This window comes from Lutispora sp. QWL-02, from assembly GCF_058315355.1.
This window is the reverse complement of sequence record NZ_CM177762.1, coordinates 4,324,911-4,440,253: the sequence shown is the minus strand read 5'-3', so window position 1 is coordinate 4,440,253 and position 115,343 is coordinate 4,324,911. Positions and strand designations below refer to the sequence as shown.

At 39.5% G+C, this 115,343-nt stretch carries 80 protein-coding genes, 1 pseudogene and 1 other annotated feature (2 of these 82 cut by a window edge); of the genes and pseudogenes, 67 read left to right on the top strand and 14 right to left on the bottom strand.

Going from position 1 to position 115,343, the window contains the following annotated elements; genetic code table 11:
* Positions 1-578: the 5' portion of a hypothetical protein gene (locus AC4HCY_RS20840; protein ID WP_491095080.1), read on the bottom strand. Its footprint begins 496 nt before the window's first position; the window shows 578 of its 1,074 coding nt (coding positions 1-578); its start codon is at positions 576-578; its stop codon lies beyond the left edge, outside the window.
* A 328-nt stretch (positions 579-906) separates the two neighbouring features.
* Positions 907-2,511: a SulP family inorganic anion transporter gene (locus AC4HCY_RS20835; protein WP_491095079.1), complete on the bottom strand. Its 1,605-nt coding sequence runs from the start codon at positions 2,509-2,511 to the stop codon at positions 907-909.
* Between the two features lie 247 nt (positions 2,512-2,758).
* Between AC4HCY_RS20835 and AC4HCY_RS20830 the strand changes: the two genes are divergently transcribed.
* From AC4HCY_RS20830 to AC4HCY_RS20780, 11 genes are all read left to right on the top strand, one after another.
* Entirely contained in the window at positions 2,759-4,294 is a 1,536-nt protein-coding gene (locus AC4HCY_RS20830) for an IS1182 family transposase (RefSeq protein ID WP_491096071.1), read from the top strand.
* A 202-nt stretch (positions 4,295-4,496) separates the two neighbouring features.
* Positions 4,497-5,684, top strand: coding sequence for a CaiB/BaiF CoA transferase family protein (locus AC4HCY_RS20825; protein WP_323433665.1), 1,188 nt, complete (start codon positions 4,497-4,499; stop codon positions 5,682-5,684).
* Positions 5,685-5,888: 204 nt separating this feature from the next.
* A complete protein-coding gene (mce, locus tag AC4HCY_RS20820; RefSeq protein WP_323433666.1) occupies positions 5,889-6,290 on the top strand; it encodes a methylmalonyl-CoA epimerase in 402 nt (133 codons plus the stop codon).
* A gap of 251 nt (positions 6,291-6,541) precedes the next feature.
* The gene (gene fdrA / locus AC4HCY_RS20815; RefSeq protein ID WP_323433667.1) at positions 6,542-8,095 is read left to right on the top strand and encodes an acyl-CoA synthetase FdrA; all 1,554 of its coding nucleotides are present in this window, start codon (positions 6,542-6,544) and stop codon (positions 8,093-8,095) included.
* 13 nt (positions 8,096-8,108) lie between these two features.
* Positions 8,109-8,282 carry a fdrA domain protein gene (locus AC4HCY_RS20810; RefSeq protein ID WP_323433668.1) on the top strand — a complete coding sequence of 58 codons (174 nt, stop codon included), beginning with the start codon at positions 8,109-8,111 and terminating at the stop codon, positions 8,280-8,282.
* A 41-nt stretch (positions 8,283-8,323) separates the two neighbouring features.
* Positions 8,324-9,568, top strand: coding sequence for a YlbE family protein (locus AC4HCY_RS20805; RefSeq protein ID WP_323433669.1), 1,245 nt, complete (start codon positions 8,324-8,326; stop codon positions 9,566-9,568).
* 152 nt (positions 9,569-9,720) lie between these two features.
* Positions 9,721-10,509 (top strand): cyclase family protein, encoded by a 789-nt coding sequence (locus tag AC4HCY_RS20800; protein WP_323433670.1) that lies wholly within the window; start codon positions 9,721-9,723, stop codon positions 10,507-10,509.
* A gap of 94 nt (positions 10,510-10,603) precedes the next feature.
* Positions 10,604-11,491: a carbon-nitrogen hydrolase family protein gene (locus tag AC4HCY_RS20795; protein WP_323433671.1), complete on the top strand. Its 888-nt coding sequence runs from the start codon at positions 10,604-10,606 to the stop codon at positions 11,489-11,491.
* A 23-nt stretch (positions 11,492-11,514) separates the two neighbouring features.
* Positions 11,515-12,921, top strand: coding sequence for a uracil-xanthine permease family protein (locus AC4HCY_RS20790; RefSeq protein ID WP_491095078.1), 1,407 nt, complete (start codon positions 11,515-11,517; stop codon positions 12,919-12,921).
* A gap of 90 nt (positions 12,922-13,011) precedes the next feature.
* Complete coding sequence (locus AC4HCY_RS20785) at positions 13,012-13,782, top strand: 4Fe-4S dicluster domain-containing protein (RefSeq protein ID WP_491095077.1); 771 nt, start codon at positions 13,012-13,014, stop codon at positions 13,780-13,782.
* Between the two features lie 48 nt (positions 13,783-13,830).
* Positions 13,831-15,417 (top strand): PucR family transcriptional regulator, encoded by a 1,587-nt coding sequence (locus AC4HCY_RS20780; protein WP_323433674.1) that lies wholly within the window; start codon positions 13,831-13,833, stop codon positions 15,415-15,417.
* An 81-nt stretch (positions 15,418-15,498) separates the two neighbouring features.
* On the opposite strand, the gene AC4HCY_RS20775 is transcribed toward AC4HCY_RS20780, so the two are convergent.
* A complete protein-coding gene (locus tag AC4HCY_RS20775; protein ID WP_323433675.1) occupies positions 15,499-15,936 on the bottom strand; it encodes a DUF2680 domain-containing protein in 438 nt (145 codons plus the stop codon).
* Between the two features lie 254 nt (positions 15,937-16,190).
* On the opposite strand from AC4HCY_RS20775, the gene AC4HCY_RS20770 reads away from it, so the two are divergent.
* From AC4HCY_RS20770 to AC4HCY_RS20750, 5 genes are all read left to right on the top strand, one after another.
* Positions 16,191-16,886 (top strand): response regulator transcription factor, encoded by a 696-nt coding sequence (locus AC4HCY_RS20770; RefSeq protein ID WP_323433676.1) that lies wholly within the window; start codon positions 16,191-16,193, stop codon positions 16,884-16,886.
* Complete coding sequence (locus AC4HCY_RS20765; RefSeq protein WP_491095076.1) at positions 16,876-18,309, top strand: sensor histidine kinase; 1,434 nt, start codon at positions 16,876-16,878, stop codon at positions 18,307-18,309. Before AC4HCY_RS20770 ends, AC4HCY_RS20765 begins: the two co-directional genes overlap by 11 nt.
* A gap of 32 nt (positions 18,310-18,341) precedes the next feature.
* Entirely contained in the window at positions 18,342-20,012 is a 1,671-nt protein-coding gene (locus tag AC4HCY_RS20760; protein ID WP_323433678.1) for a sensor histidine kinase, read from the top strand.
* A 2-nt stretch (positions 20,013-20,014) separates the two neighbouring features.
* On the top strand, positions 20,015-20,755 hold the full coding sequence (locus AC4HCY_RS20755) for a LytR/AlgR family response regulator transcription factor (RefSeq protein ID WP_491095075.1): 741 nt from the start codon (positions 20,015-20,017) through the stop codon (positions 20,753-20,755).
* A 128-nt stretch (positions 20,756-20,883) separates the two neighbouring features.
* Positions 20,884-22,305: a carbon starvation CstA family protein gene (locus AC4HCY_RS20750; protein WP_491095074.1), complete on the top strand. Its 1,422-nt coding sequence runs from the start codon at positions 20,884-20,886 to the stop codon at positions 22,303-22,305.
* 174 nt (positions 22,306-22,479) lie between these two features.
* Here the strand turns inward: AC4HCY_RS20750 and AC4HCY_RS20745 are convergent, their stop codons facing one another.
* The 6 genes from AC4HCY_RS20745 to AC4HCY_RS20720 all read right to left on the bottom strand — a co-directional run bounded on the left by AC4HCY_RS20745 (position 22,480) and on the right by AC4HCY_RS20720 (position 30,594).
* Positions 22,480-24,021 (bottom strand): sodium-dependent transporter, encoded by a 1,542-nt coding sequence (locus AC4HCY_RS20745; RefSeq protein WP_491095073.1) that lies wholly within the window; start codon positions 24,019-24,021, stop codon positions 22,480-22,482.
* 43 nt (positions 24,022-24,064) lie between these two features.
* Positions 24,065-24,283: a binding site (T-box leader), on the bottom strand.
* Positions 24,284-24,334: 51 nt separating this feature from the next.
* A complete protein-coding gene (locus tag AC4HCY_RS20740) occupies positions 24,335-25,540 on the bottom strand; it encodes a PKD domain-containing protein (RefSeq protein ID WP_491095072.1) in 1,206 nt (401 codons plus the stop codon).
* A gap of 438 nt (positions 25,541-25,978) precedes the next feature.
* Complete coding sequence (locus AC4HCY_RS20735) at positions 25,979-27,490, bottom strand: AMP-binding protein (protein WP_491095071.1); 1,512 nt, start codon at positions 27,488-27,490, stop codon at positions 25,979-25,981.
* Between the two features lie 6 nt (positions 27,491-27,496).
* A complete protein-coding gene (locus AC4HCY_RS20730; RefSeq protein WP_323434024.1) occupies positions 27,497-27,739 on the bottom strand; it encodes an acyl carrier protein in 243 nt (80 codons plus the stop codon).
* A 517-nt stretch (positions 27,740-28,256) separates the two neighbouring features.
* The gene (locus tag AC4HCY_RS20725) at positions 28,257-29,519 is read right to left on the bottom strand and encodes an MBOAT family O-acyltransferase (protein WP_323434023.1); all 1,263 of its coding nucleotides are present in this window, start codon (positions 29,517-29,519) and stop codon (positions 28,257-28,259) included.
* A gap of 16 nt (positions 29,520-29,535) precedes the next feature.
* On the bottom strand, positions 29,536-30,594 hold the full coding sequence (locus AC4HCY_RS20720) for an SGNH/GDSL hydrolase family protein (RefSeq protein ID WP_491095070.1): 1,059 nt from the start codon (positions 30,592-30,594) through the stop codon (positions 29,536-29,538).
* A 512-nt stretch (positions 30,595-31,106) separates the two neighbouring features.
* Between AC4HCY_RS20720 and AC4HCY_RS20715 the strand changes: the two genes are divergently transcribed.
* From AC4HCY_RS20715 to AC4HCY_RS20495, 45 genes are all read left to right on the top strand, one after another.
* The gene (locus AC4HCY_RS20715; RefSeq protein WP_491095069.1) at positions 31,107-37,361 is read left to right on the top strand and encodes an IPT/TIG domain-containing protein; all 6,255 of its coding nucleotides are present in this window, start codon (positions 31,107-31,109) and stop codon (positions 37,359-37,361) included.
* A 45-nt stretch (positions 37,362-37,406) separates the two neighbouring features.
* Positions 37,407-37,487, top strand: a complete 81-nt coding sequence (locus AC4HCY_RS20710; protein WP_491096163.1) for a hypothetical protein — start codon at positions 37,407-37,409, stop codon at positions 37,485-37,487.
* Between the two features lie 69 nt (positions 37,488-37,556).
* Positions 37,557-40,535: an S-layer homology domain-containing protein gene (locus AC4HCY_RS20705; RefSeq protein WP_491095068.1), complete on the top strand. Its 2,979-nt coding sequence runs from the start codon at positions 37,557-37,559 to the stop codon at positions 40,533-40,535.
* A gap of 219 nt (positions 40,536-40,754) precedes the next feature.
* Positions 40,755-42,209, top strand: a complete 1,455-nt coding sequence (locus tag AC4HCY_RS20700) for an S-layer homology domain-containing protein (RefSeq protein WP_323434019.1) — start codon at positions 40,755-40,757, stop codon at positions 42,207-42,209.
* An 85-nt stretch (positions 42,210-42,294) separates the two neighbouring features.
* Complete coding sequence (locus AC4HCY_RS20695; protein ID WP_323434018.1) at positions 42,295-42,609, top strand: AbrB/MazE/SpoVT family DNA-binding domain-containing protein; 315 nt, start codon at positions 42,295-42,297, stop codon at positions 42,607-42,609.
* A 149-nt stretch (positions 42,610-42,758) separates the two neighbouring features.
* Positions 42,759-44,156 (top strand): S41 family peptidase, encoded by a 1,398-nt coding sequence (locus tag AC4HCY_RS20690; RefSeq protein WP_491095067.1) that lies wholly within the window; start codon positions 42,759-42,761, stop codon positions 44,154-44,156.
* A 115-nt stretch (positions 44,157-44,271) separates the two neighbouring features.
* Complete coding sequence (locus AC4HCY_RS20685) at positions 44,272-44,637, top strand: four helix bundle protein (RefSeq protein WP_491095066.1); 366 nt, start codon at positions 44,272-44,274, stop codon at positions 44,635-44,637.
* A 97-nt stretch (positions 44,638-44,734) separates the two neighbouring features.
* The gene (gene pyrG / locus AC4HCY_RS20680) at positions 44,735-46,342 is read left to right on the top strand and encodes a CTP synthase (RefSeq protein WP_491095065.1); all 1,608 of its coding nucleotides are present in this window, start codon (positions 44,735-44,737) and stop codon (positions 46,340-46,342) included.
* 104 nt (positions 46,343-46,446) lie between these two features.
* Positions 46,447-46,749 carry a nucleotidyltransferase domain-containing protein gene (locus AC4HCY_RS20675; protein ID WP_323434014.1) on the top strand — a complete coding sequence of 101 codons (303 nt, stop codon included), beginning with the start codon at positions 46,447-46,449 and terminating at the stop codon, positions 46,747-46,749.
* The gene (locus tag AC4HCY_RS20670; protein WP_323434013.1) at positions 46,742-47,137 is read left to right on the top strand and encodes a nucleotidyltransferase substrate binding protein; all 396 of its coding nucleotides are present in this window, start codon (positions 46,742-46,744) and stop codon (positions 47,135-47,137) included. Before AC4HCY_RS20675 ends, AC4HCY_RS20670 begins: the two co-directional genes overlap by 8 nt.
* 18 nt (positions 47,138-47,155) lie before the next feature.
* A complete protein-coding gene (locus tag AC4HCY_RS20665; RefSeq protein WP_491095064.1) occupies positions 47,156-47,734 on the top strand; it encodes a Uma2 family endonuclease in 579 nt (192 codons plus the stop codon).
* A gap of 57 nt (positions 47,735-47,791) precedes the next feature.
* Positions 47,792-48,019 (top strand): type II toxin-antitoxin system HicB family antitoxin, encoded by a 228-nt coding sequence (locus AC4HCY_RS20660; protein ID WP_491095063.1) that lies wholly within the window; start codon positions 47,792-47,794, stop codon positions 48,017-48,019.
* A gap of 46 nt (positions 48,020-48,065) precedes the next feature.
* Positions 48,066-48,326 (top strand): type II toxin-antitoxin system RelE family toxin, encoded by a 261-nt coding sequence (locus tag AC4HCY_RS20655; protein WP_442916765.1) that lies wholly within the window; start codon positions 48,066-48,068, stop codon positions 48,324-48,326.
* Between the two features lie 12 nt (positions 48,327-48,338).
* On the top strand, positions 48,339-48,551 hold the full coding sequence (locus tag AC4HCY_RS20650; protein ID WP_491095062.1) for a hypothetical protein: 213 nt from the start codon (positions 48,339-48,341) through the stop codon (positions 48,549-48,551).
* 168 nt (positions 48,552-48,719) lie between these two features.
* Positions 48,720-49,103, top strand: coding sequence for a four helix bundle protein (locus tag AC4HCY_RS20645; protein ID WP_491095061.1), 384 nt, complete (start codon positions 48,720-48,722; stop codon positions 49,101-49,103).
* Between the two features lie 352 nt (positions 49,104-49,455).
* Complete coding sequence (locus tag AC4HCY_RS20640) at positions 49,456-53,139, top strand: Ig-like domain-containing domain (protein WP_491095060.1); 3,684 nt, start codon at positions 49,456-49,458, stop codon at positions 53,137-53,139.
* Positions 53,140-53,299: 160 nt separating this feature from the next.
* Positions 53,300-53,614 carry an IS66 family insertion sequence element accessory protein TnpA gene (gene tnpA / locus AC4HCY_RS20635; RefSeq protein WP_323432962.1) on the top strand — a complete coding sequence of 105 codons (315 nt, stop codon included), beginning with the start codon at positions 53,300-53,302 and terminating at the stop codon, positions 53,612-53,614.
* Positions 53,611-53,919 (top strand): IS66 family insertion sequence element accessory protein TnpB, encoded by a 309-nt coding sequence (tnpB, locus tag AC4HCY_RS20630; protein WP_491095059.1) that lies wholly within the window; start codon positions 53,611-53,613, stop codon positions 53,917-53,919. Before tnpA ends, tnpB begins: the two co-directional genes overlap by 4 nt.
* Positions 53,802-54,377, top strand: coding sequence for an IS3 family transposase (locus AC4HCY_RS20625; RefSeq protein ID WP_491096162.1), 576 nt, complete (start codon positions 53,802-53,804; stop codon positions 54,375-54,377). The genes tnpB and AC4HCY_RS20625 overlap by 118 nt, the downstream gene beginning before the upstream one ends.
* Positions 54,378-54,714: 337 nt before the next feature.
* Positions 54,715-55,581: an IS66 family transposase gene (tnpC, locus tag AC4HCY_RS20620; protein ID WP_491095058.1), complete on the top strand. Its 867-nt coding sequence runs from the start codon at positions 54,715-54,717 to the stop codon at positions 55,579-55,581.
* Between the two features lie 150 nt (positions 55,582-55,731).
* Positions 55,732-58,191: an O-antigen ligase family protein gene (locus AC4HCY_RS20615; protein WP_491095057.1), complete on the top strand. Its 2,460-nt coding sequence runs from the start codon at positions 55,732-55,734 to the stop codon at positions 58,189-58,191.
* A gap of 98 nt (positions 58,192-58,289) precedes the next feature.
* Positions 58,290-60,152 (top strand): polysaccharide biosynthesis protein, encoded by a 1,863-nt coding sequence (locus tag AC4HCY_RS20610; protein WP_255226667.1) that lies wholly within the window; start codon positions 58,290-58,292, stop codon positions 60,150-60,152.
* 94 nt (positions 60,153-60,246) lie between these two features.
* Entirely contained in the window at positions 60,247-60,753 is a 507-nt protein-coding gene (locus tag AC4HCY_RS20605; RefSeq protein ID WP_255226668.1) for a winged helix-turn-helix transcriptional regulator, read from the top strand.
* Positions 60,754-60,864: 111 nt separating this feature from the next.
* The gene (locus AC4HCY_RS20600) at positions 60,865-61,881 is read left to right on the top strand and encodes a DegT/DnrJ/EryC1/StrS family aminotransferase (protein ID WP_491095056.1); all 1,017 of its coding nucleotides are present in this window, start codon (positions 60,865-60,867) and stop codon (positions 61,879-61,881) included.
* 27 nt (positions 61,882-61,908) lie between these two features.
* Positions 61,909-63,225 (top strand): nucleotide sugar dehydrogenase, encoded by a 1,317-nt coding sequence (locus AC4HCY_RS20595; protein WP_491095055.1) that lies wholly within the window; start codon positions 61,909-61,911, stop codon positions 63,223-63,225.
* A 10-nt stretch (positions 63,226-63,235) separates the two neighbouring features.
* On the top strand, positions 63,236-64,330 hold the full coding sequence (locus AC4HCY_RS20590) for a Gfo/Idh/MocA family protein (RefSeq protein ID WP_491095054.1): 1,095 nt from the start codon (positions 63,236-63,238) through the stop codon (positions 64,328-64,330).
* 15 nt (positions 64,331-64,345) lie between these two features.
* Positions 64,346-65,086, top strand: a complete 741-nt coding sequence (locus AC4HCY_RS20585; protein ID WP_491095053.1) for an acyltransferase — start codon at positions 64,346-64,348, stop codon at positions 65,084-65,086.
* 18 nt (positions 65,087-65,104) lie between these two features.
* Entirely contained in the window at positions 65,105-66,190 is a 1,086-nt protein-coding gene (gene wecB, locus AC4HCY_RS20580; RefSeq protein WP_255226672.1) for a non-hydrolyzing UDP-N-acetylglucosamine 2-epimerase, read from the top strand.
* Between the two features lie 26 nt (positions 66,191-66,216).
* The gene (locus AC4HCY_RS20575) at positions 66,217-67,005 is read left to right on the top strand and encodes an ABC transporter permease (RefSeq protein ID WP_255226673.1); all 789 of its coding nucleotides are present in this window, start codon (positions 66,217-66,219) and stop codon (positions 67,003-67,005) included.
* A complete protein-coding gene (locus AC4HCY_RS20570) occupies positions 66,998-68,857 on the top strand; it encodes an ABC transporter ATP-binding protein (RefSeq protein WP_255226674.1) in 1,860 nt (619 codons plus the stop codon). Before AC4HCY_RS20575 ends, AC4HCY_RS20570 begins: the two co-directional genes overlap by 8 nt.
* Positions 68,847-71,078, top strand: a complete 2,232-nt coding sequence (locus tag AC4HCY_RS20565) for a methyltransferase domain-containing protein (RefSeq protein WP_255226675.1) — start codon at positions 68,847-68,849, stop codon at positions 71,076-71,078. Before AC4HCY_RS20570 ends, AC4HCY_RS20565 begins: the two co-directional genes overlap by 11 nt.
* Positions 71,075-72,535, top strand: coding sequence for a glycosyltransferase family 4 protein (locus AC4HCY_RS20560; protein ID WP_255226676.1), 1,461 nt, complete (start codon positions 71,075-71,077; stop codon positions 72,533-72,535). The genes AC4HCY_RS20565 and AC4HCY_RS20560 overlap by 4 nt, the downstream gene beginning before the upstream one ends.
* Before the next feature lie 32 nt (positions 72,536-72,567).
* Positions 72,568-75,843, top strand: coding sequence for a D-glucuronyl C5-epimerase family protein (locus AC4HCY_RS20555; RefSeq protein ID WP_255226677.1), 3,276 nt, complete (start codon positions 72,568-72,570; stop codon positions 75,841-75,843).
* A 29-nt stretch (positions 75,844-75,872) separates the two neighbouring features.
* The gene (locus AC4HCY_RS20550) at positions 75,873-79,031 is read left to right on the top strand and encodes a D-glucuronyl C5-epimerase family protein (RefSeq protein ID WP_255226678.1); all 3,159 of its coding nucleotides are present in this window, start codon (positions 75,873-75,875) and stop codon (positions 79,029-79,031) included.
* A gap of 57 nt (positions 79,032-79,088) precedes the next feature.
* A complete protein-coding gene (gene asnB, locus AC4HCY_RS20545; RefSeq protein WP_255226679.1) occupies positions 79,089-80,969 on the top strand; it encodes an asparagine synthase (glutamine-hydrolyzing) in 1,881 nt (626 codons plus the stop codon).
* Between the two features lie 13 nt (positions 80,970-80,982).
* Positions 80,983-82,197: a glycosyltransferase gene (locus AC4HCY_RS20540; protein WP_491095052.1), complete on the top strand. Its 1,215-nt coding sequence runs from the start codon at positions 80,983-80,985 to the stop codon at positions 82,195-82,197.
* An 18-nt stretch (positions 82,198-82,215) separates the two neighbouring features.
* Positions 82,216-84,066, top strand: a complete 1,851-nt coding sequence (gene asnB / locus AC4HCY_RS20535; protein WP_255226681.1) for an asparagine synthase (glutamine-hydrolyzing) — start codon at positions 82,216-82,218, stop codon at positions 84,064-84,066.
* Positions 84,044-85,264: a glycosyltransferase family 4 protein gene (locus tag AC4HCY_RS20530; RefSeq protein WP_491095051.1), complete on the top strand. Its 1,221-nt coding sequence runs from the start codon at positions 84,044-84,046 to the stop codon at positions 85,262-85,264. The genes asnB (AC4HCY_RS20535) and AC4HCY_RS20530 overlap by 23 nt, the downstream gene beginning before the upstream one ends.
* 27 nt (positions 85,265-85,291) lie before the next feature.
* Complete coding sequence (locus AC4HCY_RS20525; protein WP_255226683.1) at positions 85,292-85,912, top strand: sugar transferase; 621 nt, start codon at positions 85,292-85,294, stop codon at positions 85,910-85,912.
* Positions 85,912-86,565 carry an acetyltransferase gene (locus tag AC4HCY_RS20520; protein WP_255226684.1) on the top strand — a complete coding sequence of 218 codons (654 nt, stop codon included), beginning with the start codon at positions 85,912-85,914 and terminating at the stop codon, positions 86,563-86,565. The genes AC4HCY_RS20525 and AC4HCY_RS20520 overlap by 1 nt, the downstream gene beginning before the upstream one ends.
* The gene (locus tag AC4HCY_RS20515) at positions 86,565-87,692 is read left to right on the top strand and encodes a DegT/DnrJ/EryC1/StrS family aminotransferase (protein ID WP_255226685.1); all 1,128 of its coding nucleotides are present in this window, start codon (positions 86,565-86,567) and stop codon (positions 87,690-87,692) included. The genes AC4HCY_RS20520 and AC4HCY_RS20515 overlap by 1 nt, the downstream gene beginning before the upstream one ends.
* 191 nt (positions 87,693-87,883) lie before the next feature.
* A complete protein-coding gene (locus AC4HCY_RS20510) occupies positions 87,884-91,657 on the top strand; it encodes a S8 family serine peptidase (RefSeq protein WP_491095050.1) in 3,774 nt (1,257 codons plus the stop codon).
* A 154-nt stretch (positions 91,658-91,811) separates the two neighbouring features.
* Positions 91,812-99,434 carry an S-layer homology domain-containing protein gene (locus AC4HCY_RS20505; RefSeq protein WP_491095049.1) on the top strand — a complete coding sequence of 2,541 codons (7,623 nt, stop codon included), beginning with the start codon at positions 91,812-91,814 and terminating at the stop codon, positions 99,432-99,434.
* A gap of 221 nt (positions 99,435-99,655) precedes the next feature.
* Positions 99,656-100,648 carry a protease complex subunit PrcB family protein gene (locus AC4HCY_RS20500; RefSeq protein ID WP_491095048.1) on the top strand — a complete coding sequence of 331 codons (993 nt, stop codon included), beginning with the start codon at positions 99,656-99,658 and terminating at the stop codon, positions 100,646-100,648.
* A 46-nt stretch (positions 100,649-100,694) separates the two neighbouring features.
* On the top strand, positions 100,695-105,278 hold the full coding sequence (locus AC4HCY_RS20495) for a S8 family serine peptidase (protein ID WP_491095047.1): 4,584 nt from the start codon (positions 100,695-100,697) through the stop codon (positions 105,276-105,278).
* Positions 105,279-105,820: 542 nt separating this feature from the next.
* On the opposite strand, the gene AC4HCY_RS20490 is transcribed toward AC4HCY_RS20495, so the two are convergent.
* The 3 genes from AC4HCY_RS20490 to AC4HCY_RS20480 all read right to left on the bottom strand — a co-directional run bounded on the left by AC4HCY_RS20490 (position 105,821) and on the right by AC4HCY_RS20480 (position 107,631).
* Positions 105,821-106,246: a hypothetical protein gene (locus AC4HCY_RS20490; RefSeq protein ID WP_491095046.1), complete on the bottom strand. Its 426-nt coding sequence runs from the start codon at positions 106,244-106,246 to the stop codon at positions 105,821-105,823.
* 36 nt (positions 106,247-106,282) lie between these two features.
* Complete coding sequence (locus tag AC4HCY_RS20485) at positions 106,283-106,528, bottom strand: hypothetical protein (RefSeq protein WP_491095045.1); 246 nt, start codon at positions 106,526-106,528, stop codon at positions 106,283-106,285.
* Between the two features lie 125 nt (positions 106,529-106,653).
* Positions 106,654-107,631, bottom strand: a complete 978-nt coding sequence (locus AC4HCY_RS20480) for an Rpn family recombination-promoting nuclease/putative transposase (protein ID WP_491095044.1) — start codon at positions 107,629-107,631, stop codon at positions 106,654-106,656.
* 198 nt (positions 107,632-107,829) lie between these two features.
* Between AC4HCY_RS20480 and AC4HCY_RS20475 the strand changes: the two are divergent.
* Positions 107,830-108,620, top strand: a pseudogene (locus tag AC4HCY_RS20475) (IS982 family transposase).
* 148 nt (positions 108,621-108,768) lie between these two features.
* Positions 108,769-109,524, top strand: coding sequence for an ATP-binding protein (locus AC4HCY_RS20470; protein ID WP_491095043.1), 756 nt, complete (start codon positions 108,769-108,771; stop codon positions 109,522-109,524).
* Here the strand turns inward: AC4HCY_RS20470 and AC4HCY_RS20465 are convergent.
* The gene (locus tag AC4HCY_RS20465) at positions 109,492-109,797 is read right to left on the bottom strand and encodes a hypothetical protein (RefSeq protein WP_491095042.1); all 306 of its coding nucleotides are present in this window, start codon (positions 109,795-109,797) and stop codon (positions 109,492-109,494) included. The genes AC4HCY_RS20470 and AC4HCY_RS20465 overlap by 33 nt on opposite strands.
* A gap of 188 nt (positions 109,798-109,985) precedes the next feature.
* Between AC4HCY_RS20465 and AC4HCY_RS20460 the strand changes: the two genes are divergently transcribed.
* The 3 genes from AC4HCY_RS20460 (at position 109,986) to AC4HCY_RS20450 (ending at position 113,137) form a co-directional block, all read left to right on the top strand.
* A complete protein-coding gene (locus tag AC4HCY_RS20460; RefSeq protein ID WP_491095041.1) occupies positions 109,986-111,884 on the top strand; it encodes a hypothetical protein in 1,899 nt (632 codons plus the stop codon).
* Between the two features lie 71 nt (positions 111,885-111,955).
* The gene (locus AC4HCY_RS20455; protein WP_323430245.1) at positions 111,956-112,327 is read left to right on the top strand and encodes a hypothetical protein; all 372 of its coding nucleotides are present in this window, start codon (positions 111,956-111,958) and stop codon (positions 112,325-112,327) included.
* Between the two features lie 252 nt (positions 112,328-112,579).
* On the top strand, positions 112,580-113,137 hold the full coding sequence (locus AC4HCY_RS20450; protein ID WP_491095040.1) for a VanZ family protein: 558 nt from the start codon (positions 112,580-112,582) through the stop codon (positions 113,135-113,137).
* A gap of 220 nt (positions 113,138-113,357) precedes the next feature.
* Here the strand turns inward: AC4HCY_RS20450 and AC4HCY_RS20445 are convergent, their stop codons facing one another.
* On the bottom strand, positions 113,358-114,491 hold the full coding sequence (locus AC4HCY_RS20445) for a PucR family transcriptional regulator (protein WP_491095039.1): 1,134 nt from the start codon (positions 114,489-114,491) through the stop codon (positions 113,358-113,360).
* Between the two features lie 340 nt (positions 114,492-114,831).
* On the opposite strand from AC4HCY_RS20445, the gene AC4HCY_RS20440 reads away from it, so the two are divergent.
* Positions 114,832-115,343 carry the beginning of a nitrilase-related carbon-nitrogen hydrolase gene (locus tag AC4HCY_RS20440; RefSeq protein ID WP_491095038.1) on the top strand. Its footprint extends 1,192 nt past the window's final position, so 512 of the gene's 1,704 nt are visible here — the first part of the coding sequence; the start codon lies at positions 114,832-114,834; the stop codon falls past the right edge of the window.

Sequence of the window (115,343 nt, the reverse complement as noted above, 5' to 3'; positions counted from 1 at the left end):
ATCTTTACTTCGTCATTGTCTGCCGATTTATCAAATTGGGCTGCTTCATCATATAGAACCTTTAACTCTTTGCTATTCAGAACCACTTTCAATGAATCCTTTATTATGTCAATGCTGCCCAGGTCTATTGTTTTTGAGTCTCTTACGGTATATATGGTTTCGTCCTCTACTCCTATTTCTGTTTTCGAGGCAGTGGAGGTTTTGGGGCTGTAGTACAAATCTGTATTGGTGTCCGTGATCATCTCGCGGGGATATATAACTGCCATATTCATATACCCCTGGTGCTGGTCGCCTATATCTGCAAAATTCAACTCAGTTGCTTTTTGACCGGATGCCTTGAATTGTACAGTTACCCCCTTGTAAGCTGCTACTGAGAGAGAAGAAGGAGCACTATTCAGCAAAATTTTGGTGCTTGAGTCTATGGAATAGGTAAAGATTTTGCCATCTGCGGCGATGGTTATGGAATTACCGGAGAAGTCCTTGACAACCCCTTCAGCGGGCCCCGCTGCGGCGGCTACGGGAATCATGGTGCATAATACTAAAGCCGCAATGATAAGGAATGATAATGTTTTTTTCAATTGCTTTACCCCCTTAAAATTATTTTCCAGCAGTATGATAATTTATCCAATGGGAAAATTATGTTTAGTAATATAATTATTGTTTTATGTAAATGAAATGTCATTAATATGGAATACCGAAATTTTGCTGTTTTACTATAAAATCTGTTAATAATTGCTTTTCTTGACAGCATACTTTTCCAATGCTAACATGAAATCACAAATAAGACGTGAGGTTATGAACATGAACATATCTTGATATATGAAATATACCAAGATATTTAAGAAGGCTTATAAAAAGCATTTAAAAAAATGAGCTATCGGGAAGTCCCGATAGCTCATCATATATCTAAGACGCCATTTCTGCTGCCTTGGCAAGGCTTTCGCAGATCCCTTCATTTCCGAGCTTGTCGATAAACTTTGCCTTCTCCAATACGGAGTATGGCTGAGCCTGCAGATCGGAAATTATCAGGCGGATATCATGCTTTTTGCAGTTCAGATATAGGCTCATCAAAGCCCTGTAGCCTGATACATCCATGGCAGGAACATGGCTCATGTTGAGGATAAGGGTTTTGCAGGGCCTTCTGGATTCATCGATTACTTCCATAAATTTATCGACTGCACCGAAAAAGAAAGGACCTGTCATCTCATATACTAAAACATCATCAGACAACTGGTGTACATCTCCATCTATACTGTCTACTTTAGTCGTATCGGCCATCCTCTTCATGAAAAGCAGGCTTGCTATGAACATGCCTATTTCAATGGCAATTACCAGGTCCAATACTACAGTCAGTATGAAGGTGACCAAAAGCACAAATGCATCACTTTTGGGCGCTTCCCTTATCATATCTCTGAAAGCCCGCCATTCGCTCATATTGTACGCCACCACCATCAAAATCGCCGACAGGCTGCACAGCGGTATAAGCTTTGCAAGGGGCATAAATAAGAGCATGATCAAAAGAAGGACAAGGCTATGGACTATGCCTGCAACAGGCGTGCGGCCGCCGTTTTTGATATTGGCGGCGGTGCGGGCTATGGCTCCCGTAGCAGGTATGCCGCCGAAGACTCCGGAGGCAATATTGGCGATGCCCTGTGCGATAAGCTCGGTGTTGGATCTGTGCTTGCCTCCTATCATCCCATCGGCTACCACTGCCGACAGCAAGGACTCTATGCCTCCCAGAAGGGCTATGGTTACGGCAGGCTGTATCAGCATCTTTACAGTAGAAAGATTTATGTTCGGGAGTGAAGGCATAGGCAAGGATGAAGACAGCTCTCCATACTTGCTGCCTATAGTCTCTACATCGAGCTTTAAGAAATACGCCGCTGCCGTAGCCACAATCAAAGCAATAAGAGAGCCGGGAATTTTCTTATTGAGTTTAGGCCATAGAGCAATTATTAGGATGCATATTATTCCCAGGATCAAGCTGTTCAAATTTGCCGAGCCGACATTTTTGAAATAGAATATCCATTTATCTATAAACTCTGCAGGCAGGTTTTCTGCAGATATTCCTAAAAAATCTTTTATCTGAGCGGTAAAAATCACTAAAGCTATTCCGCCGGTGAATCCCGTCGTAATAGGATAAGGTATGAATCTGATCAAATTTCCCAGCTGAAGCACGCCCATCAATATGAGCAGTATGCCCGCCATGATGGTGGAAATTATAAGGCCGTCCATACCGTATTTCGTGACTATCCCATATACGATTATCATGAAGGCGCCTGTAGGTCCCCCGATCTGAACCCTGCTTCCTCCCAAAAATGAAATCAGGAAGCCGGCGATTATGGCTGTATAGAGACCTCTTTCAGGAGAAACGCCGGAAGCTATGGCCAGCGCTATAGAAAGAGGGAGCGCGATTATAGCTACGATTATGCCGGCTGTTAAGTCTTTGATGAACTGATCTGTATTGTAGCTTTTGATCATTGTAAAGAATTTTGGTCTGAAAACCTGCATTAATGATGACTCCTTTCGATTTACATATATGTAATATATACTATATTTTTTTAATAGTTCCACAAATATTTTAGCATATGTTCATGCCTCATACAATGATGAGCCATCAGAGACGGTTCGAAACCACTGAAAAACGTTAAATAAAAATTGTAAGATATTCAATAATATTCTACAAGAATCAACATAAAACCCCCTCTGTATGATATAATGAATGTGAAGCAAACATTACAAACAAGGGGGTTTTATGATGCTTAAGAACAAGCCTAAGCAATTAAGTTTATATTCAATATTATACAATAGAATTCCTAAAAATCATATATTAAAATTAATAAATGATGCTGTGGATTTTGGTTTTATTAATAAACTACTAGAAAAGTCTTACTGCAAGTATTATGGAAGACCAGCTAAAGAACCCGAACTTATGACTAGGCTTTTAGTACTTCAGTATTTATATAATTTATCAGATGAACGGGTGATTGAAGAAGCCTCTTTGAATCTTGCATATATGTGGTTTCTTGGAATTAATCCTGAAGAAGAACTTCCTCATCCAAGTCTTTTAGCTAAATTTAGAACCATAAGACTTAAGGAAACTACCTTGGATGATATTATTCAAGAAGTAGTCAGGCAATGTATAGAAAAAGGCATCATTAAAGGAAGCAGTATCAGTATTGATGCAACACATACAGAGGCTAACACTGTAAAAAAGGTTCCTGAGAGAATCATGAAACATCTTGCTAAGAAAATATTTAAAAACATGGGAGAAGAAATTGGGACAGTACCAGATCAAATAGATACAAACATACCTAATTACAAGGAAATAGAAGATCATAATATAGCAAAGCAAACTATGAAGAACTATCTGGAAAAAACTATTGAAAATGTAGAATCAAGCGTTGATTTAACTGTTGCCCCTAAAACAGTAGAAATTATTGAGGAAGCTAAACAAATACTGAATTCTCCCAAATTCATAGAACAAAAGGGTATCAGATCATTAGTTGATAAAGATGCCAGAGTAGGGTGCAAATCTAAAACAGATAGCTTCTTCGGGTATAAAGTTGAATTTGCAATGATACCTGAAGAGAGAATAATAACGGCGGTAAATGTACAAGATGGGGCTTATGTAGATGGAACAGACTTCAAAGAGTTATATGAAAAAACAAAAAACTGTGGAGTTGAAATAAAGGAGGCATATGGGGACAAGGCATATTTTAGGAAGCCCATATTGGACTTTTTAAAAGAAGAAAAAGTAAAAGCATATATTCCGGTAAGCGAATCGGTATATAAACTAGACGATAGTAAATTTAGTTACAACAAGGATTCAGACCAATGGACATGTGAAATGGGCAATTGTACTGCCAATAAGAAAAAGAGCAAGAAAAAGGATAGAGAAAGTTACTACTATTACTTTAAAAAAGAGGATTGTAAAAACTGTCCTAAAAGGGAGGAATGTTTATACAAAGGTAAAGTAAGAAAAATACTTGAGATTACAGTAAATACAACAGCATTTTATGAATACAGCAAATTTACAAAGTTAGAAGGCTTTCTAGAAAAGTATAAAATGCGAGCAAGTCATGAATGGAAAAACGGAGAAATGAAAAGGTTCCATGGTATGGACCGTGCGAGAGGGTACGGTCTTAGAAGCATGGGAACCCAAGCAAAGCTAACGGCGCTGGTAGTAAATTTAAAGAGGATAGCAAGCATACTATCCTCTCGTTCTACTTGTTTTATTGCTATAATTGAAGAATTATGGTTACTTCCTAAAAAAGTTCAAATTGCTGGTTAAAACCTATCTAAAAACATTAATTTTTCAGTGGTTTCAGACGGTTCTGCGTGGCTCATTTTCATTCCAATTTTTCTTCTGTTATTAAACAGTAACTAATAAGGTGTATAATATTTGGATATCGTTATAAAGGTTTCAAAGCGGCTCCCAAAGAAATATTAAAACCATAACGTTTATCGCATGAGGATATTTTGGAGGGATAATTTTGAATCAAGCATTAGAGGGCATCAAGGTCCTGGATCTGACAAGAGTGCTTTCAGGACCCTATGCTACGATGATAATGGCCGATATGGGAGCCGATGTGATAAAGCTGGAGCAGCCTGTTACAGGAGACGACTCCAGGCAGTTCGGACCCTATGTGGAAGGCGAAAGCGCCTATTTCATGAGTCTTAACAGAAATAAGAGAAGCATGACCTTGAATTTGAAAAAGCCTGAAGCCAAGGAGCTTTTTCTTGAAATGATCAAAAACGTGGATGTAGTGGCAGAGAACTTCAGACCGGGCACCATGGAAAAGCTGGGCTTGGGCTATGACGTATTGAAAGAGGTCAATCCTAAAATAATATATGCTGCCTGCTCGGGCTTTGGACACAGCGGCCCCTACAGCAAAAGAGCAGCTTACGACGCAGTGGTTCAGGCCATGGGAGGAATAATGAGCATAACCGGTCAAAAGGACGGACAGCCGACCAGAGTGGGAACCTCCATGGGAGATATTGTAGCAGGGCTATTTACTGCCATCGGAATATTGGCGGCGCTGAACTACAGGGAAAAGACCGGCATAGGTCAAAAGGTTGATGTAGCCATGCTTGACTGCCAGGTGGCCATCCTTGAGAATGCAATATCGAGATATGTGGTCACAGGCAAGGTTCCAAAGCCGGAAGGCAACAGGCATCCGTCTATAGTGCCCTTTGAGCCCTTTGATACCAAGGATGGGCAGATCATGGTGGCGGCAGGAAATGATGTACTGTGGGAAAAATTCTGCAATGCCATAGATGCAAAGGAACTTCTTGAAATCGATGAATATAAGACCAATCCTTCGAGAAATGATCATTATACAGAGCTTAGGCCCCTTATTGCAGCGAAGATGCTGAACAAAACCGTGAAGGAATGGCAGGATATATTGGATGAAGCAGGCGTTCCCAACGGTCCGATAAATACTGTAGACAAGGTGCTGGAAGACCCTCAGGTCCTCGCCAGAAACATGATAGTGGAGGTAGAGCACAAGGTGGCCGGTCCTCTGAAAATCCCGGGAGTGCCAATCAAGATGAGTGAAACCCAGGGGGAAATAAAAAAAGCGGCCCCCGTATTGGGAGAAGACACTGCTCAGCTGCTTTCGGAGCTTCTCGGAATAAGCAGGGATGAATTTGAAGCATTAAAAGAAAAAGGAATATTCTAAAGCAGAGTAAAGCTAATTCCGCTCTGAGGGTCTGTCAATTTTGCCGTTGAATACCTCCTAAGGTGACCCTCAGGGCTTTTTTATATACAGGCATCACCATCAAACCCTTTATACTGAAATAGCAATGAAGTCCCGTTCAATGGATAGCCTATCCAATAAGAATATGGTATAATAATATACTACATGGATAGAGGGGGTTGCGGGATGATTATAGGTCTAGATCATATTGGAATAGCCTTGGATAATATCGAGGAGTTGGGAAGCTTTTTAGAGAATGTGCTGGGCATTCCCCTGACGGGAATAGAAAAAGTGCCCGAAAGAAAGCTCAAAGTAGCCTTTTATCCCATAGGTGAGACAGATCTGGAGCTCTTGGAAGAGACAGGTGAAGGCAGCACTATAGCCTATTTCCTTAAAAGCAGGGGAAACGGCTTGCAGCATCTGGCTTTTCAAGTGGATGACATCGATAAGGCAGTCGAATACATGAAGAGCAAAGGAATAGAGTTTATCGAGGATAAACCGAAAAAAGGCGCCAGGTCCAGGAGGATAATTTTTATGAAGCCTGAATGTACCGGCAATATCCTCATGGAACTCTCCCAATGTGAATAGCAGCCCATAACAAAGAATAAAATTTGGACGGAATATAAAAAAAGAACTGAAACTGCATGGAGCAGCCTCAGTTCTTTTTTTATATCAAATTCGCTTCTATAAAACCATAACAACAATAGGTCCAAATGTTCATAATGACATACCAAAGGGAAAATCCCATGAAAATTGAATTCTTTTATTCAGAACATCAGTTAAGAGATTAACAACAAGCTTTGATGATTCGTTTGACATATAACTAAGGAGGTAAATCGATGTTAATTAAAACTGTAATCAGACATGGCGAGTACTATGATTCAGTTAAGCTTATGATCGCGACCAAGCAGCTTTCGGAATTTGAAGGCGTGACGGAAGCAGCGATTCTGATGGGCTCCGACCTTAACAAAGAAGTTCTCAAAAGAACAGGCCTTTTGACACCGGAATCAGAAGCTGCGGTTCCCGAAGATCTGGTCATAGCCATCAGCGCTGAGACACAAGAAGCCATAGAAAAAGCATTGGCTGAAGTAGACGGATTGCTTAATCAGCATGGCGGCGGAGACGATGGTGAGGAATACAAGCCCAAATCCTTTGATTCTGCGCTGAAGGCCGTTCCCGGCCTGAATTTCTGCATAATATCCGTTCCCGGAAAATATGCCAGGAGAGAAGCGATGAAAGCCCTTCAAAATGATATGCACGTTCTTCTCTTCAGCGACAACGTGACCAAGGAAGAAGAGCTTGAGCTCAAAACCTATGCCAGAGACAACGGGCTGCTCCTCATGGGGCCCGACTGCGGTACGGCGATGATCAACAATGTTCCCCTGGGCTTTGCCAACAAGGTAAGGAAGGGCAGCATAGGAATGGTTGGAGCTGCAGGTACAGGTATGCAGGAAGTTATGGTATTGATTCACAAATTAGGAGGAGGCATATCCCAGGCCATCGGTACCGGAGGAAGGGATTTGTCCTTGGAAATCGGGGGCATAACAATGCTCCAGGGAATCGAAGCTCTAAACAATGATCCTGAGACCAAAGTGATAGTAGTCATATCCAAACCGCCGGCAGAAGAAATATCCGATAAGATGCTGGCTTATATAAAAGAAAATGTTGAGAAGCCTGTTGTGATCAACTTCATAGGCGGAGACAAGAGCAAGGTGGAAGCAATAGGCAAAGCGGCGGCTTCTACATTGGAGGAAGCGGCTGCAAAAGCTGTTAAGCTTGCCGAAGTCTCCTGCTGCTCAAAATACAGCATGGAAAATAATGATGAACTGGAAGCTATAGCAAAAGAGCAAGCCAAGCTGCTAAAGCCGGGACAAAAATATCTGAGAGGCCTATACAGCGGCGGTACGCTATGCTACGAAAGCATGCTGGTTCTCAGAGACTATGTAGGAGATGTATACTCCAATACGCCGCTGAACAAGAAGATGAAGCTCGCAGATGCCAATATAATGCAGGAAAACTGCTGTGTAGACTACGGCGATGACCAGTTCACAGTAGGAAGAGCCCATCCGATGATTGATACTACACTCAGAGAAGAAGAATTCATGAATGAAGTGGAAAAAGAGGATGTAGCGGTAATACTTCTTGATATAGTCATAGGCTATGGCACCCATGCTGACCCGGCCGGAGTTTTTGCAAAGAGGATCAAACAAGCTAAGGAAAAGATGGAGAAAAAGGGTATGCACATTCCTATCATTTGCTATATTTGCGGTACCGAAGAAGATCCTCAGAACTGGGCCCTGCAGAAAGCTAAGCTTGAGGATGCGGGAGCCATCGTGGTCAGCAGCAATGCCAAGGCATCGAAATTGGCCGGCATGATCATGAAGGCACTATAGGGGAGGTTAAAAGATGAAAAGAGTTAATGATATATTCGGCAAGGAGCTTAAGGTTCTGAACATCGGCTTGGAACAGTTCTGTGAAGACCTGAAGGATCAAAATGTAACAGCCGTGCAAATGGACTGGAGACCACCGGCAGGCGGAGACAGCGAAGCTGCAGATCTATTGGCTGCATTACTTGGTTAATAACCGTGTTTCACGGTTAAATTATAGGAGGGATTATTCAAATGGATAGAAAACTAGCTAACGAAGAAGCGTTAAAGCGCTTGCAAGACTCAGAAGTCTATTTAGTTGGAGCGGGGAAAGCAATTGACGTAGTTCCCGGCATGAAAAAGAATCTTATATTGCACGCAGGACCGCCAATAACTTGGGACAGAATGTGCGGACCAATGCAAGGGGCAGTTATAGGTGCCTTAATATATGAAGGAATGGCTGCAGACGAAGCTTCTGCAAGAAAGCTTGCAGCAAGCGGAGAAATCGAATTCGAGCCTAACCACCACCACAATGCAGTTTGCCCTATGGCAGGCGTTATGTCGGCATCCATGCCTGTATTCATAATGGAAAACAAAAAATACGGCAATTTCGCATATACCAACATGAACGAAGGCTTAGGAAAATGCTTGAGATTCGGTGCTTTCTCCGAATCAGTTGTTGAAAGATTGCACTGGATGGAAGACAATATGTACCCAATAATAAAGGAAGCTGTCGAATTATCCGGTGGTATCGACTGGAAAGCGTTGGTCATCCAAGCTCTTCAAATGGGTGACGATTGCCATAACAGAAACAGAGCAGCTACAGCAATGTTTGCAAAGATGATAGGTCAATACCTCAGCAAAGTAAGCGTAAGCAAGGAAGAAATATCAAAGGTATTTGAATTCATCAACGGCAACGAGCACTTCACCATCAATATAACCATGGCAATGTGCAAGGCCATCACCGATGCGGCGCACAACATCGAAGGCAGCACCATCGTTACGGCAATGTGCAGAAACGGCGTAGACTTCGGCATCAGGATAAGCGGACTTGGCGATGAATGGTTCACAGCACCTGCCAATACTCCAAAAGGATTGTTCTTCCCAGGCTTTACACAAGACGATGCCAACCCGGATATCGGCGACAGCACAATAACGGAGACCACTGGCATAGGCGGATTTGCAATGGCCGGAGCTCCTGCCATAGTTGCCTTCGTAGGCGGCACATACAAGGATGCTGTTAAGTTTACACAAGAAATGTACGAGATCACAGGAGCGGAAAACAAAAACTTCAAGATTCCCACACTTGACTTCAGAGGGACTCCTACAGGCATAGACATGGTAAAGGTGCTTGAAACAGGCCTTGTACCAAGAATAAACACAGGCATGGCCCACAAGGATCCCGGAGTGGGGCAGGTTGGCGCAGGCTTGGTAACAGCTCCTATGGATTGCTTCAAGAAAGCCGCAAGATTCATGGTAGAAAAGGGATTAAACAAATAGCAACAGTTAACTAATATCAGATATTGCTAACACATATTAACAAAAACTGCACTAACTATTTGTGAAGCACACACAAAGGTAAATATCTGAAAAAATTGAAATTTATAATTGTCAAAAATAATACAAAAATAATTAAATTGGAGGTTTATATAATGAAACTTTATGATTTATCACAACCTTTAAACGCTGACGTTCAGTTCTGGCCCTATTATCCCCCATTTGAAGCAAAATACTTCAAAAGAAAACCGGAGCACGGAGTTAATGCTCAGTATATCTCCACATCAAACCACATTGGAACTCACCTGGATGCACAAAGACATTTTATCACTGACGGTATGACAATAGACCAGATTCCTTTGGAATGGTTATATGGACCCGGCGTTATCGTTGACCTGAGAGACGAAATGTTTGACCTTGCAGCATACACTCCGGAAATGATCGAAAAAAGAGTAGAAGTAAGAGAAGGGGATATCCTTGTTCTTCACACAGGCTGGTACAAATATGCCACATTCGGATCCGAGCCCGACGAAGAAAGATACATCCATCTTCATCCCGGCGCACACCCGGACATGGTAGACTGGCTGATAAAGAAGAAAATAAAACTCTGGTGCGTAGACGCTGTTTCCACTGACCACCCGATGAACCTTCCCATAGGCAGATTCTTAGGAAAAGGCACATTCGGACAGTGCGACAGAGTAAGAGCATTGGCAGAAAAGAATCTTGGCGGAAAAGAAGTTGTAGACAAATTATTCCCGGAACAAGACTATCAGCTGACTCACAATGCATTGTTCAAAAACGACTGCATACATGCTGAGAACCTCGGCGGACAAATCGGAGCTCCTGAGCTTCAGAACAAGAGACTCACATTGGGATGCTTCCCATGGAACTTCAAAGGCGGCGAAGCTGCATTCTGCAGAATGGTTGCTTTCTTAGAAGATTAATACTGACTGACTATCTGGAAATATTACTAAGAGACAGGCTCCTTTTTCACAATGAAGAAGGAGCTTGCCATAAAATAATACTCGGGGTGAAGAAATGAAAGAAACAATTATCGCAGGTGTTCAGATAGCCATTGAACCCAATAATGTAAAAAAGAATATCAAAAAAGCAGTAGAGTGGCTCAACAGAGCAGCAGAAGAATACAATCCGGACCTTATAGTCTTTCCGGAAACTGTTACTACAGGGTTTGAAACAGGGCTCTCAAGGGAAGGCTTGTGGGATCTGGTGGACACCATCCCCGCAATAAGCGAGGAAGTCAGCAAAGCTGCACAAAAAAATAAAGTCCACGTGGTATTCCCAAGCTACACCAGAGGAGAAAAAAGGGGAGATGTTTACAACTCCAGCATACTCATAGGCTCCAACGGTGATGTGGTAGGAGTATACAACAAAACTCATATCTATTACGCTGAGAGAGAATGGGCATTGCCGGGCAATACGGCAGATGTTTATGAACTGCCATTTGCAAAGATCGGAATGATAATATGTTTTGACGGAGACTATCCGGAATTAAGCCGCATATTGGCAATGAAAGGCGCAGAAATAATAGTCAGACCTTCAGCATTGGTAAGAAGCTTCGAAATCTGGAAGCTGACAAATCACGCAAGAGCTTATGATAACCATGTATATCTGGCAGGTATAAACCTAACGGGAATGGATGCATGCGGCAACTGCAACTTTGGAAACAGTATGATAGTAAGCCCTATCGCTGAGCAGCTTGCATTAGCAACAGCAGGAGAAACAATAATCACAGCAAAGCTTGATCCTGATCCGCTGAAATATATCAGCTATGGAGTAAGAAACCCTATGATATTCAATCACTTAGAGGACAGAAACGTCAAAGTATATGAAGGAATTTTAGAAGAAGCCAAGAGTCAGTTCCCTATAAGCGGAAGGGATATATGGGAAAAAGGAAGAAAAAAATAGAATAAATAAATGGAGGTAAATTCATGTCAAACGCAGAGCTCAATAAAAATGCTGTTCTAGACCCCCAGGAACAACCGGTTTGGGAAGAGAATCCAAGAATCGTAAAGCCCATTTTAGGCATAGATGATAAGCCAAACACATGGTGGGAAAGCCTTCTATACGGATGGCAGCATACATTGGTAGACATTTCACCTTTCGTATTGCCCTTATTAGTTGCGACTGCAGCAGGCTTAGGACCGGACGAAGGAGCCGTATGGGTAAGCCGCGGACTCTTTGGCATGGGCCTGGCAACACTTTTACAAACCACATTCGGCAACAAGCTTCCAATAATACAAGGACCATCCGCAACGGTTACAGGAGCTCTTACTTCAGTTGTAGCACTATATGGCATGCCTGCCATGTGGGGTGCAATATTGGTAGGCGGTCTGATTGAAATGCTCCTCGGTGCAACAAGGGTACTGGGTGTATTAAGAAAAATGTTCCCCGTTGTTGTATCCGGAGTAGTTGTTATGAGCATAGGTTACTCACTGGGCAGAACAGCTGTCGGCTGGATGATCGGCGATGGCTCAGCATCCAACTTCATACTGGCGGCGGCTACAATATTATTGATATTTATACTTCAATTTACGACTAAGAATATTGCAAACGGTATCATATCCAGAGGCTCCATATTTTTCTCAATCTGGATTGTCGGATTAGGCCTGGCCGGAGTCATGGGCAAGGTTGACTGGGCATTAGTTGCCTCCAAGCCCTGGTTTGCATTCCCGGGATTCTTCCCCTATGGCGGCCCCGGCTTTGGCTGGAAATTCGTAGGCGGAGCAATCATCGGCGTTTTCGTAGGATATCTGGGATCGATAGTTGAATCTATAGGAGACTATGCTGCAACCTGTGCGGTAAGCGGTGAAACATATAGAGTAAAACACATGAACAAAGGCATAATGGCTGAAGGATTAGGCTGCATAATCGCCAGCATTTTCGGCGGCATACCTGTATCAAGCTATACACAAAATATAGGAATAATATCTACAACTAAAATCGCATCAAGGTATGTTGTCAAAGTTTCAGCCTGCATATTGCTTCTATACGGATTAAGCCCGAAATTCGGTGCATTATTGGTTGCTATACCAAGATCCATTATCGGCGCCGTATTCGTAATAGTATGCGGTTCTATAGTGACCTCAGGTATTCAGCTTGTAAGCTCTGCTAAACCGACAACAGCCAACTCCTTCTTGGTCGGCACTACAATGCTCTTTGCAGTGGGCATACCGGTTTATGCAACATACGGCATAAGCCAATGGACAAAGGCACAAACTCCTTTGATACAGCTTTTCTTGACAAACACAGTTGTTATCGCTGTTTTAGTGGGTATAGTGCTCCACCTCCTTTTAAACGTAGCATTCAAAGGCGAACAGGAAGAAATAGAAGAATAATATTCGTAAAGCATATGATGAAGATAGAGGGAAGGAATGGTGCATTTCTTTCCTCTATTGTTATTAGATGCATACAAAAGGGGGATTTATATGGCTGGTATAGATAGAAGAATAGAAAATAGAAGGATGATAGAAGAATATTTAAAATCTTTGGGAGCGGATATGGCAGGCTTTGCTTCTGCCCAAAGCTATAACCATATTTTTAGCATAACTGAGGGCAGCGAGCACCCCGATTACTATATAAAGGGTGCAAAGACTCTTATAGTAATAGGGGTGAAGATAGCGGACAGCATAATGGATAATTTAACAGGAACTAAAGATCCCCATTCACATAATCTGAAAAATTATTTGCTGCACTATGCATACGATAAGCTTGATGAAATAGCCGCCTCTGCAAGCAAATATATAGAAGGATCAGGCTATGATGCGTATCCCATACAAGCCAGGAGCGAAATAAGGGAAAACGGCTATCTGTGGAGCTACTTCTCCCATAAGAAGGCGGCTATAGCCGCAGGTCTTGGGCATGCAGGCAAGAGCTCCATCATAATCACAAAAAAATTCGGTACCCGGGTAAGATTGACCACTATCATAACAGATATGGATATGGAAGCTGATGAGTCTGCGGATAAGACGCCGGGAAAGGTCTGCGGGAACTGCAGGATATGCATTGATGCATGCCCGGTAAATGCTCTGGAATTTGATGAAGCCGGCAAAAAAACCTTAATAGATCCGGTAAAATGTCAGACATATATGGATTATTGCCAATGCGCGCTATGCCAAGGAATCTGTCCCATAGGCAGGAAGATCGCCCAAAAACGCCGAAATTTGTTGATTAATAGGGGAGAATGCTTTAAAATATAATTACAAGTCTATTTGTGAACTTGTAACAAAGCGAGCGAGGTGATAAATATGTACGGAATCAGTCTGAGGGAGATATTGGAGAGCGAGGAACTGAAGGGTGTAAAAGTCGTGGCAGGCTCGAAAGGACTGGACAGAACCGTTGTCAATGTAAACATCATGGAAGTGCCGGATATCGAGAAGTGGGTCAAGGCCGGAGAATTGCTTTTGACCACCGGTTATGCCATAAAAGATGATAAGGATGCATTGGAGAGATTGATACCTCTTTTAAACTCAAAAGGGCTTGCAGGCCTGGGTATAAAGCCGAAAAGATATTTGACGGGATATACCGACGAAATGATACGTATAGCCGAGTCCCTTGATTTTCCCATAATAGAGTTTCCTCAGCATATGTCTTATTCTGATTTGATTCAACCCATATTGGGTTACATCACTAATCGCCAGGCGGAGGTCTTAAGGAAAATAGAGTATGCCAACACCCGGCTAATGGACATCATGGTGAATTATAATGATCTAAATAAAGTAGTTCATACGGTAGAAGAGTTGATAGGAAATCCTGTGGAAATAGATGACGCAGACAATAATCCATTAGCCACCAGCGTAACAAATGAAAAAAAAGAAAAGATAAACGAGGCAAAGAAGAACGGTGAGGATATAATCCCAATCAAGCTTCCCATAATAGCTTTGAACAACACCTTAGGATATCTGAAATGCTATGAGTTCAACGGCCGGATATCCAAAAACGATATGCTCACCCTGGAAAGAGCAACGGTCATCATAGCATTGGAATTTTTGAACCAGGAAAAAATCAAAGGGATCGCAAGACATTACAAGGATCAATTCCTGATAGAGCTCACAAGCGGCAGCATAACGGATGTTAAGCAGATAATTCAAAGAGCCCGGCAGCTCAACTGGGATTTGGAGCAGGAATACGCAATCCTGATCCTGGACTGCAATATGAATTCCTATGAAGTATCCGGAATAAATAACTACCAGGAATTCCTAAATAAAATGTATGATATCGCTTCATCTGCCATTGAGGCTTTTGAGAAGAAGCCCATAATGGGTATAGCCGGAGCAAACATACTGATGCTTTTGCCCGTTAAGAAGCTGTGCATGTTCTATGCCAAGGAATCAGGGGAAGCGCTGATAAAATTCGGAAATTACCTTTCCAAGGAATACACAAATCTCAAGATAGACACTCTTGTAAACATAGGAATAGGCAGGTCCTATGACAATCCTGCAGAATTGTATAAGAGCTTTAACGAAGCGAAGAAGGCATTGAAAATCAGCAAGGCCATGTACAGCAAGAAAAATGTAATGTACTATGAAGATCTGGGCATATTTCAGCTTTTCCAGGAGCTGAACAGCGACGGGATGAGCTTCGTGGACAATATCATATCTCCTATTGCAGAATATGATGAGAGAAAAGACAGCAGGCTCATGGAAACTCTGGAAGAATACTTTAAATCCAACGGGAATATGAAGCAGGTGGCTCAGAAAATGTATATACATTATAATACGGCGATTTACCGCATGGAGCAGATACAAAAGCTGCTGAAGGTAGACCTGAGCAATCCTGACGAAAAGCTGAACGTGGAAATAGCCCTAAAACTGAAACATTATCTCGACCTTTAATAATAATGAGCCATCGGAAGGGTTACCGATGGCTCAAATGCTTTTTTGTTCCGTGATGTCCTAATATCCCTGTAATTGATTCTATCTTACCTGGCAAAATGCGTTGCCCATACCTCTTCTGCCGCCATTCATCCTGCCGAAGCCTGCGCCCATCCTAAGGCCTGCCCTTGCTGAGCCTGTGCCATCACATAGGGCTTGGTTCTGTTCCAATGCAGCAATTATCTTGTCGGCTTCTTCCTGTGTCATTGTTCCGGCTGCCACTCTCTCAGCCAAAATGGCTTTCTTGGCCTCAAGAATCTTATCTTTGAACTCTTCCAGTTTTCCGGCTTCATCAGCTATTGCACCATAGGTTTTGTTTGTTTCTCTTCTTTCAGCTATTACGCTTTCGACAGTTTTGCCTGTCAAGCCTGCCACTACATCAGCAGGAGAACCATATGCTGCTGCAAAAGCAGTTACAGAAGTTGCAGCAAGTGTAAGCACCATTGTTCCGATAACAGCTAATTTTTTTAGTTTTGTCATTTTAAAGGACCTCCTTATGAATTTTCTCAGCAGTTTGTTTGCTGCTATGGGTTTATAATAAACTTGAAATATGGCAAAACTATGTCTTTGATTCATCGATTTTGTGATAATTATTTTATCCAATGCCACAATTTCGCCACAACATTTTTTTATAATAAAGAAAGTGATTGAAGCATGAAAGTTTTTTTGTTTCTCAATATGTTATAATCAGAATATTGAATATTGGTTAAGTATTAAAATTTTGAGGTGATTCTATGTCCACCATTTTAATTGCTGATGACAATAAGCAAATTACTTCAATTTTAGAGGAATATGCAAAAAAAGAAGGTTATATGCCTAAGGTTGCCTTGGATGGACTTGAAGCAATAGAGCTTTTTAGAAAGCTTCAGCCCGATATTGTACTGCTGGATGTGATGATGCCCAAAATGGATGGCTTTGAGGTATGCCGAGAAATCCGCAAAACTTCCAATGTCCCCATAATCATGATCACTGCAAGAGGCGAAGATTTTGAAAAAATAATGGGGCTGGACATAGGTGCCGACGATTACATTGTTAAGCCCTTTTCGCCAGGTGAAGTCATGGCCAGAGTAAGGGCGATTTTGCGAAGGATTGGACGAGACGGAGATCAGAAGCAGCAGTTTTTTTCATTTGATAATTTAACGATCAATATGGATGATTATGTAGTAACCATTGATGATGAAAACATATCACTGACTAAAAAGGAAATTGAACTTTTGTGGACTCTTGCCACCAATAAAAACAAGGTATTCTCCCGTGAGAATCTTTTAAACAGCCTTTGGGGATATGATTATTTCGGTGACAGCCGGACTGTCGATTCACATATTAAGCGGCTTCGAGCCAAGCTGGATGAATTTGAACATGAAAAATGGCAGATCAAAACCATTTGGGGTGTGGGTTACAAATTTGAGGGGGATATGGATGAAAAATAAAATAGCTTTTAAGCTCACAATGTATTTTTCTGCCGCGCTGCTCCTTTTTTCTATTATCATCGGTAGTGTTTTCATGGCCCTTTTCAGAAATCATACTATAGAGCTTCACAAAATAGATTTGGAAAAGCGTGGAACCGCCATAGCCGGCACTCTTTCTGAATTTATGAGCGGTGCGTCTTTGGGCCAAGGGATGATGGGCAGGCAGGGCGGCTATGGCGGGTATCTTCGCTATCTGGATGACATTGCCATGACGGATGTATGGATAGTGGATGAAAATCTTAACCTGGCTATGACAGGGCATATGTCAAGCCGCCAGTATAACTATTCAGACCTGCCCCAGGACGCTGAAAGCGTTGTAAAAGAAGTCTTTCAAGGCAAAACAACCTATAGCAAAGGCTTTAGCGGCATGCTGAATGCACCTGCTTTGACTTTGGGCACACCCATTATGTCCGGAGACAAGGTGGTGGGCGCACTGCTGCTCCATTCTCCCGTTGAGGGAATGGATGAGGCTGTATCCCAAGGCTTCCGCATCCTTGCAGTCAGTATGGCGGCAGCCCTTGTGCTGGCCGTCCTCCTGTCTGCCGTGCTTGCCTTTTCCTTCACCAAGCCGCTGAAAAAGATGAAGAACACCGCCATGCAGCTCGCCGCCGGGGATTATACAGCAAAAACCGGAGTGCAGCAAAATGACGAAATAGGAGATCTTGCCGATACAATAGATGTACTAAGCCGGCGGCTGGATGAGGCGAGCCACGAAAGCGAAAAGCTGCTGAAGCTTCGCCGTGATTTTATAGCCAATATATCCCATGAACTGCGAACACCGGTGACCGTGATTCGTGGCTCGCTTGAGGCTCTTAGCGATGAGGTCGTAACGGAGCCGGAGCAGGTTGCAAGCTATCACCGGCAAATGCTCAATGAAAGCATATTTCTGGAAAGGCTGGTCAACGACCTGTTGGATCTATCCCGCTTGCAAAATGCGGATTTTAGGATAGAGATGCAGGAACTGAATCTCTGTGATGTGCTCAATGATGCAGTGCGAAGCGCAAAGCATATGGCAAAGCCGAAGGAAGTTGAAATTAAGCTGGAGCAGGATACACAGATGTGTGTGGTCACCGGAGACTATGGCCGTTTGCGCCAGATGCTGCTGATCATCATTGACAACGCTGTAAAATTCTCTCCGCAAAAGGGCCTTGTTGCAATATCTTTGAAAGGCAATGAAATTATTATTGGCGATAGGGGCATGGGCATTCCTGCTGAAGATTTGCCTTATATATTCGACCGGTTCTATAAAGTAAAGTCTTTGGAGAATAAAAATGGCACAGGCTTGGGCCTAGCCATTGCGAAGCAGATTGCCGAAAGGCATGATATAAGCCTTTCGGTGAGCAGCAAGCTGAAGGAAGGAACGGAGTTCCGATTTGTATTTTAGAGCCATCCCCGGTGGCTCATAGGAGGTAGAGCATGGAGATACTAAAAATAGCCTTGAATCTGGTAAACAGCCTTTCTTTAATGTTTGTCATAGCTTTCTTGCTGACTAAGACCAAGGCTTTTAAAAATATGTTTTTTTCCGACAGCAACCCCATCAGGCATAAAATATTTCTTGCAATGATATTTGGCACATTCGGCATATTCGGAACCTACAACGGCTTTCCGGTAGACGGCGCCATTGCCAACTCAAGGGCTATAGCGGTGATCGTAGCCGGGCTCCTCGGCGGCCCCATTGCGGGTATAGGGGCAGGGCTTATTGCCGGCATCCATCGATGGGCCATTGACATCGGAGGCTTCACAGCCTTTGCCTGTGCCGTATCCACCCTTGTGGAAGGCTTGATGGGAAGCATAGGCTACAAATATTCGAAGAAATTCAAGCATAAATGGCTCCTGGGCTTTATCATAACGGTGATTGCAGAGATCATGCAGATGGCCATAATACTGGCTATAGCCAGGCCCTATCCGGCTGCAGCGACTTTGGTGAACAAGATTGCAATCCCTATGACCATAATAAATTCCATAGGAGTGGCCCTTTTCATAATCATGCTGGAAAGCATCTATAGAGAGCAGCAAAGAGAAGCCGCCATCCAGTCCGAGCTGGCGCTGAAAATTGCAGATCAAACCCTGCCCATATTGAGAAACGGGATCAACAGGGAGACTGCACTGGCGGCCTGCAACATAATATATGATGCGGCAAAGGTGGATGCGGTAGCCATAACCCGGGGAATGGAGATATTGGCCCATGTGGGCGCAGGCTCTGACCACCACCTGCCCGGAGAAAATATCAAAACCTACGCAACAAAGGTAGCTCTGGAAAAAGGAGAGCCTGTCATCGCAACAAAAAGCGGTATGATCGACTGCTCCAATGAAAACTGTATGCTTAAATCTGCGGCAATCGCTCCTCTGATAAAAAAGGACAAGGTCATCGGGGTATTAAAAATATATAAAACTAAGGAGAATGCGATAACCAAGGTGGATGCCCAGCTGGCAGAGGGCCTGGCAAAGCTCTTCTCCACGCAGATAGAGCTGGCGGAGATCGATTATAATGCTAAGCTGCTGTCAAAGGCTGAGCTGAAGGCATTGCAGGCCCAGATCAACCCTCATTTTCTCTTTAATGCTTTGAACACCATAGCCTCCGTATGCAGGATAGACCCGGAGACCTCCAGGAAGCTGCTGATCAATCTGGGCAATTTTTTCAGGGAAGGCTTTAAGGAAAGCAGTGATATTGTGGACATAACAAATGAAATAAATCATGTGGAGGCCTATCTGGAGATTGAAAAAGCCAGATTCGGCGACAAGCTGAAGGTCGAGTATGACATTCACTGCGATAACTTCCAGCTGCCCCACCTGACGCTTCAGCCATTGGTAGAAAATGCAGTTAAGCATGGTATATACCCGAAGAGAGAGGGAGGCACCATAAAGATACAAACCCTTGAAGCAGCTGACTCATATAGCATTCAAATAGAAGACGACGGTGTGGGATTCGATTATCCCGCAAACAATCCTAAGGGAGACGGAATAGGCATCAAAAACGTGGACAAAAGGCTTAGATCCATATATGGCGATGATTTTGGACTGCGCATTGACAGCAGAAGAAATATAGGCACCAAAATCTCCATCGATATACCCAAAAGGAGTGCATAGCTTTGCAAATAAACACTATCGTTATTGATGATGAATATCCATCCAGAGAAGAATTAAAATTTCTCATATCAAAGATGCCCTTTATAAAAATAGTAGGGGAAGCAAACAGCGGCCTTGATGGTCTGGAGCTGGTAAAGAAGCTCAGGCCGGATTTGGTGCTTACGGATATACGGATGCCTGATATCACCGGCATACAATTGATAAATGAAATAAACAACCTGGGGATCAAATGCAAGGTTATTTTTACTACAGCCTATGATCAATATGCCATCAAAGCCTTTGAAGTAAACGCTGTCGATTATATACTCAAGCCCTATGACGAGGAGCGGGTTGCAAAAGCTGTTATAAGGATAAAAAACATCCTTGAGAACAAGAGCAGTGAAGCCGCCAACAACCCGGGCAATATAGTTTCTTTAAATAAGCTTCCTTTATGGAAAGGCGATAAATTGATACTGGTTGATATAGACAGCATTATCTATGCCTATACAGAAGGAAGGGATATATTTATCAAGGCTGACAAAGAAACATATTTGTCAAGCCACTCATTGCATGAATTGGAGGAAAAGTTGAAGGGAAAGGGCTTTTTCAGAACCCATCGCAGCTATCTGGTGAACATGAATAAAATAAATGAGATTTCGCCCTGGTTTAATGGAGCCTATGCTGCCAAAATCGGAGAAGCCAATGACGAAATAATCATCAGCAAAAAACAGGTAAAGAAATTTAAGGAAATCCTTGGCATATAGCAGAGAAATTTTCAACATCAAAAACAGGCCGTTCAGACCTGTTTTTTGTTCTTTCATACATCCTTTTAACGTTTTATTGGTTAAATGCTCCATAATTAATTCAAAGAAAAACAAAAGGAGGTTTAAAAATGGCAACTTTTTTAGGCGCAATTATTATTCTGATCCTTGGTTACATTATTTATGGAGTCTTTGTGGAGAAGGTCTTCAAGGTTGATGAGAACAGGCCTACACCTGCTGTTTCCATGGCTGACGGCGTTGACTACGTACCCATGGGATGGAAAAAGATGTTCCTCATCCAGTTCTTAAACATTGCCGGTCTGGGCCCCATATTTGGAGCTATATCCGGTGCGCTTTGGGGACCGGCTGCATTTTTATGGATAGTATTCGGAACCATATTTGCCGGTGCAGTCCATGACTTTTTCTCCGGTATGCTGTCCATCAGACACGATGGGGCTTCAGTATCCGAGATAGTAGGCATTTACCTAGGGCCTGCAGCAAAGCAGATAATGAGAGTATTCTCCGTAATCCTATTGATACTTGTCGGTACGGTATTCATGACAGGCCCGGCAAAGCTGCTGGCAAGCCTTACTCCCGAAAACTTAAATACTAACTTTTGGCTCGTTATCATAATCATCTATTACTTCATGGCTACTCTTCTTCCTATAGACAAGCTTATAGGAAAGATATACCCGCTTTTCGGAGCCGTCCTCCTCATAATGGCTGTGGGAATAGGCGGCGGTCTCGTTGTCGGAGGATATGACATTCCTAACCTCACTCTCACAAATCTTCATCCGAAATCTTTGGCAATATGGCCTACATTATTTATCACCATAGCCTGCGGCGCAATAAGCGGCTTCCATGCAACCCAGTCTCCTATGATGGCCAGGTGCATGACCAATGAAAAATATGGCCGTCCGGTATTTTACGGCGCCATGGTGGCTGAAGGCATAATAGCCCTTATCTGGGCAGCGGCAGCCATGACCTTCTACGGCAGCACCCAGGGCCTTGCAAATGCATTGGCAAACGGTGCCCAAGGTGCGGTGGTTCATACCATATCCAAAACTCTTATGGGACCTGTCGGAGGCATACTGGCCGTTCTAGGCGTTATCGTATGCCCTGTGACCTCAGGAGATACTGCCTTTAGAAGTGCAAGATTGACAATAGCCGACGTATTCAAAATAAATCAGGGTCCGCTGAAGCAGAGATTATACCTCAGCATACCTGTAATAGGTATCGGTGTGGCTCTTTCTCAGATAAACTTTGATATAATCTGGAGGTACTTTGCCTGGTCCAATCAAACCCTTGCGATGATAATGCTTTGGGCCTCCGCAGTATATCTGGTGAAAACCGGCAAAAACCACTGGATTTGCACAGTGCCTGCCACCTTTATGACGGCAGTTACTATAACATATATATTCCAAGCTAAAGAAGGGCTGGGCCTCCCCACAACCATATCCTATCCCATAGGATTGATGGCTGCAGCAGGTGCCCTGGCATGGTTCCTCTTTTCAGCATCAAAAGTCCACAGCAATAAAGAATTAAAGGCATAACAAAATTATCCTTAAATACTGCACAAAAAGAACCGTCCCCGGTGTTCCGGGGACGGTTCTCCCATCTTTTCTTAATATTTTTTAGGCTTCATTACCAACGAAATAAGATATCCAAAACCTATGAGATAACCGCCGCAGGTTATGACCATCATGATGATTGAACTGGTAGACATATTATTTCGCCTCCTTTGCAGCGTTTGTATTCTTCAATACAACCACCTCATCTTCATCTTCATCAAGCTGAGTGATGTCTATGCCTTTTCCAATCTTTCTGCAGAAATAATTGTTGGTGAGGATGCCGAACAGGATCAGCAAACCGAATTGTACTATGATAGTACCTGCATTAAAGGTTTCGAAAGGATTCATCCAATTATCCGGATAACCCACTATGCCCTGCCAAATCCACCAGCCGAACAAGGCTGCAAATATTGCCGGAAAAGCATATATACAAACATTCCACCATTTTCCTATCTTGAAATCCGCCCAAGGAGTATTTATAACATTCTGCCTTGCCTGCTCTACACCGTATTTCATCAAGGCAAAGGAAACGAACAGGCCGGATACCAATAAGCCAACTCCCCATACCCAGTCCTGGTTATCCAGGAAATTAACATTTAGTGCGGAAGGCAAACCAAATACGAATCCTATTATAGAAACGATTATGGTAGCTTTATGTCTGGGTACGCCGGTGTCCATTATATTTCTCACAACAACCTCGATCATAGGGATTAAAGAGGTCAGGGCAGCCACTGCCATTGAGAAGAAGAACAAGGTTCCTATGATGTAGCCGCCGGGCATGCTGCCGAACAGCTGGGCCAGATATATGAAGGTCAGGCCCGTATTGCCGGAGGTCAAAGCCTGAGTAGTATACTCCATGCTTGGGGACAATGCAAATATAGCGGGAAGAACTACCATGCCGGCCAATAAGGCGCCCACATTGTCGCTGATTCCCATTGTGAAGCAGTTGCCGGGCACATCCTCCTTTTTCTTGGTATAGGTAGACAATGTGATTATGAAGCCCCAGCCGGCGCCAGTAGACCAGGCTACCTGAGTAAAGGCTTCCAGCCAGATCTTAGGATTTTTCAACATTTCGAATTTGGGGTTGAACAGGTATTCAAGACCCATATAAGCACCGGGCAGCGTTACCGCTCTGACCATAGCAACTGCAAGCAGCAGGAATAGGATCGGTATCATGACCTTTGAGAATTTCTCGATACCGTTTTGAACGCCTCTGTAGATAATATATCCGGCTATAGCCATGCAGATGAAATGGAATATTGCCACTTCACCGCCGGAAGCTGTAAAACTGTTCCATATGGCCGATGTCTGCTCTGTGGTGAGACCTGCTTTAAAAGTGCCTTTCGCAGCCAAAGTGAAGTATTTGAGACACCAGCCCATGACTACCGAATAATAGGACATTAGTAATAAACATACCATTGCGATCCAGGTGCCCATCCAGGCATATTTTTTGCCCATGAAATCCCTAAAGGCACCTATGGTTCCCAGCCCGGTCTTGCGTCCCATAGTCATTTCGCCCATGTGAAGAGGTATCGCCCATACAAATAATGCAACAGTCCATGCTATGATGAAGGGGCCGCCGCCGTTATTTGCTGCTACGCGAGGGAATCTCCAGATATTCCCCGTTCCTATGGCCATACCGATTGTGGCGGCTATAAAGCCTACCCTGGATGCCCAAGTTTCTCTTTTTTCACTCATAATAAAACCTCCTCCGTATAAAAATAAAAAACCTTCATCCCAGACAAGGGACGAAGGAAATTCGCGGTACCACCCAAGTTGAATAGATATGCAATACATATCCATCCCTCTTAATGCCTATAACGCAGGCAATGCGGACAAACTTTTCATTTGCAGCTCGGAGGATGGGTTCAAAGGAAATAATCTTAGAAGGCTTTTCAGCCAGTGGGCCTTCTTCTCTTTCAGCGTCTTTCCTTTTACTAGTTCTCGTCATAGCTTTAAATATTTATGATAGATTATACATTACAAAGCATAAGTTGTCAAATCGTTTTTATTATTTCATATCCTCGGAATTGTCGGAAGTACCGGGACTGTCCTGGGGCAGCTCGGGCTTCTCCAGCACCTTAAGCTTATAATTGCAGGGCTGGCTGCCGGCACCTCTGGTGTCCTGTACTACTAAGGAAACGCTATAATCCCCGGGTTCAGCGAAGATATAATTAAGGGACTCTCCATCGGAATTGAGCACTACGGTGCCGTCCCTCTCCACAGTCCAGAGCCTTGATTTGATAGCATCGACCGGGTCCGGATCAGAAGATTCATCTATAAAGGTCACCTCATCCCCTGCATAAATTTTATTTATGCTTATAGAGAATTCCGCGATAGGAGCGTTATTCTTTTTATCTGCAGCATGGGGATTTTCTCTCCCTGATCCTATTGCAGGAATAGCCTTTTTTATCAGGAAAAAGCCTCCTCCCAGCAAAGCTGCAATCAATACAAGGGATGCGATCAATCTGGGCCAATATATGACGTATCTTTTTTGAGCCTTTTTTATCTTGCTTCTTATCTGATCATCCAATGAAGCACTCCCTATAAAGGTCGTATAAAGCAAGGTTTTCTTAAAGTCGTCATAAATCTTGGCCGCTGACTCATAAGAACCCTCCAAAGCTTTGGATACAATGGGCGATATAGCCGGAGGCAGCGCATCTCTGTCCCTGATGATATCGCCGTCGGGGCTGTTGGCAAAAATACAGCATATAATATGTCCAAGCCTCTTTATAACCGAGCTTAAATCTATATCAAGCTTGCTCTTGTCAAAGCAGAAGAGATTATTAAAGCTTAAATACTTTCTGTTTATGACGGATAAATTATTTAAGTCGGAAAGAATATATTGAATCAAAGGATTGAACTTTTCTATCTCCATAAATTTTTTCAATAACTCTTCAGTGAGAAGCATCTTGTCCGCCAAGGTGATGCTGTGCTTGGAGAGGTGCTCCTCCAGGGATATTCCGGCAACCATGGGGAATAAGACATAGAACTTTTCATCTATCTCAAAAGAATCCAGCAGGCTTTTGGGCGCACTGCCGCCGGATAAAAAGCTGCTCTTGACTATATTTTTGATATCCTCATCGGAAAATTCGCCAAGGATGAATTTCTCTTCACTATCACCGGAGGTAATGCTGCATATGTAAATCGATTGTAGCTCATCTGAATATAGAGTATCTATTACTTCATATTTGCTTTTTATGATCTTTTGCTCCAACTTATTCACCTCCAAACTATATTATTCTACATGAAGCAAAATTTTCCTCCACAATACTCCATAATTTGCATAAAAAAAAGGCACCCTTTTGGGGTGCAATACTGAGTGGGGTTAACGATTGTGTCTCTAACAATGTGAGACTTTCAGGGGTTAAATACAATTTTATTATATTATATATAGCATTAATATGCAATAGACATTATAAGAAAATATAGAAATGATGTAGATTTAGCTTATATTATTTGACAATAATCAAATATCATACTTATAAAACCACTGAATTTTGTGAAATGAGCATATTGAAACATAATAAATCAAAATTTGCGGCATACGCATATATATGAAAAATAATGAATGAAAATGCATTTAAGGTTCCCGTCCCCCCGTCCCTAGAGGAATCCCCTAAAATCCTGAGTTCTGAGCCCTGAGTTCTGAATCCTAATACAGCAGCCGTCTTATAATCTTTCCGCTTTCCGTCTTGGGCAGCGCATCTATAAATTCTACAGCCTGAGGTGATGCAAAGGGTGAAACTCTGTTTCGCACCAGAGCCCGGTACTCCATCTGGAGCTGAGGCGTCGGCTCACAATTTTCCTTCAAAACCACGAATGCTTTTACCGCTTGGCCCATCAGCTTATCGGGGATGCCTATTACGGCAGCCTCTGCCACAGTAGGATGAGTCATCAATATGCTTTCGACTTCGAAGGGAGTCACCAGATGCCCTGCTGTGTTTATTACATCATCCTCCCGGCTCATATAGTAGAAATAACCCTCATCATCTCTATAAGCCAGGTCTCCGGTGATATACCAGCCGTTTTTAAATTTGCTCAAATACTTTTCCCTGTTCCCCCAATAATCCAAGAACATTGAAGGCCAGGAAGGCATTAATGCCAAATGCCCCTTCCCTCCGGGAGGCAAAGGATTGAAGCTGTCATCAAGTATCTCCGCCTTTATATCCACCAGCACCTTGCCCATAGAATCATCGCCTTTTCTCGGGAAACTGCCGTCATAGCCGATGATTATGCAACCTGTTTCCGTCTGAAACCATTGATTATGTACGGTCAAGCCCAGGTTTTCCTCAGACCAGCGCCTTACCTCAGGATTTAAGGCCTCACCGGCGCTGAATATCTTCTTCAAGCTTTCGAGCTTGAATGCCTTTGCCTTGGTCGGGTCCTCCCGCATAAGCATTCTCAGCAAAGTGGGAGCCGTGTACCAGATCTCTATATCATATTTGTCCAAAAGCCCCAACACTTGATTTACCCTGTAGCCGGGCTCAGACACCAGGATATCTGCACCTGTGCTGAGAGGGCCCAATATGCCGTAAGAGGTGCCGGTGACCCAGGCCGGATCAGCAGTAAACCAGCATTTGAGACCGGGGCGCAAGCCTACGATATCCTTTGAAGTTTGCCAATGGCTGACTATGGCGCCGTGGCGGTGGACCGCTCCCTTGGGCTTTCCTGTGGTGCCCGATGTATAATGAATTATCGCATAATCCTCATGGGAAACCGGTGCAGCTTGAAAATTCGGCTCCATGGCAGCAAGCCTGCTCCTGAACCCGCCTTCTCTGTCTACCAGGATGTGAGGCAAATCTCCAAGATTCTCTGCCAATCTGGACTCAGCTGCTATCAGCGAACCCTGGCAATCATCGAATCTTTCCTTTACGGCATCGGGGCCGAAGGAAGGAAAGAGGGGGCAGTAGATTGCTCCAAGCTTAAAAATGCCCAAAATAAAAAAGTAGGTTTCAGGGGAGCGCTCCAGATATATAAAAACCCTGTCACCCTTTTTTACGCCGAGGGAAAGCAGCAGATTGGCCGCTTTATTTGACATGACATCAAGCTCCCTGTAGCTCCAGCTTTCCTCTCTGCCTTGCCGGTCCGCATACAACAGAGCCCTTTTATCCATATTTTCTACGTTTTTATCAAATATAAAATCTGAAATATTGATAAAAATCACTCCTTGCTACTCGTTGGCCTTCTCTTCCAGCAAAGCAACGATTTTATCTATTGTATCAGCCTCTGCATCCAATATCTCGTAATCCTCAACTCTGGTGCCGAAGGTGTTCTCCATGAAGAACACCAGCTCCAGGATTCCGAAGGAATCCACAAGGCCGCTGTTTATCAGTGACTCATCATAACCCAAGCTCTTTTTGCCCTTAATAATATTCTTCAACAAAAATTCCTTTATAGCTTCTTTTTTATCCATTAAGCTCAACCTTTCTAAAATTAATTGCGAGTGCTTGGACCTTATCTGCAGCTCATATCACCTTAGTCGTGCTGGCTGATAACGATTGCCAATGCCCCAGGGCACCTTCTCTAACAAACCCTAAGTCCCTTCACGATGCACTCTTCTATCAGTCAGGCAGCAGGTTAAATTAGGTTACTGCAGTAAAATCAAATATAATTTCCCTTCCGTGCTAATCCGTGAAAAATTCAGTGCCTTTCAGTGGTTTCCGTCCCCCCAGGACCCATAAGGAATTCCCTAGAATCCTGAGCTCTGAGCTCTAAAATCCCACATACTGAAATCCGGTGCCAAAGTTGCCGAAAGACAGCACCGCATATAGCATTATAAACAAAATTGCAGCTTTTATCCACTCATTTTTCATGATGATTCTCCAATCTAAAAATAAATGTATAGAAAAATCCGTGTTCCCCGTTCCCCAGGACCCATGAGGAATCCCCTAGAATCCTGAGTTCTGAGCTCTGAACCCTGAGTTCTATGCTTAGAAGCCAGCGGCCAGTAGCCTAATAATAATCTTTACCGATGTATCCCACCTATATATGAAGAACGCCCAGCCTATGCTGATGAACAAAAATGTCAAGGCCGCACCGGCCCAATAAACGGCTTTGGACTCTGACATCCACCCCAGCAATCTTTCTGAGCCGTATTTTTTCAGCATATCCGAATATATCCTATACACCGAAAGTCCTGCACCCTGGTAGAGACCCCATATCAAAAAGCTCATGGTGGACCCGTGCCATATGCCTACTGCAGCCATGGTCACCAATTGGCAGACGGTGTTGATAAGCCAGGGGTGGCCCGGGCCCACCTTTCCCATCATAAGCTTGCCCAAAGGCATGAACAAGTATTCTCTCAGCCAGGAGGTCAATGTCATATGCCAGTTCTGCCAGAAAAGAACCAAATTGGGCTTCAAGTAGGGCTTGTTGAAATTCTCCGGCACCTTGAAGCCGAAGAGCCTTCCCAAGCCTATTGCAATATCCGAATACCCGGAAAAATCATAATAAACCCTTATGGAATATAGGAAAAGCACAAGCCAAAGGATGGGCCGTGATGCTTTCAAAATATCGGGAGCCAAAGCCCCAATGAGAGAACCCGTCTTGTCAGCTATTATAAACTTCTTGAACAGTCCGGTGATGATGCGGGTGATGCCTGCATCCACATCCTCTTTGGCAAGAGGCGTACCTAATGCTTCAGATAAATTCTTTTTAAAGCGGCCGTAGCGGTCTATAGGGCCTGCGGAAAAGGTGGGGAAGAAGAATATGAAAGCAAAGAAGCTCAATGGATCAAGCTCCTTTATCCTTCCCCTATGGGCATCTATCAAAACATGGAGAAATTTGAAAGTAAAATAGGAAATTCCAAGAGCCTTTACCTGCATGAAGGAAGGCAGCTCATTTTTCAGGACCGGATATTTGAACAATGCCAGGGTACCCAGTGAAACTAAAATACCCAAATACAAGAGCAGCTTTTTCAGCTTTTTATCCTTTGTCTTAAGCAGCATCCCGGCGATTGCATATATGGCTATGGTCAAAGCCAATGTCAGCAAAGCAAAAACCGGATGGCCGTACACTGCAGCGAAAATAAATCCCCATAGGATGAGCGCCGCAGAAGCAGCGGAAACGGTTTTTTTGCCTTTATCTCCTTTGCCGCGTTTGCTGCCGTAGTAAAGCAGAAGGCCCGTCGCCGTAAAAAGCACTATGGAATGTATAGGCAAAAACCTGATCAATAATTTTATACTCTCTATCAATGTCAATCCCCCTGCTCTATTCCTTCAATTCCGGAAACTTTTCTATGACAAAATCATACAGCTTATCTGCTACGATGCTGTCCCCTTTTTCCTTCAGATGGCCTCCGTCAATGAAAAGCCCGCCAGGCACCGCGTCATTGAGGTCCAGCACCGGCACGCCGTAAGGCTCTGCCTGCGACCTAATGACCTCAAGCAGCTTCTCATAATACCCCGGCTCATACTTTTGTGCCAGGATGCCTTGGTTTATAGGGGCCACATAGATCATCAGAGGAACATTCTCCTCATTGACATGCTTGCAAACCTGGCCTATGACATCAAAATACCTGGTGGATTCGCCAAAGGGGATGCCGTAGAATTTCTCCGTGATCTTTACATCCCCTATCTGGACCTTCATATGCCTGTCATTGGGATAGGGAAGAGGTGTGCCTGCGGCCTTGGCCTTGAGGCCCTTGATATACTCTGCATAGAATTCATTGTACCTGTGGAGAGGCACCAGGTTTCCCCGGAGCTCACGGGATATGAAATATGCATTTTCGTTGTTCATCTTCAATATGTTCCTGTAAGCGCCTGCCAGGCCGCCGCCCAGGCTCAGGTCATAGCTTTCCGGAGAGTGGGGGAATACCCAATTTATCTCGGTATAGCTGCCTGCACCCATCTGCCATATGATCAAATCCGGCTTGTAGGCCGCTGCCTTTTTTATGCGCTCCATGGCATATACGGACTTGGTGCCGCTGCTGCCGAAATTGAACACATTGGGCCTGCCGTCCTCGCCATATAGCTTTTTATCAAGAAGCCCTCCTATGGAGTCTTCATATTTGACGTAGAAATCTTCCACAGTAGAGTCGCCGATCATTATGATATTCTTTTTATTGCCTTCAAGATACTTGTTTATCCAATGTCCCTTCATGGATAAATCCGGCATCCTGTCATATTTGAATAATCTGCTGTTATCCTGAAAAATAGTATAAAAGCTTCCGATATTGTTGTATATGTATTTGTTTATAGGCACAAAGACCAACAAATTAGCCAATATATATATGATCATCAATTTATAGATAAGACCGAATCGTTTCATTATATATCCCCTTTCCAGACCTGCTAATAAGTATATGTGCCGCTCATACGATTTTTCTAAGCCTATTTCGCTGAGAGTTGTTAGCAAAATCAATACAAATGGCCACTCACGCATATAAATATTCGCTTAAGCAATAAAATAGACACACCTCAGTGCAAATCCGTGGGAGAATCCGTGCAAATCCGTGTTCCCCGTCCTTCTGCCTCAATTCCAATAAGCCAGCTTTAAAAACATATTTATGACTTTTCTTTATTTCCATCATTATCACCACTTCGCGGAATTGTTATAGCTATTATAGCATATCAGCGGCAAATAAACCTCCGTGAAAATCTGTGCTTTGCACCCTGAACCCTAATTTATATTTTATCAAATAGGTCCTCTTGATGCATTAAATTCTTATGACATCTATGATATAATGAAAATATTTCCACTAAGAATTTTGGTTAAAAATGCCGAAATATAAATATAGGGCCTAGACCCCGCAGATATACTAAAACTAAGGAGTGAACAGCATGCACATTAGAAGAATAAAAAGCAAAGCAGCTATAATACTAGCTTTTATAATGATATTCAATCTGTTGCCCCATGAGATCCTGAGGGTCCATGCCTTTGATCCCGGGGAATTCTGGGTGGATAGCGTGACCATATTTAAAATATATGACAAGGACAGAAATGCGGTGCAGCGCAGGGTGCTGATCACGGGAGGATACCTGAAGGATGCGGACGTGGGTATTGTGACCAGCGAAGGCTATAAAAGGCTTACCAAGAGGACCGATAATACCGAAGGTCTGCTCCAGTTTGACATAGATGATAATCAGCTTGGCAACTCCCTGCGAATAGAGGGAAAGGAAATATTATTGAACGAAGATGAAATGCCTACCTTGACGGGAGTAAACCGCAGGGTGGAGCAGGGAGCAGGCAATCTGATACTCCAGGGCACAAAGCTTAATAATATAATGGACAAAGCCAACATCAAGGCAGGCTATGAGCATAAGGGAGCTTATACGCCTATGGATGATACCAAGTTTAATAATCCTTCACAAGTTACCATAGAAAAGCCTACAGGCGCATTAGGCCTCCAGAATATAATATTTGAGAAAAGCGAGCAGATACCCGATGTATATTTCAATGCTAAAAACCCTTCTGTCAAGGTTAATGTGAACATTAAATATACATATAAGGATCAGTTCAGACTGTATAAAAACATAAACGTATCTAATCTGCGAATGTACCCCAACAGAGGGCAGAAGGGCGACAGGGTATACTTCGAAGCCGATGCGGGTACGCTGGATTCCTATGATGTATTTTTCCTTAAGGAAACCAACGGCACCGATCCTTACACAAATAGAAACAAAGGCCAGAATAAGACCTTTCAGCAAAACATAGAAGGCAAAGACATCCTTACTGTCACTGTACCGGATATAATAGAGGGAGAGTACTATGTGGTGCTCACCAATGCGGTAGCTTCCAACATGGACCCCATGCTGGAGGTAACTCAGGAGAAGGTTCTGGACGAAAAATTCACCGTGATAAACGCAAACATAAAATCCAGGATAATCAGCATCAATCCCAAGACGGGACCTGATACAGGCTCCAAGGCCACCATATCCTCCCAATTCACCGGCACGCTGAACATACCGGAATTCGTGCCTGCCACCGATGACAAGACCTACAGCTTTTCTGACGGCGACAGGGAATTGGTTGTGAACTATGTTTACGGCACATATAAAAATGACAGCTCAAGCAAATATGAAGCGGTCAGGAAGATCAGGATAATAATAGGAGACAAGGCCACCTTTATGAAAAAAGCTCCCGGTGAACCGGACTCGAGCTTTACAAAGGACCTGGACATCATAAACATCATGACTGCCCAGATCACCGATGCGGACACCAATCCCGTAAAGGACGTGGTTATAGAGACAGAGACAACAATAACCAGGCTGTCTGATAACAGCGTTGTCCAGACCATAACGGAAAGGGCGGTGCTGACCAAGGGCTATACCTATATACCCAGCAAGGTAGAGCCTATGGTGGACAGCATAACACCGGACAAGATACAGGTCATAAAGACCAATGATGATAATTATAAGACCACTGACTCTAAAAGACTGATGGCTATATACGGCAAGAATTTCATGGTACATAAATATGCAGACTCCACGGGTAAGGATATAGTGAGATATCCCATAATAGAGCTGGGGCCTGATATAAAGCTTGATCCCAATAATCCGGTACAAAAAGAGATACTGGAGATGAAGGTATTAAATTCCTATGGAGAAGAACTGGACGGTTCTGCGGGAAATGAAATAGGCACCAGAATACTATTCTATCTCCCTGCTGATTTGGGGCCCATAAGCAACATAGGCAAAACCTTCATAAAGGTTACAAACCCCATAAGAAACTCAATGGCTCCCGGATTGGTGGGCACCAAGGTAGACGGAGTGGAATTCGTACTGGTAGAGGACAATAAAAACCCCATAATAAGCGGCGTAAACCCGGATACCGTAGCGGTAGAGGGCGGCGTTGAAGTAAAGGTCACAGGAAATAACTTCATGAGCGGAGTAAGGCTTTTCCTGGACGGAGAAGAAATAAAAAATATAAAAAGAGCGGAAGACGGCAAGGAAATAACCTTTACTGCACCAAAGGGGAGAGAAGGCACCACCCAGATAATGGTCATGAATCCGGAGGGCGGAGCTGCCACATGGCATTTCAACTACGTAAAGACCTATACAAATCCCAAGATATTTGATTTTGCGCCCAAATCCGGCAATACAGGCACTCTGGTGGTGGTAAAGGGCGATAACTTTATTCCACCGGACCCGACGGACAAAACAGAGTTGAAGCATAAGCTTATAGGCACCAGGATACTCCTGGGAGGCATAGATATAAATGACTATGGACTGGACAGCAATAAGAGGATAGTTCTCAAGCCTTATGAGGACCCATCGGGAGATCCCGTCATAGACATAGCGGCTGCAGGAGGCCTGACTTCCATAAAGGTGGCCCAATATTACCATTCCGTAATGTTTGCGGACGCGGACAACAATTATTATACCATCACCGTAGATGGGGCAGGCAGGATAAGCTTGAGCGACGGAGTCCACAATACTTATACTCTGAAGCTTTCGGGAAACCAGGTAAAGGCCGACAAAAAAGACGGCTCCATATATGACTTGTCTTCGGACAAAGAAGGCATAACCATATCCGACGGAGCAGCCCCCATACTCTCGCTGAAGATGGTGACTCCCTATAAAACCGATGCGGAGGGAAAGATAATAGGCAACAGGGTAAAGGTAGTGGACAAAAACACCATATACTTTACAGTGCCTGCTCTTCCTGCCGACGGATATTATGATCTCACCGTGCTGAATCCGGATACCAAGAGGGATGATAAGAAAGGCACCAGCGGCTTCTACTACTTCGCCCACCCTCAGAGCAAGCCGGAAATACACAAGATCGTGCCCGGCGAAGGTACTACCGACGGCGGCTATGCCATAGATATAGAGGGCAATGACTTTATGGATATAGGCATAGACAAATCCAAGGTATTTATAAACGGTGTCCAGGTACCGGCGGCCGATATCCAGGTAAGCCCCAACGGCAAGACGATAACTGTAAAAAGAGTGCCCAAATACCCGGGAGACCTGTTTAAAGAAAAAGGGACCAACCGGTATGCGGTGCCGGTAGTGGTGGTAAACCCTGACGGCGGCAGCGTTAGCCGGGAAGGGGGCTTCACCTACCTGGTGCCTACCAGTCACCCCAAGCTGGTAAAGATCGTTCCGGCAAAGGGTACTGCCGCCGGCGGTGAAGTGGTGGAAATCACCGGCACCGACTTCCGTTTCTTCGAACCCTATGAGGACAGCAACAGGGACGGAACGAGAGATGCCGACGAAGCTTTCACCGATATAAACGGAAACGGCAAATGGGACAGTGAGGCAAACTATGATGAATGGATACAATATGCAGACATAAATCATCCAAAGTTTGAAAAATACCTTGATTCCCCCATATTGCCCAAAGTATTTTTCGGCGATAACCTGGCCAAAATTGTGGAATTTTCCCGCGGTTACCTCAAGGTGATCACTCCCGAGGGAGATGCGGGCAAGGCCGAGGTATATGTAGTGAACAATGATGCGGGAACCTCCGATAAGCTCAACTATACCTATGAAGCTTCAAACCCCAAGATCACCAGGATATTCCCCAAAGTGGGCAAGATGCAGGGGGGAGACACTACGGAGCTTTTAGGCTCCGGCTTTGCCAGGACTGATATGGACATTTACAATGGCAGTACGGATGCTTCCGGAATATCCTTATATGATGTAAAGCAAATGGCGGCGGTAAGATTCGGAAGCCTTACCAACCGCCATATAGACAGGGAATTGGACAACTCCGGAAGAATAGACTACAAAAGGGCAACGGTAAGATTTGAGATTAACAAAATGAGCTTTGAATACGATGCCTCAGGCAGCAATACCAAGCTCACCATGAGCAAGGTCGTGGATGACAAGATCTTCAAGGCGGTCATAAACGGCTATGACGGCACCGTAAAATATATACCTCTAAAGCTTATGGAGACCGGCTCTAAAGAGAAATTTCCGGGGACGGGCCTTGTGAAAGTGGAGGTAGATGATGGAAGGCTCCTCATAGATACGGGTTATTCGGAAAATGTGAGATATATTGATTCAACCCAAATCTTTGTAACGGTGCCTACCCATCACACCATCGGGAACAATATACCCGTAGAGCTGATAAACCCGGACAAGGGAAAGGCTGCTATAGCTTTTGAATACATGAATCCTTACGATTATCCGGTAATAGCCTCTATAGAACCCATAAACAAGGTGCAGAAGAACGGCTTGATAATAGACTATGATGACAATCCTTCCGATGATGATGAAGAATATTATACCTATGTATCCGTCACCGGCGGCGTGCTTTTGACCATTAGGGGAAGCAACTTCAAGAGGACTGCCAAGGTATATCTTGATGACAAGGAACTTCAGATACTGGACAGGAGCCCTAACGGCGATAAGCTGCTGGTAGTGATACCGCCTGGGGATGAAAGCCAGATAGGATTGAAAAAACCTATAACCGTGGACAATGGTGACGGCGGTGTTACCAGCACCAGGGAGCCCGGTGATTATTACAAGATGAAAGCCCCCTACTTTGTAAGGTACCAGAAAGGCCTCAGCGGCCCTAAGATCGACAGCGTCATACCGGATAAGACCTCCAGCAGGGGACAGAACATCATAACTATAATAGGTATGGACTTCAGACCCGGTATAAAGGTATTCATAGGAGGAGTGCCTGCAGAAGTGGCGGAGCTTCAGGGCACGGAAAGGATAAGGGTGAGAGTGCCTCTGGGACTCATACCCGGCAAAGCCTCGGTAATGGTTCAAAACGCAGACTATGGTGCCGATGAGAAGAAGGATGCCATAACCATAATAAGCTCTCCCGAAATACAGGACATACTGGATGAGCAGGGAATAAGCCTGAGCCCCAGAGTCCTGGATATGACCGGGGGTCAGAACATAATACTGCAGGGCATTGAGTTTCAAGAAGGCGCCCAGGTCATATTCGGCGGGGAAATAAAACTCAAAGCAGAAGGCGAGTCCGGGATACCGGGGACCAATATCAAAGATGAAGAGGTCTATGTAGTAGGAGGCACTGCCGGCACAGTGAGCAAGGTGGAAAACGGAACGCTCATCCATGTGACAACACCTGCCATGCCGGAAGGAGATATATCCATCATCGTTATAAATAAGGACGGGGGAGTATCGGAGGAAATAAAGATACAAGTAATCCGCCCATTGCCGGACAAACCCTCAGGCGTCAAGGCACAAGCGGTGGACGGTGATACGGTAAAGCTGGAATGGGACGGAAACGCTCAGATGTACCAGATATTTGCTTCCTTCGGAGAGAAGAACTCTTCCAAGGAACTCAGTGAATACAGCTATATAATTACAGTGGAGCCGGAAAGATATGACAAAGAAAAGCTGAGATACTATGTCAGAGGCCTTGCGACGGATACCTGGTATAGATTCAGGATATACGCCGTCAATGACTTCGGAGTGTCTCTTCAATACGGTCAATCCAACAGCGTAAAGACTCCCGACACCATACGCTCCGAGGCCAAATACAATGATGAATATATAAACCCCGCTGGCAGAACGGACTGGACTGAAAGCACCAAGGATAAATTCATATACAACATCGGTGAAAAAAGCCTTAAGGCAGGCCCTCAATATTATCAGATAGAATTGAGGAACAAAAATGTGGAAGCTTCGGCTTCACGCATGATAAAGATACCTGTAAACCTTGTCCGCAGCTATGACAAGTATTATGCGGTCTGGGACAAGGATGTATCTGTAAAATTTGACACCAAAGCCTTGAGGACCGGCGAAATAATGAATATAAGCGATAAGGAGGATGCGGCTGCTGTATTGGAAATATACTCGCCAAAGGGCCAAAGATATGATGACATCGCATTGCTCTTAGGCAGCAGAAATAAGCCCATAAAGCTCATAGGCATAGGCTTCAGACTGGAGAACAAGGACAAGACCCAGAACATAAAGCAATTCACAGAGCCTATGGAAGCCGCTATAGTAATAGACTCAAAATATGCCGATAAAGAAAACCTGGAACTATACTACTACAATATACCGTCTAACAAATTGGAAAAGGTAAACTTCACCAAGAAATCCGGTGAAGCCGTAATAAATGCAAAAATCACCAACCCCGGAGAATATGTGATAATCAGCCGCTAGAGAACAGAAACCACTGAAAGACACTTCTCCCAATTACTTAATTATTTGAGAGCAACAAAAAAAAGACTAGGGCTTATTATTAACTTTGGAACTAATAGTGTTGAAATAAAAAGAGAAATAAACTAGCCGTGAGAATCCGTGGAATAATCCGTGAGAATCCGTGTTCTCCGTACCCCTACGAAAGGAATGATCTCAATGAACTATCGAAAACTTTACATCGCCATACTGATAACAATATCTTTGCTGACCGGCACTATCTTCGCCGAAACCCCCACCTATCCGGTCCCTGCCTACGGCAGAGCCCTGGTAGAACAAGGCGGCTTCTCCGACATAGCCGGCAGCCCCAGGGCAGCTGACATACTCAAGCTGCGCATGCTCAATATTATTCAGGGCAGCAACGGAGCCAAATACAGGCCCAACGACAATATCAGCTGCCAGGAAGCGGCTGCCTATCTCATACGGCTTTTGGGCAAGGAAGAAGCAGCACTGGAAAAAGCCGCTGCCATGGCCCAAAGAGGCACAAAGCCCAATTACGCTGCAGACACCTGGGCAACAGGCTATATGGAAGAGATCCTGGCCCAGGGAATAATGACAGCAGCGGAACTCCAGGAAATGGGGACCCTGGGCAAGGCCCAGCTGGATGCCATTGATACCCAGGTGAAGGCCGAAGCAAAGAGAAAATGGATGACACTGGCTCAGCGAGACGCCCTGAAGAATGAGAAGACTGCAGCAGCTCAGCTTCAGAATAAATCCATGAAAAAGCCAATAAGCCGTCAGAACCTGGCTATATGGCTTTTCAGAGCCCTTAAGCTCCAGGAGATACCCTCCAAGGATATAAACTATGTCTACAAATACAGCGACTACAGCAGCATCAAGCCCGACAGGCTCAGTGCGGCGGAAGCCCTGCTGCAAAAAGGCATTCTCAGATCGGCCACAAAGGACAAATATGCTCCTACGGCCGGTGTAAGCCGCAGCGAGGCAGCAGAAGCTTTCAATAATATAGTAGAAGCTTATCCGGATCTGACAGGCATACAAACCGGTGTGGCAAGGCTGCTGAAGGCCAATATGGGCTATAATATGCAATCCGCATCGGATACCCAAAACCTGTCCTACAATCTGGAAAACTTTGATGGCACAGGCTTCACCGCAAAGGTGGAAGCAAACCAGGCACTCCCCGTTATAAAAGGGGGCAGAGTCTATGACCATAACCTGCTGAGAGAAGGAGACACTGTGGAATATGCCTTAAGAGACGGGCAGATGCTATACGCAGCCTTAGGCGACTACAGCTTCCTCCAGGGAACGCTCAGCTACCATGACAAAGAGGGAAATATAAGGATAGAGGACAGCCAGAAAAACATCACAGAGCTCAAGCTAGGAGCGGATACTATAATAACCGCCCTCGGAAAACCTGCCAAAGCTGCAAGCCTCATACCGGGACAAGATGTCAAAGCCTTGTACAAGGGAAATATCATAAGCAGGCTTGACATACAGGAAAACGCAGACTACTATGCAGACACCGAATATATCGACGGCATAATCAAATACATAGACAGAGCCGGAAGGCTCGTAAAGCTGGAGGACTATGACGGAAACCTCCGCACCTACGGACTGGACGACAGGGTCATAGTCAGCATCAACGACTACTATGAAACTTTGGAAAACCTTCAGGCAGAACAGGATGCCACCTTTGAAATATCCGGGAGAACGATAAAAGCCATAAAGGCATTCACCATCCCCGGAGAGGAAGCAAGCAAGGATTACCTTGCCGTCCTGAGGGTAAGGGGCGTGGCCGGCGATACGATAAAGGTCACCAGGCCGGAGGACAGGCAGAATCCCATGAGCTTCAAAACCGACAGCATCACCTCCATCACATATCTGGGCTATCCTATCAAGCTCTATAATGTGAAGGTGGGAGACCTGGTAAAGATAAAGACCAGCGACAACAACAAGGACAGGGCCGACAGCATCGAACTCATGACCAAGAGGCAGAGAGTAGAAAAGGTATACAAGGCAAAAATACTCAACACCCTTCCTGGACAATACAAGCTGGCATTATCCCAGATCCAGACCTACAAATACCCGGGCTGGTCCAAGCTGGATGATGAAAAAACCTTTCCTGTAAAAAGGGATGCAGAAATATATAAGGACGGCAGGAAGCTTAAGCTGGAGGACCTTGACAAACAAAAAAATATAGAAGCCTATATAGTGACGGTAAAGGATTTCGGAGAAGAAACCATAGCCAAGATCACGCTGAAAAGCGTCAGCGAGGACTCAGCCTTCAGCGGAACCTTCAATGCCCAATGGACGGACAACTCCATCAAGCTGGCTGACGGACAGAAGCTCAGCTTTGATGACGGAACTATAATAATAAAGGACAGAAGGCTTTTGGACACCTCGGATCTTACCTATAACGACGAAGCTTTCGTAATCAAGAATAAGCTTCCCGGAGGCAGCAACTATGCGGCGCTGGTATCCATGGAAAACGGCAACGGCTTTGACTATAGGAATGTAGTCCGCGGCTATATCCATGACATGGGCGAGGACAATTTCTCTCTGGAAAGCTATGCAAACCTGGTGGATAATGAATGGGACTATCACTATGGTGATGAAAACTATTTCTATGTAAGCAAGGACAGCAGGATTCTGGATAATGTTATAAAGCGCAGCTACATAACAAGAGATGCTTTCTTAGAAAGCAGATTCTGGGATTTAGGGAGCAATGGAAAGCCCAAAACCAGCACCGATCCCAAAAAATATACAATACACGACCCAAGGCTTTATATGGACGATAAAGGCCCCCACTACGAGAAATGCAAAAGCCAGCATATGCTTGCATATATAATTGTAAATGAAGACGGAGAAGCTGCTGCTATAAATATCTATAAAAAGGACGCCGACTATAGAAAAGAGGAAATGACATTCAAAGAAAACCTCATTACAGGAGAAGTGGTAAGCAGCAACAGCAGCTATACCCAGCTTACCCTCACCGATGTGAAGGAATACAGCAAATTCTACAGCCAATGGCAGCCTACAGGCTCGAAAACGGTGATAAACACTCAAAAAGCCCTGATAATAAAGAATGAACAAGCAGTAACATTGAGCGAACTGTACCCCGGCGACAAGATATACGCCGTCACAGACCAAAACAGCGGCATAATCCTATTTGTAGAATAAGAGGAGAACGGGGAACGGTTTATAACCGTTCCGAGACCCCCGAAGGAATACTAAATACTGCGGAGAAATACTTAAAAAGAAGATACCGAATAAGCAACAAAAACCACAAAAGAATCAATATGATGAATAAAAACCCCTCCGTGAAAATCCGTGGGAGGAACCCGTGAAAATCCGTGTTCTCCGTCCCCGGGACCCCGGAGGCATACAAGGAGCATCTATATGAAACGATTGATCACAACCCTAATAATTTTAATACTGCTATCCACTGCCGCCTATGCGGACATCCTGGAGCCGGGAGTGAGCAATGAAAGCCAATATAAGGAAGTCGTATTCCTATCAGGCCAGCCCGTGGAATTCACAGGCAAGCTCAAGATGACCACATCCGGCAGCAAAAATGTCATAAAACACACCTATGACTATAATCTCACCGGGCCCAACGGCGCCACTCTCACAAGGAAGGTTGTATACCTTGTTGACGAGGAGACGAACCCGGAGCTGAAGCAAACAGCCCTGGGAATAATATTGGACCCGAAGGCCAAGGTATCGGAAAGGATCACCATAGGCAATAAAACCTACGTGCTTCAGGAGCAAATAATGAACAAAGCCTCCAATACTCAAGACAAGAGCGTCATCAAGTATACAAGCGGAAAATGGAACGGCGTGAAAAAGTACAAAGAAGGAAATAACGACATCACCGTTGATATATACGGAGAAAGCTATAAATATGACAACGAGTGGAGCACGGTGGAAACAGCCCTGATCAGGCATGTAATCACATATTACAATACCATCGGCAGCTCAAACAATAGGCAGGAAAGCACCGGCAGCGTGGAATACGGCGTGACGAATATCAGGGAAAAGGAAATACTATCCCAGCAAAGCCTGCCTAACCAGATAAGCTTTAAAGAAAGCTATATGATCAGCGAAAAAGAAGAAAATACAGTGGCATATAACTATGATATGCCTATCATAACAAGCTCAAGGACCACAAGCAGGAAAAAAGGAGAAGGCAGCTTCAAGCTCACCACTCTGCCCAAGCTGACTCCGCTGCCCATACCTTCTTATACAGATATTACAGGATATTGGGCAGAAAGAGATATAAACAGGCTGTTCAGCCTCGGAGTGCTTTCAGGAGACAGCAAATACTTCAATCCCAGAACGGCCATGAACAGAGCGGAATTTTCCAGAGCTTTGGTAAAGGCCTGCGGCCTGGAGGAAAATCTGGATAACACAAAACCTAAATCCAAGAAGGAAGTCCAGCAGGATATAATATTCTCCGATGTAGACCCTAACCACCCCTACTATCCATACATAAAAAGGGTTACAGAACTGGAGCTGATCAAGGGAACAGGCTACAATACCTTCGGCCCCGAAGAGCACCTGAGCAAAGCCCAGGCAGTGACAATACTGATAAGGGCTCTGGGACTTGAGGACATAAGGACCTTCAACCTGGGCAAAACCTTTGCGGATGAAACCGAAATTCCCGATTGGGCCAGAAAATCCATATATGTAGCGGAAGACCTGAACATAATCGACACCAACGAATACAATATGATCCAGCCCAATAAGGAACTGACCAGAGGTGAAGCCGCCAACCTGATAAACCGCTTTATAACCTACCTGCAAAAAGAAATCAAAACCGACTACCGCGAAAGAGTGGTAAATTTTAACTAAGTTCCATATTTTGTTGATATTTTTTAGGATATTGAATATAATAAAAGTAAGGAATTCATTGTATTCATAGAAGGAGTTGAAATATATGGAACTTGCAAAGATTACATCAAAAGGTCAAATAACAATCCCCATAAAAATACGCCGTAAACTCAATCTTAAAGATGGCGATAAGGTTGTGTTCATCGAACAAAATGGAAAGGTTGTTATTGAAAACTCAACAAGGGTAGCGCTTATGGAAGCGCAAGAAGCTTTTAAAGGTGAAGCTGAGCGGTTAGGCTTAAAAACTGAGCAAGATGTTGTAGATATGATAAAACAAATAAGAAAAGAACTGCAGGAAGAAAAATCACTATCCGTGAAATTTAGTGACCCCTTCAGTGGTTCCCGTCCCCCAAGACCCTAGAGGAATCCCTTAAAATCCTGAGCTCTGAGCTCTGAACCCTGAGTTCTACCATATAAGGAATACCCAAACACCAGAGGCCAGAAGCCAGTGGCCAGAGGCTAGAAGCTAGAAACTGACACCGAAGCAATACCCAAAAGGAGCGTGATAGAATGAAACAAAAAATCCTGGCCCTAATCCTAATAATATCCCTGACACTATCAGGAGCTGCCTATGCAGCCCCCGGCGCGAACCCAGATACGATAGAAACCCTTGAATCCCTAATGGACATCATCAAATCCGACTACTACAAGGATGTTGACGATGCAACCCTCATCCGCGGAGCCATAGACGGCATGTTCAATACCCTGGACCCTCACAGCAACTATATGAACGAAGAGGAGTTCAAGTCCCTCAATGCATTCACCAGCGGTGAATTCGGAGGCATCGGCGTCACCATAGAGAAAAAAGACAATGCCATAACGGTAGTATCACCCGTAGAAGGCACCCCAGCCCATAAAGCAGGTCTGGATACGGGAGACATCATAGTATCCGTCGACGGCACCGATATATCGGATTACATTCTGGACAAGGCAGTATCCCTCATCAGAGGCGAACCGGGCACCAAAGTAAAGCTGGGCATCAAAAAAGCCGGCAAGACAGAAGTGATATATGTGGAACTTACAAGAGAACTCATAAAAGCAGAGTCCGTAAAAAAGGAAACTCCCTTTGGCAAAAAGGCCGGAGATGCTATAAAGGATAAAAATATAGGCTATGTAAGGCTTACAGAATTCAGTGAAAACACATATTACGACTTCAAAGACATCATAGGAGAATACAAAAAAGAAGGCAAGAAAGGCCTCATAATAGATCTCAGGAATAACCCCGGAGGACTTTTGAGCTCAGTAATAGATATATGCAAGGAAATAATCCCCGAAGGCCCCATAGTCCACATAGATGCCAAGGGAGAAGACAACGATGCAACCTATAGCTCAACCCTCAAAAATCCTCCCTTTAAGCTTGCAGTACTGGTCAACGGAGGCTCTGCATCCGCATCGGAAATACTTACGGGAGCGGTGAAGGACTCCAAAGCAGGGATCATAGTAGGAACCAAAACCTATGGAAAGGGTACAGTACAGGATATACTATACCTGACCAACGGCGGCGGTATGAAAATAACCGTGGCAGAATACATGACAAGAGACAAAATTCATATAAACGGCAAAGGCATTGAGCCGGACGTAAAGGTGGAGCTGCCTGCGGAGGAAGCCCTATCACCGGTAAAGATGGACAGAGACATCACCATAGGCACTGTAGGACTTGACGTATACGGCATACAGCAGCGTCTCAGCAGCTTAGGATACGCAATGAAAGCCGACGGCGTCATGGGTAAAACTACTCTGGATGCAGCAAATAAGCTTCTCACAGCCAATAAGCTGCCGGAAGTAAAAACCCTGACCAAAGCCGCTCAGCAAAAAATCCTTGAAATCCACACTCAAACCACCGGCAAAAACATCAAAGACACCCAACTTGAAGCAGCCGTTGCCGAACTGCAAAAACTCCTAAAATAGCGGTTCTATAAGATCAATATGAAAAATGTCGTTTTTTCATATTGATTTTTCTATTTCATAAATGTAAAATATATAGGTTATTATAATGTGAAAAAAGTGAAAATGGGTGAATAATATGGGTAGTATGGATTTTACAAGCTTAAATGTATGGCAAGAAGCTAAAACACTGGCAGTAATGATCTATAGAATAACCGACGCAGACCCAATATCACGAGACTTCAGTTTTCGAGATCAAATAAGAAGATCAGCAATAAGCATAGCTTCAAACATAGCCGAAGGCAATGATAGAGAAACTGATAAAGAATTTGTTAGATTTCTATATGTTGCGAAAGGTTCTTCGGCAGAATTATTAGCACAGATTGAAATCGGAAAAGAAATTGGATATTTTAAAGAAGATTACGAAGAACTAAAAAACTCTTGTAGAAAAATCAACAACATGATTGGGGCACTAATAAAGAAGATTAAAACTAGAATAGTCTAGTAAGACCCCAGCGGCATGCCCTAAACCACGTGCCACGAGCCACGTGCCAGGACTCAAAAAAATACCATATAGCACAATAGAAGGAGCGTGAATTAATATGTCCGAACCTAAATATATTTTCGTCACCGGAGGCGTCGTATCCTCCCTCGGCAAAGGAATAACCGCTGCTTCCTTGGGACGACTGCTAAAAAACCGCGGCCTCAAAGTGAGCATGCAAAAAATCGACCCATATCTGAACATAGACCCGGGCACCATGTCGCCATACCAGCATGGCGAAGTATTCGTCACCGATGACGGAGCAGAGACAGACCTGGACCTGGGCCACTATGAAAGATTTACAGACAATAACCTCTCCAAAAACAGCAGCGTAACGACAGGCAAGATATACTGGTCCGTTATTAATAAGGAAAGAAAAGGCGATTATCTCGGCGGCACCGTACAGGTAATCCCTCACATAACCAACGAAATCAAATCCAGGATATACAGGGTAGGCAAGGAAAGCAGCCCTGATGTAGTCATCACCGAAATCGGCGGCACCGTCGGCGACATAGAGAGCCTTCCCTTCTTAGAGGCCATAAGACAGATAAAATACGAAGTAGGCAGAGAAAACGTACTCTTCATTCATGTCACTTTGGTTCCATATCTCAGCAAAGCAGGAGAACTGAAGACCAAGCCAACCCAGCACAGCGTCAAGGAGCTCAGAAGCATTGGTATCCAGCCGGATATCATAGTCTGCAGGACGGAAAAACCAATATCCAGAGAGCTAAAAGACAAGATAGGACTTTTCTGCAATATAGACGGCGAATCTGTAGTGCAAAACACCGATGCAGATACGCTGTATGAAGTTCCCCTTCTATTATATAAGGAAGGTTTAGACTCACTGGTAGTAAAAAAGCTTGGCCTGCAATGCGGCGAGCCGGAATTGGAAGAATGGAAAGGCATGGTCAGCACCATACTCAATCCGAAGCACAAGGTGAAGATTGCTTTGGTAGGCAAGTACGTAGAACTTCATGACGCCTATCTGTCCATAGCGGAAGCCCTAAGCCATGGAGGCATAGCCAATAATACGGAAGTAGATATCAAATGGGTGAACTCTACCGATTTAAATACAGATAATTACGAAAAGGAATTGAAGGACGCGGATGCCATACTGGTGCCCGGCGGCTTCGGCACGAGAGGCATAGAAGGCAAGATACTCGCCGCCAGATATGCCAGAGAAAGCAAAAAGCCCTATTTCGGCATATGCCTGGGCATGCAGATAGCGGTAGTAGAATACGCAAGAAACGTTCTAGGGCTCGAAGGAGCTCACAGCACCGAGCTGGATCCGGATACTCCCTATGGAGTCATAAGCCTCATGCCTGAGCAGGCCGACATAGATGATCTGGGCGGCACCATGAGACTGGGCCTTTACCCCTGCAAGATCAGTGAGAGCACCAGAGCCTATGATGCATACAAGGATGAACTCATATTTGAAAGGCACAGGCACAGATACGAATTCAACAATGAATACAGGGAGCAGATAGTAGGAAGCGGTCTAATACTAAGCGGCTTATCACCCGATGAGAGACTGGTGGAGATAATAGAGCTCAAGGACCACCCATGGTTCCTAGGCTGCCAATTCCACCCGGAATTCAAATCCAGACCCAACAGACCTCACCCGCTATTCAGAGACTTTATAAAAGCAGCTCTGGAATGTAAGAAATAAATGATTGTTAAACTTCCACCGAGATAAAACTCTGTGGAAGTTTTTTGTTTATTTGGCTATAATGATATTATAGAAGGCTTCTAAATGTAAGGGTGGTAATACATATGAAAAAGATAAATGATACAAAGGATACAGTACTGCAAAAAATTAAAGAGATTGCCATGAAGCATGAAATAAAGAGGGTCATTCTATTTGGTTCTCGTGCAAGAGGAGATAACTCTGATGTAAGTGACTATGATATAGCAATACATGCTTCTTCTTTAACAGAGCTTGAAAAGACACTTTTTTATCATGATATAGATGAAATTGAAACCTTAAAAAAAATTGACATTGTATATATAGATGCGGAAACAGACAAAGAATTCTTATATAATATAAGCAAGGATGGTGTCATTATATATGAATAAACTAGAAGCAAAGCTGGGCAATCTGAAAAAAGCATTAGAAAGATTAAAAGAAGCTGCAGCTCAGCTTGGAGAGAACAATAGTGATGTTATACGTGATGGAGTTATTCAAAGGTTTGAATTTACCTATGAATTGGCGTGGAAAACAACAAAGGAATACTTAGAGGACATAGGCATTATGGATAAGACCTCCCCAAAAGCAGTAATAAAAGAAGCCTATGCTCAAAAGATTATTATAAACGAGCAAATATGGCTTTCCATGATCAAAGACAGAAATACTACCTCGCATATGTATCTGGAAAAGATGGCTATTGACATCGCAGAAAGAATTACTAATTGCTATATCAATGAATTTGACAAACTATTAGAAGCTCTGAGCCCTGAGCTCTAAAGTGAGGAGTTGATATCTATGGTTAAAAAACTAGATAACTCTGGACGAAAATATACTTATCAAGACTATAAAACCTGGCCCGATGACGAGCGCTGGGAGATAATCGATGGCGAAGCATATAACATGACCCCGGCGCCAAGGACAGACCATCAGCTTGTTTCTGGCGAATTATTAAGGCAATTTGCAAATTATCTTATTGATAAACCCTGCCGAATATTTGCTGCCCCATATGACGTGATGCTTGACGAAGATAAAAACAATTCACAAAACATAGTTCAGCCCGATCTCTTAGTAGTCTGTGACAAAAAAAAGCTGGAGAACGGCAAATACTGCCTAGGAGCACCTGACCTTATAATAGAAATATTATCACCATCTACGGCAAAAAAGGACTTGCTCATAAAACGCCACCTTTATGAAAAATACGGAGTGAAAGAATACTGGATAGCTGACCCGGAGCACAAAGACATAACAGTATTATTGCTGCAAGAAGACGGCAAATACTCCGAACCCAAGACATATCCTACTGATGAAAAAGTAACCCCATCTCTCTTCCCCGATCTTTTGATTGACCAAGAGCTTGTATATAGGGATATATAAACTTTATGGAAGTTTATATGAGTATTGGGTATTATTAAGATAAGGAGGCTTGATGAATTGAAAAAGTTTACATTTACTGTTTTAATAGAAAAAGATGAAGATGGAGGCTATGTGGCATCTGTGCCGGAATTAAAAGGTTGTCACACTCAGGGAGATACTATGGCAGAGCTTATGGCAAACATAAAAGAAGCAATTGAACTGTGCTTGGAAGTACAAAATAAAGACGGAATTAATGTGTTCAATACCCAATTTATAGAAGCCAAGCAATTAGAGTGGGTAATCTAATGAACAATTGGAATTATAAAGTATAAGTTAGAAAGTGGTGGAATATTTGCAAATTATTTATGCTAAATCTGCTATCAAAGCAATAAGCGCTCTTGAGAGAAGCATAAAGCAAAGGATAAAAGAAGGCATAGAGGGATTAACCAAAGTACCACCGATAGGGGATATTAAGCAATTGCAAGGATATGATTCAGTGACATATCGTTTACGAATCGGAAAATATCGTGTATTATATTGGTATAGCATCATTAATGAGGAACAGGTATTAATTATTAAAGATATTGGATCACGCGGTGATATTTATAAATGAGGAGAGGATTATATGTCTACAGTATCAAAACAGATAATAGATATGATTGATATGTTGCCAGAGCCGGAGCAACAGTTAGCATATGAGTTTATTAAAAGAATGGTACTGGCATGGGACAGCGATTTTACCAAGCTGACACCATTTGAAAGAGAACGGTTAGCTAAAGCTGATATAGAAATCATAAATGGTGAAACACTAGATCATTCAAAAATAGACTGGAACTGAATAAGAAAATCAATAAAAAACTTCCACGGAGATAAAACTCTGTGGAAGTTTTTTATATCCACAAGCTATTCACAACATATCAACAAGGAATTTCCTCAGTTATGTCGAATACCTCAATTTATCCATACTATGGCTGAGTATGTCAAAAATAGCATGGAGGAGATTCTAATGAGCAAGAGCAACTTTAAAGAGCTAAAGGTCTGGCAAGAAGCCAAGCAACTAGCAGTAGAAATATACAAGCTTACTAATAATGAAGAACTTAATAAAGACTATGGGCTTAAAGATCAAATTCAAAGGTCTGCAGTTAGCATTGCCAGCAATGTAGCCGAGGGCTGCGAAAGAGACAGCGACAAAGAATTTATAAGATTCCTTAACATCTCTAAAGGCTCCCTGGCAGAACTAATAACCCAGCTCGAAATCGCATATGAAGTAGGATACATAACAAAAGCTGAACTATTAAACTGTGAAGATAAATGCAGTAACATCGGGGGAATGCTAGGTGCTCTAATAAAATACTTATTAAATGACCTAAAAGGAATACCTAAAGACTAGTGACTAACGACCAGAGACCAGGGACCAGAGATGTAATAATAGAGGGGTCACACTCATTATTACATCTCTGTTACAAAGTCTTACCACTAATTGACTCAATATGTGGAAGTTGCTATAATGTGAAGGAGAGTACAATGTTACTCCATATTTCCTATTATACCATGGGAATTTTCTCTAAGACTCCAAAAGCAAACCCAAACGGAGACCTAAAAGGAATACCCTAGTGCCAGAGGCCAGAAGCTAGTGGCCAGAGGCTGATGCCGGTAGCCCTCCCCATCCGGGGTTGAAATACATACGGGGGTTCATGCTACAATACACTCCCGCGAAATTATAATCACAAGGAGGAGAAAAAATGAAAAAAGTGTTAGCACTTGTTCTAGCATTTGCTATGATGTTCTCAACCATCACAGTAGCATTTGCTGAACCAGAAGTTAGTGCTGAAGCTAAGGCCCTTGCCACAGTTGGCATGCTTGAAGGCGACGGCAATGGCGTGACTGCTGAATACACAGCCAAAGAAATGACTAGATTCACAGCCGCTATATCACTTTTAAAACTTAAAGGACTCTACAACGACGCATTAGCATTCAAAGGCGATGCTAACTTTGCAGATGTAGATGCAGTTAAATGGGAAGAAGGCAAGAACATTCTTGCATACCTGAAGGCTAATCCTGGATTAGGCTTTGGCGGAAACGAAAAGGGCGAATTCAATCCTAATGGCAATATCAATGAGCAATCCTACTACAAAGTATTGCTTGAAACATTAGGATACAAGCAGACTACAGCTGAAGTAGCTGGAGACTTTGCTTGGGCTGAAGTCCTTGAATTTGCTGAAAAAGTTGGCTTAAAGCCTGCTAAAGCTGAAAAGTTCACAGTTGATGAACTTGCAAAAGCTACAGTAGGAGCTTTAAAAGCTAAAATGAAAGACGGCAAAGTTCTTATCAACGTATTAGTTGAAGCTGGAAAAGTTGACAAAGCAAAAGCAGTTGCAGCTGAGCTTATGGCTGATAAACCAGAAGTAACCGCAGCTCTTAAATCAGCTAAAGCTATTGGTAACACAACAGTAGAAGTTACTTTTGACGCTGAAATCAATGAAGGCGCAACAGATGTAGCTATGTATTCTATTCAAGGACTTGAAGTTAAATCAGCTATGCTTGGCGGAGCTAAAAAAGTTCTTCTTGAAACAGCAGCTCAAACAGCTGGCAAGACTTACACATTAGTAGTTGGTGAAGTAAAAGCTAACTTTGGTGGCAAGGCTAAGATTGCGGGTGCTCCTGAGCTTAAGAAAGTAACTGGTCCTGATACTGAAAGAGTAGAGTTGGAATTTGACAAAGTTCTTGATACTGTTTCTGCATTAGACAAAGCTAACTATAGTATAGCTAATGTGTCAATAGAAAACATAGAGCTAAGTTCTGACAGAAAAGTTGTTACATTAGAAACAAAAGGTATGACAGCCAGCAAAACATACACTCTTAAAGTTACTAATATTAAGTCAGTTGATGGTACAGCATTAAAATCTGCAACAAGAGTGTTTGTATCAAAGAGCGATAAAGTAGCTCCTAAGCTTGAGTCTGTAACAGCAATGACTAACACAAGATTGAAAGTTGTGTTTAACGAGTTAGTAACTACAGAGTCAGCTGAAAACGTAGCAAATTACACAGTTAAAACAAGCTCAACTGAGCTTACAGTTGAAAAGGTAGTGGATGTTACTAAATCAGATGATGAAAAAACTACAGTAGAAGTTACAACTTCTTCGCAAAAAGCGGGAACAAGGTATGACTTAGTAGTAAGAGATATAGTTGATCAATCAGTCTTAGCCAATGCTATGGCTAAAGAAGTGAAGCTTACGTTTACAGGCAAATCTGTAGACAAAGCAGCTCCTGTTTATAAAGGATTCGAATATATAACAAGAGAAATAGTAAAGGTTATATTCGAAGATTCAAGCAGACTTTCTAAAGAAGCTGTTCTTGATGTTAACAATTATGTTTTCAATAACGATGTAAGCATAGAAAAAGTAGAACTTATGCCTGGTGCAGATGATGATTTCAGAGAGGTTCTTTTAACTGTTAGTGAGCTAGGGGCAAAACCAAGCTATGAGTTAAAGGTATCTGGCATCAGAGATGAGTATGACAACGAAATGAAAGAAAAGAAGTTGACTAAACAGTTTAATAAAGCAGACGCATCAGCTGCATCTAGAGTATTAAAAGCATATGCAACTGCTACTAATAAGGTTAAAATTGAGTTCTCAAAGGAACTTGATCTTGTAACTGCAGGAGATCCTGCTAATTATTCATTAAGTGCAGACATAGGGACTCCAGTATCTGTAAGTGTTGCAAAGGGCCTAAAGAGTGTTACTTTGACAACAGAAGAGCTAACTGCAGGCAAGAACTATACAGTTACAATTGATGGAGTAAACGATTTAGCTGGCAACGTATTAACTAATATTAAGGCTTATTTCTCAGGAACTACTACTATAAATGATACAGAAAAACCAGAAGTATCAGATGTAGTTGCTATGAACAAAAATGTTGTAAGGGTTACATTTAGTGAACCAGTTAAATTTACAGCAGGTACTGCAGATATTAAAGTTGCATTGCTTTCAGGTATAACTGCAAATGCAAATGGGTTTGTTACAGGATTAGGCACTGAAATACAATTAAAAGCTAGAGTTGCTTATGAGGATAAAACTGTAGTTGAATTCTCAGGAGATCTTCCTGCAGACGCTTTAACTTATGGAGTTTATGCAGTAACATCAATATCAGGCATTAAAGATTTAGCAGGAAATACACTTGAGTTTGACAACGCTTCTATAGATGGAGCAACAACTAAGAAAGCTGATCTTGTTACCCTTGATGGAACAAATGAAAATGCAGAAAAAATTGAATTTACTTGGGAACAAGTATCAGTTAGAAAGTTCAAGTTAATATTTACTGAAAAAGTTAATGGTTCAGGGACATTTAGCACATTAAGTGTACTTCCAGATCCAGATGAAGATCCAACAGTTTGGTATCTTGAAAGCGGATCAGTAATAAAGACAGATGCTAAATTTACAGATAATATCAATAATGCATTTACATCTAAGCATACTTTAGCTGGTTTAGATATAGCAAATCTTGACTCAGCTACAAAGACTGTATTAGAAGGTGGCTTAGAAGATACAGATGCACCATATATTGAAAAGGTAGAAGCTACTTATAATAACGAGATAATAATCACTTACAATGAAGATTTAAAGGCAAATGGAAGATATGAAATAACTTATACAGATGATAAGGGCAAAACTGCTACAATAAATCCATCTGCTTCACTGGATTCTAAAAATAAGAAGAAAGTTAAATTGACCTTCTCAACTATACTTGATTCAAGGAATGTATATACGCTTAAAGTAAAAGCGGTAGCAGTAGATGTTGCTAATAATAGATCAGAAGATCTTAACGAAGAATTTGTATTCATGGGAAGCGACCTCAAAAAGACAGCTAACTACGTTAAAGGCTTAAAGTTTGAAAATGGTGGGAAATTCTATATTCAAACGGCATCAGCTCTTGAGAGTGGAGATACTGTGACTGTTGATTTAGTATATGGAGATAATGATTATGTAGCGTTTACAGGATTTGCAGCAACTTATAATGCTACAGAAGAGTTATTTGAAGTAGATTTGGTTACAAATAATATGGCAGTATCCAATGAATATGAATATACTATTAGTGTTACTTCCAACGATGTTGGCGACTTAGGAGATTATAAATTTGAAGGTTTAGTTGATTCAACAAATGTGACATTCAAACTGGTTACTGGATCAACTACAAATTATAATGTTACTATTCCAGCAGCAGCAAAAGACTTAACAGTGTTATTAATTGATAATAACGGAGCACCGATAGTTAGCAATGCTATAACTAAAGATGATGGATTTGTATATGATTCAACTGGAGCTACTAAGTATGTAGTTGACTCATCGACATACGGTTATGTTAATGTTTTAGTATTGAATGCTGATGGTGTACCAGTATATTACAATGTAGGATTAGAAGTTAGATAAATTACGTATTACTATTAAGATAAAAAAGAGAGCTCTTTGAGAGTTCTCTTTTTTATCGACTTTTGCGAACAAATGTATCCGTCAAATATAACCCACATGGGCAACAACATAGTGGTATGAGATAATGCACCAAAGAATAAAATTGGAGGTGCATTTTTCATTGAACTATAAGGAAAACAGAGAGCTATGGGTGACAAGAGTGGCTTCATTCCGTGAGAGCGGTATGAACCAGTCTCAATGGTGCAAGGCAAACGAAATAAAATTGTCTGCGCTTGGGTACTGGCTAAGGAAGCTAAATCCCAGGGATGATTCTGATACAGAAGCTGGAATCTTTGAATTTGCGAGTCTTAAAGTTCCCGATACATGCTCTGCCAAAAGCATAATCTTAGAAGTTGGGGCAGTTAAAATTCACCTAAACACAGATTTTGACGAGAAGTTACTGTTAAAGACTATCAGAACATTACAGCAGCTATGATAAACCAACTTCATATTGAAAAAGTCCATCTTGCATTAGGTCCCACTGATCTTCGCAAGTCTGTGGAAGGGCTTGCACTCATTGTCCAGCACATCCTAAAGATGGATCCCTTTTCAACCCACCTCTTTGCATTTTGTAACAGACGCCAAGACAAGATAAAGATATTGGTATGGGATAATAATGGTTTCTGGCTGCATTACAAACTCGCGAGTTTGAGGAACATGGACCACGGAAAGTTCTACTTACAGATATCACATATATTATTAACGGTAGAGCACCAAGATGCTATATGTCTACTATTATAGATGCCTGTACAAAAGAACTGCTATCATGGGTAGTGAGTCCATCGCTGGAAATCGACTTTGTACTTGAGACAGTAAATCAGCTGATTGAGAAACATGGAATTTCTTTAACGGCAGAAACCCTAATCCACAGTGATCAAGGGTCACATTACACTAGTCTTAGTTTTATACAGCTGATTAAAAACAGCGAATTAAGGCAGTCAATGTCCAGAAGGGCAAACTGCTGGGATAACGCTCCGCAAGAGTCCTTCTTCGGACATATGAAGGATGAAATTCATATCGAAGAGTGTAACACTTATGAAGAAATCCTATCAGCAATAACTGACTGGACAGAGTATTATAACTACGAAAGATATCAATGGGATTTAGCAAAGCTATCTCCTGCAGAGTATTACAAATATTTAACAACTGGCGAGTATCCACTAAATATACCCACGCCAAATGGATTCAAGAAGAGCTGATGGGAAGGCAGCGTTTATGCCGCGAAAGCCTCTTGATAATGAGAGTCCGGCATGTTAGGCTATCTGGCCGGGCATCAACCACCTCCAGAGCCCTTCTGCCTTGTTCAGCATGGAGGATGCCTCTGATGCCAGCAAACATGCCGGCAGAGGCTCGTTGTCAAGAGGAGCGTGGAATAAATGCGGAAACCTGACTCCGAAACTCCGGTATGGTAGTTCTCAAAGTCCGGAACAGGTGGATCAACGGCCGCTGAAATACTCGTTTATGAATTGAAATCAAAAACACATTTTGTCCTTGACAAAGGGCGCAGAACTGTGGTTAGAGCCTTTATACGATAGAATGCATCAATATCTGCTTAAAGAGACATTCCTGCATGCGGATGAGAGTCCCATGCGGGTGTTGACAAAGGATGGAAAGCCTACCGATAGCAAGGCGTATATGTGGCTTTATGCAACTGGCCGATACGGGAGGAAGATGGCACTCTACGAATATCAGCCGTCCAGATCGGGCAAGCATGCCAAGCGCTTTCTTGAAGGATACTTCGGGCTACTTCAAAGTGATGACTATAGTGGATATAATTCCGTTGAAAATGTCATCCGTGTAGGTTGCTTTGCCCATGCTCGAAGGTATTATACGGATGCGCTGAAAGTGATTCCGAAGGGGGTTTCCATTGAGTCCTCCTATGCACATCAGGCGCTTGAGTTTTTCAAGGAATTATTCACCCTTGAAAGCCGGTGGACTGAGATAAGTGCAGAAAAGAGATATGAAAACAGACTGAAGGAGAGCAAGCCTGTACTCGAGGCTTATTTGTCATGGCTTCAGGAAGCTGAGCCAAAGGTAGTTAAGAAAAGCAAGCTGGGACAGGCTATTGCATATAGCTTATCAAATTGGGAGCTGCTGACAAACTTCATGAAGGATGGGCAATGTGAACTTAGTAATAATCGTGCTGAGCGGGCAATAAAACCCTTCGTTATTGGCAGAAAGAACTTCCTCTTTGCAAAATCGCCTCATGGAGCAAAGGCCAGCGCTATTGCTTACAGTATTGCAGAGAGCGCAAAACTGAATGGACTGAATACATTCTATTATATGAAATATCTATTGGAACAGCTTCCCAATACCAGGCTTGACCGTCCAGAGGCCCTAGATCATTTGCTGCCATGGTCAGAAGAAATACCTGCAGAGTGTAGATTGCAAAAGAAATTATAAAGATGTCAAAGTCCCATTTACGAGAATTATCTCATAGATGGGACTTCTTTTTGTATGTGTGCTGCTTTTGACGGATACAATTAATTGCAAAACCTCTTTAAATGGTATATTATAGTTATTGTATAACAAACTAGGACAAGGAGTATTCAAATGGGAAAATCAACGGCTTTAAGAAGAGAAAAACAAAGAATTAATAATAAATATATAGAATACATTTTGTTAGCACTAATATCAGCTTTTATAATAGCTATACCTTTTTATAGAGGCCTTTACTTTAGGGAAAACTATATATCTGCAGTAACCTTTGTTTCACTACTATATTCTGCGAATATCGCTTATAAGTTTATACATAAGGAATATAAGGTATTCGATACTTACATAGATGTCTCTGTTCTACTAATTCCTATGGCTTATCTTGTATCATTCTTTTTCGGAGTGAATACTAAAGATGGATTTGACTCTGTGCTAATTTATACAAGTTACTTTATGATATTTAAAATAGCATCTGATATTTCAAAGAAAGATAGAAAAGCAAGAAAAACACTTATAAATGTTGTAATAATTAGCACATTCATAGTGGGAATTGCGTGTATATTATGTATAGCTAAGCTAATATTTTTAAAAGGTGTGGTAATGAATAGCAGACTATATGGTCCATTCCAATATTCAAATGCTACAGCATCTGTATTAGCAGTTGGAATAGTGCTAACTATTAATATGCTTTTAGTTTCCAATGATTTAAAAATAAAAGCTATATATGGAATAATAGCAACTACTCTAATACCAGTCTTTGTATTTACATTATCCAGAGGCGGATATTTAGCACTGGCAGCAATATTACTAGTAAACTTTCTATTAATAGATGGGAAATCAAAACTTTTATATATAAGTAATTCTTTAGCTTATTTATTATCGAGTGCAACATTTATATATAAATATTTTATTGATGGACAAACAGAGATGGCTAATGCAATGCTTTACTATTCGGCTAGCCTTGTTATTTCTATGGCACTAACATACTTATTGAATATGGCGCAATTAAAGTATTTCAATAAAATAAGCGAGAAGAAGGCAAACATAACTTTAATTATTATAATTTTTGTATTGATTGGATCTGCTGCATATATTTTCTCATCTAAAGAGCAAGTAGAGATAAATATAGGGCATTCATTGGCAGAAGACAGTTCATGGAAGTATGAAGCCTTATATATAGATGAAATAGAAAAAGAATCTCAATATACCTTTGAATATAGTGCTATGTCTTCATCGCAAAACCCCAATAGTTATGGAATAACGATTATAAGCTATGATGTAAATAATGAAGCTACAGAAATATATAGAGAATTTAGCTCAATAGGCCAAGATTTAGAAAGCAAACAAGCTAAATTTACTACGCTAGCAGGCACACAAAAGATAGGCTTTCTTTTATATAATTATGAAAGTGGAAGTAATACAGTATACAAAAACTTATTTTTAAAAGATTCTTATGGTAATGTTGTTAAAAAGTATGAAAGGCTTAAGTACATACCAAAAGCACTAGCAGACAGGATTATGGATATAAATCTTGATACAGAAAGCTCCTTTCTAAGAATTCAGTTTACTAAGGATGGCCTGCAAATATTAAAAGATTACCCTTTGCTGGGGGCTGGTGGCGGAGCTTGGAAGAACCTTTATCGTAAGTATCAATCTTTTGGATATAATAGTATAGAGATGCATAATTTCTTTATGCAATATGCTGTGGAAGTAGGTATATTGGGGTTTATACCATTGGCAGCACTATTAATCTGTATTGCTAATGGCTTACTCAAATGTATAAAGAAAAGTTCTGATTATTTACCTATATATTTGGCAGTTTTAGTAATACTGCTTCACTCAAGCATAGATTTTAACTTATCTATGCCAGCGGTTGCTTACATGTTATGGTTGCTTATTGGAATGATAAACACAGATGAGAGCATTAGACAAATAGCACTGCCACAAAAAAAATCTATACCCCTTGTTTTATTAGTTATTTCAATATTTGTCGCGTTTTCAACATCTTCAATAAAATATGGGATAAATACAGGAGAAAAAGCAGCAAGGCTTTTAAATGTAGATATGGGAAAAACAGAGAAACTTTATGAAAAAGCTATTAGTGCTGATAAATATAATAGTGTATATAGAGTTGATTATGCACAAATAATGGCTAGCAAGTTTAAAAATACAAATGATATGAAATATCTAAACATTATGAAGCAGCAAATAGACATTGTAAGAAAATACGAGCCTTATAATTATAGATATATTACAATGCTGATAAATGCATTGATTTCAAATGGCAAGCTTGATGAAGCTGTGGCTATGGCAGATGATAAACTAAAAAATGAACCTATGGTTGGTCAATCTTATGCGATAAATATAGATTTGAACTATGAAATAGCAAAATACTTTTTTGAGAATGACCAACATGAAAAAGCCATACCGTATCTTAAAAATATGATAAAGGTTAAGGAACAATATGATAAAAGAAACAGTAAAGTTATAAAACCGATAGCTCTTCCCGAAGGCTTTGATATGAAAACAGATTTAGCACTTAATTGGATAGAACAGGCAAATAAAATAAAAAAATAAAAAATAAAAAATAAAGTTAGGTTTTGGAGTCTTTAATTATATACAGATTTGGCGAGCTTTGTATAATAATTATAGGCTCGCCTTTTTTGGAGGTAATCATGAAAGCTTTTACCCGTAAGTTATTTTTGTTAATTATTGATATTATAATTGTTAATTTTGCGATACTATTAGCATTATATTTTAGATTCGATGGTATTATAGAACATCGTTTTATGATAGCTTATTTAAAAACTGCAATAAGTCTTACAGTAATTAAAATTTCAATTTATATGATTATGGGATTATATAATAGCTTATGGAGCTATGCAGGAATAGATGAACTCATACAAATCTTTTATGCCACCTGTCTGGATAGCATTTTCTCCTTTGGATTTGGTATTATAAGTGGGAACAGATTGCCGCGAACTGTATATTTCATGGGGTGGATATTGACATTCTTATTCTTATCAGGTTTCAGATTTAGCTATAGGATACTAAGAAGAATAAGAAATAAAAGCTTTAAAACGGTTAAAGGCGGCAATAGAATCCTCATTATAGGAGCCGGAGAAGCAGGGTCATTGCTAATAAAGGAGTTGAAGAAAAATGAAGAACCTGATTTTGTCATTGTTGGAGTTATAGATGACAATAGCAGGAAACATAACGCTACCATAAATGGCGTTCCGGTTTTAGGTGATCGATCTATCATAATAGATACTGTAAAGAGAGAGAGGATAGACGAAATAATATTTGCTATACCTTCAGCTGCTAAAAATGACATGAGAGAAATATTTCAAATATGCAAAGAGACTGATTGCAAACTAAGAACACTACCTAATCTTTATCAAATTGTCGATGGAACAATTAATATTAATCAGATAAGAGATGTTCAAATAGAAGATTTACTGGGAAGAGATCAGATAAGTTTAGAGATGCAAGGGATATCCGGCTTTTTGAGGGATCAAACTGTACTGATAACAGGCGGAGGAGGCTCTATAGGATCAGAACTATGCAGGCAGATTTCAAAGTTCTCTCCGAAGAAAATACTTATTCTTGATATTTATGAAAATAATGCTTACGAGCTATATAACGAAATAAAATATACATATGAAAGTGATGTTGAGCTTGAGGTAATCATTGCTTCTGTAAGGGACAAGCATAAAATTGAAGAAGTTTTTGAAAAATATAGGCCTACAGTTGTCTTTCATGCTGCCGCCCACAAGCATGTTCCCTTGATGGAGCAAAGCCCCGAAGAAGCTATAAAGAATAATGTAATAGGTACTTTAAATGTTGCTCAGGCGGCAGATCAATATAAAACAGAAAAGTTTGTACTTATATCGACGGATAAGGCGGTCAATCCCACAAATGTGATGGGTGCATCCAAACGATTAGCAGAAATGATTGTTCAATCCATTCAAAAAATAAGTAGAACTGAATATGCAGTAGTGCGTTTTGGCAATGTGCTTGGTAGTAATGGAAGCGTAATACCTTTGTTTAAAAAGCAGATAGCTCACGGAGGGCCAGTGACAGTAACTGATCCTGATGTAACAAGATATTTTATGACCATACCCGAAGCAGTTCAGTTAGTTATACAAGCCGGCTCAATGGCAAAGGGAGGAGAAATTTTCATACTGGACATGGGAGAACCGGTAAGAATATATGATTTAGCTTGCGATCTAATAAGACTTTCTGGCTTTGAGCCTGAAGTAGATATTAAGATTGAGTACATAGGGTTAAGGCCAGGAGAAAAGCTATTTGAAGAGCTATTAATGGATGAAGAGGGAATTGAGAGTACCTTGCATCCACAGATATTTATTGGAAAAGCTTTTGATATTGACTATTACAAACTTCTAGAGGATATTGATAAACTTAAGGAGAACTTAAATTCTCCGGACAGACTTATTTCCCAGCTTATGCTGATTGTCCCCACCTTTAGTAACGATAATATAGAAGCTGCTGCAACGAAGGATAATAGGACTCATTAGAATAATGATATATTTTTTTAGCGTTTGTTGACAAATATTCTGATTATATATATTATAGGATTAGGTGTTCAAAACATGAACGAGGGGATAAAATATGGATAGAGAATTTATAATACTTGAGAGCATTCACGAGAATTATAATATTACCCAAAGACAGCTTTCAAAGCTCACAGGGCTATCATTAGGCAGTGTAAATATTTTATTATCGAAGATGGTCAGAGAAGGCTTAATTAAGATTGAGAAGATACCGGCTAACCGTATAGTTTATATGTTAACTCCGAAGGGCATGCTTGAAAAGGTTAACAAGACTTATAATTATATAAAAATTCATTATAACTATATAAACAAAACGAAAGAAAGTATAAAATCTTATTTGCTTTCTTTATCAAAAAAAGTAGGGCAAGTGACTGTCTTGATGGAAAACGATGAGTTAAGTGAGATAACCAGAACAGCCATACAGGAATTAGGAGCCGGAGATATATCATGTGTCAACAAAATAGATGATTACACACATTGTTATGTTGTGGTACTTAACGAGAGTCGATATTTGGAACTTCTAGAAAAAGGCTGCAGAGTTCAAAACTTGCTTCAGGTACTGTAGCTTTAGTTCATATTATATAAGGGGGCGATTGTTATTAATATTCCGATTTTAGATCTCAAAAGACAATATACTAATTTAAAGGATGAAATTGGTCAAGCAATTCAAGGGGTCTTGGAATCAACCCAATTTATACTTGGTCCTAACTTGAAAGAGTTAGAGAATAGGATAGCGGCTTACTGCAATGTAAGGTATGGCATAGGCGTTGCTAATGGAACAGATGCTCTAGAGCTAACATTAAAAGCTTTGAATGTTGGTGAAGGCGATGAAGTAATTACCACGCCATTTACGTTTATTGCATCTGCAGAGGTAGCATCTAAAGTAGGGGCTAAGCCAGTTTTTGCTGATATAGATCCTGATACATACCTGATAGATGTAGATAAAATTGAAGAAAAGATAACAGAGAGAACAAAGGCAATAATTCCTGTACATATTTTCGGCCAAATGTGTGATATGGACAAAATGATGAAAATAGCTGAAAAGCACAATTTATACATAATAGAAGATTCATGTCAAGCAATCGGTAGTGAATATAAGGGGAAGAAGAGCTCAAGCTTCGGTATAGCAGGATGCTTTTCATTCTATCCTACTAAGAATTTAGGCGGATATGGTGATGGGGGCATGATAGTTACTGACGATGAAGAACTGGCAGCTAAATTAAAGATACTTAGAGCGCATGGTTCTAACCCTAAATATTATCACAGCATGTTCGGGTATAATAGCCGTTTAGATGAGCTGCAGGCTGCAATTTTAAATGTTAAATTTAAATATCTTGACGAGTGGAACAGAAGAAGAAGGGAGATTGCTCATAGGTATAATGAAAAATTAAAGGTGAAAGTGCCAAAAGAAGCAACATATGAGCAATATCATACTTATCATCAATATACCATAGAAGTTGGTGACAGGAAACAATTTGAAGATTATATGAAAGCCAATGGAATAGGCACCTGTATATATTATCCTGTTCCGTTGCATTTACAGGAGGTATATAAGTCTCTTGGCTATAAAAAAGGTGATTTTCCCAATACAGAAAAAGCCTGCAAAAGAGTAATATCTATCCCAATATCTCCTGAGATGACAGCAGACGAACAGGAACATGTAATTGCAACTATTAATAACTTCTTTAAATAGACAAATTGAGATGGGAGAAATAATTAAATGAGCATAAAAGAGCAGTTGCTTAAGAAAATAAATGACAAAACCGCTATTGTAGGCGTAGTTGGTCTTGGCTATGTAGGACTGCCGCTGGCTGTTGAGAAAGCCAAAGCCGGCTATAAGACTATTGGATTTGATGTGCAGGAATCAAAGGTTAATCTTGTCAACTCAGGACATAACTACATTGGAGATATATTGGATGATGAAGTAGCTGTCACAGTAGAAGAAGGCTTTCTAAAGGCTACATCGGACTTTTCATTCATCAAAGATGTTGACTGTGTAGCAATATGTGTACCTACTCCTTTAGATGAGTATCAACAGCCTGATATCACTTATGTAAAAAAATCAACTGAAGACGTTGCTAAATACTTGCATAGAGGTATGTTGGTTGTTCTTGAAAGCACTACATATCCCGGGACAACAGAGGAACTATTAAAACCTATATTAGAAAAGACATCAGGACTCAAATGTGAGGAAGACTTTTTTTTGGCTTTCTCACCGGAAAGAGTAGATCCGGGAAACATCCAATATAAGACTAAAAATACTCCTAAAGTAGTTGGCGGTATAGGCAAAGATAGCACGGAAATAGCAGCTGCTTTATACAGGAACATACTCCAAACAGATGTATTTGAGGTGTCAAGCCCTGCGGTAGCAGAGATGGAAAAGATTCTTGAGAATACATATAGAAATATAAATATTGGACTAGCAAATGAAATGGCTATAATATGCAACAAGATGGGTATAAATGTTTGGGAAGTAATAGAAGCTGCCAAGACAAAGCCTTATGGATTTCAAGCATTCTATCCTGGACCTGGTTTAGGTGGTCATTGTATACCCTTAGATCCATATTATTTAACATGGAAAGTTAGAGAATATGATTATCACACAAGGCTTATTGAGACTTCAGGTGAGATAAATAACTTCATGCCTCAATATGTAGTAGAGAGAGCCTCTAAAATATTGAATAGATTTAGAAAACCCCTTAATGGATCAAAGGTGTTTATATTAGGAGTTGCATATAAGCAGGATATCGATGATTGCAGAGAGAGTCCAGCTTTGAAGGTTATGGAAAATTTTAAAAAAGAAGGATCAATAGTAGTATATAATGACCCATACATTCCAACTTGTAAATATAAAGCATGTGAATATTGTTCTGTTGAGTTGACTGCAGAGAATCTTCAAAGTGCTGACTTGGTTGTTATAACAACAATGCACAGCTGTTATGATTATGAATTTATACAAAAGAACTCAAAGTTCATATTTGATACCAAGAATGCTATGAAGAACGTAGAAGAAAGAGAAAATATAGAGCTGCTCTAGGAGGTTTGTAATGAAGAAATTGAAATTTGCCATAATAGGGTGCGGGAGAATATCGTACAAGCATATAGAAGGCTTAGCGAAGAATTTTGAAGAAGCAGAGTTAGTTGCTGTATGCGATATCGTTATAGAAAGAGCAAATAAGAGATCAGAAGAATATTACAACTTATGCGGAATAGAACCCCTTGTATATAACGATTATAGAAAGATGCTTGATGAAGTGCCTATTGATGCGATAGCAATAACTACAGAAAGCGGTTATCATTCAGAAATCTCAATATATTGTTTAAACCTAGGCAAGCATGTGCTTGTTGAGAAACCAATGGCCTTGTCAACTGCTGATGCAAAAAACATGATAGCTGCAGCAGAACAAAACAAAGTAAAATTAGCAGTATGCCACCAAAATAGATTTAATTTGCCTATAAAGCAGCTAAGAGAAGCCATAGATAAAGGACGCTTTAGAAAACTGATAAATGGAACAGCAAGGATACTTTGGTCCAGGGATATGGGCTATTATAAGCAAGCTCCGTGGAGAGGAACCTGGGAGCAAGATGGCGGTACTCTAATGAATCAATGCATACATAATATTGATCTTCTCCAATGGATGATGGGTGGAGAAATAGATACAATCTATGCGCAAACCGGCAATTATATCAGGAGCATAGATGCAGAAGACTTTGGCGCTATCATTATTAGATTCAAGAATAAAGCTATTGGTATTGTCGAAGGCACTGCCTGCGTTTATCCTAAAAATTTGGAAGAAACTTTAAGCATATTCGGTGAAACAGGTACGGTATGTATTGGCGGACTAGCTGTAAACAAGATTGAAACATGGCAATTTGCTGATGAGTTAGAGGATGAAGCAGCGCTTACCTCATTTAAGGATGATGATCCGGACACTGTTTATGGCTTTGGGCATATTCCTTTATATAAAGATTTCATTGATGCAATCATAATGAATAAGCAGCCTTTGATAAGCGGAAAAGAAGGGATCAAAGCCATGCAGATAATATTAGCTGCATATAAATCCCAGAAAACCGGAATGCCTGTAAAATATGAAGGATTAGAGTTTTCAACAATTGAAATGAAAAATAGTGATATAAGATAAAGAGGTAGGTGCCATATGAACTTTATAAGTCCAAAATCTAAACTAGGACAAAATGTGAAGGTTGGTTATTTTATAATTATAGAGGATGATGTTACTATAGGTGACAACTGTATAATCGGTAATAATGTAACTATATATAAGGGCAGCATTATTGGATGTAATACAAGAATAGATGATAATACGGTAATCGGGAAGCAGCCGATGAAAGCCGTGACCTCTGCAACCTCAGATGATAAGCTGCAGCCTCCATGCCGATTAGGAGATAACATGATAATAGGAACATCTGTTGTTATTTATGCGGGCTGTAAAATTGGACAAAGCTCCTTGATTGCTGATCTATCAACAATAAGGGAAAACGTGGCTATAGGAGAAAAAACTATTATAGGCAGAGGAGTTGCAATAGAAAACTACTGCAATATAGGCAACTATTGTAAGCTTGAAACAAACGTATACATTACGGCGTATTCAGATATTGAAGATTATGTATTTATAGCTCCGGGCGTAGTTACATCCAATGATAACTACGCAGGCAGAGACAAAGAAAGATTTAAGCATTTTAAAGGTGTGACAGTAAGAAAAGGCGGAAGAATAGGTGCTCAAGCAACAATACTGCCAGGGAAAGTAATTGCAGAAGATAGTCTGGTAGGTGCAGGCAGTGTAATAACTAAAGATACAGAGCCTGAAAAAATAACTGTAGGTAATCCTGCAAAACCATATAAAAGAGTACCTGACAGCCAACTTTTAAAAAATCAATGAATAGCTGAGGTGTAGAACTTGAAAATAGTAACAGTTGTAGGTGCAAGACCTCAATTTATAAAGGCTGCTCCTGTTTCGAGAGAGCTAAGAAAAAATCATGAAGAAATACTTGTACATACAGGACAGCATTACGATAAGAATATGTCGGATATATTCTTTGAAGAGTTGAACATACCAAAACCTGACTATAATTTGAATGTGGGTTCTGGTCATCATGGCAAGCAGACAGGCGAAATGCTTATGAAGATAGAAGAAGTTCTGTTAAATGAAAAGTCTGACGCAATGCTTGTGTATGGTGATACAAACTCCACATTGGCAGGCGCACTTGCTGCAAGCAAACTGCATATACCTGTGATACATATAGAAGCAGGTCTTAGAAGCTATAATATGCACATGCCGGAGGAGCAAAACCGTATACTTACAGATCACTTGGCTACGATGCTTTTTTGCCCTACACAAAATGCTGTAGATAACTTAGCAAAAGAAGGAATAACGAAAGGCGTCTATAATGTAGGAGACGTTATGCTTGATGCATTGCTTTATAACCTGAAAATAGCCGAGATTAAGTCAAATATATTAGCAGATATTAATGTTGCGCCCCAAAAATATATTTTAGCCACAATACATAGAGCCGAGAATACAGACAATATTGAGAATTTGACTAATATATTCAAAGCATTTTCAGAGCTGGAATGGCCTATTATTGTTCCGCTTCATCCGAGGACAAGAAACATTATAAAGAATAATGCTAATTTATTTGCATTTATTAATGACTCAAATATAAAAATAATTGAACCTCTTGCATATTTAGATATGATAATGGCCATGAAGCATGCAAAGATTATAATGACTGATTCCGGTGGCGTACAAAAAGAAGCTTACTTTTTAAAGACGCCATGTATAACACTAAGGACTGAAACTGAATGGATAGAGACGGTGGAAAGTGGATGGAATATTTTATCTCAATCTAACTCAGAGACTATTAAAGATGCAGCAAGTATGTTTAAAACGAGGAATTTTAATACTCTGAAACATACTGATTGCTATGGTAATGGAGATGCTTCAAGAATAATAGGAGATATAATTGAGGCTAGGTTAAAGTAATCCTTTCCTGAAAGAGGTGACATAAATTGCTGGAACCATTTAAGCTCATATGGGAGTATAGAAAAATAATTAAATCTATAACAATCAACGATATAAAAGCTAAATATGCAGGATCTTTTTTAGGTATTCTATGGGCTTTTATATATCCCATACTATTTTTAAGTGTCTACTTTATCGTGTATGTTGTTATATTTAAAATACGACTAAATACAATGAGCACTTTTGACTATGTATTGCTGATATTTTGTGGTTTAATTCCATGGTTCGGTTTTTCAGAAGCAATAGGTACGGGAGTTAATTCAGTTACTTCAAACTCAAGTCTTTTGAAGAATACATTGTTTCCTGTTGAACTTATTCCTGTCAAAGTTGTATTTGCAAGTATGATATCTCAATTGATTGGAATGGGTTTGCTTATGTTAGTACTTATAGTTAAAGGATATATGGGTTTAGCGGTATTAGCTTTGCCCATTCTATTAATATTACAGATTGTTTTTTCTACTGGTTTAGTATGGATATTAGCAAGTTTAAATGTTTTTTTTAGAGATATAGGTCAGATAATTACAGTTGTTTTAATAATGCTTATGATGGTTTCACCTATAGCATATACGAATGAAATGATTTCTCCTCAGATTCTACCATATATGAAGGCAAATCCTTTATATTATTTGATAACTATGTTAAGAGATATTCTAATGTTTAATAGACTGCCTGGCATATATGATTTCTCAATATTTTTATCAGTTTCAGTATTTGTATTTTATTTGGGGTACTTTGTATTTTCACGATTGAAAGTGGTGTTTGCTGATTATGTATAAGGCTAATGATGATTATTCTATTACTATAGAAAATCTGTCAAAAATGTATAAAATTTATCACAAAAAAAGAGATCGTATACTTGATTTGCTGAACCTAAAACTGTTTATGGACAGAAACTCTTATGATGAGTTTTGGGCTTTAAAAGATGTTGGCATTAAGATACCTAAGGGTATGAAATTAGGTATCTTGGGACGGAATGGAGCAGGGAAAAGCACCCTTTTAAAAATAATAACCGGTAATATAAAACCTACAAACGGGCAAATAACAATAAATGGTAAAATATCAGCTTTACTAGAATTAGGCACAGGGTTCCATCCAGAATTTACTGGCAGAGAAAACATATATGCTTCATTAGCATATATGGGTATTGATCAAAAAGAGGCAGAACAGAGGTATGATGATATACTAGATTTTTCTGAGCTTGAAGACTTTATAGATAAACCTGTAAAAACATATTCAGCTGGAATGTATGCAAGGCTGGCATTTTCTGTAGCTACATCAATAGAACCTGAAATTTTAATAATTGATGAGGTTTTAGGTGCAGGGGATACTTATTTTGTGAATAAATGTATAGAGCGAATGAAAAAGCTTACGGAAGGTGGAACTACTGTTTTATTTGTATCTCATGATATTTCTTCTGTTCAGAAGATGTGTACCCATGCAATTTGGATTGACAATGGAAAGCTATTAATGCAAGGCGATATTATAGATGTTTCAAAAGCTTACTTAGCCTCAGTACGTAAACAAGAGGAACTAAGGTTAAAGGCAGAAAATATGAAACTCAAAAGAAATGTTGTAAAGGCTTTTGAAAATAATGATTCTACTCAGCTTCTATTTCATTTCATTACTCAAGATGGAGAGCCTAAAGAAAAACATCCAATAAATAAAATATCATTATATAAGAACGGTGTTATGATTGATGAGTTAATACTAGGAGATGCCATGGATAATGATAACACTAGAAGTATTTTTCTTCTCACTAGCAAAGGGACGATAAACTGGTCTGAACCACTAAAATATGATGGTAGATGTATTAGAAGTTTTGAAAATGTTGGCGGTATATATAAGCATGCTGTGTTCGTTGTAAATATTGTAGAAGATAGTAATGCTTTAGACAAATCAAACTATGAAATTGAAATTGGATATAAAGATGTTACAAACGAAAAAGTAATACTAGAATTATATAATGGGCAATCCTATGTGAAAATAGGTGAGCTACAGAATATAAATGATGGCAAATGGAAAAAAAGCAAATGCAGTATTGATTCTATTTATTTAGGCTATAAAAACAAAGAGGTAGTAAAAGAAGAAAGTCATAAAACAGTCAATGTTAAGAATAATAATATAATAAAAGAAAAGAGTCTTGATAAAATTGATAGAAATACTAATGATATATATGGAAGCGGAGAAATAATAATAGGTGATGTTAAATTTATGGATGAAAATGAAATTCCTAAATATACTTTTATAACTGGTGAAAAGATGATATGTAGAATATCGTATATTGCGTCTCAAAATATTATTAACCCTGTTTTCGTAGTTGCTTTATATAAATACGATGGCACATGTATATCACAACTTATTTCTAATAAAGATAATTTTATTATTGACAAGTTAAATGGCAGAGGATCTGTTGATGTCATATTTGATCCTCTTTTGATTGGCAGAGGTGAATACATAATATCAATAGCAATTTTTAAAGAGCTTAATCTTCTTGATGCGGCAGAACCGGAAGCCTATGATTTGCATGATAGAAAGTACAAACTAAAAATTGAACAGCCTTTTGGTATTAATACAGAGTTAGGCCTAATAAATCATCCAGTAAGGTGGAATATAAGATATGTTGAATGATAATACATTAAAATACTATAATGCTTCAGAATTATGGAGCGGTGATGCTGCTCCTGAGCAAAAGCTTCTCTTAGACAAAGTTTTAAGTATGCTTCCTGAAGATATTGAATCAATTTTAGATGTGGGTTGTGGTAATGGAGTAATTACTAATCAGCTACCCAATGATAAGCATGTGTGTGGGTTGGATATAAGCGACGAAGCTCTAAAATATGTGGATAGAGACACGAAGGTAGGTTCAATAGATAAACTGCCTTTTGATGATGATGCTTTTGATTTGCTTCTTTCGACTGATACGATTGAACATTTGTCAATTGACATATACCGTAATGGATTGAATGAGATGCAAAGAGTTGCAAGAAAATACATAATGATAGCTGCCCCATATATGGAGGACTTAGAGCTTGCAAAAGCAAAATGCTCAGAATGTGGTTGCGAATACCATATAAATTGGCATTTGCGTTCATTGGATATAAAGAAAATTGTAGATGAAATCGGAACAAAAAAATTTAGTTTATGTAGCATAGGATTCAGCGGTGATTCTTGGCCATTTTATTGTGATGCGGTGGATAAAGTTGATCGTATAGCGAATAATAATTTTCATATCTGGGATAGAGCAGTATGCCCTTTATGCAGCTCATCTGAAACTGTTAAGCAAGGAATTGAGGCAATAGGGGGATTAGATAAATTAAGAAAAGAATGTTTTAATGAAAACCTTAGAATGAACTCTAATTACATGCCAACAAGAAATGAGATGCTATTACTATTTAAAGCAAAGAATTGCCATAGCGGTTGGAATGATGGATTTGATAAAGATAAGTTGTTTTTTTACATAAAAACTGATAAAAGAGAAAATGAGAAAATTGATAGTAAAGCTAGATTAATGCACAAGGGTTGCTATGATATAGCTATTGGTTCTAATTATAATAGCAGGTTAGATACTAAGAAATTTAGTATTCATCCCTATATAATTGATAATGAAAATATAAATTGGGGAAGCATCCAGCTAATAGATGACAGATTAGCTAGGCGGTATATTAAAAAAAATGAATCGCCTAATCATGCTGTTTTTATCATTCCTGAGTTTACAAAGGACGGTTTCAATATTACAATATCCTACAAAGATTGTTCTGAAGTACCGCTTACTCTTCAAGTTTATGATAAAAATGATTCTTATATACGCTTGGGTGACCTTGAATGCAAAAATGATTCCATGTGGAAAACATCTGTATTCAGTGTTCCACCTAACATTGATTGTTTAGATGAAGGATATATATTTGATCTTGTTTGTTATAATGAAGAGATTGAGCCCACTTATTATATAGATAAGATACTCATTGATGGAAGTTACATTCTTGAAAATACATTAAATGAATTATGCGATAAAGAATTTGCTGATGATATGTATAAGTTTTATGAATTAGAGCTAAATGAAGCAATGTTAAGTGATACTATTATACATGTAGAAGGCATAAATGATGCAAAAGGGTTTGGCTTATTATTTGAAAATATTGTAGTAAATCTTGATAAATATAAAATAGATGATGGCTTATTTGAAACACATATATATAAATGGGTATTTAATGATCCGTATTTTAATGAAGCCATAAACGCTAGCAAGATATATAATAATGATATGAAATCTAAGGTCTATAAACTTTTTCAGAATAATTTTGACTATAACTTACTTAAAGAGGTATGCAATAAGGGTCTCATAGGTAATAGAGTTTTAGCATCAAGCATAAATGATAAATCCAAAACTATTATTGACTTGTTGCATGAATTGAGAAATAAGGAGCTTGAAGAAAAAGAGAAAATACAATCCGAGTTACAAATTATGATAAGAATGCTAAAAGATTTAAATAAAATTAATAGCAATTATGAGATTATTTTAAAAGAATTTGAAGAAAAAGAAAAAATGCAATCCGAGTTACATGCTATGATAAAAATGTTGGATGATTTAAATAGAATTAATAGCAATTATGAGATTGTTTCAAAGGAATATAGGGATAGAATAGCTACGCTTAATGAAGAATTAAGTTTAAGCCGTGTTGAAATAAAAGATCTAAAAGATAAAATTGCAGAACTTGACTTAAGAATGTCAGATTTTATATATCAAATAAAAGAAAAAGATAGTGATATCAAAAGAATGAAGGAAACAATTGAAAAGCTAAATAATAGAAAGTTATGTGACTTTATTTTTAAGAAGGGAGAGCAAGCATGAATGTTTTAATTTTAACTCCCGATACTGACATTGACAGACGGATTGTGCTTCAGGCTAATGCTTTAGTGGAGTTTGGGCATAAGGTTACAATAGTTGGGGTACCTTATCAAGGAGATAATTTTTTGTCAGGATATATTTCTGATAATATAAGAGTAAAAAGAATAGATTCAAAAGATATAAATTATGATAATTTGTTGGTCAAGCTATATAAGAAATTTCATGCAGATATCAATAGTTTAGCGGTTAAAAGAAACAAAGCATTAAATACATATTATAACAAAAGTGCTATATATATTGATGAGACAAGCAGTCTTAAACCTATAAAGCATATGAATAATAAAGTTGTTTCATTAAACATTAAGATTATGAATTTTGTTAGCACAAAGACTATTGTATTTATGCAACAATTAGTAAATTTCATATACAGAATAGCTTTATTTTTTGTTAGGCTTTTAAAAATTAACTTTTTTCCAAACTTTGATATGGCTTTCTTCAATGCTGGTATCAAAGAAGATGCTGATATAATAATAGCCAATGATTTGCCATCACTTAAAGCTGCCTCTATAATAGCTCAAGAAAAAGGTATTCCATTAATATACGATGCACATGAGAATTATACAGAACAATGCACTCTTATGAAAAAGTATGCCAAACAGTTAGAAAAAGTTGAAGCGGAGATATTACCTAATGTTAATTTTTGGATTGTTCCAAATGAACTTTTAGGGAATTGTATGATAGAGAAATATGGGAATAAATATAAAAAGAATATAGACAAGCCTCTGGTTATACAAAATGCTATAGATAGGTGGAATGAATATGAGACATGCAAAGATAATGATATTTTAAGAAAGAAATTGGGTATTGGTGAGAATAAAAAAATTCTTTTGTTTCAAGGTGGCTTTTTAGCAAAAAGAAACCTTGAAAATTTAGTTAAGAGTATGAAGTATGTAATGAACACTGACGTAGTACTTGTGATGTTAGGCTTTGGAAGTTTTGGAGAAGTTTTAAAAAATATAGCAAGAAGGAGTAAGCTTGATAAAAAAGTTATATTCATGGATGCTGTACCTCAGCAGGAATTATTAAGATATACATGTTCGGCAGATGCAGGTATTATTCCATATCCTGCAGTAGATAAAAATACATATTATTGCTCACCAAATAAGTTATATGAGTATATCCAAGCGAGATTGCCAATATTGGCTAATGATTTACCTTTCATAAAAAAGGTACTGGAAGATAATGAAATAGGGAAGGTAGAAGATTTTTCTAATCCTCGAAACATAGCAAGGGCTATAGACTCAATCTTTAGTGATGAAATAGATTTGAAGAAGTATAGATATAACTTAAATAAATTATCGGATTTAGTTTGTTGGGAAGCTGAAAAACAGAAACTTATAGATGAATACTGCAAATACATAAAAGATTTCAATCAATTTGAAAAAGTATCTACAATGTAATATACATAAATATAGTTATGAGGGATGTTAATATGTTTGGTTTTTATAATATAAGAAATAATAAAATTAGAAAGTATGAAATTGCATTTATTTTGATTTCAGTAATACTTATATCCATTACGCTTGCAGCTTGTTCCGATGCAAATAGTGTAATTAAGGGGGGGATTGTAAAAGACGACATAGCTATGAATCAAACAGATGTTAATAATGCTGAGCATTCAGTTGATAAAAACGGAGTTCCTATATTAAAAATAAAGGGAGTAGGAGAAGTAAGACATCCTGGATGGGTAGGCATGTATGCATTACAATACTCGGGTAATGAATCTTTTTATGATAAAGAAGTTGATAAGGACTTAACTAAGTTTCAAGCATGCATAAAGTGGTTAGAGGAGAATTTAGAAAAGAATTCGAATGGTGATTATGTATGGCTATACAAATTTGACAGCACATATAACGATGTGAATATCAAAGCACCTTGGTATAGTGCTTTTGCACAGGCAGTGGGGATTGAAGCTCTTGTGGCAGCTTATGATACTGATAAAGATATAAGGCATTTAGAGATAGCTGAGAAAGCATCAAAAGTTTTATATAGAGACATTAATGACGGTGGATTGCTATTTCAGAAAGGTAACGATATATGGTTCGAGGAGATACCAGTTCCTGCTGAAAATCCTACTCATGTGTTAAATGGACATATGCGAGCTGTAATAGCACTTAAGAAATTGGCTATTGCCAGCAATAATAAGATCATTGACGAGTGGGCATCTAAAGGAGCTGAAACTTTAAATAGATGGCTGCCTAAATATGATAACGGATATTGGTTAAGGTATGACCTTAACCCTAAGAAGAATGAGCTTCTTTTTAGATTTACAAATCCATATGGATACAAGCTTGCAGATATTCCGATAGATAAAATTACTCATAGAGATCCAATAAGCGGCAAGGAAGCCATACTAGATGTAGGAAATAGTGACCCAGAAGGAGAACTCAGAATAGCAGGTAATGATTGGGGACAGATAGAAGAAATAGATGGAAGGACGGTAAGAAGGTTAAAACCTGTAGTTCCTGTATCGGTTGCTGAAGGAAATGATGGAGAAATGCATTCGCCATATACTTACTTTTATTTAAAGTTGCCTATGGAGTGGACTGATAACCTAAGAGAAGACTGGCTTGAGCTGACGATAGAGTATAAAGATGAAATACAAGGTAATCTTTCAGTTCAAATGCGTTCAATTTGCGAAGGAACTGCATTTAGAGATTTACGGGATGGAGATTTACTATTGACAGGTTCCGGTAAGTGGAGACAATGGAAAATTCCAATAAGACCATCTGATTTGGGATTTTGGACTGGAAGTTTTTATTCTGATAAGCATGTTTTATATTTAAAGGAATTAACGAAGTACTATGATGAACTTAGTGCGTGGTATAATATATCTACTGCTTATTTTAATATGAATTCTATAGATTTAACAAAGATAAAGTATGTTAAAAATAATGTTCAAGAAGTCCTAAAACAGACACCGTCCATACCTTTATTTTCACTTGATAAAGAAGGTGCTGTTCGTCAGCATTTAGCAGGTAAAAGAACAAAATTTATTAATGGTATGTGGGATGGGAAAAGTGAATGCGGAGAGCCAGGATATTCTCCATACACTATAGCTATTCAAGCAATTGAAGGATCTAAATATTTTTCAGACAACTTTTTTATGGATAAAAGCTTACTTAACAATTTTAGTCAAAATTATAGGAGAGAGTATAATTGGATAACTAATGAAAATGTTAATACCATAAGTAATGAATCAGCGTATAATTGGCTTAATAAAAATAAAGTGATAATAAAGGATGGATATACATGGAGGTTTTCCTTTGAAAATGCGTATAATGACGTGTATCAGAAGCCTGGATGGCAATCCGCATTTTCTCAAAAATATATAATAGATGCATATATGAAAATTAATGATAAGGAAACTGTAAAGAAAGCTGCATATGCTTATAAATACCCAACGTCAGTTGGAGGAATATCCTCACTTGATAAGAATAATAATATATGGTTTGAAGAAGTGCCTAACAACACTCATATTTTGAATGCTCATTTGACAAGTCTTGTAACTTTAAACAATGTGTATGAGTATTTAAATGATAGTATTATAGGAGATGTTTATGAAGACGGCTTGAAAAGCTTAAAAAAATACCTTTATACTTATGATACCGGATATTGGTCAAAGTATGATCATAATCCTAAAAAGGAGATATTGTTTCAGATAGATTGGATTTCGGGAGAAAAATCTCCCGCTATTGACACCATAGAATTATTAAACCCACAAACGAATACTGCTACTAGGGTTGATGTTGGATCTTCAAATGATTTTGCTGGATATCCGAGAATATCAGGTAGTGAATGGTCTTCAGTAGAGAATGTTGATGGTAAGACTGCACGAAGGTTTATTAATGGATACAAGGTTAATAAAGAGCCAATAAAGAACGCTACAAGACATAATGTATATTTTTTTGGAGTTTTACCAGAGCAGAAGTTTGATGATTATTTTGATGTACCAAGTCATAAATTATTGATAAATTATAAGGATGATGTTAAGGGAACATTTTCTATAAAGGCTCAATCAATTTCTGAGGGTAATAATCTAGAATTTATTCCACTTAGAAATGCAATTGTTGAATGTGTAGGAGACGGGAAATGGAAAACCGCTGCAATAACTATTAGACCTCAAGATTTAGGCTGGTATATGGGTTCAGATTATCAAAAATTTCATGTTGATCAACTTAAATTGATTGCTGATATAACTAAGGATTGGTACTTTGAACAATATACTGAAAAATGGGAGTATTATTTATCACAATATAAAAATAAGAAGCCTGTAATTGAAGAAAGCGATTCACTTAAATTAATAGATATTTCCAGCCAAGTAAAAGTAATTAATAGCTCTCCAATGTATGATGGGTTTGAAATCGAAAACTCACTTGATGGGAATCCTAATGATGATTATACTGCAGGAATTGAAGGGATTCTCCCGCAATTTTTCATATTAGAGATATCAAATAAAAAGGAAATTAAAGAGATCGAGTTAATATGGGAAAGTGAATCAAACTATGGTGTTAGCTATACAATTGAAATCACAGAAAAAGATGATAAAGTTAAATATAAAGAAGATATAGTTAATCAAAATGGCCAATACCAGAAAATTATTCTGCCCAATAATATTAGTGGTGAGAAAATTAAATTTATAATTAATAAAACTAATGGGCAGAACAGAATATTACTAAGGCAAATAAAAATTAATGTACTGCTATAAGAGATGGTATTTTATAAGGAGGGAAAACTTTGAAATTGAGAAGGACATGCTTATTTTTACTAATATTACTTTTGTCATTTTTCATTATATCAACCCAAATATATTCTGATATAGATTATAGAGAAAAGGATACAGATAGTATTATTGACAGATTAATATATATTTTAGAAGAGGATATTTTTAATAGACTTCAAGAATATTCAGCAGAACCATTGTTTTCGGACATGACAATAAGGGATGTAATAGACGGTAAAAAAGGCAATTGCAGTCATACTGCTCTATGGTTTGCATATTATCTTGATCAAAATAATATTCCATTCAGAGTTTTAGATGTTAAGTCAACTTTTGGTAATGGACTTGCTCTTAATCATGCTATGGTAGAAGTTAAGGTGGGTGATAGATGGTTACTGGCTGATCCTTTAAATGGGTGGGTATATAATAAATCTATAAGTGATTTAAATCATTCTTTTGAAAATCCGATTAATGATACGTTTTCAGGGCGTAAAGGGCACGAAGTATATAAAAGTGACATGTTTTTTAAAAACATATATTATGTTGAAGCATACGAGGATTTAGCATACACTGGACTATTTAAGGCTAAAAAAAGCAGTTGGAGATATGATTTGATAAATAAGTATAATATAAATGAAGATATATTTAACCCGAATGCCTTCTGCTATAATTCAGAGGGAGGGCTATTCTTGGTTGACCTCTCTACAGGGATTTCAAAACTTACTGAGGGAATATTAACTAATTTAAAGATGAATCAGAATGTAAGCTTTAGACTTCCTGCGGCTATTGTTGAATGCAAGAATAAATTATATGTAGCTGATTATAGAAATAATAGGATAGTCATCCTTGATTCAAAAAACTATAGTTATCTAGGTGAGTTCACAAATACTCTAATGAGTGACCCGGAAGGTATATCTTGTGATAATGCAGGGAATATTTATGTTGCATCTTATGGTAATGGGTATATTTTGAAGTTTAATAGTACTGGAGAATTAGTTAAATCATGGAATAATTCTTTTAAGGATAAATTAGTTCGCCCTCACGGTTTATTTATTAATAATGATGAGGTATATGTAACCGAATTATATGGAGTTCCGTCTGTAATAGTGTATGATTTAAATGGTAATTATCTTAGAAGTTTTGGATATAGCATTGAAAAAGAAGACAACTTAAAATACCCAACTACTGTTTGGGTTTCAGGTGGTAGAGTTTACGTAGCTGACGCAGTAGCTCACCAGATAAAGATATTTGACAAAGAAGGCGGTTTTAAAAAGAGTATCGGAGAGTTTGGAATAGGAAAAGGTCAGTTCTATTACCCTTATGCCGTGGCAGTGGATACTGATGGAACTATTGTCGTTGGAGATACACATAATCATAGAATACAAAGATTTCATGCTGATGGAGACTATATGTATTCAATTGTTAGAGCTGGCGAAGAACTGGCATTGGATGAGCAAGAACATGACATAGTTAATGAGATTTCTGGGATCAAAACAAAAGAACTAAAATTGAGTGTAGATGATTTGGAAATAGATGATGAATCTAATCTATATATGCTAAAAAGTAATAGCGGAGTGGTTGATAAATATAATGTACGGCAAAATAAATTAAGTCAAGTGGTTAAAGATTTAATATACCCTTGGAGCTTCAAATTAAAGAATAATCAAATAGTTGTATTGGATGAGCCTGGGAGCTTGAATTATTATAATAAAAGCGGATTAATGGATTTATATATGGGATTAACTACACATCAGTTTGATCCCACAAATCCAATCAACACATTTACTTATAGACTTCAAGATTTTGATATTAGTGAGGATAAAATTGCCATGGCCAATACTTTGCCGGGGAATGTAGTTATAACATCACCATATGGTGATGTACAAAAGTTAATAAAATTATCTGGTGAGACAAGTATGCGTTCTATGCCGACAAGTATTGTTTTTACAAATGACGACAATCTAGTAATATGTGATATGTTTAATAACTCTGTATTTAAGGTAAATCTACAGACTAATACAGCTCATAATATCATATCCCCCATTGGGTTCTATAAACCGTATGATATTTCTTATAGCAAGGATGGTGAATTCTTAGTTGTAAGCGAGCCTGAAAAAGATAGGTTACAAATATTTGATTCCAATTATAGATATATTGGATGTTTGACCAACAAGATGTACAAAAATATCATTAAGCCAAAGCGTTTAGAAATTGATAAATTAGGAAATTTATATGTATGTACACCAAGTTCAGTTGTAATAATAGAGAACCTTTGCGCCATTATTAATAAGCAAGGCATGTTGACTAATAATGTGCAGTTGGAAGAGAAAATGATAACTATAGAATCAATTAATACTTATAAAGGTACAAAATCATTTTTTTTAGAGATGTATAGAGGGACAAGTGACAAAGCTAAAACCTATTGGGATTATTATAAAGATCAAAATAGTATAGTAAAATATGATTTCAATTTTTCTTTCGTTAATTTTCAAGTGCCTGTACCTCCGGGATATGGGGCGCACATTTGGGTAACTGGTGTAGGGCACAAAGCTTTACTATCATATTATAAATGGCAAGAAACTGGAGATGAAAATGAAAAACAGGATTTCATGAACCATGCTAAGTGGTTGTACGATAATGCGATTGTCAAAGAAGATAAAGCATATTGGCTAAACAATATAGAAATTAACAGGCAAGATGCAACAAAGCCTTTTATTTCAAGCACTTCACAAGCCAGTTCTGCAGCAGTACTAATAAAAGCTGCAAGATATGTTAATAAAGAAATGTCATCAAATTACATGGATATAGCTATGAAATCACTTAATGTGATAGGAAATATGAAAGAAGATGGCGGAACATTAAAGATATTAGATAATGGAAATAGATTTTATACTGAATACAATGTGGGAGAGAATATTTTATGTGATATCCAACCATTTATTTGGTCTTTAGTTTTTCTTTCTGAATGTGAAGAATATGGGCAAGATTTATATGAAAACGGAATTAAAACATTTAACTATATATATGAAAATCCAATAAAAGTTATCGGTAAGAACAAGTATTGGGGTGAGATGCTAGATAAAGACAGTATCACTATTTCAATAATTACAAGTAAGTTTATTGATAGATTTAATAGCATAGTCAATATAAAAAGAGTTAATGAGCAATTTAAGTAAAGATAGCATTTAGGTCAAAAAATAAATTAGTTTTCAGCGTTTTTAGGAGGGGTTATTATGTGCGGAATAGCAGGACTTATTAACAAAAATATAAATATTGAAAAATTAACTTTAGATAAAATGCTCCTCTCCATAGCCCATCGTGGCCCAGATGGTGAAGGATATCATATAGATGGCAATGTAGGTCTTGCTCATAAAAGACTTAGCATTATAGACCCTCAAGGGGGACATCAGCCTATGTGCAATGAGGATGGGACAGTATGGATTACCTTCAATGGAGCAGTATATAATTACCTTGAGCTGAGGCAGGAGCTTTTGCAAAGAGGGCACAAGATAAAGACATACTCTGATACGGAAGTAATTATACATGCTTATGAGGAATATGGTGAAAAGTGTGTAGACAAGTTTAACGGTATGTTTGCCTTTGTTATATGGGATAGGCGAAAAAGAGAAATATTTGCTGCAAGAGATAGATTTGGAGTAAAGCCTTTTTATTATTATACTGATTCGGACAAGTTTATATTTGCTTCTGAGATAAAGGCAATATTGGCTACAGGCCTTGTAGATAAAGAAGTAAATTATGACGGGATTAAAGACTATATCGTATTTCAATTTACCTTGGGAGAGAAGACCCTTTTTAAAGGTATAAAGAAGTTAAATCCGGGACATTGGCTCAAATTAGATTTAAATCAGGGAATGAAAGTCACAATTCAACAGTATTGGGATCTTAAGTTTAATTATGATACATATCATACAGAGGATTACTTTGTGGACAATCTTATGTTCCTTTTGAGCGACGCCACAAAGATCAGATTAAGAAGTGATGTGCCCCTTGGCAGCCATCTGAGCGGCGGGCTTGATTCCAGTACTATCGTTTGTATTGCCTCAAGCCTTCTAGAAGGTGGACTAAAAACTTTTACAGGTGCTTTTAACGAAGGCAGGGAGTATAATGAGACTGAATATGCCAAGATCGTATCTAAGTTTGCTAATACAGAGTATCATGAGATAATTCCTAATGCAGATGATTTTAAAAATGTGCTCTCTGATATTATATATTACTTGGATGAACCAGGTGCAGGCCCTGGGGTATTCCCTCAGTATTTTGTTTCGAAACTTGCAAGTCAGCATGTTAAGGTTGTTTTAGGTGGTCAGGGCGGTGACGAAATATTCATGGGATATGCCAGATATCTGGTGGCTTACCTGGAGGAATGCATCAGGGGTGCTATATGGGAGACTGCTGATAAGGATAAATACGCTGTTGACCTGAATTCTATAGTGCCGAATTTACCCCTTCTTCATTCATATAAACCTATGCTGCAGTATTTCTGGAAGGACGGTTTATTTGGTTCTCAGGCTGAGCGTTACTATAGGCTGGTAGATAGAAGCGCAGGAATGAAGGATATATTTAATCAGGAAGTATTGAGTAGCTATAGCTATTCACCTTATGAAGAGTTTAAGTCTATATTTGATAAAGAAGATGTACATTCATATATTAACAGAATGACATATTTTGATATGAAGGGTTCCTTGCCGGCAATGCTAAATGTTGAGGATAGGACAAGCATGGCAGTCGGCTTAGAATCAAGATTACCCTTACTTGATTATAGAATTGCAGAGCTTTTGGCAACAATACCGCCGGTTATAAAGTTTAAAGGCGGAAAGAGCAAGGCTCTGTTTAAGGAGTCAATTAAGAACATAATACCTTCTGAGGTTTTAAATCGTAAGGACAAGATGGGTTTCCCAGTACCTTTGGTTGAATGGTATCAAGATTCATTGAAGGATTATGTAGAAGATATTCTTCTTAGTGATAGGACTAAAAGCAGAGGCTTATTTAATACAGAGAAAATTGAAGGTTTGGTAAGAAGAGAAGGCAAGTTTAGCCGTGTAACATGGGGGCTTTTATGCCTTGAGCTTTGGTTTAGAACATTTATTGACTAGTATGGAGATAAAAATGAAGATTACGATGATAACCCATGATAGGAAGATTGACAGAAGGATAATACAAGAAGCGAAAACTTTATCTGATAACGGTTTTGAAGTAAGTATCGTGGCTTTCCCTTGGGAAGGCCTTGATTCTTATGAGGGCATAAAGGTGCTTAGATATAACAGTAATTTAAAATCTAATGGGTTCGATATACTAAGAAAAGTGTACTCTCATCTAAAGAAGTTTTTGTTTTCGCATCCAAAGCTTATGTTTTTTAGTAGAAATATAGTAAATGGCTGTTTCATTGATGTGGAAAAATACTTTGAAAGTCACCTACTGGAATTAGCTGTCATGGAGAAGGCTGATATATACCATGCTCATGATTTGCCTTCGCTTACTTCAGCCGTCAAAGCTGCTAAGATCAATAATTCTTTGGTGGTATATGACTCACATGAGATATACTGTGAGCAAGGCTTTGGTTACATGGAAAAGCGAAAGTGGCATAAGCTTGAGATGGAGTATATAAAAAGTGCTGATGCAATAATTACAGTAAATGATTCTGCTGCGGACTATTTGAGCAGTACCTATGGAGTAAGCGCAGTAGTTGTTATGAATAAGCTTGACGGATATTCTGATATAAGTAAAGTTTCATCAAAAATTATACATGATATACTGGGACTAGAATATAAAACCAGGATAATATTATACCAGGGAGGTATAGTTGGAGGACGGAATATTGAAAAACTTGTGTACTCCATGAAGCATCTAAAAAGTAATGCAGTATTGGTATTGCTGGGTAGTGGTGATTATCGAGGTAATCTTATTAGTTTAGTAAGAAGACTAAATTTGAATGATAAGGTATATTTTATTGATGAAGTTGGTCAGGATAAGCTTTTAGCATATACTCAATCTGCTGATATTGGAGTTATACCATATGCAGGAGATTGTTTAAATAATTATTACTGTACTCCTAATAAGCTTTTCGAGTTTATTTCAGCGGAGCTTCCGATAATTGCAAATAAGTTGCCTGAACTTGAAAGAATAGTTGAAGGAGAAGGCTTTGGAATAACAGTTGATTTTACTAAACCTGATATAGTAGCAGAGAAATTAGATGAAATATTTGCCAGAAGTGAGCTGCTTGAAAAATATAGAGCTAATATGAAAAATAACAAGTATAAATATTCATGGGATTATGAAGAAAAAAAGCTGCTGGGGCTATACAATACTCTACTGGAAAAGTAAAGTGGATGGGTGATTTATATGTGCGGTATTTGCGGAATGATCGGCAAAAAAGATGAAGAAGTTATTGAGAGAATGATTAACAAGCTTAAACATAGAGGACCCGATGGAAGCGGAAAATATTTTGACGAAGATATGGTTGGATTAGGGCATGTGAGGCTTTCAATCATAGACTTATCGCTGGATGCACAGCAGCCTATGGTTTCACAAGATGGCAGATATGCTATTGTTTACAATGGGGAGATATTTAACTATAAGGAATTAAGGAGCGATCTGGAGTCTTTAGGATATACGTTTAAGTCGGATTCTGATACTGAAGTGCTGCTGAACGCTTATATTGAATGGAAAGAAGGCTTTTTAAGCAAGTTAAATGGTATGTTTTCCTTTGCAATATGGGATAGTTGTGACAAAGTGCTTTTCTGCGCAAGGGATAGACTGGGAGTAAAGCCCTTTTATTATTTTAAAGATGATGAGGTTTTTGTTTTTGCATCCGAGATTAAAGCTATTTTAGAGTATATGAAATATAAAGTTAAGCCGGATGATGAAGTCATTTATGAGTATCTTATCAATGGATATGTAGATTATGATGATAAAACATTTTTTTCAGGTGTTTATAAACTAAAACCGGGCCATTATGCCACAGTAAGCTATGATAAAAAAATTGATATGATTAAATACTGGGATATAGATAGCATAAGAGAAGAGAATGCGATGAATTATGCAGACTGCAAGAATAAGCTTTCAAAGCTTTTTAAAAGCTCTGTGGAGCTGCGGCTTAGATCTGATGTACCTATTGGCAGCTGTTTAAGCGGGGGTATTGATTCATCGTCTATAGTATGTACTATGAGTGATATATTGGAAGGCAGTGTTGTCAATACTTTTTCATCGTGCTCAGAGGATAAGGCTTATGATGAAAGAAAATATATTGAAGAAGTATTGAGAAGACAAAATATAAACGGAAATTATTTATTTCCTGATTCATCAGGGTTGATAAAAGATATTTATAACCTTGTTTACCATCAAGAAGAACCATTTTTAAGCACAAGTGTTTTTGCACAATGGTGCTTGATGAGGAAGGCAAAAGATGAAGGTGTAAAGGTTATATTAGATGGACAGGGCGCTGATGAAATATTTGGAGGGTATAGGAAGTATAGACTCTATTATATAAAAGAGCTATATACTCAAAGAAACTTTAGTGAAATTCTAATTCAAATAATAAAGGGCATAGATCAAACAAATTTATCCTATAATGCTAAGGCTGATTTGAACAAGATAAAGAAAATTTTTGGTCTTAAAAGTAATAATGCAGGTATTTTAAACTATTATAATAGTGATTTTATTAGCAGTTGCAGTTCTCAAAAAATAAGTATGATTTCACCAAAATCCTTAGAAGAGGCAATGTATATGGATTTGACAAGAACTTCCCTACCAGCCCTTTTGAGATATGAAGATAAAAATTCTATGGCTTTTTCTATTGAGACACGCCTGCCATTTTTGGACTACAGGATTGTAGAGTTTGCAAAGCAGATTCCCAATAAATATAAGCTGCAGCACGGATGGTCAAAATCAATACTCAGGGATGTCATGAAAGGTACACTTCCGGATAGCATAAGGCTTAGAAAGGACAAAATGGGCTTTGCTACTGCCGAGAAGACGTGGTTATTAGAGCAAGCAGCGTTCTTTAGAAGCATATTTAATCAAGAAGAGTTCTTATCAAGCAAATATATCAATCCATCTTTAGTTTATAAGGACTTTTATGATATTATTAATAGTAACAACTATAATCATCTGTGGAGATGGATAAGCCTTGAATTATGGATGAGATGTTTTTTTAATGGAGTAGATCAACATGAAAAGATTATGGATTTTTAATCATTACGCTGTCCCTCCAGGCCAGGGAGGAGGTACCAGACATTATGATTTCGCCCGTGAGCTCATTGATAGAGGTTATGGTGTTACGATATTTGCTTCATCATATAATCACTTTAACAAAAAGGATTATATAATTGATGAGAGAAGCTATGCTATAGAGGATATAGATGGAGTCAGGTTCGTGTTTCTAAGGACAAGCCCTGGGTATGAGGGCAATGGATTTAAAAGATTTCTAAATATGGTGTCATATTTTATAGGCACTTTGAGAATTTATAAAAAAATGGAGAAACCTGATGTTGTTATCGGTTCTTCGGTTCATCTATTCGCATGTGCAGCAGCATATTTTGTATCGAAATTTACCGGTGCTAAATTTATTTGCGAAGTCAGAGATTTATGGCCCCAAACCTTAATTGATATGGGTGCTATTTCAAACAATCATCCGGTAGCTATATTCTTTAGATTTATAGAGAGATTTGTATATAAAAAAGCTCAAAAGATAATTGTTTTATTGCCGTTAGCACATGAATATATATCAAAATATAATATCAGTAAAGACAAAATAGTGTACATACCAAATGGTATAAATATAGAGCAGTTTAGTAAAAACGCTCAGGATTTGAGCAACAATCTTAATATAGTAGATAAAACACTTTTTAACTGTATATATGCCGGTTCAGTTGGTCCGGCAAACAAGCTGGATAATTTAATATATGCATCAAAAATAATCTGTGATAAAGGTTATAAAGATATTCGGATTTATCTGGTAGGGGATGGGCCTGAGAAACACAAAATCCAACAGCTAGTTGAAGAATTAGAAATAAACAATATAAATTTTATTGAGCATATAGACAAAAAGTATATACCAAATTTGCTTATAAGTTCCGATATTCAAATTTTCAATCTTAAGAGTGTAGATGTTTTCAAATATGGTATTAGCTCTAATAAACTATTTGACTACCTATGTTCTGGCAAACCTATAGTATTTGCCTGTAAGTGTGGAAATGATATAGTTTCTGAAGCAGCTGCAGGAATATCTATTCCTCCGGAAAACCCGGAAGCTATGGCTGAGGCAATTATAAGCTTATATAAAATGCCTAAAGATGAGAGAGAAAAAATAGGGGGAAATGGGCTGGCTTATGTTAAAAGGTACCATTCAATAGATATATTAGTGGATAAATTAGAAGAATGCATTAATTAATTTTAATATATACTGAGGAGCATTTTTATGAAGTCAAAGTTCAAAAGGTTTTTTGATATAGTCGCATCATTTACGCTGATTATGTTATTATTGCCTGTATATTTCATTGTGGCAATAGTAGTTGCTTTCAGTTTTGGCTTTCCGATATTATTTAAGCAGAGCAGACCAGGTTTATATGGGAAAATATTTGATATATATAAGTTTAGAACCATGTTAAATTCAAATGATAGGAATGGAAATCTGCTTTCTGATGCTGAACGGTTGACATCTGTTGGTAAGTTTCTAAGGAGTACAAGCCTAGATGAGCTTCCAGAATTTTTTAATGTGTTAAGAGGAGATATGAGCCTTGTAGGCCCAAGACCTCTGCTTGTTGAATATTTAGATAAATATACACTTGAGCAGGCAAGAAGGCATGAAGTGAGACCTGGTATTACAGGCTGGGCTCAAGTTAATGGACGAAATGCAATATCCTGGGAGGAAAAGTTTAAGCTGGATGTTTGGTATGTTGACAATTGGAGTTTATGGCTTGATTTTAAGATATTGATTATGACTGTTATTAAGGTTTTCAGAAGAGATGGCATATCATCTGAAAACCATGCTACAATGGAGAAGTTTCAAGGATACAATGATAATGGAGTTGGAATGTGATGAAGGATATTATCATAATAGGTGCTGGCGGAGTTGGGCGTGAAACAATATGCCTTATAGATGATATTAACAGCAAGAATCATGAGTGGAATATTATTGGCTTTGTCGATGATAACATGTCTATACATGGCAAGACTATACATGGTCATACTGTATTGGGTGGAATTAATATACTTAATGAATACAAGGCTGAAGTATATGCAATCTGTACTATTTCAGATGGACTGATAAAAAAGAAAATCCTTGATAAAATACAAAATTCTGATGTAGTGTATCCTAATTTAATCCACCCTAGCGCCGTTATATCTAAATATGTTGAGTTTGGTAAAGGCGTGATTATTCAAGCAAATTGTGTTATTACCAGCAATATAAAGATAGGAAATCATGTTCAATTGAATCCTCAATGCGGCATAGGCCATGATGTTACTATAAAAGACTATGCTTCATTGTATTGGAATGTAAATTTGTCAGGATTTGTTACAATAGGAGAAGGAGCTGTGTTGGGTACAAAAACTACAGTTATACAAAATAAAAGAATAGGCGAGTGGTCAGTAATAGGAGCTAATGCTACTGTTATAAATGACATACCGGCTAACTGCGTTGCTGTAGGGAGCCCAGCAAAGCCAATTAAAAATAGATTGGAGTACATATGATGAAAGTGCAATTGGCTAGACCGGATATAACTCAAGCTGAAATTGATGCAGTTGTGGAAGTGATGAAGTCAGGATGGCTCAGCATAGGTCCTAAAATTGAAGAGTTTGAAAGAAAAGTCGCTGATTACGTAGGAGTTAAACATGCCATAGGAGTCAATAGCGGTACTAGTGCTTTGCATCTGATAATTAGATCTTTTGGGATAGGTGAAGGCGATGAGATTATAACTACTCCATTTAGTTTTGTTGCATCTACAAATTGCTTTTTATTTGAGAAAGCAAAGCCTGTATTCGTAGATATTGATCCTAAGAGCCTTGAAATGGATATAAATAAAGTGGAAGAGCATATTTCTGAAAGGACAAAAGCTATACTCGCTGTTGATGTCTTTGGACAGCCAATGAATATGAAGAAGTTAAGAGAGATAGCTGATAGGCATAATCTAATTCTCATAGAAGATTCTTGCGAAGCTATCGGATCTGAGTATGGCGGCATTAAGTCGGGCTCATTAGCTGATGCGGCTTGTTTTGCATTTTACCCTAATAAGCAGATTACTACGGGCGAAGGCGGTATGATTGTCACTAATGATGATAATATAGCTGAGCTATGTAGAAGCTACAGATCTCAGGGAAGGGCGATAACAGGATTCTGGCTTCATCATGAGAGGTTAGGCTATAACTATAGGATGAGTGAAATAAATGCCGCTATTGGATCAGTACAAATGGATAGGCTGGATGATATTATTATACGAAGAAATAAGGTTGCTAATAAATATAATGAAAAGCTAAAGGGGATTCCGGGTGTTAAGCTTCCATATACATCTGAACATACTACTGTGATGAGCTGGTTTGTTTATGTTATAAGGTTAGATGAAAGCATTGATAGAGATAATGTAATGGAATATCTTAAAGCCAATGGCATTGCTTGCCGTCCTTATTTTACACCTATACATGTTCAACCATATATGGTTGAATCGTTTGGCTATAAGGAAGAGGATTATCCCAACACAGCTGCGGCCGGAAGAAGCTGCATAGCATTACCTTTTTATAATGATTTGGGAGATTTGGAGATAGATTACGTTGCAGATGTTTTATCTGAGGGCGTAAAGAAGTCTATAAAACGTAATGTATAGCTAAAATGAAATACTTAGAGAGTATTAATTTTAGCCTTATGAGCTATTAATTAGGACACACAATTCATAGGTAACACCATATTTGTATTAATATGGTGCTTTTTGCAATATAGTTGTAGCAATTTGGCAATTACGGTAGAATGTTAGAAAATGATATTATTTTAGTACACAATTTTAAGGGGGCATGGGACATGCTGGCAAAAAGAAAAAGAGAGTTAAGCTTGTTTATTGTATTAATCTTTGTATTTTCAATATTGCTTTCCAGTTTTGTTGTTGCGGATAGAGCCGGATATGACAAAAAAAGCAGCAGGCCTTATAAAGATGGAGAGATCATTGTAAAATTCAAAGATGATGTACAAGCTGGCCAGATGAGTTCTTTTTCATCTGGCAAAGGACTAAGACTAAAAAAATCTTTTGAGAATGATGGAATTGAAGTCTATGAGCTGAGAAAAGGCATGAGTGTAGATAGCGCAGTAAAATCGCTTATGAAAAGCGGTTTAGTGGAATATGCACAGCCTAACTACATATATAAACCTTTAATAGTTCCCAGTGACAGTCGCCATAATGAGCTTTGGGGATTTAATAATAGGGGCCAGACGATACTTGGACAAGCAGGAGAAGAGGGTATTGATATAAAGGCTCCGGAAGCCTGGGATATAACTACGGGCAGAGACGATATTGTTGTTGCAGTAATTGATGAGGGAATATATATTGATCACCCGGATTTGAAGGATAATATTTGGGTTAATACTGATGAAATTCCCGGTAATGGCATAGATGATGATGGCAATGGATACATAGATGACGTAAATGGCTGGGACTTTTATAATGGTGATAAAACAGTGTTCGATGAACGAGATGGAGATACTCATGGTACCCATGTGGCCGGAACCATTGCTGCATCGGCAAATGATATAGGTGTAATAGGGGTTGCTCCCAATGTAAAGATAATGCCTCTTAAATTTTTGGGACCAAATGGATTGGGTTATACATCAGATGCGGTTGCTGCAATAAAGTATGCTGCAGCAAATGGTGCTGATATAGTAAATTGTTCTTGGGGCGGAGATCCAGGAAAATCTAAGGATGAAGCATTAGAAAATGCTATAAAAGAATCAGGACTATTATTCGTTTTTGCTGCAGGGAATAATAATAACGATAATGACAATAAGCCTGTCTATCCTGCTTCTTCTGAATGCGAAAATATTATATCTGTAGGGGCAGTGGATAATCGAGGCAACAAGGCTGATTTTTCTAACTATGGCTCTTTATCGGTTGACATAGGGGCACCTGGGTGGGGAATTTTAAGCACTATGCCCAGCATAGGAGGTACCGCGGCAATAACTGTTACCGATGCAGTATATGGATATAAAGCTTTTTATTCTTCCTTTGATATCAGTGATTTTATAGTAGAGAATGATAAATTAGATTTCATCGAAAAAGTAGTTAGCAATAGAGTGATGGACCTTAATGTAAACGATAAGATATTGGTAGTAGATGATGATGAAACCGATATGGAAGGTCTTGATACATGTAAAGCCTATTTAGATATTTTGCATAGATTAGGCTTTTTAAATATAACTGAAAGCAATGATGTAATGAAATATGCTGATGGGCCGCTCTATGACGAAATGAAAGCATATGGTGCTGTTATATGGCTCACAGGTAAAGCATTCGGAAACCCCAAGCAAGGTATAACAACGCTTACCGAGAATGATCAGAGCAATATAATACGATACTTAGAGGATAATAAAAAGTTCATATTGATAGGAGAAGACGCTTTATTAGGCATAGAAGACAGCAGATTATTTAAGGAATATTTGAAAATTGACGATTGTATGGAATTTGGCATCAATGAGGAAGTAAAATGGAATGATGAACCATTTCAAGGCAAGTCTTATGATATCATAGAGAACCAGTGGAGAGATATTATTATTCATACAAGCGAATATGTAAAGCCAGTTATGGAGTATGTGCCTGTGGTGCACCCCTACTCTTACATGCAAGGCACCTCCATGGCAGCTCCGCATGTATCAGGTATAGCCACATTGCTGTTGAGCAAGAATCCTGATCTGACACCGGCTCAGATCAAAGCTGCCATAATGGATACGGTAAAACCATTGAAAAGCTTAGAAGGTAAAACAGTTGCCGGAGGAATGGCAGACGCTTTTGCAGCGTTGAAGGCCATAGCACCTCAAAAGCCTTCAAATCTCAAAGCTTCTAAATCAGGTTCAAGCGTAACACTTACATGGGGTGGAGTTAAAGCAGGAGACTTTGAGAAATATATCATAGAGAGAAAGACGGGGAGCGGAAGCTATGCCGAGTTCTTAAAGACTAAAGATAATAGCTTCACAGATAGTGGATTGGCAAGTGACACTAGATATACATATAAGATAAAGGCAATTGATAAATGGGGAAATGCATCAGCATCCGAGATTATTGTTGATACATCTGCTGCAACTCCAACGCCGGGCGGAAACAGCAATGGCAGCGGTAGTGGTGGTTCTGGCGGTTCTGGTGGCAGAAGTTCCGGCGGAGGCGGCGGTGGCGGAGGTGGCGGGAGCAGCGTCAGCACCGCTGCAACTGAAGCTAAGTCGACCGATAGTGTCGATGCGGATATCACTAAGCAACTAAACAATACATCGGATATAGTAGAGGTAAAGGCCCATGGCAGCAATGATGTTCAATCTGCTTCTATGTCCTTTGATATCTTGTCAAAGCTGACCAAACTGCAGAAGAGGCTTAATATAAGAGGAAATGACGTTATATTCTATATACCTCCGGCTGCCTTTGAAATGGATGAACTGAAGGATTATTTATCAAGCAAAACATCTATTTTCAATATCAAAGCTCAGAGATTGAGCTCCGAAGAAACCAAGAAGCTTCTTAATGCTAAAGAGCTTGCTGCTATAGACGGAAAGATGTTTGATTTTACAGCATCGGCTAAGGATGGCAGCAAGAATAAAAATATAGAGGGCTTCAATAAAAAGATTAAAGTGAGCATAAGGCTGGATAGCAAAGATGTTGATAAATACGGGAGAAATAAATTAGGTGTATACAGATTTGATGAAAAGGCCAAGCGATGGGATTATGCAGGTGGTGTATATGACTCATTCAATAATACCATAACCTTCATGACCGATCATTTCAGCAAATATGCAGTGATGGCCTACACCAAAGATTTTGAGGATAGCAAAAATCACTGGGCCAAGGATGACATTGACATTTTGATTTTCAAGCATATTGCAGAGGGCAGGAATGATAAGTTTGAGCCCGATGAATATATTACCAGGGAAGAGCTTGTCAAGATGCTGGTAAAGGTGCTAATGCAAGCGCCCCATAGGAATATAAGGCTTTCAGATGCAGCCTCGGTATCCTTTAAGGATGTATACGTAATAGGTGAAGATCGTCTCTATATAGGAGCAGCAGTGCAGGAAGGGATAATAACAGGGCTATCTGATGGCACCTTCAGGCCTGAGAAGCCTGTGAGCAGGGAAGAGATGGCAGCCATGATAGCCAGGATGATAAACATAAAACCAGAGTTTGATGTTTCGGAAACGGCCTTTAAGGATAAAGAGCAGATATCTGCCTGGGCTGCCAAGGATGTTGCCGCAGCATATGAAAAAGGCATAATGACAGGTGACGGCGAAGGCAACTTCAGCGGCAAAAAATATGTGACCAGGGCTGAGGCCGCAGTGATGGTGAGAAGAATAATGGAAAGCATGGGGCTAATTGATTTGCCTTCTATGGCAAGCGGCAAGCTTGTAATCAGCGATATAGAGGGCAGGCATTATGAGCTTGAGACCAGTGAAGGCATATATGTATTGATTGCGGATGAAAAGGACAGAACAATAAATAAAATGTTGGACAATATGGTTGGAAAGGAAATAAAGGTTAAGGGGTATTTCCAGAGCGGCTTCAATATTTATCAAAGAGGCAAGATGTTTAAGGTTATTTCAATAGAGTAAGAAACATGAGGGAGCGGTTGCCGCTCCCTCATGCTATATGTAATCTATGATCTTAAGTGACAAAATGTGACATAATTGGCTATTTACTGGTGTCACAAATTGCATTATAATCTAATCAGCGCTGTATATTAAAATATAAAAAAGGAGGGTTAAAATGTTAAAAAGCAAGAGTGGTTCGAGATCGGCACTGGCTATCTTTATCGCATTAATTATGGTTTTTTCTACTTTTTTGCCGATCACCGGGGAAGCCTATGGCGAAAGTTCTATGACAGAACAGTCAGAATCAACCTTTGCAGAGGCACAAATCATTGATGTTCCTGCAGCAGAGGGCGGCAGAGGCTCTCATATTAAAGAAGGAAAGGAGTTTATACCTGCAGAATTCAGTATGATGTCTTCAAGCATGCAGGTTAATGAGGCCGTATATGAGTCGGTGTATGAGCTCGGAGGATGGAAGGGTATAGAGTTTTGCTATAAGGGAAATACTCCGGCTATTATCTACACCTATGACAAGGACTTTATTAATGCCTTCATGAAAACACAAAAAGAAAAAAGAGTTTATTCTTTTGTCATGAAAGAAAAAGGCTCAGATAAAACAATTGCTGTTACGGATTTACATATTTATGTACAGGAAGATGAAGGCGGAGTATACGGTATCAGATTTATGGGTATACCTGAGGGTGTTTTTGAGGCGGGTAGATATGTTATAAACTTCAGTGCAACTTTGGATGGCGTAGAATATAAGTTTAATGAGATAGAACAAGAATATTATTATGAGGATTTTGTTTATAATAATACTTTGTATCTGCCCAATCATTCTGTTCAATTAGGAGCAGAGATTGATGCCTTGGGCGAATATTTTGGACAAGAAGGTAATTATTACAGAGTAGAGATAAAAGACAAACAAGACAACCTATATTTCACTAATGAAATAAATAACTATCCGAATGCAGAGCTATATGGGGGCGGTTCTGCTATATATGATGAATTTCGAGATATCCATTTTCTAAGGAAATATTTATATGCAGATTTATTTATGACAAATGAGGTTACAACTGAAGCAGACAAATACAGGCTGATGGTCTACGATGATGCAACAGATAAAGAAGCATTACCCTATCCAATAAAAGTTCAATTCACGGACAAACCGGTAGTCAGATCAATATATACATACGATGAACGGCCTTTGATACAAGGCAATGAAAGCTTTAAGCTCAATGTTTCCGCTTATAATATAAGAAAAAAAGAAGATATCAAATTACAATTGCTGGACGGCCAAAAGCAAATAATAGCTGAATCTGTAAGCAGCAGCTACAATTATTATGACGAGACAAGGAAAGCAGCAGGGATTAAATATAGCATGGAAGTTCTGCCGGGGAAAACTGTCAAGAGCAGAGAAGGTTACACGGTAAGAATATCTAATTATGGCCCCGAGCTTATTAACCAGGCAGAGGCTGCAACTTTTTATACTGCGGATAACCCAAGAATCATAGGCATCGATACTTCGGGTGCGGCAGCAGGCAAGATCATCGCTGATGTGATAAATATAGATGCAGGTGAAGTTATAAAGGGTGAACTGAGATACCGTTATAATAGTGAAAATCCTGTTATAAAAACAGCTATTGCAATATGTAACAGCAAGGGGCAATTGATCTTTGACTTTAAAGAGCCGATAGGACCGGGCCAATATGACCTTTTTATCTATAAGAATGATGAATATTTATACGGACATTGGTTTGACATAAATTATACACGGCCCAAAGAAGTTAGCGCATATTATAGCTCTCCCCGCAGGATTCCAATCAATATGACAGAATTTGATTTCTTTATGAGGATTGATAATGCGCTTTTAAGCGAGGATTTGATAGCTATAGAAATGCTGGACAGCAAGGGTAAAATTGTAGGAAAGGCAGATAAATCTTTAATTGCTTTGGAGCCGCGAGATTATTACAGCGACTATTACAGCATTAGGATGGATTTGGCAGGCACTATGAAGATCAATGCCGGAGAGGTTCTAAAGGCTGGAGTATATACTATAAGGTTAACTCACGATGGCAATGAAATAAGAACCAATGCTAATAGGATAACGGTTACAGATAAGCCTTTAGTAAATGGATTCTATATAGAAGAATGCGTATGGCATGAATATTTTGATGATAATGGTGAGTTCCTGTGGGATATAGGTTTAGTTCCTTCAAAGGTTAAGGACTTGCATGTATACATGGATGGCATATATAATGTGGCTGATAAAGCAAAGCTAAAGGCTGAGATCCATGAAGTCCAGTTCCGAGAATATAAAGATGAGAATGGATATAAATATAGAGACTATGAGATAGGCGATAAGGCGGCAGATACGGCTGAATTTGAAATTTCTGACGGCTTGATCAAAAATGCCCAAGCCCTGTTCAATATAGGGGAACTGCCTGATGGAGATTATTGCGTAGCGGTATATTATGAAGATAATAATATAACCTCCTTACCCTTTACTATAACTTCTGATATGTATTTTAATGGTCTTAGCATGGATTGGAAGCTTTCACCAAAGGCTGGAGAGTTCTTTTTAGACATATACGATGCTATAAATGTAGAGCCTTCGAAGATTACAGTAAAAGCTGTCACAATGGATGGGGAAGAACATGTTCTAAAACCTGTGACCGATGGGGCAGAGGAATACAATAGCGGTCTATTCATGCGCTTCGATAATGATCTGCCCGAGGCTTATTATCATGTCAAGGTCTATTATGACGGTAAAGAGATTAAGAACCCATATTATGAAGGGACTCAGGAGCTATTGGTTTCCTCCAATCCCGCCGTTATAGGCACATCTTCTTATGATAAAAAGGATTACAGGATATCTACTTTGAATTATAATCCGAATGTCGAATACAAGATTTATTTGTACGAGTACAATAAGGATGATAACGTCGATAAGAGGCTGCTAAAGACCATAAGTGCAGGCAAGCCTGATGCATCGGGCAGATTGATATTTGATAAAGCTTTGATAGATGATTTGCCCATGGGCGACTATGAGCTTTATATCCATAAAGCCGATGAGACCATAATGGGAAGAACTATGTTGAGAAAAAGAAACCTTCCTTCCCAATCGCCTGCCGTAGGGGTGCCGAAGGTCTATATAAACAGCGGACAGCTATACACTGCATCGGAGACGGTTAAGCTTTACATCGATGCTGCAGGGTATAACTTGGTAAAAATAGCAAACACGGCAGAGGCATTGGGCACAGCTCCATATCAAAATGTTTCTTCTGTGATGAACTGGACTCTGGATAAGGAAAACGGCTTTAAAAATGTATATCTGAAGTTTAAGCAAATGGATGGCAAAGAATCTTCTGTCATAACCGCAGGCATTTGGCTTGACACCGTTGCACCTGCTGCACCCAGCGAGGTGGGAGTGAATGGAGAGCCCGCACAGGGAGGATATGTGGAGCTGTTTGCTAAAGGTGCTGAAAAATCAATAAAAGCATATGCGGATTTATATAAAGGCTCCGAAAAAATCGATACAGCATCATTGGGATATATAAAGTCTGAGAATGATAAATATGAGTTTTCCAGATGGATCCAGATTACTGAAGAATATGCTGATGTAGATAGAATAGAATTTTTCTTTGAAGACTTTGCAGGCAATGTATCCGAAAAAGCAGTGAAAAATATATCGATAAAAAGGCTGGCAAAGCTATACGGTTTGGTAGAAAAGGAAAATGGAGACAGAGTAAGGTACCAGGCTGTTCTCCTCCAGAAGAAGGCAGGGGAGGAATATATAGACTACAGCTGGACTTATGCTGACGGCGACGGACGCTATAGCTTTAATGCTGTGCCGGAAGGGGACTATAGATTATTATCTTATGCTCCCAGAGGGTATATAGATTTAGAAATTGAGCTTGCTGTAGGAACGGCTGACATAGGCCAGGATATTGTGTTTGCGGACAAGTATAAAGATGTAGGGAATCTGAAAGTAACGGTAAAGGATACCGAAGATAATCCAGTAAAAGGTGCAGACATTTATATATCAAATTGGGATATAGGCCAATACTTTAATGGTACTACCGTTGATAATGGCGAAGCTGTAATTAATGATATTCCTGCGGCGGATTATAGCATTGCATTATACTACGGCGCTTACTCTTACTATGAGGCGCAGCATATAACAATATTTAAAGATAAAACTACAGAAATTGAGTTTACAGTGCCTGTCATGGGAGAGATCAAAGGAAGCGTAAAGGATAAAAACGGAAATCCCGTTCAGAATGTTGAAATTTATGCTGCCGGGACAAAAGGTTCATACAGATGGGCCAGGCCAGGTGCTGATGGTCGATATACTCTGGAGGTTCCAAAGAGCGATGAGAGATATACAGTATATGTATATACCGACAATAGCACGCAGTTAACTGCAAACAGAAGATACACCGGCATTACACCGGATGGTGAAGATGCAGACTTTATACTCTACACAAAGCTTGATGTGTCAGGCGTAATAAAAGGCAGCGACGGCAAAAATATAGAAACGGCCATATATGCATCGGGCATTGATAGTTGGAGCTGGAGCAGCACCAATAGTGATAGGGATGGCGTATTTAGATTTACAAAAGCCTTTGGAGCTGGCGGATATCAGTTTAATATTTGGGGAGTATCCGGATATTATTCTAAAGATGTTCAAAGGACAATCACTGAGGAAGAACTGGAAGCAGGCCAAGCAATTGACTTGGGCAATATAACTCTTGAGTCCTATAGCAGGGATATATTCAACGGAAATTTCAACAATGTCAGGACAGATGTAAGCTATGTACAAAAGGGCAAAAATATTACGGCAAGGGTGAATTATCATAATACCAAAGAGGCAGATCTCAGTAATGTGACCATAAAAGCCTCCATACCGGAGGGTACCTCTCTGGTTTCCGGCTCGGGAAGCTTGGAGAAGAAAATAGCCAAGCTCAAGGCCGGTGAAAAGGGCGAATTGACATTTATCATAAAGGTTGCAGATGATTTTGCCGGAAGCAGGATCACTATAAAAGCGTCAGCCATATATAACGGCAATACATCGCCTATAGGCTATGCAGATGTGGATGTGGTATCGGCTACAATAAACGCACCTGCAGAGGTGAAGTCAGGTACTGCCTTTAAGGTATACGGCGAGGCTACAATGGGCAGCGATGTGAGTATTATAGCAAAGAATACGGCTGATGGAAAAGAAGCGGTAATAGCCTTTGCAAAGCCGAACGGCAGATGGTATTATACCGATATCAAAGCCGGGCTTGCAGCAGGAAACTACAAGCTCTATGCAAAGGTTACAAAAGGGAGCGATACAGGCTTATCAGATTATGCGGAGATAGCTGTTAAGGATGATGCGCTTACTATTGAAGACATAATCGTAACTTCACCGGGCGGTCAGAAGATAGGCGTGAATGAGGAAACCGGAGTAGCAGCATTCTCGGTGTGGGTTGATCCGCAGCTCAATGGAAAGCCCATAGATGTAAAGGTGAAGTTTGATCAGGGTGAGATTCCGGGACATTTTGAATTTGCCGGCAAAGAGTTTACGGCAGCTTATAATAATGGCTGCATGAGTAAAGTCATAGAGGGCTGGAGCGGCTCCGGCATACAAAAGCTCTATTATGTGACGAACAGCGGAAAGCGGTTTATAATAGCTGAGATAACTATTTTGATAGACCCAAGCGGTTATGTATATGATAAATATACGGGAGAGCGCATAGAAGGTGCAACGGTAATCTGCGAAGTTAAGACAGAAAAGGGCAGCTGGGTGAAATGGGATGCAGCCAAGTATGGTCAAATAAACCCGCAGATTACTGACAACGAAGGCAAATATGGCTGGATGGTGCCGGACGGAGAATATAGGATAAAAGTACAAAAAGACGGCTATGAAGCTCATATTACTGACCTGGATGAAGATGCAAACCTCAAGAGCATCATAATACCGCCGCCGAGAATGGATGTAAATATCGGGCTTATAGATGTATCCATACCGGAAGTAAGCCGTACAATGCCGTTAAACGGTGGTAGTGCAGGCACAGATGCTCCGGTGGCAGTAGTATTTACAAAGCCTATGGATACATCTGCCATCACCGTTGATACATTCAAAGTTACTGATGGAGAAGGTAAAGCTGTCAATGGTATCATAAGCTTTACAGATAATGATACGAGAGCTGTATTTACACCTGCATCCGCATTAAAGCATGGAGAAGCATATAATGTTGTTTTAAGCGGAATAAAGGATAAAAAGGATAGGAGCAATACATCCAGAGAGCTTTACAGATATGCTTTCAGCTTTGTGACAAATGAAAATATTAAGACTGAATATCTGAAGATTTCCGGAATAGTACCAGCAGACAAAGCAACAAATGTAGATAAGAATACCCAGATAGAAGTAACCTTTGATAAAGATTTAGATGCTGATTCTATAAATGATAAAAACATTAAGCTAACTACTGTTTCAGGAGATCCAAAAGAAATAATCCTTAAAGCATCGGGTGGCAAACTGACAATTATTCCTGATGGAAGCTTATTGGCATCAACCCAATATAAAGTTACAATCAAATCCGGAATAAAATCATCTGCAGGCTTATATCTGGATAAGGATTATATCTATACATTTACAACAAAATATGAGAGTACCGGCGGCGGAGGCAATGGAGGCTCTGGTGGCTCCAGAGGATCCGGAGGAGGGTCCGGCGCAAGCGGTACACCGGCCGCACCGGCTGACCCCATAAACACAAAGATAGATGCGGCTTTAAATAAAGGACTAAAGCAGGTAGAATTAGAGACCTCCAAAGATGGCTCCTTAGAATTAAGCAAGACCATCATAGATAAGCTGATAGATAAGAAGATTGAAGTTGTTATAAAGAATGGTGATTTGAAAGCAAAAATCGACCTATCTTCTTTAAAGGATGAGCTTCAAGGACAAGACAAGATAAGCATTACTTTTAAAGAAAAAGCCGATGCTAAGAGCTATGAAGGCTATACAAATATCAAGACCTTGGAATTCAAGATCACAGCAGGCAGTAAGGAGATTAAATCCTCAAAGAAAGTGGCAATGGAGGTCGACCTAGGAGCATTGCCAAGGATGATAAAGAACAGACTTAAGGCAGGAGTATATATCAAGCAGGGAGATAAGCTTGTATATATCAATGGCAGCAATATTTCCAAGAAGGGTATTGTAAGCTTTAAATCTGAAAGCTTTGGCGAATTCTTAATTCTTGAATACAACAAGAAATTCAAGGACATGGATAAATACGGATGGGCAGAAGAGTATGTGGATATACTGGCTGCAAGAGGTATAACCACAGGCATTGGAGAGAATAGCTTCAATCCGGAGGGGACAGTTACAAGAGCTCAATTTGCTGCTTTCATAGCAAGAGCATTAGGACTTGAGGCAAAATCATCCGCCAATCCCTTTAACGATGTAAAGGGAGGCCAATGGTTTACCGAAGCAATAATTGCGGCAGCAGAATCAGGAATCATCCAGGGTGATGGCAAGGGAAGCTTTATGCCTGACCAAACAGTGACGAGAGAGCAAATGGCTGTTATGATTATGAGAGCTTATGAGCTTAAGATGGGCAAGTACAAAGATGCAGCTGCAGATTTTGCAGATATGGACAATGTCTCATCCTATGCAAAGGAAGGAGTTGCCGCTGCAAAAGCCTTAGGCATCATTTCCGGCACAGGCAGTGGAAACTTTGACCCAAGGGGCAATGCAATAAGAGCAGCGGCAGCCAAGATGATAGTGAAGTTATTAGAGTATGTGATTGAATAGTTTAAACTAAAAGGCCGGTTAACCCGGCCTTTTTTCATTAAGCTCTATAACTATTGCATAAAGGGTTTTTACCATTTGGATATTGCCCAAAAAAATTTATTTATTCAAATCGACAAGTATAACTTGAATAAGTTATGAAAATAATGTAATATAAGAAAAAGGTTTCTAAAAATGCCAAAATACATTAGTATGACATAAAAATATGTGGATGTGGTGGTATTATGATAAAAAGGGCTTTAATACTTATATTGGTGATTGCAGTCATATTTGTGATGTGCCCTCTAATTTTTGCTGATATTGATACAAGTCTCTCCGGGCACTGGGCAGAAAAGCTTATCGACAAAGACTTTCTTAACGATTATATTTCATTTATTAAAGAAGAGAATGATAAATTTACTCCGGATGAGAACATAAATACGGAGAGATTTTTGGTATCCCTATATAATGTTATATCCTCTTATGATTCAACTTTGAAAAGCGATAAGCATGCGGATTTTGATACTGCGCTGTCATATTTCCAAAATGAGGGGATAATCAAGAAAGATGATATCGATGGAGACAAGCCTATTTCACGCCTGGAAGCAGTGAAACTGATGATGAAAACATTGGGCTTGTTTAAGGAAATAAAGCTTCCCCAGACAAATGAAAATGCTTTTAAGGATTTGAACAAGATGAATGAAGAAGATATTGCTTATACTTTGGAAGCAAATCGTTTAGGAATAGTGAATGGCCATATCGATGGAACATTCAGACCGGATATGGCTGTATCACAAGTTCAAGCTATATTACTTCTGCAAAGATATAAAGGAGAGTTGCAAATGAATAAAAAGCTAATCCCCTTTGTGGTTCAGAAAAATCTCAATGCATACTCCGGACAGAAGGAAGCGGTAAAGATAGAAATAAAGGGTGATAAAGTGCTGATAATGATTACAAGGGAATTCCCTACCTCCGGTTACAGTATGAGCATAGAAAAAATTCTTGAGTCTTCAAGCGGGAACTATGATATTTATCTGAAGATTAACAAGCCGGATTCCAAGCAAAAGGTTCTGCAGGTTATTACATACAAATCTATAAAGGTTGAAATAGATAAAGCTATATTGATGGAACCTTATAAATTTAATGTATTGGATACACTTTTGGATCAAAGCAGAGGACTAAGCAAAAGGGCGAATGCGTCAATCAGCCAATTTCTAAAGAAAGGGGAGAGATTTTAAAAAAATATGCTGATTGAGTAAATTATATTAATAAGGGGGAAAAGAATTGAAAACCAAGAGAATATTTTCGCTAATGCTCGCGTTTGTTATGCTGTTTAGTATGACAACAAATGTGTTTGCAGGTCCCTCTGATAAGCTGAGTAGTAAATTTTTGGGGGATCATACAAAAGCACGCTCGGCCGATGAGAAGATCGGCAGAAGCATTACACTGGATCCAAGAGCTAAAGGGCTGAAGGATAGTGACAAGGTAAGAATCATTGTAGAGCTTGGAGATAAGCCGCTTATAGAATATGCAACGGAAAAGAATGTAAAACTGGATAGGCTGAGCAAGATTGAATCTCTAAAAGTAACAGAGAGCTTGCAAGATAGGCAAGCGACAGTTAAAAGCAATATTAAAGTCAAAGGCATAGATATTGAATATCATCAAAGCTTTACAAATGTAGTAAATGGCTTCAGCGGTACTACGACCTATAAGGAAGCTAAAATGCTTGAAGCAGTACAGGGCGTAGAAAATGTATTCATAGCAAATGAATACGCAAGACCGGAACCAGAAATGATTAACAGCAAAGATATTATAAGGGCTAAGGAGACATGGGGCAATCTGGGATACAATGGTGAAGGTATGGTAGCAGCAATTATAGATACGGGCATCGATCCTTCACATAAAGATATGGTTCTTACAAATAAGTCAAAGGCAAAGCTGACAGAAGCAAAGATTCCTGATAAGCTTCCCGGAACTTATCGAACACCAAAGGTGCCATATGGGTATAACTATATGGATGAAAATCTAGAAATATTGGATTTGGGACCTGATGCTTCAGAACATGGAATGCACGTGGCAGGAACAGTAGGGGCCAATGGCAATGAGAACAATGGGGGTATTAAGGGTATTGCACCCGAGATACAATTACTGGCAATGAAAGTATTCGGAAATAATCCCGCAATGCCTTCTACTTTCGGAGATATTATAATAAAGGCAATAGATGATTCCGTTGCACTTGGAGCGGATGTAATAAATATGAGCTTGGGCTCGACAGCTTCATTTGTAGAGGATAATCTGGAGCAGGCAGCAGTGACAAGAGCAGTGAAAAACGGTGTGCTTGTATCCATATCGGCAGGAAATTCTGCATACTTTGGATATGGTTGGAATTATCCATATGCATCGAATCCGGACATAGGAGTTGTGGGATCTCCGGGATTGACCGCCGAGTCAATTCAAGTTGCATCCGCAAATAACAAGCTTTATCTGTATGAGAATACCGTAACTGTAACTGATGCTGTATATGGCTCAAAAAATATCACGGGCTATGGTAAAGATAGCTGGGAAGATAGACAATTGGATGGTGAGCATGAACTGGTAGCTATAGGGGGTGACAAGTATGGCGAACCCGATTGCTATCAAGGTATAGATGTAACAGGAAAAATAGTGCTTGTACAGAGAGGAAAAGGCATTACTTTTGTTGATAAAACAAAATATGCTGCAAAGGAAGGTGCTGCCGGCATAATAGTATACAACCATGATGATAAAGCGACTTTCTACTATGATCAAGGCGGATGGGACATACCATTTATGTTGATTGGGAAAAAAGATGGTGAGGAACTTGAGACTGCATTGGCATCAGCCGGTGGTTCTATAAAGATTGATGTTGCAACTACGGATGAAAGTATAGACCCAACATCCGGAACGCTATCCGATTTTTCATCGTGGGGAGCGACTCCGAACCTGGACTTTAAGCCTGAGATCACTGCACCCGGAGGGAATATTTATTCGACCGCACAGAATGACGGCTATCAGTATATGAGCGGTACCTCAATGGCTGCACCTCATGTGACCGGCGGAGCGGCCTTGGTATTGCAGAGAGTTAATAAAGAATTCCCTAACCTTTCGGGAAAAGCCAAGGTGGAAATGGCTAAAAATCTTATAATGAGTACGGCACATCCAGTTGCTGACGCGGGATTGTATAACGACTACTATGGATTGGGCAATTACACCTCGCCGAGAAGGCAAGGCGCAGGAATGATGGACATCTATGCTGCTGCCACGACTCCGGCTGTCATTACTGATAAGGCGACGGGACTCAGCAAGGTCAACCTTAAAGAAATAGGTGGCATAACGACCTTTACTTTAGCAGTCACAAACTTCAGTAATGCAACGGTTGCTTATGCTGTGTATGGAACAGTAACAACTGATTTAGTTGATGAAGATGGTTATAACCGTACAGAACCTCAAGGTGTATATGAGGATGGTACTACAAGCGATGATGAGCCGTGGCTTGGGAAGTTCCCCATATCCTTCACTTCTAATGGTAAAAAGATAAAAGATTTGGAGGTAAAGACCGGAGAAACAGTAAACTTTGATGTTACAATTGATCTGACTCATGCCATAGATTGGTATGACAATATTCCATTAGAAGAAATATTTGAAAATGGAGCATTTATAGAAGGCTTCGTACAATTGTGCAACATAAATGGTGATGCCAATAAAAATGATCTAAGCATCCCTTATGTGGGATTCTATGGTAAATGGGATGAGGCATCTATTATAGACGGTACAGTTTATGGCAATGGAGGTAAACCCTTCTATTTAGGTTCGCTTATGGCTTGGCAAGACATGAGGTCCGGAGATTTATTTACGCTTGGACTTAGAGAAGACGAACCTGGAAAGGAAGTGTTCGAAGCCAAAAATATTGCATTTTCGCCTAATGGAGACGGAGCAGCGGACAATGTTATCCCTGTACTGTCTTTCTTGAGAAATGCCAAAGATATTGAGATGAATATACTTGATGCAAATCGCAAAAAGATAAGAAGCTTGGCTATGGAGAACAACATTGTAAAGAACTATTTTGACGGAGGCAGAGATCCTATATACAGAGTAAATGATATGTGGCGCTGGGATGGAAAGGTAAATAATAAAATAGCTTCGGAGGGAAATTATTTCTACGAGATCAAGACGAAGATTGATTATCCAAATGCAGAATGGCAAACGGTAACATTCCCAGTGAGAGTGGATAAAACGACTCCGGTTATAGACCGTGTTAATTATGATGAAGCTGAAAATAAGCTTGAAGTCGTTGCAAATGATGGAAAGTATCCGATGATGATGTATCAGTTATACAAAGGCAAGAAGCTTTTAGGTTTATACGACGAAAACGGTAAGCTTGTGAGCGATAGTAGTTATAACGGAATATTTGATACTTCAATGCTTAACCTCGAAATAGGTTCTCATGATGTAGCGGTAGTAGCATATGACTATGCATGGAATAAGGCTGCGAAAGCTATCACAATTCAAGGGACTAAACAGCCTGGGACGGTGCCGGTAGACCCCTCAGAACCGACTCCGATAGAAGAGCCTAAGGGAGCAAAACCGGGAGATACAACGATACCCACAGTTATGCTAAGCGATCCGGAGTTCATGGGGATTTACAATACATCTGAGATAGTGTTTGAGGGCTATGTAAAAGACGAATCATCTATTGATACATTTAAGATTAATGGTGTACCTGTCGATCTTGACTGGGACAGTGAAGACGGTGCATGGTATTTTGCTGCTGCATTGAATCTGAAGGATGGTTATCATTCAATAAGAGTGGAAGCAAAAGACTCAGCAAATAACGAAATCGATTTTCTGCATAAGGTATTCGTAGATACTACAAAGCCGCTTATTACTGTCACTAATGGAGATGTTGGTTATACAACAGCCGGCAGCATAAAAATATCGGCAAAAATAACGGATAATTTACCGATTCTGAGAGTAAGGCTTAATAGTGATATGCTGACAAATATAGAACCCGATATGGAATTCTTCGAAAGCTTGAAGCCTGCGGAATACATTCTAAATCACAATGCGGTGCTGCAGCTTGGAAGCAATACAATTGTTATTGAAGCGGAAGACGGCGCGGGTAATGTTGCGACTAAAACGATTAATATAATAAGGGAAAGGCAGTCCGGCGATAAAGAGGATGACGGAGGAAAAGGAGGCAGCGGCGGCAAAGGCGGCTCAGGCGGAGGTTCAGGAAGTCCATCGGCAACCACACCTACTACTCCGACTAAACCACCGGTGCAGCCTACTGAGCCGGCACCGCAGCCTGTAGAAGCCACAGATCTGCAAGGCTATGAATGGGCAAAAGAACAGATAAATGCCTTGCTTACAAAAGGAATTCTAAGGTCTGCTGAAGGTACAAACTTTGCTCCGAAGAAAAATATAACCAGAGCAGATTTCGCATACGGATTGATAAAAGCTCTGGGCTTGACGGCCTTATTTGATAGTAATTTTGATGATGTAAATGCGTCAGATTATTACTATAACGAAATTGCTATTGCAAAGGCTCTTGGTATTTTGACAGGAGTAGGCGGCAACAAGCTAAATCCTGACGCTGCAATAACAAGGCAGGATATGATGACAATGATAGACCGCGCATTGACGATAGCGAAAAAGAATACGAAAGGCAAAGCAGATTTAAGTAAATTTGCCGATAATGCGCAAATCTCAGGATATGCACAGGATGCGATCGCCAGAGTAGTAGAACTGGGCATCATTCAGGGTGACGGAACCAATGTCAACCCGCTGTCTAATACGAGCAGGGCAGAAGCCGCCGTAGTATTATTTAGACTTTTGAATTTAGATAAATAGGCATCCGGTAAATGCAGCACATATAAAATCAGTCCCATCTACGAGATAATTCTCATAGATGGGACTTTCTCTATGCTGAAATCATACAATCAGAGGGATGGTTCTTCCGGTTTCGCTTTTGGATTTTTAAGCGTTTTTGCTGTATGATATAACAAGAGGTGTAAAAAATGACTATGGAATTATTTGAATATTCTGGTGCGACGAAGTCGCAGTTCCGGAGATGAGTATTCCGGAGCATTTCGCACCACCTGTCCGGTCAGTGGGGGCCACCCTTCCGGTCTGACGGGAACCAGCATTCCGGCATAAGGGAGCCACATTTGCAAATTATCCTTTATACTGTATTTATGCATCTCAAACGATGTAAATACAGTTAAAGGAGGTCACCATCATGACCAAATATCGTAAAATCCTAAGGTGTCAATTTTCAAATTACGCTAGGAATATCGTCAATACCTTAGTTTCCTACCTATTGCAGTCCATAAAAAAGTATGATATAAATAAAAGCACCTTGAATATTTTGCTACTCAAAGTGCTTTAGCTTTTTATGCCCCAAGCTCAATGTTTGCTTGGAAAACAGTCTCTTCGTCTACGGAATCGGCTCTTTTTGCGGCAGAATACATAAGTGCTGCAGTGGCAATATTGTTGATTACCCTTGAAGTCCCTCCGGATATATTGAAGATAGCCAGAGCTGCTTCAGGGGTAAATACTTCTCTGGAGCATCCTGCAATCTTCATCCTGTTGCTTAAATAGTCTCTGCATTCTTCAGGATTGGCAGAGTCTATCTTAAAATTGAACAGCATCCTTAAATCATCTAGTATTGCGGTAGAGGCCATATGTACTTCATCTACAATAAATACCGGTGTAATTCTTTGATCGTAGTAAAGTGAATTTATGGACGACTGTATTTCAAAAAACATATCTACTTTCCTGTATCTCTTTGTAGTTCCAAGCAGACAGATGATTTTCATTTCTCCGGAACTGCGGCAAATATCAACATACTCTTCTCACAGTAACTTAAGTGTTACGCCGCTTTTCAATAGTTCCTTATGGATGTAAACAAAATCCGGAGTGATAAGAATGGGTACCAGTGCTTGCTCTGGGAACAGCTTTTTGTGAAGCTCCGGCCCGCTTATAGAATCAAGAATTTCATTAGAAACCGGATGCTCCAGTGCTGCTTTGGCCACCGTGTTTCTTGATACGCTGAGCGTATCTGCAATTCTTCGCTGGCTCTGGAACGTTGTAATACTCAAATAAATATTTTACAGTTTTTATTTAACGTTTTTCAGCGGTTTTGGACGGTTCTTGTGGTTGCATTAAAGGTGCGGCAATATAAAAATTAAAGAAGTGGGAGCTATAATGATATGCCCCCACTTCTTTAATTTTTATTAATCATCTCCATGATTTCTTCTATAGAATTGAGTTCAAAAATGTTTTCTGCCAGCAAATCCAAAACAGGAAGAGCAGCATTTCGTATACTATCCTGCAAAGATGCAGGCAGTACACCAAATTTCTTTGTAAATTGCTTTATGAGTATTTCTGCCTTGCCTTCAGCTTTGCCTTCAGCTTTGCCTTCAGCTCTACCTTCAGCTCTACCTTCAGCCTTGCCTTTTTCCATGCCCTTCATTTCAGCAAACTTAAGGCTTGATATGGCATCAAGTCTGGCTTTCTCACGGGCTGCATATTTTTCTCTCAATTCTTCATCTGCACTTATTTTTTTCAGCATTTCCATAGCTATACTCAGCTCCTCCTTTCTCTCAACCAGTTTTTCTATTTCTTCTTTTCCAGCTTTTTTTATAAAGCTCAGCCATAATTCTATGGCTTCCATTTCTTCCGGATCCTTTTGAGGATGGAATTTCTGAAGTTCTATATAGTGTATTTCCAGATCATCCAGCAATGGAAACTTTTCTTCCTTTTCCAGTATCCTATACTCTGTGTGATATCTGTTTGTCTCTTTTATTATTTCGAAATCCATTATGTTTATTACTATGCTCTTCTTTAGATTTGTATAGTTTTCAGATTCCTTTATGGTTTCGGAATACATCTTGCTCCAGTAATATAAGCTTCTTTTCCTAAAATCATCTACATTGTTTATCTGCATTTCTATGTTTATTCTTTCTTCCCTTTGATTCTTTACCTTTATGTCAAATATGGAGCCTTTGTCCTCTTTGTATTCTTTTATGTTGAAAGGGCTTAAGTGAATTATTTCAGTTATCTTTTCATTACCTTCAAGAGATAGTACAGAATTTAGAAAATCTATGAGTATTATTTTGCTATTTTTTTCTTCCCTGCCAAATAAGGCTTTAAATACTATGTCGCTCAAAGGGCTTAAAAGCTCCTGCTTATTATTCCCCAATTTCATCCCCCTTTCGTTTGTTAATTATATTATATCAATAATTCCAAAAGGTGTAAATCGTAATAGTATAATGAACCCATAAAGCTGACACAGGAAACCGAAATTTAAGTTAACTCGTTGTGCTAGCTTTGATTTACCAAAAATCTATGAATGAAAAACTCCAACATATTATGTAACCTATCACTAATAGCGACAAAAATGATAGGGGGTCACATATATGCTGGAGCTTATAGAACTTATTCTATCAAAGAAATTGGAGATTTAAAAGACTTTGTAACTGTCGCTTATGTCATAATTGACGATATTTACCAGGATGTTACTCCAACACATATTAAAAAACGTTGTAATATCGATAATTCTAAGATGAGTGATAGTGAAATAATTACCTTAAGTATTGTTGCTGAGTTACTAACTATTGATTCTGAAAATGCCTGGTTTGGTTTCTGTAAGAAGAATATGCGAGACTTGTTTCCAAGGCTCTGCAGTAGATCTAGATTCAATCGAACCCGAAGAAACCTTCATGCAGTCATAGAAGAAATTCGAAAAGAGATTTCTTCACTTACAGAACATATTTACCAGCCATATAGAATTATCGACAGTATACCTATTCCAGTATGCAAGTTTGGAAGAGCGCATTTTCATAAGACATTTAAAGGATTTGGCGCTACTTATGGTAAATGTGCCTCCAAAAAGGAAACATATCTGGGATATAAACTACACATGCTTGCAACCATAGATGGTTTCATAACTGATGCTGTAATTACCTCTGCTAACATTGATGACAGAGCAGCTACCTAGGATTTAATCAGTGGCTATAGTAAAATCACTATGTTTGCCAACTCAATATTGAAAGAGTACTTGCGAAGTCTTTTTGGGGGCTGCAAACAAGGATTAAAACCAAGCTATTAGCGTATAACTTGTGTTATTACATCAATAAACTTATAGGCCGTGAGTCACATTCAAGAATCAAAGAGTTAGTATTTGGATAATTAATCCACATAGGTACTATCTATCAGGGATTTTATATCCTCATTCATTGGTATAATATTCCTTTAGTTGAAATCAAATTACCTAGCACAAGAGGTTAATTTAGAATTATATACTGAAGAGGGTAAGTTTAATTATGCAGCATATTTATTGGCTGATGAAAATGGTATCTCTATGAAAGTTGCAAAGTACTCAGGAGTTGATAAAGTTGATTTAATTGAGAATGCAGAATTTGGATATTGTTCCTTGATCAAAGCAACCGAAAATACACTTAATAAATTAGATATAGAAAATGTCACAAAGACTGAAATTACATCAACTGTAAGGAAAGAAAAGCGTCTTGTAGATCCTACTGCATTAAGAGAAGCTGTAATAAATGCAATAATCCACAATGATTATTCTAATGGAATTCCTCCGGTTTTTGAAATATTCTCTGATAGATTTGTTATTACATCATCAGGTGGTTTGCCCCAAGAGTTAAGCCAGGAAGAATTTTTTGAAGGCATATCAGCCCCAAGAAACAAGGAACTTATGAGAGTATTTAAAGATGTTAAATTGGTTGAGCAACTAGGTTCTGGTGTTCAGAGAATATTAAAGATATATGACAAAAGTATATTTAAATTTAGTCCTAATTTTTTAAAAGTTAGTTTCCCTATAAAAAATGTCGGAGACAATGTCGGTGAAAATGTCGGAGACAATGTCGGAGAAAAAACGATTAAACTCAATAAGACACAGAAAAATATTCTTAGTCTTATTAAGCAAAATAATTATATAACTCAAGCAGAGATAAGTATAAAATTAAATAAAACTACTAGAACTATAGAAAGAAATATGAAAAAGCTTCAAGAAGAAAATATTATTGTTAGAGTTGGTTCAGATGCAGCTGGATATTGGAAAATTGTCTAAAGGTAGATGCGGTGCCAGGCCGCCGTTGTCCTTTGATTCCAACTCTTTTGAGCTTTCTGCCGATATCGAAGCACCTGCAGGCATGATTTCATATCTTACTCCATAGGTTTTCGCTATGCCGTCGATGATGCTTACGGCACTGTCATACATATCTTTATTCAGCTCATCTGTTTCTCTGCGGAATTCGCACCAGCCCTGCTCCGGATATCTATGAATATCCCGCCTTATGGCTATCAATTCATCCCTATAATCATCGATAAAATCAAGCTCCATAATCTCACCCTCTCTCATCATACAACAAATGCAAGGTTCAAGCCAATATTCATATTGTATATGGCTATAGCTATATTATATATGCAATTTATATGAAAAGGTTTATAATTAAATTGGTATAATATGCCTGATTATTGACTTAGGAAATACTCCATTTATATAGAATAATTGAAGACGGGGGGATGAGCATGATAAATCAAATAGGGGAAGTCAAAAGGACGGATCTGGATCTGCGTATTGAATATCTGGGCTTAAAGACAAAGATATACCGCATTGAAGATGAGAGATTTGTTATATTATGTGAGGATTATGAGGGGGATTTTGAAAAGCTGAAGGAGTATTTTGACGATAATATCCGTCTCATATGCTGTTGGGTTGAATTGACTTTAAAGGAGCCGGAGAATTATAAAGAAATGATAGAGGGCATTGCTTTAGATGATATAACAAGCAATTTTCAAGGCATATGCCTGACAAAGCCGGAGATAGACAATATGCTCACCAGCAAGTTTCACCATATCGATTTTGCAGATATATCGGCTGTACCGGGACAGCACGCCAAATTGATAATCACTGTTTCAGATAAAACAAAGGATGAAGATATAGCCTTGCTGGAGGATTTTCTGTCTAAAATGGAGCTGAGCTTTGAAAAGGTCGTCGTAAGGAAAGAATCGGATGCTTCCAGGGAAGATGAAGAGCCGGAGGGCAAATGGCAAAACCGGCAAAGCCCCTATTACAGTGATCCCATATATTGCTTCACAGATAAAAGCTTTCCCTTCTCGGTCAATGATGCAGACTATTGGTTTTCCAATGTGGAAAAGATATATCAGGGAAAGATAGACCGAGACGAGCTTCCCTTTTTTCACCCGGGGGAGACCAAATGCTATTTGGATTTCACGGGCTTTAAAAATGTTAACCTGAGAAATAATATCCTGCTTTATGATAAGATCTATCTTTCGCTGCCCATCGAAAATAATCTGGAAGCATTTCTTGAGCATCAGAATATCACAAAAAATGAATTGATCGAATTGGTGGAGAGGGAAAAAGTAGTGATCTTGCTGCCTAATACGGAATTGCGGTACGACAGAAAATTGGTCATGGAGGCATATAATCACAAGAATAATTCCGTAATCAGCAAGAGGGGGATAAATGCCCTGATAGCTTGCTATATGGCAGAGGTGGAGAAGTCCTATTGTGCCGACTATCCCGAATATAGGGAGATGATATATGAGATACATCCATATCTGAAAAATACAGAGGATGAAAAAGCAATTCAGATGGCAAAGTTTATGGCCTGGCCCCTTACCGCAAAGCTGGAGAGCTTTAAGACATTGAATCAATGCAGCCCCATGGCGATAAGCCATTTTGGGGTAAATACGGTATTAGAAGAGATGCTTCATTCATTGGAAAAGACCAATGAGCTTTCTTTTGAATTTGTGGTCAACTCAGGCAGCATACATATAGCTACCGCTTTGCAGGCAACTTATTTCCCCTTTAATGAAGAAAGGGAGGGCAGCAAGTATTCCGACAGCGGGGTATCGATCATCCTTGCAAGCCTGCTCAACAGCTATTACTATTCCTCTCCGGAGGATATGGAACAGATAAAAAAGGTGTCGGAGATCAGCAGGAGGGAAAACAACTATATAAACCTGTTGAATTGTGATAATACGGTCAGCATCACCAGATTTGCAGATAAAGCAAAAACATATAATACGGCAACTGAGCTTGCAGGTATATTGGCGAAGCTGGAGCGCATGGATGAAAAGGAGCGCAGGGAGAGGATCAGCGGCTATAATTCGCTTCTATGCGATATTGCAGAGATTCCGGATAAGGAAAGATGGAAATGCCTGAAATATTTCTTGGGTGCGGCGGGCCTTATTCCGATCTTGCCGCCTCCTATTTCAATGGGTGTTGCCCTTGCTGATCTGGGAGTAACGGCGCTGGATAAAGCCTTGTCAAAGAGAAAGGAAGCTGAGAAAAAGCAGATTGCTTATAAGATTAACAAAGCCACAAAAGAAAAGCCGGATAAAGAGCTTGTAGACGATGTCTATATATTGGATAAGATTGCGAGAATTGCGAAGCTGCAGTAACCAGGGAGACGTTTCTCCCGGCTCCTCAGGCATTCATGCGGCATTTGCTTATATATTCGGATGTTTTGTTCTTGGACTTAAGACTATTCTCAACCTGGATTGGTGATAATTTAAGTGCAACGGCAGCTAAACTTGTAGTGGCATTAGTAGCCGGATGTATGAGCTTTTTCTCAAGCACCCTTGGCGTTGTAGGCCCCACACTTATACCCATGATTCCGAATATTTCGGGTGCAACCGGTGTGAGTGTCACAGCATTGGTATCCGCTATAATGATCGGCGGACATTTTGCAGGAGTATCACCTTTTTCTACAGGCGGTGCTATGACTCTGGCGGGAGAGAAAGATGAAGAAAATAAAAACAAGCTGTTTTTACAACTAATGCTCTTATCTGTTTGCTCTATTGTATTTGCTTCTCTATTGGTTCTGGTTGGAATAGTAAGGTAATGGTTCACAGGAACCTGCAAAAAGGCAACTCTTGCCAGTTGCCTTATGCGCCTTTCTCGAGCAGCACTTTGAGGTTCTTCTCCAGCGTGCCGTATCCATAGAAGCGGGTCCTGATATTATCCAACAAACTATTCATGACAACCCCCTTTTTTGCAACCTCTTTTTTGATTTCAAACGGTTACAATGTTATAATTAAAAGAGCATAAGCATAAGCATATGTAACTGCCGACACTAATTATAAGAGATCACAAAGTGGATTCTATATGCATTGATTTTATAAATAGCGCCTGGTACAGCAGTCATAGAGAATTGGATGTGAAACAAAGCATGAAGCAGAGAAATAAGGCCGGCATGTTTATAGCATGGCTCATGGTAATCCTATGGATGGCCTTTATATTTTATATGTCTGCTCAGCCGGCGGAGGTGTCCAATGGCATGAGCATAGAAGCAACGAAGATCATCATCAAGGCAGTAAACAGCATATATCCGTTGGATATTGAGACCAGCACGTTGCAGACATGGATAGGACGCTTTAACCACTATGTGAGGAAGCTGGGCCATGTCACTGAATATTTCGTTCTGGCGATATTTGCTGTCAACGCCTTCAAAAGAAGCGGCTCAAAGGCTTCTAGGCTATGGCTTTACTCCTTTCTGCTCTGCTTTTCCTATGCTGTTTCTGATGAGATGCATCAGTATTTTGTGCCGGGCAGAGGCCCGGGCTTGATCGATGTGCTGCGTGATTCCGGAGGAGCCATATTGGGCATGGGCATTTATAGGCTGGGCTCAATGGTAAAGCCTGGTAGAAAATAGGATTAACAATTTGTATATATAGGTATATACCATATATAAGAGTACTAGGAAAGTTAGACGAGATGGTTTATATTGTGTTCGGCAATATTTTACAACAAACAGGAAGGCTATAGGCCATGGTTTGTAATATCAGACCCTATTACCCAAAAAGAGTTAAGTGAAAGGGAATTACTACTGAAGATAATCTCGACAGTCTGCCGTCCTCGTTGCAGCCCTTGATTTATTCAATCAAGTTATGGAGCTTAATGGCTATTGAAAGCTGCTCATAGAAACTACCAAATCCAGTATTTATGCCAAGTATTTCTTTTATTTTATTTATTCTATATCTGACGGTGTTTTCATGGATATAAAGCTTATCGGCAGCTTTAGAAAAATCTCCTTCATTGTTAATGTATTGTATAGCTGTTTCTAATAGCTGGGATTTATACAGTTTATCATATTCGGAAATTGGAGATATGATCTCTTTATGAAATCTTTTAAAAGCATACTCATCTTTATAAGGCAATATTATTTTGTACAAGCCTATATCTTTATGATAAGCAACTTCCTTCTTTAAAATCTTTTCAGATAATTCTACTGTCAATAGAGCTTCTTCAATGCATGTGCCAAAATTATCAATGTTGTTATATATATTGCTTATTCCTATATAACAATTACCGGCTATAAATTTTATTTTGTTTAGCACATTATTTACTATATATTCAATATTTGTAATTTCCGGGCTAAAGCTCAATAATATTAAAGTACCGGATCTGAATTTAATTACGCTCCAATTATCCCTATCTATAAAACTATTTTGAATTAATTCGTATTTTCGCAGCAAATCAGTTTTGCCCAGCTTGCAATAAATAGACATAATTTTACTATCAAAATTCTTATTGATTTGACCTGCAATTTTTTTTACTTTCTCCGGGTTTTCATAATTGCTGATCAAATTATCAATCATCATTTCCAGCATAAAAAAACTCTTTTTCCGTATAATGGCATTCATAATGCTGGATATTATATCGCTATAGTAAATATATGCAGGTATTATAATAATTGGGAAAGAGTTTTCATCAGCTAATTCTTTTATGGATGAATCCAAATCAACAAAATACTTATCGATTAAGCATAAACCGCTGGCCCCTGTATCGATTAGTATTTTTATTGTTTCATATTGTTCTTTTGTATTTTCTTTGTTAGCATACAGGGCAGATAAAAAGAATTCTCCTTGACGGTTTCTTTTCCAATTCATTGGGAATTCAGTAACATTTACTTTTTCAATTAACCTTTCTAAGCCTGATTCTCCGGCAATTAGTTTTGCTTCAGATAGAACTTCCAATGCTAATGCTTCTTTTACAGTTATGCTCATAACAATCCCTTCTCTCTGCTTATCCTTATTTAACCTTAAAACGTAAGCTTCCGCCTTAGAGGTAGTTCAGGCAGCTTTTATTGCATATAATCCAGTCTAAATGTATAAAAATGCCAAGAACATTTAATTTTTTATAAAAGAATGCATCCTATTTTTGAAATTATCATAAAGGCAATTAGTTTTATTTAAAGAATATTCATATATATAAGGATTATAGCATATTTTCAAAAAACTTTGCAATTTCAATAGTGGGGTCTAGAAATCTCAAGAGACCTCTTTGCCTCGTTATAAATATACAACCATTTTGCTATCTTAACATATTGAGAAAGGAAGAGGAAAAATGAATATAACCGTGTCAGCCCTTCAATTTGAACCTGAGTTTAAAAATAAGGATAGAAATCTAAAAGAGATTGAAAAATTAATCAGGCAATCAGCGAAAGAAGGCGCCCGTCTTATTGTTGCGCCGGAAATGACCACCACCGGCTATATATGGGATAACCCCAATGATATAAAACCCTTTGTAGAACCTATTCCAGGGCCTACTACAGAATTAATGTGCAATATTGCTAAGGAGTTAAATGTATATATCGTCATAGGTATGCCTGAAGTAGATGAAAAAACCAATATTTATTATAATTCTGCCGTATTAGTCAGCCCTAAAGGAGTGGTTGGAAGCTATAGAAAAGTTCATCCCTATGCAGCAGAACCATTGTGGGCAAAAAATGGAGATAAAGGATTCGAAGTGTTTGACACAGATATTGGGAGAATTGGACTGGTTATATGTATGGACATGACATTTTTTGAGTCAACCAGAATCCTTCAAATGAAAGATTGCGAAATTATTTGTGGCTT

Coding starts and splice junctions, on each gene's coding strand:
- AC4HCY_RS20835 (WP_491095079.1), bottom strand. CDS start 2,511: ATGCAGGTTTTCAGACCAAAATTCTTTACAATGATCAAAAGCTACAAT.
- AC4HCY_RS20830 (WP_491096071.1), top strand. CDS start 2,759: ATGCTTAAGAACAAGCCTAAGCAATTAAGTTTATATTCAATATTATAC.
- mce (WP_323433666.1), top strand. CDS start 5,889: ATGATTATAGGTCTAGATCATATTGGAATAGCCTTGGATAATATCGAG.
- fdrA (WP_323433667.1), top strand. CDS start 6,542: ATGTTAATTAAAACTGTAATCAGACATGGCGAGTACTATGATTCAGTT.
- AC4HCY_RS20810 (WP_323433668.1), top strand. CDS start 8,109: ATGAAAAGAGTTAATGATATATTCGGCAAGGAGCTTAAGGTTCTGAAC.
- AC4HCY_RS20805 (WP_323433669.1), top strand. CDS start 8,324: ATGGATAGAAAACTAGCTAACGAAGAAGCGTTAAAGCGCTTGCAAGAC.
- AC4HCY_RS20800 (WP_323433670.1), top strand. CDS start 9,721: ATGAAACTTTATGATTTATCACAACCTTTAAACGCTGACGTTCAGTTC.
- AC4HCY_RS20795 (WP_323433671.1), top strand. CDS start 10,604: ATGAAAGAAACAATTATCGCAGGTGTTCAGATAGCCATTGAACCCAAT.
- AC4HCY_RS20790 (WP_491095078.1), top strand. CDS start 11,515: ATGTCAAACGCAGAGCTCAATAAAAATGCTGTTCTAGACCCCCAGGAA.
- AC4HCY_RS20785 (WP_491095077.1), top strand. CDS start 13,012: ATGGCTGGTATAGATAGAAGAATAGAAAATAGAAGGATGATAGAAGAA.
- AC4HCY_RS20780 (WP_323433674.1), top strand. CDS start 13,831: ATGTACGGAATCAGTCTGAGGGAGATATTGGAGAGCGAGGAACTGAAG.
- AC4HCY_RS20775 (WP_323433675.1), bottom strand. CDS start 15,936: ATGACAAAACTAAAAAAATTAGCTGTTATCGGAACAATGGTGCTTACA.
- AC4HCY_RS20770 (WP_323433676.1), top strand. CDS start 16,191: ATGTCCACCATTTTAATTGCTGATGACAATAAGCAAATTACTTCAATT.
- AC4HCY_RS20765 (WP_491095076.1), top strand. CDS start 16,876: ATGAAAAATAAAATAGCTTTTAAGCTCACAATGTATTTTTCTGCCGCG.
- AC4HCY_RS20760 (WP_323433678.1), top strand. CDS start 18,342: ATGGAGATACTAAAAATAGCCTTGAATCTGGTAAACAGCCTTTCTTTA.
- AC4HCY_RS20750 (WP_491095074.1), top strand. CDS start 20,884: ATGGCAACTTTTTTAGGCGCAATTATTATTCTGATCCTTGGTTACATT.
- AC4HCY_RS20745 (WP_491095073.1), bottom strand. CDS start 24,021: ATGAGTGAAAAAAGAGAAACTTGGGCATCCAGGGTAGGCTTTATAGCC.
- AC4HCY_RS20730 (WP_323434024.1), bottom strand. CDS start 27,739: ATGGATAAAAAAGAAGCTATAAAGGAATTTTTGTTGAAGAATATTATT.
- AC4HCY_RS20720 (WP_491095070.1), bottom strand. CDS start 30,594: ATGAAACGATTCGGTCTTATCTATAAATTGATGATCATATATATATTG.
- AC4HCY_RS20715 (WP_491095069.1), top strand. CDS start 31,107: ATGCACATTAGAAGAATAAAAAGCAAAGCAGCTATAATACTAGCTTTT.
- AC4HCY_RS20705 (WP_491095068.1), top strand. CDS start 37,557: ATGAACTATCGAAAACTTTACATCGCCATACTGATAACAATATCTTTG.
- AC4HCY_RS20700 (WP_323434019.1), top strand. CDS start 40,755: ATGAAACGATTGATCACAACCCTAATAATTTTAATACTGCTATCCACT.
- AC4HCY_RS20695 (WP_323434018.1), top strand. CDS start 42,295: ATGGAACTTGCAAAGATTACATCAAAAGGTCAAATAACAATCCCCATA.
- AC4HCY_RS20690 (WP_491095067.1), top strand. CDS start 42,759: ATGAAACAAAAAATCCTGGCCCTAATCCTAATAATATCCCTGACACTA.
- AC4HCY_RS20685 (WP_491095066.1), top strand. CDS start 44,272: ATGGGTAGTATGGATTTTACAAGCTTAAATGTATGGCAAGAAGCTAAA.
- pyrG (WP_491095065.1), top strand. CDS start 44,735: ATGTCCGAACCTAAATATATTTTCGTCACCGGAGGCGTCGTATCCTCC.
- AC4HCY_RS20675 (WP_323434014.1), top strand. CDS start 46,447: ATGAAAAAGATAAATGATACAAAGGATACAGTACTGCAAAAAATTAAA.
- AC4HCY_RS20670 (WP_323434013.1), top strand. CDS start 46,742: ATGAATAAACTAGAAGCAAAGCTGGGCAATCTGAAAAAAGCATTAGAA.
- AC4HCY_RS20665 (WP_491095064.1), top strand. CDS start 47,156: ATGGTTAAAAAACTAGATAACTCTGGACGAAAATATACTTATCAAGAC.
- AC4HCY_RS20650 (WP_491095062.1), top strand. CDS start 48,339: ATGTCTACAGTATCAAAACAGATAATAGATATGATTGATATGTTGCCA.
- AC4HCY_RS20645 (WP_491095061.1), top strand. CDS start 48,720: ATGAGCAAGAGCAACTTTAAAGAGCTAAAGGTCTGGCAAGAAGCCAAG.
- AC4HCY_RS20640 (WP_491095060.1), top strand. CDS start 49,456: ATGAAAAAAGTGTTAGCACTTGTTCTAGCATTTGCTATGATGTTCTCA.
- tnpB (WP_491095059.1), top strand. CDS start 53,611: ATGATAAACCAACTTCATATTGAAAAAGTCCATCTTGCATTAGGTCCC.
- tnpC (WP_491095058.1), top strand. CDS start 54,715: ATGCATCAATATCTGCTTAAAGAGACATTCCTGCATGCGGATGAGAGT.
- AC4HCY_RS20615 (WP_491095057.1), top strand. CDS start 55,732: ATGGGAAAATCAACGGCTTTAAGAAGAGAAAAACAAAGAATTAATAAT.
- AC4HCY_RS20610 (WP_255226667.1), top strand. CDS start 58,290: ATGAAAGCTTTTACCCGTAAGTTATTTTTGTTAATTATTGATATTATA.
- AC4HCY_RS20605 (WP_255226668.1), top strand. CDS start 60,247: ATGGATAGAGAATTTATAATACTTGAGAGCATTCACGAGAATTATAAT.
- AC4HCY_RS20595 (WP_491095055.1), top strand. CDS start 61,909: ATGAGCATAAAAGAGCAGTTGCTTAAGAAAATAAATGACAAAACCGCT.
- AC4HCY_RS20590 (WP_491095054.1), top strand. CDS start 63,236: ATGAAGAAATTGAAATTTGCCATAATAGGGTGCGGGAGAATATCGTAC.
- AC4HCY_RS20585 (WP_491095053.1), top strand. CDS start 64,346: ATGAACTTTATAAGTCCAAAATCTAAACTAGGACAAAATGTGAAGGTT.
- AC4HCY_RS20570 (WP_255226674.1), top strand. CDS start 66,998: ATGTATAAGGCTAATGATGATTATTCTATTACTATAGAAAATCTGTCA.
- AC4HCY_RS20565 (WP_255226675.1), top strand. CDS start 68,847: ATGTTGAATGATAATACATTAAAATACTATAATGCTTCAGAATTATGG.
- AC4HCY_RS20560 (WP_255226676.1), top strand. CDS start 71,075: ATGAATGTTTTAATTTTAACTCCCGATACTGACATTGACAGACGGATT.
- AC4HCY_RS20555 (WP_255226677.1), top strand. CDS start 72,568: ATGTTTGGTTTTTATAATATAAGAAATAATAAAATTAGAAAGTATGAA.
- asnB (WP_255226679.1), top strand. CDS start 79,089: ATGTGCGGAATAGCAGGACTTATTAACAAAAATATAAATATTGAAAAA.
- AC4HCY_RS20540 (WP_491095052.1), top strand. CDS start 80,983: ATGAAGATTACGATGATAACCCATGATAGGAAGATTGACAGAAGGATA.
- asnB (WP_255226681.1), top strand. CDS start 82,216: ATGTGCGGTATTTGCGGAATGATCGGCAAAAAAGATGAAGAAGTTATT.
- AC4HCY_RS20530 (WP_491095051.1), top strand. CDS start 84,044: ATGAAAAGATTATGGATTTTTAATCATTACGCTGTCCCTCCAGGCCAG.
- AC4HCY_RS20525 (WP_255226683.1), top strand. CDS start 85,292: ATGAAGTCAAAGTTCAAAAGGTTTTTTGATATAGTCGCATCATTTACG.
- AC4HCY_RS20520 (WP_255226684.1), top strand. CDS start 85,912: ATGAAGGATATTATCATAATAGGTGCTGGCGGAGTTGGGCGTGAAACA.
- AC4HCY_RS20515 (WP_255226685.1), top strand. CDS start 86,565: ATGAAAGTGCAATTGGCTAGACCGGATATAACTCAAGCTGAAATTGAT.
- AC4HCY_RS20510 (WP_491095050.1), top strand. CDS start 87,884: ATGCTGGCAAAAAGAAAAAGAGAGTTAAGCTTGTTTATTGTATTAATC.
- AC4HCY_RS20505 (WP_491095049.1), top strand. CDS start 91,812: ATGTTAAAAAGCAAGAGTGGTTCGAGATCGGCACTGGCTATCTTTATC.
- AC4HCY_RS20500 (WP_491095048.1), top strand. CDS start 99,656: ATGATAAAAAGGGCTTTAATACTTATATTGGTGATTGCAGTCATATTT.
- AC4HCY_RS20490 (WP_491095046.1), bottom strand. CDS start 106,246: ATGAAAATCATCTGTCTGCTTGGAACTACAAAGAGATACAGGAAAGTA.
- AC4HCY_RS20465 (WP_491095042.1), bottom strand. CDS start 109,797: ATGGAGCTTGATTTTATCGATGATTATAGGGATGAATTGATAGCCATA.
- AC4HCY_RS20460 (WP_491095041.1), top strand. CDS start 109,986: ATGATAAATCAAATAGGGGAAGTCAAAAGGACGGATCTGGATCTGCGT.
- AC4HCY_RS20445 (WP_491095039.1), bottom strand. CDS start 114,491: ATGAGCATAACTGTAAAAGAAGCATTAGCATTGGAAGTTCTATCTGAA.